Below are 115,343 nucleotides of genomic sequence, written 5' to 3'. Positions count from 1 at the left end.
CGTCCACATCCATCAGATAGTAGGCCAGCTCAATCGACAACGCATCCAGGTTCGCTTTGTAGCCCAGCTCATAAGTATCGGACGTTTCTTCTTTCAGGCTGCCCAGCTGTGCACTGCTCTGGCGACTTTTCAGGTGATACATTTCAGGGGCTGTGGGTAATCGCATCGCATTGGCAAAGCGCACGTAAACACTGGAGTGTGCGTTAAGCAAATAGTTAAGGCTCAGCTTAGGGCTGAGATGACTAAAGGTGTCTTTACGCGAGGCTATGGAGCGATTACCAAAGCCATCGTCTTTGTATTTAGGCAAGGCATTGTCGAACTCGTATTGGCTGTGGTCAAACCGTGCCCCCAGAGTATAGCTGAGCGCGTCGGTAAGATAGCCGAGGTGCTGGATATAAGGAGATACGCTTTTGAAGGTGGTGGTGTCGTTGTAGAACACATGCCCTTGTGGGTATGTCGCTGCGCCTCGTCCAGTGGTGATTCTGGTGGTGGGCTGAAATGAGTAGGTATCTCCGGAAGTATGTTCTAAGTCAACGCCGAGCGTCGTCAGAGCACTGTTTTGATGAGACCAGCTGGCCAGTGCAAGCAGGCCGAATGTGGTGACTTCCGTTTCTTCTACCGGGAAATTGGGCTGCCAGGTAGCGAGGTGTTCTAATGTGCGGTGACGCGCATAAGGAATAAGGGATACGCTCAGGTTTTTATCCTCATACAGATATTCCGTGCTGAGGCGCATATAATCCGTGGTTCTGCGCGGATCCAGGTCGATCACTTCGTCAGGCAGACCTGACTGGGAGGGATCTTGTTCAAACTGCTCTATGCTGAGTGTGGTCAGGATCTGCTGATCAAGCGACGAGGCTATCAGCGAGGTTGTCAGACTTTGTTTGTCGTCCAGTTGATATTCATGACGTACGTCCAGCTCGGCTTTTTCAACGGCGTTATGATCTCGCCAGCCGTCATTTTCCAGATAGGCCGCCGATACGCGCAATCCACCCTGGTTGTCATCCAGCCATGTCGTGCTGCCATTTATCCTTGAATAACCATGTTCACCCAGTGTCAGACCAAGAGAGTTTTTGTCTGCTGAAACCGGCTTCGACAGTACATTGACGGTGGCTGCTACCGCGCCTGAGCCATGCAGGCTGGTTCCTGCCCCACGCAGTACTTCAAGACGTGACAGACCAATGTTACTGCTGGTCCACCACAGCGCGTTATGAGTGTAAAAGGCTGCTGATTGCAGCGGGATATTATCCTGCAAATATAAGGTGTAGCCATCAAAATTAATCGGCATACGTACGGCTGCGTTGTGCCCTTGTCCACCCGACAGCTGATTGATCAAAACCCCCGGTATGGTTTGCAATGACTCGGAGATATGCTGCGCATTGTCGTCAGCAATGGTTTGCTCGGATACCTGACCCACACTCAGCGCCAGATCGGTATTGGCTTTGGCTGTACGGGTTGATGTAACCGTGATTTTTTCTATCTGGTCGATACCTGCTGTGTCAGCAGCAACCTGTGCTGAATACGCCTGTAGCAAGGCAAACGTTAACGCAGAAACAGTCAAACCGGGTTTCATGAAGACCTCTTTATTCGTTCAGGGAGCTGGATGATAATCCTGCCATGTAAAAATGTACAAATTATGCGGTCGGTATACGGTAAAGGCTTGTATCGTGATCTTTGCTGAGAGAATAAATCAATTTGGGTACATTGGTAAAATATGTGTTAACTTCCGTAGGTTGATGAAGACTTATCGGTGGTGAGTTATGCCCCATACGCCCAATTTTGAAGATATACGCTATTTTATCGAAGTGGCCGGTACGAGAAATTTATCTCGTGCTTCAGAGCGTCTGGGGATCACCCAGCCCAGTGTCAGTGCCGCGATGAAAAGACTGGAACAGAGTTTTGGCACCGATTTGCTGGTTCGACACAAAAACGGTGTGGCATTGACCAAAGCGGGTGAAGTATTGCAGGAACAAGGACAGCGTTTTATGGCTGACTGGAGCCAGCTGAAGTCGAACGTCTACCAGGCAAACAGTGAAATGGTCGGGACCTTCACCCTGGGCTGCCACCCTTCAGTGGCACTCTATACACTGCCTCACATACTTGGGCCCTTACGCACTAAGTACCCTGGTTTGATATTCAATCTGGTCCATGACTTGTCAAGGAAAGTGACTGAGCAAGTGATCAGTCATGAAATCGACTTTGCATTGGTCATTAATCCCGTCAGACACCCTGAGCTGGTGATCCACAGTTTGTTATTTGATAATGTGACACTCTGGTGTGCGCAATCCTCGGATGTCACAGAGCGCGAATCATTGCCTTTGTATTGCGACCCGAATCTCAAGCAAACACAGCAACTGCTTAAGTCTCTGCCTGACTTTCACCATCATCAGATTGCGTCTAACAACCTTGAAGTGATCTCTGCCTTAGTTGCCAATGGGCTGGGTTTGGGGATTTTACCTGAGCGCGTTGCCAGGCGCGCACCGGCGCCCCTGACAACGTATAGCGCAAAAATAAAGCCAGTTCCGGATGAGCTGTGCTTTATTTATCGTGCTGATAAGCAAAATTATGCGGTCAGTTCACAGTTGCATCGCGAGATTAAACAGCTGCTATCTGATTGACGTTTACCTTGTCAGAGGCGTTATATTTGGTCACAGTCAATGGCGCTGACAACGGCATGTACATCCGGGTTATTTGACAGCTTTTCAAACAGTTCGCCAAAGGTTTCGCCGCCTTTGGTGCGTATGGTAACAACTGTGCCATAGTATTGAGTCGTTAGATCGAATGTATAAGTCATCCCGGCGCGTGTTTGTGTGCCCAGGCTCAGCTCTGTAGAACCCTCGCTGTTGGGGTAGTAATTATCGACGACCAGGTTATCGGCCAGGGTTTGATAATTATCGGTGTAGCTGTTGCGTCTGTTGAGAGCAATGCCTATACCACAGTTGCCACCATGCATTTGTGGGTACACTACAAAAAGTTCTGCTGTGTTGGCGTTGTTTTGCAAGGTTGTAAAATTGCCGCTTCGTTTTATCCAGTCGCCTGCATCTGCGAGTGCTGAAGACGCGGCGACCAGCGTAGTTAGAGACAAAGCGCGCAGAGTGTGTTGGATGGTACTATTCATTGTATGATCTCCTGTTTTGTTAGTTCCCCAACTTTAAAAAAGCGAGGCAAATTAATAAAATAGAAGTTATCAATCTGTGTGATAGGCAAACCCAATAGCACCCATGCGTGACCAGTGATTGTGTAACTCACCGGCCAGTTGCTGTGCCTGCATGATTTCATCCAGCGTCATGCGTTGTTCCAGGTAATTTCTTGTCCACTCAACGCGACTATATACCCCACTGTCCTGATAGGTTTGCAAAAAGTAATGACTGTAAGCCAGTGCCTGAATATAGTTTTGTCCGCCAGTATCAGGGTCCAGGTACTGATAGCCACGGATCAATTGTAAGGTCGCTTTCTCCCCACCCAGCAATGCGACTTGTTCAGTCACCTGATATTTTTGTGCCGTGAATGCTTTCATATGAGCAACCTGTTCGTCTCTGGTGAGTGTGCTGAAATTCAGTGCCTGATGCACTTCTGTCGGGGCTAGCCGCCACAGTGTATCGGCTGCTTTATCAGAGCCCATTTGGGCTGCGTTTATTAGCTTCTGCACATAGTTTTCATCGCGGCTTGTATTGTTCAGGCAGCGTTGATATCTGGTTGTCATGGTTTCGATTATCTCGTGCACTTCATCGCGAGATAATGCCTCTTCAAGCCATTGATTGAATGCTTCGTCGTTACGCGGAACGTTGCGACACTGGCGTATTTGCATGGCGTGTTTAAACCATGTTTCAGCTGACTTGGTCTGCACCTGCTCGGGTTGCTGGCGTGTCGTACTGACCATTTTATTCGTCAGGTCTGGATACTGAACTTGTTTGACAATGGAATCTGCACCGTTGATATTCTCGGCGTCATTCTGTTCTTTTGGGTAAAAGAGCTGTGCACAAACAAAAAGACACAGGCCTGTCAGCATGCCAATAAGAGTACTACGCATAAAAAGGCTACCTGTTGATGAAAGGTGCCGCTTCATGGAGGCGGCGCCCGAGATTAAAATCCGTTTTTAAGTGTCTGCTCCCGGTCCACCACTTTGCCCTGATGGATCACGGCGTGAATTTTTTGGGTATTCTGAATATCCTCTATCGGCGAAGCATCGAGGATCACAAAGCTTGCCTGAGCACCGGTTTGCAGTGTGTTATCAATGCCCAGAAAGGAACCTGAGCGTGTGGTGGCTGCTGCCAGTGCTTGCCAGTTTGTCATGCCAGCCTGGGTGAATTTCAGCATTTCTCTGTGCACAGAATAACCCTGAATAGTACCGTAGTTACCGGCGTCAGTGCCTGCTAAAACGGTTACACCGGCTGTTACCAGTGCGGCCAGGTTAGCGGTTCGTTGTGCGTCCTGCTTACGCCATTTGGCCTCCCGGTCGCCCCACTTCTTCATGGTTTCTTCGCTCTGGTAACCTGCAATGATGGCTGGGGTGGTCATGGCTTGCAGCAGCTCTGAGGCGATCACTGTTTTATCGAACAGAAAATCCGTCAAATCGGTGTGAACTGTCATTGTGGGGATCACCACCATCTTTGCCTTGGCTATTTTATCTGCCAGCCCTGTTGGGATGGGGGTACCGGGAATGTGTGTAAAGGCAGTGGCGCCCACTTCGAGGGCATCACTGACCTCCTGCCAGGTTTTAAGGTGAACAATGGTCTTGATCCCCAACTGGTTACTTTGCTGGACGATGGCAGCAAAGGTCGCTTTGTCAATTGAGGGTTGATCGTCACTGGGTTGATATACCACTTTAATCACATCGGGTTTGGCTTTGGCCAGACTTTGTACCTGAGCTATGGCTTCTTCAGGGGTCGACATAGTGCGTGTTTCCAGGCCGTATTCTGTACAATGACCTTTTGGCGCGGTCAAACAAGATAAACTGCTGTATATATCGGCCCCCAAAAATGCACCGGCTCTTTGTTGTTGTCGTGCGGTTATCTGGCCTAGTTCATGTCCAAATAAGTCTAAAAATCCGGTTACTCCGGCATACAGCACGCGTTGGGAGATTTTTTCCGTGCCGGCAAAATCTGATTTAGCATGGGGAGCCCGGTTGCCAAACGCATGAACATGCATGTCGATCAGTCCCGGGATTAGCCAGCGGTTGTTCAGTTCGAGTATTTGACCTTTAAAGTCGGCTGGAGGCACTGAGTATTCAGCGGCTATCCTGCCTTGCTCAATTAACACGGCACCACGGCGGATTTTTTGCTGGTCGACATCGACTATCTGAACCTGAGTGAGTAGCAGTGTATCCGGAGAAGGGGTTGGCATATCAGCTGCGTAACTCATTTGCGTTGCCGAGAGCGTGAGCATGGCACCACTGAGTATGCCTATTAACTTTGTTACTAATGTTTTCATTATCTGGATCCTTGAGCAGAAAAAGTGTTTTTTATTAGTGTTATATCCAACGCCCTAGTGTGCCTATTTAGCAGATACCGCGCAACGTTAAATAGGCCGGATTACGTAATGTAAAGGGGGTTGACACAGCTTAAGCAGGCGCCAGAGCAGGTTCAATAAGACGTATTGTGATATTGTAAGATTTATTTTCATTATACTGTTTTTATATACAGTTTGTTATGATTTACTATATACCTAAATAGGAGACGAACGTGATGCTAGAATTGATACAACAAGTACCCTCTGCCCAGGAATATTGCGATATGCGTGTTAAGGCCGGGCTCTCACCAAAGTCGCTGGAAGCGGCTGAAATTGGCTTACCAAACACACTTTATGGTGTTTCGGTCCGCGATGGTGAAAAACTGATTGCGATGGGTCGGGTGGTTGGTGATGGTGCCTGTAATTTTGAAGTGGTTGACGTGGCAGTCGACCCTGCTTATCAGGGGCAGGGGCTGGGTCGTCGAGTGATGGAGTCGATTGATGCGTATTTGTCGTCTGTTGCACTGCCAGGCTCTTATGTCTCTATGATTGCCGATGAGCCCGTATTCTACGAAAAATTGGGGTATCGCTTGGTCGCACCGAAGAGCCAGGGCATGACCAAAAAGTTCCAGCCTTACAAATAAACGCAAGGGTCACGATGAAACAGAACATTGCGCACATCGCGCTGGTGGTCAACGACTACGACGAAGCGCTCGACTTTTATGTCGGTAAACTCAAGTTTGAGCTTATAGAGGATACCTATCAGGCGGAGCAAGATAAGCGCTGGGTAGTGGTCGCACCGCCTAATTCTCAGGGAGTTGCTTTATTGCTTGCAAAAGCCTCGAAACCAGAACAAAAACGCTTTGTTGGCGACCAGGCGGGCGGCCGTGTGTTTTTGTTTTTAAGCACTGACGACTTTTGGCGAGACTATGAAGCGATGAAAGCTGAGGGGGTTCAGTTTGTGCGTGAGCCCGCTGTGCAGGACTATGGCACAGTCGCTGTATTTGAGGACTTATATGGGAACTTGTGGGATCTAATTGAGTATACCTGCGGGCATCCTATGTCGAAACGGTGCAGATAATATCTGCACACTTAGCTGCTGAGTTTGAATAAATAAGGTACACTCGCGCGACCTTGTTTTTATTTTTTCAGTTGAACCATACGGCAAATGAGATGCTCAAAGAATGAGTGTATGCCGCCTCGTTTGACTCAGATGAGTATTCAGCGTTTATGCAGAACCCAAATCAATATCAGACTACATCTAAGACCAGTCGTAAGCTTCAGTTTATTAAGGAGCGAGTTAAGGTCGTGGGTTATGTGCAGTTACTGGCAGCACTGGTGATGACTATAGTATTGGTGGTCGGTTTTTTTGCTGAGGGAGAGAGCGCACCAGTAACGCTCACTGGACTACCTTTGATTTTCCTGAATGCCATTGCTGGTTACACCGCGATCACGTCGCAGGTAAAGTGGTACTTTTTGTCTATTCTGAATCAGGCCTTGCAGGTTGTCAGTGTTCAGCTCGGTGCATTTGCATATACCTACACCGGAATGGGGGCAATCAATCTGGGTATCAATCGGGATTTGATTGGTGAAACCCAGGTAGGTTTTGGTTTGCTGTTGTCTTCTACATTTGAGCTTGAGATGAAAGCCAGCACAATGAAGTTGAGTGTGGTCGAGGTAGATTTGGTGGCGGTGTCATTTGTGATTGCTATTTTTACAGCGATGAGACGTCGTTAATTCTCTTATTCAAAAAAGCTATTTAATATCTTCAATTGGAATATGTTATTGTATAACTGTTTTTTTCTGGCGGAGATCTTTCTGTCAGTGCCACAGAAAAAGAGTAAATAGATGTTATTTGAGTTAGAAACCTATACCCGCCATGCGAAGTGGCTGGGCCTTGCTGCTATTGGGATATCCGTTCTTGCCTGGACGGTTGAGTTAATGGGGGCCGTTTATGTATGTCCTTATTGTCGCGTGCAACGCACAGTCATTGGTCTGCTTGGCTTGATTTTGTTAACAGGGGCGGCGCGTCACTGGTTAGGTAAATATGCTGCGTTGGTATTTGGTTTCTTTGGGGCTGTTGTTGCTGCAAATCAGCACTTTATGGGCTGGAAAAAGATTTCAGCTGGCAAGTTTGAATTTAATGATACCCTGATTATTGACCCTTTCCTGCTTTCAGGGTTGGCAATGACGGCAATCATAGGGTTAGTCTGGCTGGCCACCACACAGAAAAAATAAGCTGCCTTGTAGGCTATATGCAAAACCTAACAACCCAGCCCGAAGCATTGTGCTCCGGGCCGGGTTGTTTTTAAGCCGGTTTTTCGTCCTTAATAACAGCAACCAGCAGTGCCGGTAAAAAAGTCAGGCTGAGCAGCGTTGAAACCAAAATACCACTGAGTACGATAATTCCCACACCGCGATACAACTCGGTTCCTTCTCCTGGGATAAGCACCAGAGGTGCCAGGCCGAAAATGGTTGTGGTCGTTGACATTAATATTGGTCTGAGACGTTTTGCCACGGCCTGCTGGACCGCTTCTTTGACCTTCATTCCCTGCTCCATCACATAACGACGGGTCTGGTCGACGATCAGGATGGGGTTATTCACCACCGTGCCCAGTAAGATCAAAAAGCCCAGCATAGTGATCATATCAAATGGCTGATGGAAGGCACTGAGCCCTATGGCCGACAAGGTGCTATTAATGCCATTAACGGTCACCAGCCCTAGTAAGCCACCGGCCATGCCTAAAGGAACGGTTGCCAGGATAAACAACGGATAGCGCCAGTGGGTAAAAATGGCCACCAACAGCAGGTAACTCAGCACCAGTGCTATGACGAAGTTGCCAGACAGAGAGGCTTTGGTGGCCTCTAACTGATCTGCGGCACCACTGATGTTGACCTTAATACCCTGAGCAATCTTGCCCTGTTGCCAGAGGTTAGGTAACAGTTGCTGACGCACAATTTGCTCGGCCGTTTCCAGCGCAACGTCTCGCGGTGGGATGATGTATACGGTGACGGTCCGGTTACCATCAACACGACGCACGGAATTACTGTTCTTACTTTCAACCAGATCGGCCAGTGCATTGAGCGGTAGCACCTGTCCGTTGGGGGTGATGATAGGTGTTGTGGAGAGCTGCTCTATGGTCTGGCGATTGCCCGAGCCACTGAACAGGAACATGTCGACTTTATCATCGTTAAGGATGAACTCATCTACATAAGCACCATCACTCATCGCAGCCACGGCATACCCAAAGTCCCGGTTATCCAGCCCCAGCTCAGCCAGTCTTGCCCAGCGAGGCTGGATCTCGATGAGTGGCTGGTCGAGTGTCAGTGATCTGGGGTCAGAGTTGATCTGTGGCTTATCAAACAATTTATCCGCTTCGGCATAGACTGCTTCTGCCGCGCTATAGAGGTCTGTGATGTTTGCACCGGCAATATCGACCGCCACGGCACGTGTACCGCCATCATTGCTGGAAATAATCGAACCTCGGGCAGAGAACGCACGCATGCCCTCGTAACTTCTGAATTTATCCGTAATGGCGTTCATCATCTGATTAATATGCTCAGGTTCAACGGGGGCACTTAAGAACCAGATCCGCCCAACTGACACTGACATGGAGTAGTACTCCAGTGGCGGCATATCAGTCTTCCCTGCCAGAAAATCTGCGTTATCTGCCTGCACAAAGCCATCAAAATAGCCGCGCAGTTCCGTACCAATTTTTTCCATTTCGGTCAGGTTGTAGTTCGGGGGCGCAATCATCATAGAGAACGCCTTGGGCTCTTCACCTTCTGGCAAATATTCGGCAGCTGGCATCAAAGTTGTGGCCAGACCCATAATAACCACGATAAACGCAGCGCTGGCAATGCGTGCCTGGGTGGTCGTGCGGGTGAATAGCTGTGACAACTTCAACCAGTAGGTACCCAATTCAACTTGACGTTTTTCTTCCAGATCTTGCTGCTTACCAAAGTTTGCCAGTGCGACGGGGACGACAAAAATGGCCACAAGCATGGAAGCAATGATGGCGCCAGAAATGGCAATCGCAATGTCTGAGTAGAGTTGGCCAGCTTCCTGTTGCACAAATAAAATCGGTGCGAAAACCAATACTGTGGTGGCGGTTGATGCCAGTACTGCAGGCCAGACTTCCTTCACGCCATTGATGGCAGCTAAGCGTCGGCTGATCCCTTCACGTTTGGCCTGAACGATAGATTCTAACACCACTATGGTGTTGTCCACCGTCATGCCGATAGCAAAGGCGACCCCGGCCAGAGAGATAACATTGATGGTGCGGCCAAAGCTCATCAGGGCAAAAAAGGCTGCGATGGTACATAATGGGATCCCCATCACACCAACCAGCGTCGCGCGGCCAGAACGCAGGAAGAAGTACATCACCAGGGTTGCCAGCAGTGCACCTAACGCCAGATTGGTCCAGACGTTCTCCAGTGAGCTTTTTACATAGCGGACATCGTCGCTCAGTAATTTCAATTCCAGGCCATTTTGCGCGAGCAATTGTTGGTTAATTTCTTCAACTACTGGCAGCATCTGCTCTTTGATATCAAGTACATTGGAGCCACTTTCGCGTCGTACCGACAGGCGTAAAGTACGCTCGCCGTTTGAATAGCTTACACCGCGGGTTTCGAAGTGGTCCAGCGTGACGCTGGCAACATCTTTGAGCAGTACATTGGCATTGCCATCACGTTTGATGATCAGGTTTTCCAGTTCATTAAGTTGCTCAAAGCGGCCAATCACACGCAACAGATAACGGCTTTCGCCACTTTCGATATCACCGCCAGAGGTATCACGGTTCCGGTCGCGGATCACGGTTCTGACGTCGCTCAGACTAATGCCACGTTGAGCCAGACGTGCTGCGTCGACCTTAATCTGGATTTGTCGTTGTGCACCACCGCCAATACGAACTTCTGAGACGCCTGTGACGCTTTCCATGCGTGGCCGAATGTAGTCTTCGGCATAGTCCCGCAGCAAATCCATGTCCAGCTGTAATGGATTGCCGGCTTGCGGTTTAAGCAGGAAGAACATAAAGGCGTTACTAGAGAAAGAACTGGAAAACAGCCGTGGCTGATCGACATTTTCGGGATAAGCGGGCACCTGGCTGAGCGCATTGTTTACTCGGATCAGGGCGTCGTTGACCTCAACGCCAAAAGGGAACTCCAGCTCTATAGTCGCTTCGCCCATTTCGGCAAACGAGATCATGCGCTGCAGGTTCGGTAAGCTGCGCAGGTAACGCTCCTGCTCTATCAGGATCTCTTTTTCCACATCTTGCGGGGTTGCACCGGGCCAGCCCGTTTGTACCGTAATGGTTCTGACTTCCAGGTCCGGGATCATCTGAACGGGAATGTTCAAAGCGGATACCAGACCCAAAATGGTGGTGATCAGCACCACCACGGCCACTAAGGTGCCGCGTTTTACCGCTGATTCAATCATTGTAGATTCCCTGCTCTGGCGCTGATTTGCAGTTGTGTGCCTTCTTTTAATAGCTCGATACCAGTGGTGATCACCGACTCATTACCCGTCAGGCCGGTCACTGCAACATAGTCTGGTCGTGAAGCTGTAATGGTCACTATTTTACGTTTGGCTGTATTGTTGTTGGCAATAAATACGCTGCTACCGCCATCCGGGTGCTGTTTAACCGCCTTTTTAGGGATCCATACGGCACCATCTTGTGCACTCAGGAGCAGGTCAGCTTGGGCCGACATGCCTGGTGTAAATTGAGCATGGACTGACATGGTATCGGTCAAATCTATGTGTGCCGTAAAGGTCCGGCTGGATGGATCTGTGACGGCAACAATGCGACTGATCTCAGCCTTGATGGGCTTAGCTGCATTGATATCGGGCGTCACCATAACTGGTAGCCTGGGGGTTGAGCGTAACAGAGGAAAGTACTCCTGCGGGACATTGACCACAATGCGCAAGTCTGACTCTGCGACCAGTGTAAAGAGCTGATCACCCGGTGTGACCCATTCGCCCATATCCACAGAACGTTGCCCTATTACGCCTGTAAAGGGGGCATACAGCGTATGACGGTTTAGTCTTTCCTGTGCCAGGGCAACCAGAGCTTGTTGTTTTATCTGTTCAGCCTTAGCGTTTGCCAGTGCTGCGGTGCGCTCGCCAATGAGCGTTTGTGCCACACTTTGCTTTTTGGAGAGGGCTGCAACTTCATCCAACAGACGCTGTGCCTCATTGACCGAAACCGTGGCTGCCTGCGCACCGGCCTTTGCCTGTGCCAGATTTAACTCTGCCAGTGTGGCATCCAGCTTTAGCAATGGATCGCCTTTACTGACGGTGTCTCCTGCGTCTACGAGCAAGGTCTGTACTAGCCCTGACTCCTGACTGGCCAATTGTGCGTTGTGTCTGGCTTCGACGGAGCCGCTGAGGGTCATCACCCTGGGTTGCTTTGTGGCACTGGGTGTGTAAACCTCAACCAGTGTAGCTTGCGCTAACCCCGAGTGTGAGTAAAGCAACATTGTGGTGATTAGCATGACGCTTGCGATTACGCGTGCGGAAATATGCATATAAGCCTCTAATGATAATAGTTTTCATTTAATTCTATGGGTCTTTTGACCAATAAGCATGCGATTTGCGACTAAACATGAGATTTTTGCTATTTATGGGATTACTGGCCTCCTTTACGAGCATGGCAGGTGCGGCTGATTGTTCTGCTGCTGACAAACGGTTCGTCTATGAGCAGCTCCTTAGTGCCGATTTTGAAGAAGCCAAAACGAACAGGACGTTTAAGATTCGACCCGAGCAGGTATGTGCTGTGGCCAATAAAGAGGCCTCTGATAGCAGGGGGTATTATTTGTATAAGATAGGGCCCTGGACTCGTTATATTAGTGTGCATAACGGCCTGAACGGACACGTGCAGATGTATGGCCCGTTCAAGTTCTGACAATGGTTTACCAGGTAATTGCTGAACCATCATAGCTATAAAAGCCGCCACTGTCTGATGCTTGCTTACTGTGAATCAGGTCTATCAAGCTTTCTGCCACGAAATCGGCAGTAAACAGCTTGCCTGCAGGAACGTTTTTTTGGAAAGGCACTGACAAGGCGGTATCGGTTGTACCCGGGTGGAATGACAGCACACAGCAATGTGGCAGTTTATAACGCCACTCTATACTAATGGTTTTCAGCGCCATGTTCAGGGCGGCTTTGGCACTTCGATAGCTGATCCAGCCACCCAAACGGTTGTCAGAAATACTGCCGATTCGGGCTGACAATGCAACAAAATAAGTCGGGTGTTTTGCTTTGAGCGCTTTGGCAAAATGTTTGGCTAACAGCAAAGTCGGCACTGTGTTTGCCTGCAGATTCTCATTAAAAAAATCGGGGTCGAATTCCTGAATAGACTTCTCTGGTAGCTTATCCTGGCTATGCAGCAGCCCCGTGGCATTGATGAGTATATCCAGCTGTTGAAGCTGCCCTGCTAAGTCACTGACATCGCTTTCCTTACTCGCATCGACTTGAATCCATCTTACATTGTCCAATGTGATAGTGGGCTGTGCGGTTCTATATGTTGCATAAACCTGAGTATCAGGCAGCGTATTGGCAAAACGCTTAACCAGAGCCTGCCCTATTCCACCTGACCCGCCAACAATTAAGACTTTCACTCGAGCTCCTTTTAACTATCTGTTTTGCTTTACACGTGTATTAAACGGACCAAACAACCGGTTGGATCTGTCTATAGAGATCGGGTTTTTACTAACTCAATCTGAGCGGGCTATGAAACCTCACTAGTCAGCCAATGGATCACAATTTTACTAACTTATGAGTCTGCATAGATCGCGATTTAACTAACTTGGTCAGTATTCAGATCAGTAAATAACTAACTAAGCCGGCTCAGATCAAGAATTTACCAACTCATGAGGTTCCGTGCTTGATTCTGAATAAGGGTTAGGTCGTTGTCTGCGTATTTTGGCGGTATTTGCTCTATAAATGGATGATAAAACATAGCACTGTCAGTTTGGGATCGTATTTTTACTAACTGATAAGACTGCAGGATCGCACCATAGATCACTCATTTACCAACTTCTCATTTCTCAGATCGTATTTTTACCAACTAAAAAGGAGTTCTGGGCGCAGAGATCATTATTTTACTAAGTAACGAGTCCTGAAAGTTGGCATGGATTGGCTTTTTTACTAAGTGTGGGATGTGATTTGGCTGGAGTTGGGATGAAAATCGCTTTGACGTACGTGTGCTTTTTGAGCAACTTGGTAATTTTTTGCTCTGAATTATGTGAGTTGTTCTAGAGGGTTCTTTGCTAACAGTTTGATATATATGATATTTTAAGGGGCTGGAAAAGCTTCAGCCCCTTAACATTTTATACAGCGTGTAGTATTGAAATCAGGAGTATCGCGGCCGGTAGTAGGTAAAATAGTGATCTCATCCACTTTGGTCGAAACGTGAGTAAACAGGCCAGAAACAATACAGAGAAAGCCATCTGGCCGCAAAACATCAGGCTGCCATATCCTGCAGCCTGACTAACATTTATCACCAATGTTAGTAAAAGTATGATCCACGCTATGATCAGGTAGCGCCGACTTAGCGCATGCTCTGGTCGAGTGCCAAACACGGCTTTGTAGTGCGGTGTTTTAGCCAGTGCGAAGGCCATGAAGCTGGTGAAGCACAGTAAGGTCGCGATCAGATACATCATGCAGTACGCTCCCTGCGGACACGCTGTGGCTGCTGTGTAGACTGAAGCTGTTTGCTTTGCCAGAAAAATACCGCAGCGGCCAGCAAGGCCATAGTATCAAACATGGCCAGCGCCCACTGTCCATTACTCACGTAACTAATTAAACTGCCTTGAGTTGTTAGCGCATTGCACAGTGGTAGTGTTAGCCAGGCCAGGGCGTTGATGAGTGCCAGAGTACGCCAGCCTTGCGTGTTACGCCACTTCGTGGCAAACAGAGCTGTGGCCGCCCAGGTCAGGAAAAACATCAACACTTCCTGATCTGCACGGCCACTGTTCGTTACCGGGATCAGGCGATTAGCATAGAAGAATGCTGCGGTTGCCAGCGGTAGTCCCATAATCGCCGCGAGATTGAGAGATTCGACCAACTTAAGACCAAAGCTGGCTGGTTGAGCCGGCTTCTGACGTTCTCTTAATCGCTTTGCCCACATCACACAGCCACTGGCAATCATAGCGCAGCCGGCAAGGCCACATAAAAAGTAGAGCCAACGCAAACCCGGGGAAGCAAGACGACCTGTATGCATGGCTATCATACCGCCATACAATTGGGCTGCTGCACTGTCTTCCAGATGGACTGTATTGAGTAGTTCGCCTGTTTTGCCAGAGTAAAGCCACACCGCTTGTTCATCTTTTATCTCACTGCGATTCGCGCCGTAAATTTTCATCACAGCAGCGGCATCTTTAGGGTGATCTATGATGATGCGTGAAATGGGTTGCTCCGGCCAGTTAGTAAAAAAGTGATCCAGAGACTCGGAAAATGCTGGGCTGGTCAGAGGTTGGTGGCTCAGCTCTGGGCGTTGCCGCTCCGGATAGAATTCTTTTCTGAATTCCTTTACCCCACCTTCATAGACGGTCTGCGCCGGATAGGGGAATAACGTGAATATGAGTGTGATCAGACCTGTGTAGGTGATCATCAAGTGAAATGGTAAGGCCAGAACAGAACTTAGGTTGTGGCCATCCAGCCAGCTTCGGCTGCCTTTGCCGACTCTGAACTGGAACATATCCTTAAAAATACGTTTGTGGATCACTATCCCGGAGATCAGGGCAACTAGCATGAACAAGCTAGCCAGACATACTATCCAGCGTGCTGTGGTCCGATCCATATAATGTAAGTCAAAGTGCAGTCTATAAAAGAAACTGCCTCCTTTGGATTCTCTGGGTGTCACAGGTACCTTGCTGTCTGGCGCCAGATTGTGGTTTACCCAGCTGGCTTTTTCACCAGGCTCCGGGTAAGGTAAGTGAGAAACGCGTAACAGAGCGTTGCGCTCAGAAGGCAGGCTGATCCACCAACGTGCTGCGTCAGGTGCCTCTGTATTCAGGCGTTCGAAGCTATAATCCAGCAGCGTTTGCTGCGAACTTTGTACTTCACTGCTATATGAGTGTAGTTCTGGCTTGCTCCATAAAGAGATTTCCTGGCGGAAAAAACTCAGAGTGCCTGCAAAAAATACTAACCACAGCAGCCAGCAAAAAAGCAGCCCAACCCAGGTATGTAACCAGGTCATAGAGCGGAAAAAACTGTCTTTCATAGTTATCCTTTTAATATCAATAGCAGCATCCATTGCAATGTCGTAAGCAGTAGCAGTCCAGCGAAGAGGAAGCGTAGTGGCTTTATTGCAAATACAGCGATAAAAATAAGGCAGTGAATGAGCACACTCAGGCACACACTGAATAATACGGCGTCAACTTCAGAAACAGGCAGCAACAAGCTCATCACGCTGATGGACAGCGCGGTGAGCACATAGCCGCCGAAAATAGCCGTTGCAAAGCGGGCAACGACGTTCAGTCGATAGGCAGTAAAATAAGCAAAGTAAGACGATATCGGCATACTTGTTCTTTGATCAAAAATAGGGAGGCGAATTATTACTGAATCGCGCTATAAATAACAGTAATTATCATTAGCAAATGCGTTAAATGTACAAATATTAATGCCAGATGGAATATCAAATTCCAAAAATCAGCTGCCAGGTATTTTATGAAATGCAGGTGGGTATTCTTTAAATGGATAGACCCTTGATATACTGGTCTGGTAATAATATGCGGTTAAGGAGATCAGATTTGAATATCATTGAGCGTGTCCGGCAGTGTACTTTATGTCGGGGTGAGCTGCCCTTTGAGCCAAGGCCTGTGATCCAGGGACTGCCGACAGCCAAAATATTGATTGCAGGTCAGGCCCCGAGTATGACTGTGCACAAAACGGGTAAGCCCTTTAATGATGCAAGTGGAAAACGACTCAGAGACTGGCTGGGTGTCACTGAAACTCAGTTTTACGATCCCACCTTGTTTGCAATTGTGCCCATGGCCTTTTGCTACCCGGGTAAGGGTAAATCCGGTGATTTGCCTCCCCCTAAAATCTGTGCGCAAACTTGGCGAGCCCCTTTGCTTGAGATATTTGAGCAAGTTGAATTTTCTATATTGATTGGGCAATATGCACAAGGCTATCATCTAACTGATTTTGTTAACGTGTCACAGGCCGTCTCTGATTGGCAATCGAGTTTACCCAGGCAGCTTGCACTGCCTCATCCAAGTCCTCGAAATCAATTATGGTTGCGAAAACGGCCCTGGTTTGAGACTGATGTGGTACCGGCATTAAGAAATCGTGTTCGGGAAATTTTGGGTGATTATTGAAGGTTCTAAGGCCAAAACATTAAAGGAATTTGGCACTATAATGTAAACTTTTGGAAAATGAATTAACTCATATGGGTTGCTATTTAGTACTGTATCGCTCATAATTTGGTTTGAGTTAGAATTACAAATTTTAACAATTTATATTCAAAGGATTTGAACATGTTATATCGAATTTCGGGTTGGTCAGCCATCGTTCTCTCCCTGTTGGCGTTATACCCTAGTTACCAAACAGGTGCACTGTCGGTCATTGGGTTTTACCTGGGCTTATTTGCTCTGCTCCTCTCTTCTTTTGCAAGCCACACTGGCAACCTAATCTATTACCGCAGCGTATTTGTATTTTCTGTACTGAACGTTTTCTTCGTCAATGATGGCACCTGTGTCATGTTATTGGCAGAGAATAATGATTGGGTGTACATAGGATCTATGTATGGGATTTTTATTGTAATCAGCAGCATCTGTGGCTTTTTGGTCAACAAAGACAGCTTTTTACTTAATATTGCGCCAAAAGTTAAGCGCGCCCGCTAACATCTCGCCTAAGGTAAATATCCAAAAAGACCGTTTACAAAATAGTCGAGCACTTATACACTTGTGGTGGTTTTTGACACAGCCAAACTGATAACGTACGCAAAGAGTGGTATCAAGTGTTTATCGTAAACATAACGTACACAGTTGAATTAGAAGAAATTGATGCGCATTTACCTGCACATATTCAGTTTTTACAACAGTATTATCAGCAAGGTGTTTTTTTAGCGTCTGGTAGGAAAGTGCCCAGAACCGGAGGCATGATTTTCGCCAACGCAAAGAACCAAACTGAGTTAGAAGCAATTCTACACAACGACCCTTTTTATCTCGCCGGACTGGCGAATTACGAGATCACAGAAATTGAAGTAAGCAAGACTGCCAGTGGTTTATCACAACTGCTAACGCTATAAATCAGCTGATATTATACAGGGCTGAACAGAGTACTATGATTGACGTTTATGACTATGAGCGTAATGCATGGTGTATTAGCAGGGTGTCCACACGCCAGTTTTGGTACTTCGATATCATTTCAAGTTATCCCACTTTTGTGCTTTGTATGATATCCCTGCTGCGGCTTTCTTTGTCCGGCTAACTACGACCGAGCGTTGGTTACTCTGCCTTACCTTTTTTGTTTAAAAGGAATCAACTAACGGAGGACATTATGGCCAGATTAGACAATAAAATAGCCCTTGTAACAGGTGCTGCCCGGGGGATTGGTGCGGCGATCGCAAGATGCTTTATTGAACAAGGAGCAATCGTCATTGTTACAGATAGACACGCCGGTGAGGCAATACAACTTTGTGAGAAGTTGGGTGAAAATGCGTATTTCCATCCGCTGGATGTGTCCGAAGAAGCACAATGGCAAAGTATTGAGCGCTTTGTACAAGACCAGTTTGGTCGACTCGACATTCTGGTCAACAACGCAGGGATCACGGGCTTTTTAGAAACGCATGGGCCACATGATCCCGAACATCTGGATTTGAACAGTTGGCATACCGTACAGCAAACCAACAGCGATGGTGTTGCACTGGGTTGTAAGTACGGTATTCGTTTGATGAAAGCGTCCGGTGCGGCCAGTATCGTGAATATTTCTTCCCGCTCAGGACTTGTGGGGATCCCAGCTGCCGCAGCCTATGCAGCAAGCAAAGCTGCGGTGCGCAATCATAGCAAATCGGTTGCGTTGTACTGCGCTCAGCAAAATTACCCTATCCGCTGTAATTCGGTGCATCCGGGCGCCATTTTAACACCTATGTGGGATGCTATGTTGGGAGAAGGAGAAGCCCGCGATGCAGCTATTGCAGGCATTGCTGCCGACATCCCGCTTGGTCATATGGGGCGTGCCATTGATGTTGCTTATGCCGTGTTGTATCTCGCATCAGATGAGTCCGTGTATGTGACAGGGATTGAACTGAATGTAGATGGCGGGATCCTGGCTGGTAGCAGCGCCTCACCTAAATCGAGCTAAGTAATACGCAGTTCCTTTCCAGGTGGCAGTTCTGCTGGTGGAACGGGCATAAAACCAGGCCGGTATATTGCCAATACCGGCTTTAGTCCTGCGAATTAGTTTGCTAAGCTCAAATTAACAGATGTCACAATTACAAGGAGCCAGGCTTATGTACTGGGGTTTGATTGTTGTTTTTATTGTGCTGGCTTTTTGGCTGCATAACCGCTACAGCTCTAGCTCAGAGGATTATCCCGCGCTGGAAACAGATCCGAACGATCCCTTGTTGCTTCAGGCTGTGGCAGACGCTAAAGCGTCATTAGAAGAATTTAAATCACTGTACCGTCAGTTTCCCAAAGATGCGTTTGTCAAATTAGATTTCGAAAGCGATTGTGGCGTTTCGGAACATCTGGGCGCGCATGTTGAAGGCATAAAAGGCGATGAACTCAGCGTGTTTTTGGTTACCCCTCCTGTGACACATCAGGGAAAGTTAGCACATAACTATACCTGCCACTTTGATGACATTGAAGACTGGCAGATCACAGACAAAGACGGCAACATCTACGGTGGCTTCACGCAGCGGGCGATGTTTGCCATCGCCGAGCGTGAAGGTGTAGAGTTGCCTGCCGAGCTTCAGGAAATGCAAGCCAAGTATGTTTAAAGCGATAACTTCTTTGTCGCTGTTGTGACCATTTCATTCAGAAAGTCAGAGACGGTTTGATCCTCAATGTGGTTCGCATCGAGCAGTGACAGTGCCGTATTAAAACTTACAATGGCCTGGCTATATTGAGCCATTTTCATATGTCCCAGCCCCAAGCTTTGATGAGCATACGCTGACTCTGGATAGAGGGTGGTAAAGTAGTTCAGTGTTGCCATAGCCTGCGTGTTGCGGTCATATTCAAACTGCATGTGGGCCAGATCTGCCAGCGTCGATTGAGGCGCAAGGTAGAGTGTTGCATCACGCTTTGACAGCGTGTCGAAATAGGTCTGAATGTTAGCAATTTCGCCGTATTTAGCGGTTTCCTCCAGATCTGGATAAATTAATTCTTGATACAGAAAGGGCAAGCCCGAAAGCATCGACGGAAAGACGATACTGCTGTGATCTTCACCAGGCATTATTTTGAATTGCCAACGCAGGCCCGCAGGTGTGTGACTGTGAAGCTGAGCGCTTAAATTCATCATATACGCATAGTAGCCCTGACTCTCCTGCTCTCCCAGCGTCAAAAATAGATTGGCGTGGCGTGTGGAACCGCTGTTTTTAAATTGCGCAACCAGTTGACTGATTTGCGCCCTACTCCACCACGGTGCCGGACTTGCCAACAGGTAGTTGGCAAACAAAGCGGGCTGGTTAAACAGCAAATGCATGCCAAATACCCCAGCATTCGAGTGGCCAACAAGGGTCCGAGTTGGGTGGACGGTGTAGTTTCGTTCAACCCAGGGGATCAGCTCGTCTTCTAAAAACTGAGCGAACCTGGGCGCGCTGCCAAATTCCGGGAAGTGCTTAGTGATATGAGACTGCATACGCCCCTGAGCAGGGCCTTGAAGAGGAGGCAGATAATCCCTGACTCTGATCTTTGTTTTTACACCAATCAGGATTACATTTGGGATTTTACGTGTGTTGCGCAAGGCGCTTATCACGCCGATAGCTTGTTCAAAGTAATGCTCCGCATCCAGAATATAGAGCGTGTGGTACCGTGTTTGTGCATTATAGTTTTTTGGTAAGTAAATAGTTACTTCTCTTTTTTCATTCAATATATCTGATTCTATTGTGAGTGTCTGTCCTGAAACCAGTGGCGCCAAAGAGACGGCAGTTGCAGCGTGTGACTGGGAAAACAGTCCCAGCAAAATGGCGATAAGTAATATGCGCATAGATGAATAGTCCTTTGTTTTTGTGTACGAAAGCAGCTTAAATGCGAAGTCTGGCGGGGTGAAGCAGCAACGGCTGATTTTTCGCTGAATGTTGGCATTGGCATGCAACTTGATTTGCTTATGCTTTATTTATCAGTATGATTTATATGCTTTTATTCTCTAGTTGGTAAGCAATGGAAAACAAGCAATATAGACTTGGTCGATACTTTGTTGACGTAGCACGCAACGAAATCGTTCATGGTGATAGCACTGCCTCTGTGCCTCCTAAAGCGATGGAGGTGTTGCATGTGCTTATCCAAAATCAGGGCAAAGTGATTGCGTTTTCAACACTGACCGAGCTTGTCTGGCACAACAGGGTCGTGTCACCTAATTCCCTGCAACGATGTATATCTCAGTTACGTCATGCGTTCGGAGAAGACAGTAAATCACAAAGTGTGATCCGAACACACGCGCGACGCGGGTATAGTCTGGAGTTGGCTATTTGCGATGACTCTGTCTGTACGCCAAAGCGACGATATCTGGTTTATGTGTTGGTCTTGGCTGTGCTTATCTTAGCCGGACTGAGTATAGAGGGATGGCGAACCAGCCAAGCGAATCTTGCTAAGATTGAAATTACAGCGAGTACTCCACTGACCAGCAGTGACGGTGCAGAAATGTATGGCAGTTTCTCTGCCGATGGCCGTTTTGTTGTATTTCTGCGCAGCATAGATGCTTGCCACAGTCATGTCTGGGTTAAAGATGTGATACGTGCGCAAACATTCCGGCTTAGCTCGGAACCCGGCGTATATGGGCGTCCAAGATGGTCATTGGATGGCACACACATTGTGGTCTCCGCTCGCGGTCAGTGTCAGTCAGATTCAGAAGCACAGCAGCGATGGTCTATCAAACGCTTTAATATGGTTGCGAAACAGCCCCTGCCACACGGTGGTGACACAGTATTAGATTCAAGTCACCTGCGTATCGGAAAAGTACTTGGCCTAAAACAAGGTGCGGTGGCATTTTTACAGGAATATTCAGACAACCAGGTGCGATTGGCCACTTATAACTCACAAGCCGGGAAAGTTGTGCCTTTGTTCAGCCCTGCGGGGATGTTGATATATGAATATGCTTATCTGTCAAAGCGCGATCAATTTGTTGTGCTTGGTATGGACAGTAAGAACCAGCACGACATGGTGCTGTTATCGAGTTCGGGTGAGAAACTCGCTCAGCATCGTCTTCAGTTTCCACCTGCAGTATCAGCTGTACAAGGCGTTGAAGTAAGCACTCACCCGTCAGAGCGATTCCTGATTGCTGAGATAGCAGGCAAACTCTACCACCTGACCTTAAAGGGGGGATTAAGTGTGTTGCCGACCCCAACTCGTCATAAGGTATCTGCTCCACATTTTCACCCGGGTGGTCAGTCATTATTGGTCACTGAGTCTTATGCCGATACAGATATTCGGATGTTCTCATTCAAAACAAGCTCTGTTGATGAGCCAGCGCTTTACCCTCAACTGCGCTCTAACTTAAGCGATGAGGCGGCACGTTTTCAGCCAGATGGAGAGTTAGTTGCATTTACTTCCACCCGCTCAGGCAAACGTCAGGTTTGGTTGTCCAATGGGCAAACTAGCTATCCTTTGGAGGTGCCAGATGCACCAATAACATCCCGCTTTATAAGCTGGTCGCCTTCGGGGAGTGCCCTTGCGGCTGCGACACAAGATGGCGTAATTGTATACGATCTGGAAGGAGGTGCCCGGCATATCAAAACCCGGTATCCTGTACTGGAAGTCCTGCAATGGTCTGACAAGCAGACTTTGCTGGTTTTGGTACCTGAGTTAGGAGCGCAGCGGCTCTATCAATTACATCTTCAGAATAGTCGATTCATGAAAGTATCAGATCGTGACCTTCTCTGGGCTGTTAGCACACCGAATACAGAGGTCGTTGTACTTGATAAAGCGTACAGGGTATGGATTGGGGATAAAGAAGTGAGTCGCTTGGCTAATAAGCTGGAGCGACCCTATTTTTCATTGTACGAACGCGATCTATATGGTGTTTCCCCTGACAGAAAGCTGTGGCGATACAATTTGGATGATGATGTGCTGCACTATATCGCACAGCTTCCTGTTCGTGCCCGTTATGTCAGTGACGTCAATGGCGAACAGGCGCTGTTGACTTATATGATGCAGCTAAACCGAGAACTGGTTTCTTTTTCCGTTCAGTAAATCACTCCTGCTCGGCAAACGCTCTGAGCTCATCACCTGTCAGGCGATAGATGATCCATTCGTCCTGTGGTTTTGCGCCAATACTGTTATAAAAGTCGATGGCAGGTTTGTTCCAGTCGAGTACGACCCATTCAAAGCGGCCACAGTCTTTTTCCAGAGCCAGCTGGGCCAAAAACTTCATCAGGGCTTTGCCTGCGCCTTGCCCACGCTGATCCTGAGATACATAGAGGTCTTCGAGGTAAAGGCCATATTTACCCAGCCAGGTCGAATAATTGAAAAAATACACAGCAAAGCCAATCGCCTCGCCATTTTGCTCACAGATCAACGCATGGGCACGTACATCGTCACCAAACAGTGTTTGTTCAATATCAGCGACAGTATTGAGCACAGCATCCGGCTCTTTTTCGTAGACGGCTAGTTCATTGATAAAGTGTAAAATGGTTGCGGCGTCGCTTTTCTGTGCGTGGCGAATGGTGATACTCATTAGTAAATGACTTCCAAAGTTGACATGATTGGTGCCCAGTGTAAGCTCAAATTTTAAATGAATAAAGTGCATAGATTGCACGTGCTAAATGTATATTATTAATGAGCCAGCTACCTAATCTAGATCTGAACTTGCTTAAGCTATTTGCTGCTTTGTATCAAAATGGCTCTGTCACGCACACTGCCGAGCAACTCAATCTCAGCCAGTCTGCTTGCAGTCATGCACTGACCCGGCTAAGGGAACGCCTGGGAGATGAGCTGTTTGTGAGGGTAAACAACCGTATGCTTGCAACAGAGCACGCGCACCAGTTGGCTAAAACGGTACTACCCGCTTTGCAGATGCTTGAGCGAGGGTTACAAGAAGCCAGACCCTTTGATGCCAGTGAAGTGCATACATTGACGATCGCTGCCACGGATTATACCGCCTGGTGTTTGCGGCCCTTTATTACCCACCTGATCTGCAAATTTGCAAAACTGAACATACGGTTTGTGCAGCTTGAAGAGCGTATTGCTGAGCAGGCACTGGAAGAAGGTGCTCTGGATCTGGTTTGCGGGTTCGCACATCAGCAGGAGTTTTCTGAGAGCCTGGCACAGCTTAACTGGTTTGAAGATGCTTACGTCACAGTCCGCTGTCAATCTCATCCATGTAGTCAAGCGCTTGAATTGAGCGCTTTCCTGGCGTATCCGCATATTCTGATTGCCCCCTGGAATGAGCGTCGGGGCATTGTTGATAAAGCGCTGGCCAAAATCAAGAAATCCAGAACCATCGCGGTGACCACGCCTCACGTACTGATGGCACCGACTTTGTTACCCGACAGCGATATGCTGCTGACCATGCCACAGCGTTATGCTTTGCAGGTATGTGGCAGGTTGCAGCTCCAACTAGAGCCTCCACCGCTATCGGTCCCCAACTATCAGCTTAAGTTATATTGGCATCGCACCCGTAAAAGCGACCCAAAAATTGAATGGTTTATGTCGCAGTTTTGTGACTTCCATGATTTGGCGCACACTTAGGTATAGTTAGTAAAATATTGATCTGTTGATATCGCTGATATACCCCGCCTTATTTTTCTAAATAACGCAAACAATATATAAAAATCAATTGGTTAGTTTGGATCAGGTTTTTACCATATCGGTCTTGTGTGTGTGCATATACTCGCAGATAAAGTCGACACTGAGCTTTATATTAGGGAGCTGGTACTTGGCGTGCTGGTACACTAAGTTGATTTCCACTGCCGGTGTTTTACCTGGTGACAGAGTGTGGTGCGCCGCGACCGGGGTTACCTTGTCTTCCAGGCGTGGTGGGATCAACCAGTCCGGGGCCAGTAAGAGCCCTTCGCCCTGTTCAAGTGCATCCAGTAAGGTCGCACTGTCATTACTGATCAGCACAGGTTTGGTATCGAGCGACTGCCACTCGTCGCCCTGGCGTACCCACCAGGGAACGAGCGCAGTTTTGCTGCGAAACATAATCGCCGGGCAATCACAAAGTTGCTTTAGCGACCAGTTTGAAGTGCCAAATTCAGCATTGAGTTTCTCAGCCAGCTGGGTTTGAGCCCAGAGCGTAAAGCCGCTGCGGATAAGTGGCCTGGCAATAAGACGTGCGTCATCGACAGGCCCGCCTCTTATCGCCAGATCGACCGAGTCTTGACCAAACAGTGCGTATTCATTGGTGTAGTCCAGATCGAGGAGAATGTTGGGAAACTGTTGTCGGAAACGCCTGAACAGTGGAACCAGCAGCGCCTGCGCCAAACCCGGCGGTGCACTGACTTTTAGTGTGCCGCTTGGATTATCAAAACTCTGTGAGATCAGTTCGTCAGCGTGAGTCAGTTTACTGAGGAGCTCGCTGATATGTTGGTAGTAGATCTGGCCAAGTTCAGTAATGCTGACATGGCGGGTAGTCCGCTTGACCAGCTCTACCCCCAGCGATGCTTCCAGATCTTTAATGCGTCTTGAAACGGAAGACGCGGGTACCGAGCACTCCTCGGCAACCGCACTAAAGCTGTTCAATTCAACGACGCGCTTGAAATAGCGCAGTGCTCTGAGTTTATCCATAGTGATCCGAACGGCCATTCATAGCAGTGAATTTAGTTTATTTTTGCCATAAAGACAAAACTGATTTGTGTTTAACACTCTTTTTCATAGCACACGAAAACACAATAATACATGATATATTTAGTTTTATGTGATTATTTTTATGACAAAACAAGTGCTTATTATAAAGTCTAGTCCGGCAAATGAATTCTCCATTTCGAGTGAAATTGCCGACTACCTGCAGTCACAATTGCAAAATAAGAATGAAAACCTGACCTTTACAGTACGTGACCTTAGCAAAACACCGGCGCCGGTTTATGACAATCAGATCCTCAATAGCTTTTATGGTGATCAGGATGCGTTAACAGCTGAACAAGCCGCAGTGGCACAACCGTCATTACTCTATATTGAAGAGCTGAAACAGGCAGACATCATTGTCTTTGCGTCTCCGATGCATAACTTCAGTGTCACTAGTCTGATGAAAAACTATATTGATCAGATCTGTCGTTTTGGTCTGACATTTTCTTATTCAGAGCAGGGACCATCGGGGCTGTTGCAAGGAAAACAAGCCGTGATAATCGCCAGTGCGGGTGCGGATATGGCAACACCTGAGATGCAAGCTGTCGACTTTCAGGTGCCTTATCTTAAGCAGGTGCTGGGCTTTATTGGCATCGCCGATATTAAGGTGATCACGGCATATGGGATCAGTCTGCCGCACATTGGCAGTGAAATAGCGACTGAGCGGGCAAAAGCACAGGTTGATCAATGGCTGGGGAGCGCCGCCTGAACCGGTCTTAGCCAGCATTTATGTTAAATTAAACATTGCTGGCTAATATCTGGACGTTATGTCGCTTTAAGCGCTTTGAGCCTTAACGTATTTCTTTACCTTTTTCATGGCCATTTGACGTTTTAGCGGAGACAGGTAATCAATGAACAGGTTGCCTGACAAATGATCTATTTCATGTTGCATAACAATGGCCAGAAATTCATCACTGTGCACTGTGATGGGCTTTCCAGTGCGGTCCAGTCCCTTGACAGTAACCTCTGTGTAGCGCTCCACTTTGGCAAAGTAGTCCGGCACTGACAGACACCCTTCTTCACCCATGGCTTTATTACTGCCACTGATCACCTCCGGATTTATTAGGATTAATGGATCATTACGTTCTTCCGATAAGTCGATGATCACAATTGCTTCATCCCGGCCAACCTGAGTTGCAGCCAGGCCAATGCCATTGCTGGTTGCATATAAAGTATCGAGCATATCGTCGATGAGCGGTTGTACTGATGTGATATCACTGACTGGTTTTGCTTTTACCTGCAGTCTTGGATCGGGTGCGGTTAGGATGTCTAAAACGGCCATGTTGTTATTTGTAGTTATCTGAAAACACGAAGTTTAAATCGTAAGGTGCACTAAGGCCAGTGCAACACTCAATGTTGGTGAGCCTGGCGGTATTGGGAAGGAGACAGGAGTTCGTATTGATTCCAGATCCGTCGAAAGTGACGAGCACTGCTGTATCCGCAGGCTTCAGCGATGGCCTCAATCTGTATATTACTCCTGGATAAAAGCGCCTTGGCGTGTGCTACTTTAATACTACTGACATACTCACCCGGTGTGATCCCGAGGGTTTGTTTAAAAAGCCGACTAAGCTGGCGCACTGAGAGATGGACCGAACTTGCCAGGGTTTGCAGGCTATGTGAGCCCCCCACTTCACTGCAGACCAAATCCTGGACCTGGTGTAAAGCTCGATGCATATGGTTGCGATGTCGTAGCCAGGGGCTGAGCTGAGGATCCTGCCCATTGCGACGAAAGTACACTAACATTTCTCTGGCAACCCGGGCGGCAATGTACTCACCAAACTGCACTGAGACAAAGTGCAGTGTCATGTCTATGCCTGAACTGATTCCTGCGCTACTAAATAGCTTACCGTCCTGTACAAAGATACGATTGTCGGCCACCTTGCTGGCTTGGAACGTCCGGCGGAAGCGCTCAATGAGCGCAAAGTGTGTGGTACAGGCTTTGTTATTAATTAGTCCTGCTTTTGCTGCGAGTACTGCGCCTGAGCAGATAGTTAAAATGTAGGGGTCATATCTGGCCTGCTCTTTTAACCACAGCTGGGTAACCAGGCCTGCCGGGCTGTCATAGGTAGCAAACGAGTCGTTACAGCCGGGTAAGATGACCACATCATTGGTATTCAGTTGGCCGGGTAAAGGGCTAAGCTGATGTAGCATCAGCCCGCCATCCATAATTTGTTCACGCTCGGCACTGACATAATGTATCTCAATTGGCTGCCCTGCACGCCTAGCTTCTAGTAGCACCTGCAATGGTCCTGCCAAATCGAGTGGTAGGGTATTGTTTAGCAGAACAAAGTAAAATCGCTGCGGTGCTGGCATATCTTCTCCCAATTCTTAGGCCACAAAGTCCTGTGTTTTGCAGATTGTGGCAAAACGCTCAGCCAATACCAGTTCGGTACGGACTTTGATTTCGTCGGCCCTAAAACGTTGACCGTTTGGCTGATGTTGCATATCAAACGTTAGGGTTGCGTCGGTGACAAATTCGACCTGGAAGCCCAGATCGCTCGCTACACGGGCGGTGGTCTCGCAGCACTGCTCAGTGCGAATACCCGAGATAGCGACACAGTCTATGTTATTTCTTTTCAACCACATAGCAAGCCCTGTATCGGTAAAAGCGTTGTGTACTGATTTATGGAAGGTTTTATCAAACTGCATATCCAAAAATGCCATGGGCTTAACAAACCCAGAGGCAGGATTGAAAGGACTGTCTGGCACGTCGTCACGACTATGAAGAATTTTGATCACTTTGTGTTGATTACGCTGAAATGCTGCTATCAGCTGAGTCAGGTTGTGCTGGAAGTCTGCGACATCGCGAACGGACCAATAAGGAGTGTGGTAGAACGAGTCCTGAGTATCTATTACAAGTAGTGCTTTATTCATGGTGTACTGTCCTGTTTGTGTATTGATGGTGTGTTCTGTGTGCAGTGTAGTGACTTTTATGGCACCGAAAGAGGCCGGTTTGAGACATATAGAGGACGTATATGGCCGTTGATATTGGTTACTCCAAGAAGGTGTAATGACAAAATGTGCTTAAGCGGGTTGACACGCATTTATAATGTATATACGTTGTATATACACAGGGGTGAAAAATACACCTCCGATGCAGGAAGCAGAGCATGGCTAACAACAAAGATGCACAACTGATTGTGCGTATAAACAAAGCGCAAAGAGATGAGTTTGTCGCCTTGTGCAACGAACTTGATACCTCCTCTTCCCGCGAAATTAGAAAGTTTATTAAGCGGTTTGTGAAAAAGCACAAGCCAGAGCAAGAGAAACCGGTCAAAGGAGATCAGGATGGCTAAGAAAGTTGATGTTAAAAAGCTAAAGAAAGAAGTACAGAAACGTACTGGTAAGATCGCAAAACATGAAGCGAAAATCAAAAAGCTGAAAAAAGCGATCAAGAAAGCGAATTAATCGCGAAAAAAGGCAGTCAATGGCTGCCTTTTTCTTTGCTTATCGTGGGCTATCAACCCTTCTCCTCTCTACGTAAACCCCCTTTACACTCTCTGCCCGGCTTATAACGCTGTGTAATTGATGCGCCAACTCAATCAGGTTGTGATCAATATTAAAACGCGCACGCAACTTTCCCTGCGGACCCGTAAGGTAAAGCAAGGTGGAATGGGCAACTTGATAATTGTCTGGTTTAGGGTCAACCTGAAACTGCGTGCCTAGGTTATTCGCCAATGACTTGAGCTGCTCCGGGTGACCGGTAACACTGAAAAATGATGGGCTAAATTGGCTTACATACATGTCGAGCATGGCTATCGAATCGCGCCCTGGGTCGATCGAGACAAACAGGTACGCCAGCGTCTGGTGGTTTGATAACCTCGACATATGAGTTTCAAGAACTGCCAGTCGAGAGAGAGTTGTCGGACAAATATCCGGACAGTGTGTGAAACCGAACATGATCAATGTCCATTTCCCCTGCAATGATTGCATATCAAACTTACCTCCTGCGCCTTGCAGTTCAAATGGCTTCAGACTGCGTTCAGTTTCCTGCATCAGGTTCTGTACTATGGCTGACTGGGACGGTGGGGTGGTAGGTAATACCAGGCCCAGACCTAAACCTGTAAACAGAGTTAATATCAAAGCGTGTCTGCTACTCATCTTCCTCTGCCCTCTTTGCCAGGTAGCACAATCCCAGCGCCAATAACGCGGGTAAAGTAACGCCAGCAAAATCAATTAACAGAAAAATTGGCCCGCAGATCCCGACCAGTACCTCCCAAAAATGAAATAGCGCATGGCTGCTCAACCATAAAGCGGGAAACAGCCACAGCTGAAAACGGTAGCGGACGTAGAAAGCACCATAGCTGAATGCCCCTCCAATCAGCATATACAGCATACCGATATCACGTATAAAGTGCTGGTTGTAAAATCCCCTGTCAGGCACGCCGGGCACACTCCAGTACCACTGTTGCGGGTAAAGCAGCATCAACACGCCATTGGCCAGCGCCGCCAGCCCAAGTAAGACGGCGACGGATGTGATGACTTGATTGCGCATAACATTACCCTGTTACTGAACGGCTTTTGTCAGACGGCGTCAGCGTTTGCTCATTCACGACCACACGGCTGCATGCTTTGCCATACCCTAAGGTATATTTAAGGGCCGGATAGACACGACAAGAGCTGATACTAAACGCGATCGCAATCAGTCCCTGATCTCCCCACATGGCACGGATATGCGGGCGAATGTCATCGGCACTGGGATCATGGGCTAACACCAGATCGGTAAATTCCACTATCTGAGCGAGTTCATCAGGTAATGCAGTGAGGTCTTTGTTGACGATTGCACTGATCTGCGCCGCAGGCACACCCGCTTCCAGTGCCATATTGACCAGCAGCTGAGTGCAGGGGCCACAGTCGTCCCATAAGATGGCGCGTAATCTGGCGGCATATAAAGGTGCCGTAGGCAAATCTCCACGATAACCCGCCATGGACTGAAATTTCAGGTATTTAAAAAAGGCGCTTAGATCCGCGGACAGGATGTCCTGCATATACGCGACGTCGTAGTCATACTTTTTTTGCATCGATATGAGCATTTTGTTCAGTAGATATTTGATCATCGGATACTCCTGGTTGTTTGGTAAGCCTGATCTGAGGGAGCACTTTGCTGTGAGTGTCGCTGAGCGGGGCTTTTTAACGGGCGTTGTAGCAAAAGCAGGCAAAGGGTAAACAGGGCTGCAAAGGTGCACAGCATAGTGGTGTAGATATCGTTGCTTAGTAGCGCCGCACCGAGGAGTGGGCCAGATGCCACGCCTATGCTGGATACCACGACTGCGACGGATGAAAGTTGTCCTGAACTATCCTGCTCTGCGATGAGGGCGAGCAGGTAGGCATGCACGGCGGGCCAGGAAAAAAATAACAGTGCCAGGGCCAGCATATAGACGAGGTTAAAATGCGCATAAATGAGCAGTAAGGCAGCCATAAAAGAGAGTAAAATGCTGCTACATAAATACAGTGTGCGGTGTGTCTGACCTGGTTTCAGAATGGGGAGTAACGCGCCTGCCAGTCCCAGTAAACCGGTCAGTGCAATGATCTGGCTGATCTGGGTTTGAGACTGGCCTGCACTTAGACCCATCTGGCCCGCAAACGCCCAAATCCCGCTGGCCGCGACCAGATAGAGCAGCATCGCCAGCAGCAACCGGGCGCTTTTGGCGGTTAAGCGCAGACGTTTTGAATGCTGTTTGGGGTTATCTGCTGCCGGCAAGGCTGGCAGCAAGGGCAAAAAGAGCATAGCAATAAACACCAGCGCAGCCATGATATAAAACACGGCGTAGTCACCGAGCAGGCGCTCAAGTGCTGGCACGGCATAGATCACCGCAGAGCCGATACTGAACTGAATAAACAGCAAGGTGCCGAAGGCTCTGTCCGGGTTCGTTAAGCGCGCGAGGATGGCAAATGATATACCGACACTAAAGCCGCCCAGTACCCCGGCGATAAATCTCCAAGCCAGCAAACCTGTATAAGTGCTCCATGCTGATGTACTCAGCTCCATAGCGCCTAATGCGATGAAGGTGAACAGTAAAGCGGGTTTCCAGGCAATATGTCGAACCACAAAGATAGCGCAGATGCTGCCCAGTAATGCGCCATACCCATTGCTGGCCACCAAAGTACCGGCCTGTTGCGCGGAAAAACCACCCCCGCCTGCCAGCGCATCCACAACGGCGGGTAAAAAGTTGAGATAGGCCAGTCCGGCCATGGCAACGAATGCCAGGCAAAAATAACGGATCCCTGAGTTTTCTGCATGCTTTGCAGTGTGCTGTCGCATAGTGTGTCGCCTCCTGAGTTATTTTGTCATCACTCTAAGAGGTTCAGAGAGGTGGAAAAACCAGCGGTTTTGCCATTGAGTCGTGAATACTATTCATGAATAATTGCTGATATAGTGTAAATATCGACGCTGTTTACCCAATGCACAGGACTGACTATCATGGATAAACTGAGATCACTGACACTGTTTCTGGCAACCTGTGAGGAACAAAGCTTTGCGGCTGCAGCGCGTGTCTGTAATACAGATCCTTCTACCATCAGTAAAGCCGTAAGTCGCCTCGAAGCTGAGCTGGGGGTAACTTTATTTCAGCGCTCCACCCGGCAATTGAAGATCACCGCCGCCGGGCGGCATTATGCACACACCGTACGTTCGAGCATTCAGGCCCTGTCCAGCTGTGAAGATGAGCTCAGACAACTCAATGACGCACCCAGAGGACGGTTAAAGGTGAACTCCGCCGTGTGTTATGGTCACCTTTACCTGCGCCCGTTACTTAAAGCGTTTTGTCAGCGTTATCCCGAGATCACACTGGAGTTATCTCTAGACGATATGCATGTGGATATTATCGAGCAAGACATTGATGTGGCGTTGCGTACAGGGTTTATCAAAGACAGTCGTTTGGTTGCGCGCTGTCTGAGTCCGATGGATTTTTTAGTATGTGCTTCACCGGATTATCTTGAACAGCATGGCACGCCAGACAGTCGAGGCGATTTCGACAGTCATGCCTGGATAGGCTTTAAGATCAAAGAAACACAGCAGCTACAACCGATTTTTCTGCCAGATGAGCAGGGAAATTATCAGCTCTGTGACCTGCATCGTACCCATATTACCGATGATGGCGAGGCCATGGCACAATTATGTGCCGATGGTCTGGGATTTGCTCAGTTACCGCACTTTTTGGCTAAAGCAGGTTTGGAAACTGGAGCATTGGTGTCACTCTACCCCGCGTTCAGAGCGCCTTTGCCAGAGGGCGGGGTATTTGCGATTTACCCCAAACGTGAATACCTGCCTGCCAGAGTACGGGTTTTTCTGGATTTTTTGGTTGCGGCTTTAGCAGTGCAACAAGAAACGCCAACCCATACCTGGGCCGAGCATTGGCCGGCGCGTATCCGCTTTGACGGATCAGCTGAACAAGGGCGCACAGTTGCCCTGTGAGCGGATCTGTTCAAGCGCAGTGTTCAGGTGAGTGTGCATGCCCTCAAAGGCGAAGTTGCCCATACTGATCCGTTTAACACCTAGCCCGGCCAGGATGTCGATGTCGGGTAAATCAGGCATCGCCATCACATTCAGCGGCAGTGCACACGCATGTGTGATGGCCTGAATATCTGCTGGCTTGACAATGCAGGGCAAGAACAAACCATCAGCCCCAGCCTGCTGGTATTGTTGAGCCCGATGTAATGCTTCCTCGCGCGCGTTTTCCAGACCCAGCAAAAAGGCGTCACAGCGTACATTGATAAAAATGTCTGTCTGCTGTGCAATTAAATGGCCGCGTACTGACGCTAAACATTCAGCAAACTCACCGGCATGGGTTAACGTACGTGTTGAGCCAACCAGGCTGTCTTCAAGGTTAACCCCGACTACGCCCAGTTGTGCAAGTTGCTGAATATGTTTTGCAATTTGTTGTGGGTCACGGCTGTAGCCCGCTTCAATATCCACACTTAGTGGTAAGCTGGTGACACTGGCGATACGGCTGACCATAAAGTGAAGCTCGTCGAAAGGGAGCTGTTCACCGTCCTCGTAGCCCAGCACACTGGCGACGGCGGCACTGGAGGTACCTATGGCCTGATATCCGGCGTGTTGTGCTGCTTTGGCACTGGCAGCATCCCAGACATTCGCCAGTAAAAGAGGGGTTGTTTGTTGATGTAGCTGTGTGAAGTGTTGCATATCGTCTCGCTTTTCCAGATGTTTGTTTTTGTTGGCGACATAGTGCGTTTGCGAGAAATAAAAGACCAACGATAAAAATCGACTTGTATTATAAGCAGAGCTTATAATAAGGCTTTCCAGAAGCTCGGAAGCATCCCTATCGTGTTTAAAAATATGAATCTGCTTGTGACGTTTGAGTGTGCGGCAAGACATCAAAGCTACAGTCTGGCAGCCGCTGAATTGTGCATCTCTCAGGCGGCGGTCAGCCAGCAAATGCGCTTGCTGGAGCAGCAGTTGGCACAGCGGCTGTTTGTCAGGACCGGCCGACACATGCAGCTCACACAGGCGGGTGAAACGTTACACGAACATATTGCACCTGCCTTAACGATGATCGGTCAGGGTATAAATCGTTTACGTCAGGAAGAATTGGCGGGCGAGCTTTGCATCAGTTCTACCCAGGCATTTAATACCCTGTGGCTGATGCCCAGATTGCAGGAATTCGCGAGTTTGTATCCGCAGATCCGCATTCGTCTGCACTCATCCGCCAGCTTTGAAGATTTACAACACGCCCGCATTGATCTGGCGATCCGGTTTGGCACTGAAGTAGAAAAGCACACGCCGACGACGTTAGCGTGTGAATACTTTGGCACATCGCCTGTTTTGCCTGTGTGCTCCGCTCAGCTTGCTGAATCATTGCCACTAGCGGCGCCTGCCGATTTGCTGTCGACCTGGCTGGTCGCCTTAGAGCAGTCTGGTGCTTATGACTGGCCCCAGTGGTTTGAGGCACATAGCGTGCCTGGCTATGCTGAACATCCGCACTGGACCTATGTGAACTCTACAGATATGGCACTCAGTGCCGTCGCTAATGGCCACGGTGTCACGCTGGCAGTGCCTTATCTGTTTCAGCGTCAACTCGATAGTGGCGAGCTGATGATCCCATTTAAACTGCCCCACCCCAATCCGGTAAAACGTTATCTGGTTTATGATCCCAACTCGGCTCGGATCACCCGCCTGAAGATATTTATGGCCTGGTTAAAAGCGCAGGAGATATGACGCGCATAGGGCAAGACTGGTTTTAAATCCCATATTTCTATATTTATGGAAATAATTATTGATCTAAATTTATATTTCCATAATACTAGAAATGTAAATTAAACCGGGAGAGACGTATGTCACCAGAAATGCAGGTCATGCTTGAAGAAGCGGCCGATATGTTTGTGTTCCTCGCTGCGGAATTAACTGTGTTGTTTCTTGTAGTGAGTTATTTAGTGGGTGTGCTGCAGGAATACATCACACCAGAAAAGGTCCGGGAAAACCTGAGTGCACGTAAAGGCAAGGGTTATATGATTGCTGCGCTGCTGGGCGCCATCACGCCGTTTTGTTCCTGTTCAACGATACCCTTTCTCAAAGGCCTGTTGCAGGCACGCGCCGGGTTTGGGCCGGTTACCGTGTTCTTATTTTCCAGCCCGTTGTTAAACCCCATTGTTATCGGGTTATTGATAGTGACATTCGGCCTCGATGTGGCGCTATTTTATTTTGTCGTTGCACTTGTCACGTCTGTGGTGTCTGGCTATGCACTGGAGCGGCTGGGGTTTGAACGTTATGTGCGGGACGAAGCCTACCAGGCTGCGGTCAGCCAATCTGCTTGTAGTGCTAATCAGGCAGACAAACCGGGCTGTGCAGACGTCCCTGCTGACTCACAAACGTCCGTTAACCAGCAGCGCGGTTGTGCAGTGCAAAACTCTAATGAGGCAGCCACGCCTGCAGAAAATCGCTGGTTACGGATCTGGCGGGCCACCTGGAAAGACTTTCGCACTACCCTGCCTTATCTGTTGCTTGGTATCACCATTGGGTCATTTATTTACGGTTTTGTTCCGACGGAGCTCATCGTTGAGTATGCCGGTGAGAATAAATGGTACGCAATCCCCCTTGCGGCCGTGATTGGTATCCCCCTTTACATTCGTGCTTCGGCAGTGATCCCTCTGAGTGCCGGTTTAGTGCAAAAAGGCATGGCACTGGGCTCGGTTATGGCACTGATCATTGGCAGTGCGGGTGCCAGCCTGACCGAAGTCATTCTGCTTAAATCCATCTTCAGAACACAGATGATACTGGCTTTTCTGAGTGTCGTGCTTGGGATGGCGATTACTGCGGGATATCTGTACACGCTTATTTTTTAAATTATGGCACGTCCTTTTTGCGCTGTGAGCCTGAACGACAGCGAGACTTGGACACATTCAATCAAGAGGTAATCTGATATGAAACCAATCAAAGACGTCATTATTATTGGTGCCGGACCTGTCGGACTGGCCGCTGCAGCGAGACTGGTCGAAAAAGGCATACGCCCCACCATCATTGAAAAAGGTAACGCGGCCGGAGCGGCAATGCACCAGTGGGGTCATGTGAGTTTGTTTACGCCCTGGTCCTATATGATTGACGACGCCGTTGTAAGCTTGCTTAATCGACATGGCTGGCCAGGCGTCGATCTTAATGCTATCCCAACTGGTCAGGAGGTGATTGAGCTGTACTTGCAACCTGCGTCGCAGCTGCCTGAGCTTGCTGAAGGGATCCTTTATAACACAGAGGTTTTCGGAGTGTCGAAAGAGGGGATCAGTAAGCACACAACACAAGGTCGCGACCGTGCTCGTTTCGCAGTGCATTGTCGCAATGGACAGGGAATTCAGGTGTTGCATAGCGATGCTGTGATTGATGCTTCCGGCACCTGGTCAACACCTAATCCATTGGGGTTAGACGGCCTGCCTGTGCCGGGTGAGCTGGCAAATCTGGACAGAGTCCATTATGGCATTCCGGATATTTTGGGTGCGCAGCGAGGTGACTTTATGAATAAGCGAACATTGGTCGTAGGTGCGGGTCACTCTGCAATGAATATTGCGCTGGACTTACTGAAACTGCAAACCGCTGAACCGGGCACTGAGGTGATCTGGGGAATGCGAAAAAACAACATAGATAAACTACTGGGCAGAGGTATTAACGATAAAGTGCCGGCTCGCAAGCAGCTGGGGCTGGCAGCAAAACAAGCGATTGAGCGCGGTGCACTAAAACTGCTTCCTCAGTTAGAGATCAGACAAATCACGCGTTCTGACCATGGACTGGATATCGATTCTTTGGTGGCAGGCACCCAGGCTGAGATACAGGCAGATCACATCATCGTTGCCACTGGCTTCAGGCCTGATCTGGATATGTTGCGAGAGTTAAGACTGGATCTGGATCAGATTGTCGAAGCGCCGTCACAGCTTGCGCCTTTGATTGATCCAAACCTGCACAGTTGCGGATCGGTGCGTGCCCATGGTGTCGATGAACTGTCCCATAATGATGCGCACTTTTACATTGCAGGTATGAAGTCTTACGGACGTGCGCCTACCTTCCTGATGCTGACCGGTTATGAGCAGGTCCGCTCGATTGTTGAATCTTTGGCTGGTAATGAAGCCGCGGCCAGACGCGTTCAGGTGAGATTTCCCGGCGCACCTGAAGCTCAGTCTGGCGCTTGTTGTTCTTAGGTAGTGTCGATTTATGTGTTATCGCAGGCAGTATCACAGTCTTGTGATAACACATCATCACAGCCGGGCTCATCGGCCTGATTGGCGCAGCACTCCTCTTGCAAAAATCCGATTAGTCCAATCAGGGCGTCATATTGAGGCACGCAATAAAGCGTCCGGCTTTCTCGGCGTTGCTTAACCAGCCCTACTTTAACCAGACGATTTATATGGTGCGACAAGGTAGAACCAGGTACATTCAGTGCTGCCTGTATTTCTCCAACAGGGACGCCCTGTGTGCCACCTTTCACCAAATATCGGAAAATGCTCAATCGGGTTGTGTGCCCCAGTTCGGCGAGTTTATCTGCCGCTGATGCCAGATCCATAGTGTTGTACTCCTCAGTTATATAATTCCATAGTACTGGAAATATATAACTGAGGCAAAGCAAGCCAGTGAATTTCAGGTCTGTCACCTTTTTCAATCTGGCCTGTTTGATGGAGTTGTGCTCAGGGTCGCGTGCTGATAGGCACTTCCTGTGCATTGCTGTCTCCGGCTATCTCTGGCTGATACATCATTTCAACGCTGGCGGGCGGCGCCAGATAGTTGCCACTGGCCTGTGCCTGTGCCAGATATTCAAACGTTGTCGTCCCGGCGCTGAGATATGCCTGATGCCAGAGCACTTGTTGTGCCCCTTGTGATGTCTGTTGCATAAGCAGACTGGTATCCGGGGAGTCCGCCTTTAACCAGTTTTTATACTGAGTATGGCTGTGTTGCGGGTTGAGCAATCGCAGCCCGCCCGGCAGTGTATCGGTTAACAGGACATGTGCTCGCTTATCAGCCGAAAAGACCTCTAATGTGACTTTGATCAGATCGCCAGGCTTAATTGCCTGACCTGCAAAGAGCTGCCATTTGTCATTGCTGTATATATGATAGCGTCGAGTCACATCCAGACCATTACTCTGCGTCTTGGACAATGACAGAGGCTGACGGGTTTGTACTGTTAACCAGTAGGGCTCTGCCAAAGGTGTCTTTATTTTATATTCGTTGCTCCGAGCATCAGGTGATGCTGTCAATGATACGGGGGCTGCTGCATTATGCTGGTGGTCTTGCAGGGCCAGTGCACAGATCCCATCATTCAGTGTATTGCCAAAATGTCCCTGACGGTGTTGACGACTGATGGCCAGTTTGCTGAGTTGTGCTTTCAATGCCCGGCGCTCAGTGAGCAGCAGAGCAAGACATTGCTCCAACGGACCTGACAGCGCACTGAGGGTTTGATCCTCAAAGCCGGTGTCGAGAACCCGGGTGAGTGCACGCTCCAGTTCAGGCTGTTCGTGTCCGAGCGCTTTCATTGCCAATAGTTGTAACAGATTACTGCGAGTGCCCGTTACACCGAAGGTGTGTCGCCAGGAGAGTACCTGCTCAAGTGTCACCTGTCGGCTTTGCGCCAGCGCCCACCATTGCCAGTCGGCACTGTCATCGTCAAATGCTCGCCGTTGGTGCTCTGCTATATGTAATGCCTCAAGCAAGTCCTGGCTTATGGCTTCTGGTATTGTTTTATCGATAGTCAGATTCAGGGAACTGTTATTGAGCCATTGACTGACGAGCAGCGTGTAGGCGCTCAGCATAGGATCTGGGTAGGTGTGCGGGTAGTAAGCGTATCCCGTACCAAATTGCCAGCTTGAGTTCTCAGTTGCGCCCTTGGTGATCATCTGTTGCAGGGCCTGCTTTCCCTCTGGCCAAAGTTCACTGGCAAGGGGGTTTACACTGTAGCTTAATGCTCTGGAAAGCGTTTGCTCCCAACATTGATGAGGATAATGCTGATGGTGTTGCTGTAGTGCAGACCAATTGGGGGCGAGCTGCTCAATGGAGTGCGCTTCAGCTGATTCGACCTGTACACCCTCCGCCAGTGTCACGGTGTTTTGGCGGGCAGGGTCTAACAGCCATGACTGCTGCACAATACGGCTACTATCGCTGACCCTAAACTCCGAAAGTCGCGGGAATGTCATTCGTTCGCTGTGCAGCTGCAATATGTATTCACCCGGTGGCAGCTCAGGGAGTGTGACATCAAGCAACTGTGGCTCCTGTTCTCGCACCTCAATGGCGTGCTCTGCGAGCGTCTTATCATTGAGGGTGAGCCGCACTTTATCCTGTAATGGTTTACCCAATCGGTTTTCTGCCCGAATGGTGACTATGGCTTTGTCACCCTGGATAAAATGTGCTGCATGAGAGAGGTGATATTCCAGCCCCGCATGACTGGTGATGGTGTTTGTATAAGTCTGTGTGCTCTGTGAATTCAGGGCCACGACAAACACACGCCAGCGCCCAAGTAACTGGGGCAGTTGCAGTGAGACTGTTTTTGTCTGGTTAGCTTTAAGGGGGATGACCGGTTGCCAGATGGTATTTGCCAGAGCCTGAGACAATGTATCGGGTGGGGCGAGTCTTGATCTGGTTACCATCATTGCTTCATATTGAGCTTTAAAAGATTGCTCATCCAGCTGTTGGATAAATTGCGATGCGACCAGTCTGTCACTCAGGTTATAGTCACTGATAAGGCTTTGCTGATACCCTTCACGGTTAAACAATCGATTGAGATGCGTCTCGCCTGCCTGTGCATTGGCAATATTAAACAATGCATCATTGACCAGCCAGAGCTGAATATCCGCGTCCTGATCGCTGGATACCCTGATATCCAGCTGACCACTGGCTGACACTGTTTCTGGGTGCTCTACCCTGATTGACAAAGCGTTAGCGGGGCGCACCTCGACGGAAAGGCTGGCAAACTGGCCGCGCATGTCGGGTTTGGTTGGCAAAGCCGATGCAGAAACCGCCCGTGTAAAACGAGGCAGGGCTTGCCATTCGAGCTGTGCAGTGCTGGCGTCACTCAGCCACTGTTGATGTAGCGCTTCTCGATGGTGGTCCGAGTAAGGCATGACAGCTGTTATCCGAAAGCCGGGTAGCCAGCTGGGCGGTACCTGCAAAGTTAAGTCGTTGCTGCCCTTTTTTACTGTAAAGGTGCGCAGTGACTGGTACTCTCCGGCAGTGATAAAAGCCAGTATTTCGCCGTTTCTGAGGGCGTTTACAGAGAAAGTATATTCCGCTTGGGCCGTTATGTGTTTTTTACCCGTTAAGCCGAATTGGGCAACCGATTCGCTTTCATCTGGTGAAGAGTCACTGCGAAAAACGGTGCGTCTCCACAAGTAACCCTGCTTCCCGCTGTGAATATCCAGATAAAAAAAGTTTGACTCGTTGTCGGGCAGAGCACAGGTTGCGGGTGTCTGGATCTCACAAAGCAACACCTGCTCTTTACGTTGTTGGCCCTGTTCCGTGGTTGAAACTTCCATATGAACAGAGGCCGGCACAGACACCGGATTACCTGAGTGGTCGACGGCTATGATATGTACTTGTCCGTCTTGTTCCCGGACACCAATGTAGTGCTCACGGGATAAGTAGGTCAGTTGCTGATTGAAAAATTGTACTTCGCCTTGTTCTGATACCACTCTGCCAGACAGAGCCAGTTTTACCAGTGGCAAAGTCTCAGTTGGCGTGAAAGTAGCTGAAGACAGCGTGCCATTTGTGCTCAGAGGAATGGCGTTATTACGCTGGCTCGCAGGCTTTTCTCTTCTGCTGCTAAAGTCATACTCTTGTGGCCAGCCACTGGGCAGATCTGAATAACCAAAGCGAATAAACTGGTATTTCAGCTCACCACTGAGGTTGCCAGCATCAAATCCATTCATGGTTTTGCCACTCACAGAGACGTTCAGTGGCCGATCTTTATATGCTGTGTCAGGGTGTTGCCAGGTAAATTCTATCTCAGGTGGAATAAACTCAGAGACATAAATTGAACCCAAAAAGTGAGATGTATTCGCTACCTTGGCGTGCACATGATATCTGCCCTGCTTATCAACGCCTTCGGGGAGGTGAAATTGTCTTAGCCCAAACTCAGACACTGACTGTTGCGCCAGGCGAGCTTTGTGTTCGGAGCCTCTTCTTTGCAATGTGAGCTCGATATTGTTGAGCACAGGTTGCAGGCCGTCGCTGGTGTGACGATACAAAATGACACTTAAGTCGATGGCTGAATTGGGCTGGTAAATGGGCTGGCTTTTAAGCAGCTCGCCACTGATTGCCGCAGTGGATTGGGGTGTGAGCGCCATTATGGCGTGTGTGGTGTCTTTGCTGGCCCATAACCAGCAGTCAGCATTGTTTTGTGGCTGTAAAGACTGCCACTGTTCAGGAGGCAGCGTAAGCAATCCCTGCTGATTACTTTGGCCAAGATATTTGGGCGCGCTAAAAGACGCACAGGCAAGGTAAATATCGACATCAGCGATGGCCTTGTCGGTATCAAATTCTGTGTTGTAAAGGGTAATACCGGAGCCATGATGGACAGACAGGTTAAAGTCTGACGCAGTCAGTGTTTGCTGCTGCTTACGTACTGTTATCTGACTATCATAAACAGAGGACGAACCCGGGCCTTGGAGAGCGTAAAACAGTATGCCACTTCGGTCTTTCAGATGGTCACTGACAGGCAAGTTAGTTTGATGTATTTGGTTATCCATATGACGCGGCATATCCGACAAGGGCATAAGGAGTTCTGATTTATCTTTTGTCTGTAGCCAGTGATGCAGCTGCGCTAGTTCAAATACGGGGTAAAATTGAATTGAGAGATCTGCTGTATTACGTGTGCTCAGAGACAGTGCCGCGGGGGTACGTGCCCGATATGCACTGCCTGATTGCTCGCTGATATGCCAGTAAGGGCTACTGGGCCCTGTACTCAGTGTCAGCATACCTGCTTTTTTAAACGGATGCCCCGTTGAGTCTGAACGTAGTGCGCTGAGATCCAGTTGGTAGTCCGTTTCCCCTTTGAGTGCGATGGGATAATAGTACAGGTCACTTTCGTGGCTTTCACGCGCGTTGCCTTTGATTATCACAGGTTGCGTGGCAACCGATGCTGACAGGACAGACTCCATTAGCCAAAACTTCTCTACCCTGTGGGTAAAGCCCAGTGCCAGTGCTTCTGGGGCACAGGAGCCTGCCTCTTCAGGGGGAAGCGCTTTAAAAGCGTTTTGCCAGAATGACGCTCGCGGGAAAGGCTTTACACAAAAGAGCCCCTTAAACTCGGCCTCAACCTCTGGCTCTGGGCGTTGCTCCGGGGAGTGAATAGGTTGTGAGGCCGGTAATGCAATGTGCGTTTCTGTTGGCTGAAAACCGGCAGGCAATGCAACCTCCAGCTTGCCGTTATCTATCGACTCAGCAAAGTCAAATGTGAGCTGATAGCTTTGTCTTGAATCGGGTATCTCATAATGTCGCGCTGTTGGAACAATAGACTGATCATTGAGCTTAAAGGTCAGCGAGTGCGTGATATCCCATACAACGCGTTTGTCTGTTTCTGTGTCAGCAGAGTAAACCAGCTGAAGCTGCGTTTCTTCACGCTCTCCTATGTAAACGGGCCAGTTGGCACTGTGCCACTTTGCTGCACGGTCATTTTGTAACTGAGAGTGCAGGCCAGGAAATCCGGCTTCAACACGCACTTTTACTGGTTTATAGGCACTTGTTTTTGTGTGTATATCACAACTGAGCTTATTGAATGCCACATAGCGCCAACGGCACTGCTGCTTGTATTGATCAGTGAGTGTGATATGCGCTAATTGTGCGTGGCTCGGTACTTGTCCCGGCTGAGCAATATCCTGGTCAAATTGGATCAGAATTTGTTTGAGGGTGTTTTTTTGAGTATGAAAGCGAATATCCGCGACCTCTAACGCCTGAGTAGCCCAGGTTAAGCCGGTGAGCAGTAACAGCACGCCTCTGAGTAACATATTGAGTCCTTGTATTGGAGTATCTGGTGACTTTAGCAAATTTATAACGTTGGTCAGTAGAGAAAGGGGTTAAAGGCGCATTATTTAGCAAGATTATCATTTTTTTATTGATAATATTTCAATCTTTAGCCAATTTATCGTCAGGTCAATAGGGGCTACCATGACACGCATTGCTTATTAATTTTGCGCTTGCTTTGGGAGGCCGATAACCGTGGTAAATCTCAACACTCTCAACAGCCTGTTGGCTGGGATCTTTTTTATTCCGTTTGCTTTGCCGGCTATTGGTGCACAAAGTACTAAAGACAAGGTCAAAGTGATCAGCACTGAGCAAATTGAATGGGGTTACCTTAACCCTGCCCGGGGTGATAAAAGCCCAAGAGCGGCAAACCTGTGGGGTGACAGAACAGGTTCTGGTGCCACCGGAATGCTGGTCAGATTTGAACCCGGCTTCTCATCGCCGCCACATATTCACAATGTGTCTTACCGTGGGATTGTGATTGAGGGATCACTACATAACGACGACCCTACTGCCAAAGCCATGTGGATGCCATCGGGCTCTTTCTGGACCCAACCCGCAGGTGAAGACCACATTACGTCAGCCAATGCGCCAGCGAATATGATTTATCTGGAGATAGACAGCGGTCCTTATCTGGTGAAGCCCTCTGCTCAGCAGTTCGACAATGGTGAGCGCCCCGTTAACCTTCACTATAGTAACCTGACCTGGCTGGATCAGAGCACCTCGACTCAGCTGGTCGGTAACGGAATAGAAATGGCTAATTTGTGGCAAAAAAATGGTTTGTCAGGTGTGCTGTTGCGCTTACCTGCTAATACAAAAATGACGTTGTCGAGCGAGGGCACCGAGTTTAAGGCGGTGGTGATACAGGGGAAACTTACTGTCGAGCGGGAAAATGCTCGACAGATGCTGCACGCAGGCAGCTTTGTGGCAGCGCACTTGCCTGTAGACATGTCTTTTTCAGCGGACCAGCAAGTGTTGTTGTATGTACGTACTAATGCTGCGTTTAAGGCAACGGGAGAATAGCCATAGGGTCACAAAAGCAGGCTGAGTAAAGCCTGCTCTTTATATCAGGTGTTATGGACGGTAAATAGTACGCAGATAGTCTTTGACACCATCGTCACAACGCGCACCATCTTCTTCCCCTTTTGCTTCAACAGGGTAAAGGCGAACCTTGTAGCGGTATTTTTGCGCATCCAGAGCACGCATATAGATGCCGCCGAAGTTGCTGTCGTCGTAATCTTTGTGCATGACATCTAGTGTTCGGCCGTCGTAAGCGCTGGTTGAATAGACTGTAATGCCCATTGAGTTTGGTACTACACGCTCGATAAAGGCTTCACACCAGTGCGCGGCATTCGCGCTTGCAGATAAAACAAGTGCTGCTGATGCAGCTAATAGAGATAGTTTTTTCATGATATTTCCTTATGATGATTTCCGACTCCGATTGAAGTCGCATCAAATATAGGAACTAACAATGAATCTTAGATGTGATTTTTGTGTATTTTTCATACACTAAATATGTCACGACGCAATGCCTGGTGACCAGTAAAAAAGCTCAGTCAGACCAAGCTTTTCGCTTGCACCGGCCAGTAAACCACAGCTGCTTTAGCTGGGGTTGATCTCGGCGGCAATCACTGAAATTTCTACTAACAGAGCGTCTCGCGCCATTGCGGCTTCCACACAGGCGCGCGCAGGTGCATGGCCTTCAGGAACCCAGGCGTCCCACACTTCGTTCATGTCACTAAAGTACTTCATGTCTTTAATGTAAATCGTTGCAGACAGGATATGCTGACGATCACTGCCTGCCTGTTGCAACAGCTCATCAACTTTCTCAAGCATGGTGGCGGTTTGCTCTTTAATGCCCTGCTCAGCGTCTTTGCACACCTGACCACATAAATAAATTGTGCCGTTGTGTTTTACGATGCGACTCATGCGTTGTTTGGTATCAATTCTCTGTATCACGGGTGGTCCCTTATTGAATGAATTGTGGAACAAAAGAGGTACTCATGGTACCACTGCTTAATTCACAGAGTAACCACTTTGGCCCTGAATGCGATTTAAGGACATGCGCAAAGCATCAAAGCCGATAAGGTGATGAGAAATAAACCTTATCGGCACGACTTGTGTGCAGCTTATAGTCAGGTTAAGACTGGACTGCCGGATATGTATTATGCGCCCGGGCCACACTCCATACAGTGCTGGACAATATCCGGACCAAATTTAAGTTTGGCGTTAAGATTGCGCAGTGCTGTACGCAAGCCTTCCTCGATGACTGGGTGGTAAAAAGGCATGTCCAGCATTTGAGGTACCGTCATCTTATTTTGTACCGCCCAGGCGAGCAAGTGCGCCATATGCTCGGCGGCAGGACCGATGAACTCCGCACCTAAAAACAAACCACTGCCCTGCTCTGCATACAGGTGCATATAGCCCTTATTCTTGTGCATAACCCGGCTACGGCCCTGGTTTTCAAAACTCACTTCACCGATTGCGAAGCAGCCACATTTGCCATATCGCTCGTTCAGCTGTTTAAAACTTTCTCCTACCATGGCGATTTGCGGATCACTAAATACGGCTGCAATCGGTGCACGTCGCAGACCATTGCGCACATCCGGAAAACGTCCGGCATTTTGACCAGCAATGGTGCCCTGATCGGCGGCTTCATGCAGTAATGGGATCTGGTTACTGGCATCACCGGCAATGAATATATGGCTTTCACCGCATTGCATTGTATGTGAATCAGCCAGTGGCACACCGCGCTCATCCAATTCTATACCGGTATTTTCAAGGCCCAGTTTGTCGACATTCGGCACCCTGCCCGTTGCAGCCAGCACATAATCAAACTGCTCTGTTTGCGGTTTGCCATCACGGTCAATGTAGGTGAGCTGAGCTTTGTCACCGACTTGTTTCATATCAGACACTTTGGCATCACTGTCAACGTAAAACTCTTCTGCAAACACAGTATTGGCATAATCCTGAATTTGTGGATCTGTGAGAGGTCCAATGTTACCCCCTACTCCAAAGAGCTTCACCTTAACGCCCAGTCGATGTAGTGCCTGACCCAGCTCAAGACCTATCACTCCGGGACCAAACACCGCAACAGACTCTGGCAAGTCCTGCCAGTCGAAGACATCGTCGTTAATAATAAGGCGATCGCCAAATGCTTGAAAGAATCCTGGTACATTCGGTCTTGAGCCGGTTGCAATCACAAATCGCTTTGCTGTTATCACGGTATGGTCATCGATCTGAACTCGATGCGCATCCAAAAAGCGTGCATACCCTTTGATCCTGTCTTGTTCGGGCAGTTCATCCACAGCTTCCAGTACAAAGCCAACAAACCGATCTCGTTCACTGCGCACCCTTGCCATCACGGCTTTACCATCGATGTCGGGGGGCGTGGTATTGACTCCGAATTTTGGCGCTTCAGTGACGCTGTGGGCTGCTTCTGCTGCTGCAATCAACAACTTGCTGGGCATACAGCCGACACGTGCGCAAGTAGTGCCATATGCACCGGCTTCGATCATTAACACATTATCAGTAGATTGTTTGGCATTACGATAGGCGCTGAGCCCAGCTGTGCCCGCACCAATGACGACGACGTCAGTTTCAAGTTGTTTCATGTTTTACCTCTGAGCAAGGGGGAGTATTGAGGGGCTGTAACGCCCCTTTACAGATGTGTTACTAGGCTTGTAATTAAGCCTGCACAGACATTAAGCGAAGTGCGCCGCTAAGTCGTCGGAGCCACCAATGTGCTTGCCGCCGATGAATACCTGAGGGACCGTTTCGCGGCCAGACAGGGCTTTAAGGCTAGTCAATGTCGCTTGCTGACCCAATACCAATTCTTCATAAACCAAGCCTTTTTCATCCAGCAGTGCTTTTGCTTTGGCACAGAAAGGACAACCAGGCTTAGTGATAATAGAGACAGGCTCAGGTTTAACTTGCTCTGGGTTTATGTACTCAAGCATAGTGTCTGCGTCTGATACTTCAAACGGGTCGCCCGGTACGTCTGGCTCGATGAACATTTTTGCAATCACACCGTCTTTGACCAGCATAGAATAACGCCAGCTACGTTTGCCAAAGCCTAACTCTTTTTTGTCAACCAGCATGCCCATACCTTCAGAAAACTCGCCGTTTCCGTCCGGGATAAGGGTGACGTTTTCGGCTTCCTGATCTTTGGCCCAGGCGTTCATCACAAAGGTATCGTTAACCGAGATACAGACGATCTCATCAACCCCATTTTGTTTAAACACGCCAGCCAGCTCGTTGTAACGTGGTAAGTGAGTTGAGGAACAGGTCGGTGTAAACGCACCAGGTAATGAGAAAACTACAACAGTTTTACCTTTGAACAGGTCGTCTGTGCTGATGTTCTTCCATTCGTCGTTTTCACGTACCGGAAAAGTAACCTGAGGAACTGTCTGACCTTCGATATTGTTTAGCATAATGTGTGTCTCCTTTGATTTCGATGGAGCCATTATCAGCCACACCGATTCATTTGTATAATGGGTTAAATTAATTGGTTCGATTGAAAAAATGGAACAAACACTTTGTCAGATGCGTATTGCACTCTGACGATGATGTTTTTCAAGGTAGTATGAATTACTCAAAAGTAAAACTGTACGAAAGGGAAGTTGACCAGCTGCTGATGAGCGAGGCGTTGTACCAATCAACTTAATTAAGTATTCAGGGGAAGGGTGAGTGTTACCCTAAGTCCGCCCAGTTCACTGTGCGATAAGGACAGTGTGCCCTGATGTAATTCGGTGAGTTTCTGACAGATAGAGAGTCCGAGTCCTGAACCACCAAGGTCACGACTGCGAGATTTATCGCACCGATAAAGGCGTTCGGTGAGGCGAGGCAGGTCCTCATCACTGACGCCGGGACTGGAGTCGTCAAAGTGGCACACCAACAGGCTCTCTTGTCGGGCTATTATCACGCTGACGCGTCCTGGCTTGTTGCTGTAATGACAGCTGTTGCGTGCCAGATTATTGAAAATCTGATGCATCCGGTTGCTGTCGCAGACAATGAGGTCGGTGTCTGCCAGACGGTTGTCTGTCGTCAGAGTTAAGTCATCTTGTTCTATTAAGGGTTTGATACTGCTGAGTAATTCATCAAATAGCACGCGCGCTGGCCTGGTCTGCAAATCGAGTTGTAAACTATGGGTATCTGCCTGCGCCAGCTCATAAATATCGGCGATAAGTGTGTTGAGCATTGACAGGCGACTTTGCATCAACTGATAGGTGGCATCCGGATCAGTAATCAAATTGTGTTGCAGCGCCTCAATATTGAGCTTAAGCACGGTCAGGGGCGTTCGCAGCTCATGTGATACATCCGCAAGCAGCTGCTGTTTGAGTGTCAGTGCCTGATTCAGCACTGTGGCTTCTTTCTCCATCACTTTGCGTTTTTTCAGATGATACAGGTAAAACATCAGGAAAAAGTTCAGCAGCACGATGATGGCGGCTGCGAGCACAACACTCTGCATTCTGCTCTGACGCTTTTGTTCATCTAGTCCACTTTGCAGCTGGTTGACTTTGAGTGTTTCTAAATTGAGCTCGGCATCGCGCTTTTTCGCTGCCAGCCGGGTCAGTCTGGATTGCTCTGTTTGTTGTTTGAGCAGTGTAGTGGCATGTGTCTGATAGGTCAGGGCTGCTTTAAAGTTCTGCTGTTGCTGATGAGCAAACGCCAGCACTTTGGCTGCCTCAATCATAGTATCAGTTGCACTAGCGGTGAAATAAGGCGTCAGTTGTTCAATGGCCTGAACAGGGCTTTGATGGCTCAAAGCGCTGGCATACCAGACGAGATTGTTCAGGTACAGGGCTCGGCTGGTGTCTGGGTTGATTAATGCCAGACCCTGGCCAATTAAACTGGCCGCCTGTGGGTAATCTGCTTTGGCTAATTGCACACGACCTAAGCCGGCAATGGCCCAGCCGAGGTTGCGCTTATGGTTAATTTCCTCGTTGAGTGTTTTGGCTTGCTCAAACGCTTTTTCCGCGGCATCCAGGTCATTCAGTTGCAAATATTGTTCTGCGATCCGGATCTGATTCTGCCCCATATAGAGGCGATCGTTGACTTGTGCATCAAAGCTGTAGGATTGTAAAAATCCATCCAGTGCCGCCTGATGATCGCCAAAATCAACGAATATATCAGCAAGGCCATAGTACGTGGCTGACAACATGGCCGGGTCTGGGGTTGCTTGCTTCTTAAGCCAGGTGAGCTGGTCCTGACGACTCTCCAGCGCTCTGTCTAACTGGCCAAAGAGCTTATATATGCGGGCTTCGGTATCAAATGCAGCATTGTGCAGTGGAATGTTGTTGTCTAATTCAGCATAGTGCTTGGCGAGTGTGATATGTTCAATTGCATTTAGGTCTGGGCTGCCTTTTGCGACGGCATTGGCGACCATGCGATGGGCATGACTGAGCATGCGCCAGTCCTGAGTGCGCGAAAAGAACTCGCTGGCTTTCAGAAAGTGCGTTTGAGCGGTTTGGCTGTCGCTCAGGCGATATGCCAGGTCACCGCGTACCCAGTGATATTTCCCCAGCATAGAGTTATCAGGGTGGGCGGTTAAATGCGACTCTAACGCATCCAACCTGATCTGAGCGCGGTCATAATCGTCGAGCCGCACCAGATGCAAAGCGGTTCTGTGCAGGACAAAGGTGCGTTGCTCTGGGGTCAGAGTAGATTCTGCGAGGAGCGCTTCGCCTTCTTCAAGTGCTGTGCGGAAGTCTTTTTTCCCTTTTAATGGAAACTGTTGCGCATAGGATGCAAAATCCGCGCTGTGTGAGACTGAGGGCCAGAGTGCACAAAGTTGAGCAGCAAAGGTTAAGGCGAATAAGTTCTTCAAAGTTAACGTCCGATAGTGTGACGTTAAATTTTATGTGTTATCGGAATAAACGCCTATCCAACTTTTCTATTAAATTGAATAATCCTTATTAGCACCCGCTTCATTCTGATGCCTAAACTGACCTGGGGGCATGCCATGCCACTGACTAAATGCCCGGATAAACGTATTGGCGTCACTAAAGCCGAGTAAAAAGGCGATCTCTTGCAACGACATACTGGAGCGGCGCAGATATTGGCGGGCCAGATCAGAGCGCAATGTGCTTAACAAAGACTGAAAGTTGGCAGATTCACCATCCAGTTTGCGCTGTAAAGTACGCTTGCTAATCGCCAGTTTTCCGGCTACCTGCTCGGCACTCACCTGCCCTGATGGCAATAGCTCCATCAGCAGGGCTTTGACTTTCTGCGTCATACTGGCAGAGGCATCGAGCTCAGCCAGTCGACGAGCAAGATCATTTTCAAAGAACGACCACATGGCGGCGTTTTCAGTCAGAAATGGACGCTGTGCATCCTCCGTGCTGAAGCGCAGTGCAACCTGGTGGCTGAGTGTAAGTTCGATGCCAAAATACTCATTAAATTCTGTGGCGTTGTCGGGAAGCTGTGTAACGTATAACGCACTGGGTATGATTTGAGTGCGGGTTGCAAGACGGGCGAGTTGGGTGAAAAATGCCAGCTCACACAGTTCAACCGATTTAGGTAAAGGCTTATCGTAGCCATAACAATCCAGGCTGAGTAATAAGCCCTGAGCGTCTTCATGAACATCCAGGGTAAGCGGTCCAATCAGCGGTTTATAACTGCTGAGACGACGCATCGCTGCACTCAGGTTGGCACTACAAAGACAAGCGAAAATGGCCGGATCGAAGGCCTCAACGTTGAGATGTTGTGCCAGTTTAAGTGGCAGCGTTTCACCAATTTGCCCTTCCATGGCGTGCCACAGGTCAAAATACTGTGCGGCGCTCAATGACGTGGGCAAGCTCTGCCACAGGTCGGCTGGTAATTGTGCCTGCTTTAACAGTTGCTCCTGATCCAGACCAAGATCTTTAAACAAGATCAGGCAATGGGGCGACAGGGTAAATTTGGAGGTACGCTTCATTACTTTTCCATTGTGCGGCGAGACATAGACAATACCAGAGAGCGAGGTAACAGAGGTACTATCCAGTTTAGCAAGAAGTTTAACACAGGCTCATTAAACGCCAATAGTTTGCCTTTTTGCATGGCCTGATAACCACATTTGGCCACAGAGGTAGCGCTTTTACCTTGCTTGAATACTGCCAGCTCTTCCAGGTTGCCTGTCTTGGCAAACTCCGTGGCTACGGCACCCGGGCATAGCGCTGTGACGCTGATCCCCTGCTCCTTCAGCTCTTCTGCCAGGGCTTGAGAAAACGAGGTAACAAAAGCTTTGGTTGCATAATAAGTGGCTTGTAGCGGGCCCGGGATAAACGATGCGGTGGAAGACACGTTAAGGATTTTGCCGCTTTTACGCGCCGTCATGTCCTGAACAAACAAGTGAGTTAGCGCAATCAGGCTACTGATGTTCACCTGGATCATTTCGAGGTCCGCTTGCAGTTCACGTTCATGAAAAAAGCCATGGCCACCGAAGCCGGCATTGTTGATCAGGATATCGACTTCAATCCCCTGCTGCCTGGTTGCTGTGTAAATCTGTTGTGCTGAGTCAGGATCAGTCAGGTCGGCAGTAATAACACAGGCGTTGACACCATAAGCTTGCTCCAGTTCATTTTTCAGCGTATTGAGTTTACCTTCTGAGCGGGCAACCAGAACCAGATCGCCTCCTTGCTGAGCATGTAAGCGAGCGAGTTCCAAACCAATACCTGAAGACGCGCCTGTAATGAGTGCTGTGTTTGTGTAAGTCATGATGTCACCTTGTTACCTGAGTTGATGATGCCATTGTAGAAGCTGACATCAAGAAGTGCACTGGCAAAAGGTGACGCTTTACTTGCAAAAAGTGTCGTTCTTTTTCTAATAATGTGGACTGGTATTACATCGCACTAGTCGCGAATGTTGACCTCGCCCCGGACTTTTTCAATGCGCTGGCCACCCGAAGTGTCACCTGTGATGGTGAGGCCACCTGCTTCAATCACTTCGATGTCGCCAGAGTCATCATCTATGGTAACGTGGCCTTTGATGTTTTGTACTACCAGGTTACCACTGCCATCGTTTATGTTGGCACTACCCTGTAAGTTCTGAACTCTGATAAAGCCGGAGTCATCGCGTAAGTCCAGCGAGTTGCCGCCACGGATCTCGAGATTACCGGAACCATCGACTATGGTCAGGTCGCCACTGAGATCGGTCAGGCTAATGTTGCCCGAGTCATCGTCCAGATTAAGCGCGCGGCCACCAATGATTTGCAGGTCGCCCGAGCCATCTTCGATGTCCATATCACCACGTATGTCAGTGATATAAATCTGTCCTGAACCATCGTCGAGTTTTAGCTGACTGCCGCCCTGAATACTGATGTCACCAGAGCCATCTTCGATATCCAGCATGCCGCTGACACCACGGATAAGCATTTGTCCTGAGCCATCATCAATTTTGACATTGGCTGCGCCATTGATACTGATGTCCCCGGAACCGTCTTCCAGCTCAATATCACCTGTCATTCCTGTAATGGCAATGTCACCAGAGCTATCGTCAATATCCAATGCCAGGTGTTTAGGCACACGAACAGTGAGATCGATTCTGGGGCTATTGCCGCTGTACCAGACAATGCCAACTCGGGTGTTTTGTTTTGCGACCAGCCGAGCGTTATTGCCGTCCTGTTCAAGACTGAGCTGATAGCTATGCTCTTTGTCGGTTAGAATCTTGGCATCGACTTCAATGTGTGTAAGGTTCTCGTCACCAACGATATCCAGTGAACCTGCACTGGTATCTGCGACCAGGCTGGAGAGGTGTGCTGCATCCAGTGTCAGGCTTTTTTGCAGCTCTACATCCGCTACTGTTTTGCTGTGGCCATCAATATGGATCACACAACCACTGAGTGCTAATGCTGCGAATAAAGGAGAGAGTGTTTTTATCATGGTGAGTTTCCATTTTGTTCTTTTTGATATGTACAGGAGTTAGCAAAACAAGTGCCAAAGAGGTAAAGTTTAATAATATCATGTTGTTACATAATAATGTGGGCCTTGGCGCTAGACGTATAGTGACTTACTTTAGTTAAATTGACCAAATATTAGTGTAACTAATTATGTGTGTTGTTTGAGTATGTCACTGAATTGTCAATTATTGCATCTAGCATTGGACGTGTACCGAGTGACTTTCTTTGATGAGCAGACGAATGTTACAGTCGATAGTAACCCGGCCGACACAGGACAATACGAGTGATAAACAGGTGCCGGCAAGAATCCCGGATTGCGCCTTGTTTCTCGGAGTCGGGGCGGCCAGTGCAGCGGAACTTGGAAATTCAGCGTGTGTTATCTGTTGTAATGATTCCCCCTGGTTACTGATCGACTGCGGTCACGATACCCTGTTGCGATTCAAGCGGGTTTTTGGCAGTCAGCCCCTTCCTCAGGCGGTATTTATTACGCACCTGCATTACGATCATATTGGCGGGCTGGAACAGCTCTACTTTAAAGCGGCATTGAGTGAGCAAAAAGTTCGCTTGTATGTGCCCGTGCAACTTATTCAGTCATTGTGTGCCATGCTTGCGTATACTGGGCTGGCAGAGCAACGTGAAGATATCTGGCACACCTTTGAGTTACATCCGGTTGGTGAGTACTTTTTTCATCAGCAGGTCCGGTTAAATTGTTACCCGGTGCGTCATCAGGCGCCTGGCAGCGCTTTCTCCCTGCATCTTCCCGGACGGTTTTTCTATAGTGGCGATACCCGACCCATCCCTGAACTATTAATACACCAGATAGGTCAGGGAGAGATCATATTTCACGACTGTGTGGCGTCGGGCAACCCAAGTCATGCCGGTCTGGATGAGCTATTAAGAGAATATCCGCCAGCCATACTGGCCAGGTTATGCGCATACCACTATCACGGGGAGGACGACGTACGTGCGTTTGAAAGCGCAGGTATTGGGTATGCCAAACCACAGCAAATTATTCCTTTTTGTTAAGCCCCTTTACAGAGCGCACCCTGGTCAGTTCGACTAATACGGATCTCAGCCAACATTTCCTCTTCCTCCTCATCAAAGCCGGTTTCAATGAACCCAAAACTGGCATAAAAGTCCTTTGCGACTGGGTTGTCTGGCACGTAACAGATGGCGATTTCTGTTACTTCCGGGAGGCTACGGATCTCCTCCAGTGCGGCACTAAGGGCTTGTCTGCCTATGCCCTGCTGCTGATAGGCTTTGTCTACCATTAATCGCCAGATTGAGACCCGGTGAGGCTTTTCAAATACCCACATGATAAGGCCGACCTGCTCACCCCGATAATTGATTGCGCGTATCTCATATTCCGGGTTATAGGCCGCTTCCAGCAGGGTCCAGTCGTTGGGTGCCACCAGTGGCTTTTGCTTTTCGTGTAGTTGCAGATCACTCAGGTGCTCAAAATTTTCATGCCAAATGGTACTCAGAAACACCTCCGGGTGTTGAGATGTCCGATGCCATTCCATCAGGCAGGCATTGTCGTTCCAGCGTCCTTTGAATTCAAATGAGAGTTGGCTGAGAAGTGCTCTCATTCGCTCATTACCTTGCACATAGACAGCGGAAATGACCTGGCAATCCGACTTAGCTTGGAGTTGGGTAAGTAATGCCCGCAAAGCCTGAGTTGCAAATCCCTGGCGTCGATAACGCTTGTCTATGAGCAGTTGCGTGATTGTATATTCATGTTTGGTGCCTTCGGGTTCCATGGGATGATATTGCATAAACCCGACCAGTGTTTGCTGATGATAGATGAGCAGGTTGCGGTAATATGGAAAGAATACCGACTCGGCGAGCGCTTCGGCTGGTGAGGCAATATAGTTCAGGTCTTCACTGAGCAGTTGCAGCGCAAATACGTCACTGTAGTTGTCTTTAGTGGCTGATTTTAGTGTGATCATGGCGACTCCTTTTTTCCTTATATAGGTCCGTGTTGGCAAAATCCAAGCCATTTGTGTGTTTTTTAATGCTCTCTGTAGGTGATGCGTAAGTGTTTGGTTTGCAATAATATCTTTTATTACTACGAGATTTAGTGACATTAATAGGATAATAATTGCACTATTTCCTGGTCTTTTGGGTAATTTTTTGCTATCAATGTTACTACTTTTGGTTGTATTGCTTGCTCTCTTATTAATACTTTTGTGGTTTTTAAGAGTTAGAGAAAGAAGCGGGGGGTTAATCATGTTGTTTTCTCAGTCAGGTCGCACAAGTCATAATCAGTGTTCTTTATTTTTCATCACGATTGCCACCGTCATTCTGTTAGCTATTACTCTGTTACTCGCCTAGCTGGTCGACATCCATGGATGGCCAACACGGCTTGGCTTAATGACTTAAACATATAAAGCATTGTGCTCGTTAATCATATGCTGCAACTTGTTTCATCACTACAATATCTGAATATATTTAGTTATATTTCCCGCAAAATACGTTAAAATACGCCTTTACGATGTTGTGCAGGTCCTGTCCCTTAGTCTGGCATGCCATAATGCAAAAGGGCGCAGAACTGTGCTCGGAATGTAACCGCTCTGTTCAAAGGAAAATTATGCAACTAGTTGATTTAAAAAACGATGATCCCAGTGTGAGAGAACTATTTGCAGAAATTGACCGACTTATGAATACCCTCTATCCCATTGCCAGTGACCAATCTCTGGCATTGGAAGAGCTCAATCAACCTAATGTCCGGGCTGTTGGCCTTCGCAACGAAGAAGGGATTGTGGCTTGTGGCGCTATAGTCAAGCAATTCGACAAAACCTTGTACGGTGAAATTAAGCGTCTGTATGTTAAACCTCAGTATCGCGGCAAGGGATTGTCCAAACGTATCATGCAAATCCTGCTGCATTATGCCGGCGATGCGCAAATCCCCCTGATCCGTCTGGAGACCGGGGTTAAGCAAGAAAAAGCTATTAACCTCTATGAAAGCCTGGGGTTTGAGCGTTGCGAACGATTTGGTTTGTACCGTGACAATCCACTCAGTGTGTTTATGTCCTTGTCGCTAAACAAAGAATCAAACGAGTAGTGTTGAAATCCCGGTTCCTCCAGTCGATTTTATCGCCATCTTAGGCTAGATTTTTAATCTGACAATCGCGAAGTTAAGGAGGAGCGGGTGAAAATTCTGGTTGTCGATGACATGACCTCAATGCGCCACGTGATGATAGGTATGCTGCGTCGACTTGGTTTTACAGACATAGATGAAGCCACCGATGGTTTGCGTGCTCTGCAGTTGTTGAGCAATAAAGACTATGATCTGGTGATATCAGATCTGAACATGCCACATATGGATGGATTAGCACTCCTTAATGAAATTCGTTCCAGGCCTGAGCTTAAAAACCTCAGGTTGGTTATGGTAACTTGTGAAAATGGTCGCGAACGTGTGCAGCAGGTGCTACTGCATAAGGTTGATGGTTTTATTATCAAACCCTTCTGTCTTGCCACATTAGAAAAGCACTTAAAGCGTATCACAGCACTTGCGATTAGCAATTAGCAAGTTATTCCTAGCTCTCTGATAAGTATAAAAAGCCCCATTTATTGGGGCTTTTTCAGTGCTAATTATTTATCCGAAGTAACCGGGAAGCCTCGGTCCAGCATCAGGGCTTCTACTGCAGCATCGCGACCGCGGAACTTGCGATAGGCTTCTGCCGGGTCCATAGCGTTACGAACAGAGAACAGGTAGTTCACCAGGCGTTGTGCAACCTCTTCATCGTAAAAACCACCAGGCGCACTGGCAAATGCTTGTGCTGCGTCTGATGTCAGTACTTCTGCCCACAGGTAACCATAATAACCGGCTGAATAACCTTCACCGGAGAAAACGTGGCCAAAATGGGTGGTACGGTGGCGCATCACAATTTCGGATGGCATGCCAATCGCCGCCAGCTGAGTTTTTTCGAATTCAACCGGATCGCCAATTTTAGCAGGATCTGTGGTGTGGAACTTCATGTCCATGATGGCAGATGCCAGATATTCAGTGGTGGCGAAGCCCTGGTTGAAGTTGGCTGCCTGTTTGATTTTGTTTACCAAAGATTTTGGCATTGGTTTGCCCGTCTCATGGTGTACCAGGAAGCGATCAATCACCTCATCGGTCACTAGCCAACGCTCTAACAGCTGAGACTGGAATTCCGTGTAATCACGCACACCTGAGTTTGAACCAGGGTATTTCACTTTAGAAGACAAAGAGTGCAACGCGTGACCAAACTCGTGGAAGTAGGTCTCAGCATCATTCCATGAGATTAGACTAGCCTGACCCTCTGGTGCTTTCACAAAGTTAGAGTTGTTTGAGCTGAGTACATTGGTTTTGCCATCAAACGTGGTGTGACTACGGTAGGACGTTGCCCATGCACCAGAGCGCTTACCCTGACGTGCAAACGGGTCGAGATACCATAAACCGATATGTTCGCCGCTGGTTTTGTCGGTTACTTCCCAAACACGTACATCTTCATGGAAGACAGGCACTGAACCTTCTGGTACTTCGGTAAACTCGAAGTTGAACAGGCGTCCGGCAACGTAGAACATAGCCTCACGCAGCTTATCCAGTTGCAGGTATTGCTTTACTTCGTTGGAATCGAGATCATACTTGGCTTTACGTACTTTCTCTGAGTAGAAACGATAGTCCCATGGTTCAATCTTGATGTTTGCGCCTTCTTGGTCTGCCAGTGCCTGCATGTCCGCAACTTCTTCTTTCACGCGAGCGATCGCAGCCGGCCAGACTTTGTTCATCAACTCCATGGCGTTCTTAGGATCTTTGGCCATACGATCTTCCAGACGCCATTGTGCGTAGTTCTCATACCCCAGCAGCTGCACGCGTTCATGACGCAGAGTCAGAATTTCATTGATGATGGCTTTGTTATTGTGTTCACCCGCATTGTTACCGCGGCTATAGTAGTTTTGCCAAACCTGTTTACGTAACTCACGTTCTGTGGAGTACATCAGGAATGGGTCCATAGATGAACGGGTGTTGGTGACAGCGTACATGCCAGGCTTACCACGTTCTTCAGCAGCAGCCGCCGCAGATGTGATGTATGACTCAGGCAGACCAGAAAGCTGATCTTTTGTCAGGTACACCACGTAGCCTTCTTCATCGGCCAGTACGTTATTAGCGAAATCGGCATGCAGCTTTGACAATGCCAGATTAATCTCGGCGTAGCGTTTTGCTTCTTCTCCTTCGAGTGTCGCACCATTACGGGCAAAGCTGTTGTACTGTAACCAGGTAATACGTTGTTCTTCAGCTGTGAGCTTTTTAAATTCAGGGCTCTCGTACACTGTTTTTACACGTTCAAACAGGGCTTTATTTTGGGTGATTTTAGAACGGTATTTGGCAAACTTTGCCATCAGACCACCCTGCATCTGACGAAACTCTGGCGATGAGTTATTCGCGCTCCAGATACCGAAGTAGGTAAAAAGGCGATCCAGTGCAGCACCTGAACGTTCCATTGCCACAATGGTGTTCTCAAATGTTGCAGGGGCAGTGTTGCCTGCAATCTGATCAATTTCACTCAGGTGATCTGCCAGCGCGATATCCAATGCTGGCTCAAGGTCTTTCAGTTGGACTTTATCAAACTGAGGCACGCCCTGGTAAGGACCTGAAAAAGGTTGCAATAGTGGATTTTGGTATTGTTTTTCGGCGATTGCAGGTGCTGCTGAGCTGTTTTCTTGTGTGCTGCTGCACCCTGCCAGTCCGATCATGACGGCTGCGCTGAGTAGTGTTAGTTTCATTTTCAACATAGTTGGCTTTCGCTTGTTGGTATTTTAGTGTCAGCATACTAAAAGACTATTTCATCAAAGTGCAATAAGGATTCGATTAATAGCCAAAATCAAAGTGTAAAAAGATATGAATGGCTAAGATCTGCGCTAAACTAAGAGAGCTCAAAAACTTCCTTATTCTGGATCATTCAATGGAAATCGGTATCTTTATTTACGATGGCGTTGAGGTGCTAGACTTTAGCGGCCCATTTGAAGTGTTCAGTACGGCAGCACGTTTTGTCGACGAGCCCGTAAACATTAGCCTTATCGCTCCCAGCCATGCGCCGGTCAGTTGTCGTGGCGGCCTGTCTGTGAACCCGCACTACAGCATCCATGGTCATCCCCGATTTGATTTATTGGTTGTTGCAGGGGGGCAACATCAGCATGTCGTTAACAACACGTCAGTGCTGGCATGGCTGGCTGAAACCGCGACCCACACGCGACGATGTGCGTCTATTTGTACCGGGGTGTTTTTGTTCGCCGAAGCAGGCCTGATTGACGGCAAGTCTGTAACCACGCATTGGGATGACGTGGATCTGTTACAAACACAATACCCACACTTGAAAGTGCTTAAGGATACACGGTTTGTTATGGATCAGAATTTTACCAGCTCAGCTGGGATATCGGCAGGAATAGACATGAGTCTTGAGCTGGTCAAGCTTCACTTTGGCAAGAAACTGGCGGAAAAAACCGCCCGGCAGATGGACTATAACTGGCTTTAGGACATCATTGACATAGTGGCGTCGTACAGCCAGTGGATAACCGGGCCTTTGGCTTTGTCTCTGCGCCTGACCAGGCCCATATCTACTGTCAAAGAGCCTGGAATATTGCGCGTTGATAAAGTGGTTACGGCTTCATTAAACCAATGTGATTTAACCACATGTTCAGGCACCATTGCCCAGCCAATGCCCCTGAGTACCAAGCCTACTATGTAGTAATAACTGTCGATGTGCCAGTGGTGCGAGGAGATCGCCTGAGACTGGTTGTTACCAATACGGTCGCGGATCACCAGCTGTCGATGTTGATTGAGCTGTTCCACGGTCGGGCATGGACAGGATGCCAGGGGATGAGTAGGCGCCACTATCAACCTCTGTTCAAAGCGCCCCAGCGGAGTAAAATCCAGATTCTGAGAAAGGGGCTTTTGATGAAATAAAATCCCCAGTTCGGCTTTTTGTTCTTCGACCCATTCGGCAATATCATCTTGTGAGCCGTTTAATATCGATAGCTTTAACAAGGGAAATTGATGTGATAGCCGTTCAAACATGGTTTCGAAAGCATTGATAGGAACGGCTTCATCCATGGCGACAGTCAGCGAGACTTCTTCTCCACAGCTCATTGAGAGTGCTCTGGACTGCAGCCTTTGACATTGCATCAGCACGGCCTCTGCTTCTGCAAACAAGTCATGCCCGGCAGTATTTAATATCGGCAGTCTCGAAGAGCGGTCGAACAACTCAAAGCCCAGATCGGTTTCGAGATTGGCGATGGCTGTACTGATACGCGATTGTGCTTTGCCCAGTTTCCGGGCTGCGGCAGAAAAAGAGCCGGTTCTGACGGCTGTGACAAAGGCTTCCAGTTGGTCGAGTGTCCAGTGCATAGGGTGCTCCAAAGTATCCGAAAAGCGGATGGTAACTAACTTTAACTCATCCGTTAAAAAAGCATAATAGCGGGTATTCGCAGTGAGTGGGGAATTTTATGCAAACACGTGATGCCGAGCTGCCAGTGCTCGGTCAAGATCAAAAAGGGTCCGCTGAACCACACAATGAGTCAGTTGCCAGAGCTTTCTGGCGTTATACTATCCCGGCCGTGGCGGCGATGATGGTAAATGGCTTATATCAGGTTGTGGATGGGGTCTTTGTGGGCCATTTTATCGGCTCCGATGGACTTGCAGCCGTTAATATTGCCTGGCCTGTGGTGGGGTTGATTGCGGGACTTGGCACCCTGGTTGGGATTGGCGCGGGGAGCTTGTTGTCTATGTTTCGCGGTGCGAAAGATGCAGTACAGGCGCAAGCTGTGTTGACGACCAGTGTTTGGCTACTGCTGATACTGGCTGCAACCACGAGTTTGGCGCTGTATGCCAGCGGCACCCTACTGTTGGATTTACAGGGCGCCAGTGGTGATGTGCTCAGGTTTGGGCACAGTTATCTGTCGGTATTTGGCTGGGGGGCTGTGGCAACCATGGCCGCGGGGGCTTTGCCCATGCTTATTCGCAATGATGGCAGTCCGGGGGTCGCCACGCGCTTACTGATCTTTGGCGCAGTCATTAATATTGTTCTGGATTACGTTTTTATCGTGCTGTTGCAGTGGCAGCTTGCCGGTGCCGCCTGGGCAAGTGTGGTATCACAGTCTCTGGTTGGGGTGTTGGCTCTACGCTATTTTTGTTCAGCAAAAGCGGGTGTTAAGTTGACGGCTGCCAGCCTGAGGTTTTGTTTCAATCTGGCCGGGCGCACCCTGGTACAGGGGGCATCCGGGCTTGTGATGTTCCTTTATTTTGCCTTTATTACTGCGTTACATAACAAACAGTTGCTGATGTATGGTGAGCCCCTGCATGTCGCGGCATTTGCGCTGATTGGCTACATTGGTGTGATTTACTACTTTTTTGCTGAGGGAGTTGCCAGTGGGATGCAACCGCCGATCAGTTACTATTACGGGGCGGGGCAGATAGAGAGAATTAGCGCAACATTGAAGCTGGCTTGTCAGGTTAGCCTGTCGGTTGGGCTTGTCATCGTGTTGTGTCTGAATCTGTTCCCGGAATGCATTGTATCGCTTTTTTCTCAGGAGAAAGCTCTGCTCAATGAGGCACAAAAAGGCGCCCGTCTGCACCTTTCTATGGTTTTTCTGGACGGGTTTATATTCCTCGCGGCGATGTATTATGTGGCGTTGGATCAGGGGGCGAAGTCTTTATTGATTTCGCTTGGGAACATGGCCATTCAGGTGCCTTTTTTGTTCTTCTTGCCTGAGTATTTAGGTGTTGATGGGGTGTGGCTGTCTGTACCTGTGTCTAACCTGGTCCTGACATTGATTGTTGCTCCTATGCTGTGGCGTGATGTAGCACGGTTGCGACATGGCAGGGCTCTCAGCCAAAGCCAGCATTAAAAAGGGGGTGGCAACCCCCTTTACATCTTTAAACTAATCGCTTTACAGGCACGTACTGTCTGGCTGTGACCAGGCTGATAGCGACTAAGGTAGCGATTACGCTACAGAAGCTTATCGCAACCAGCATGAGGTCGGGTGAAAACGCCATCAAGGTGTTCAGCCAGGGCCATGCAAATGCCAGGACGACTCCTGCAAGCAAAACACTGAGCAGTGCGGGTTGCAGAAAAGCGTAAAGCCGTGCGACAAGTACCTGACGACGTTTTGCACCTAGCATGAGATGTACTTTGACAACCCCTTGTTGAAGGTATGCGGCGTAACTTTGCAAGCTGTAGACGCCATAAGCTGTAATGATTAGGATCAGCGCATTGATAAACATCAGTAACAGCGACGTGATGCGCCGATACTGATGCGCGTGTGTTATTTCATCTGCCAGCGCGCGCCATTGTGTCAGTACAAACTGCGGGTGTTGTTGTTGCAACAGCGTATTGAGTTGCGTTTTGCTCAATGTAAGTCCGGGCATCACTTTGACCAGCATATATGTGGCGCTGCCGTAATTGGGCAGGTAAAAGCGTGGTGGTGATACAGGCTTACCTGGTAGCTGCAAATCGTCGATAACTGCGATGATCCGCAGGGCATGCGCTCCATCAATATTAACGGTTTTGTCAATGACTTCGCCACCTAGCTGATGAGCGAATGTTTGATTGACGATCACCACTGGATTCTCATCCTCAATGTCCTCCCGGGTGAATGTGCGCCCAGCGACAAGGTGTTGGCCCAAAACCTCAAAGTAATCCTGGTCGACGTTGCGGTGAAAGGGCAGGTAGCTGACATCTTGCCACGGCGCGGTGATTTTAAACTGAAAGTCATCTTTAAGTGGCGAACGGGCGAAGCTGACTGATAACACGCCCGGCTCTTGCAGCAGTGTCTGCTTAAAGGCTTTGGCCATGGGGGCGTAGGCTGACCAGCCTTGCCAGTCCAGTGTGGCGACACTAAATTCTAGTTCGTAAACTTGGCTTGCATCGAAACCAAGGGGGTGGGTTAGCTGTTTGAGGCTATCCCAGACAAGCTGAGAACAGGCTAACAGGGTCAACGACACCAGCAAAACCTGCGAGGCAACAAAGCGCCTGATGGTTGCCTGTGACAGTTGCTGTGCCTGGCCCTTGCCGCTGCGTTTAAGGCTGTTTAACAGATTGGCGGGCCGACAATGGGCGCGACTTAGTTGCATGAACAAACCCAGAATTGCGCAGCCTAATACGCAGGCCAGTAGCACAACAGGAAAGGTTATCGTCAGGTGTTCACTCTGATAGATAAACTGTGATAGCCAGGCTGAACTCAGTGTAAGTACCAGAGTCGTTAGCCAGAGAGAGAGCATGATCGCAGGTGCGATCAACAAAATTAGCTGACACAGTAAGGTATTGCGAATAGTGCCGTATTTTGCGCCAACCGCGCTGCGTACAGCTAACTGATGGCGGCTTTGTAGTAACTGGAGCAAAAATAGCTGGGCCAGATTCAGGCTTGCCAGTAGCAGCAAGGCGAGGGTACAGGCAAATACAATCAGTATGATTGGGTGGTCGCCACGCAGTGCTCGGGTTAAGGTCTGCACCGTGAGTTGCGTTTGCCAATCTGCAAGCTGCGGGGGAGCATGAAGGGAAGCGCTTTCATTCACTGCACTTTGCAGATGTGTGAGCGCAATTTGCGTGGCATCAGAGCGGATCAGAACCCGAATATTTGGATCCGGGCTTTGCCAGTACCCCTTGTACTCGGAATTATTGTAGCGCCATGGGAGCCACAACTGTGGTTGCCAGCCTGCTTTGAATAGCTCGGGTGGTTGATAATTTTGACTGACTACGCCCCGAACAGGATGAATAACGCCGTTAATATTGATGTGTTGCCGCAAGATATCTGGTGTGCCACCAAAGGCTTCTTGCCATAACGCAAAGCTGATCACAGCCCCAGCTTGTTGCTCCTCTGGGGCCGCCATAAAATGATCTCCCTGCCCATGCACAAACTCAACTCCCAGCAGGGCTTGCCAGTCACCACTGAGATACGCTGTTTTTATTTTCTCTGTATATATCGACGTCAGTGGTACTTCTTCAGCATAGTAAAAAGCCAAAATTGGATCTGCTGGCAATGCTTTCTGTTGAGATAGATGCGGCTCGGTTAGTAGCTGAGATGTGGCAGGGTAAGGCCAGCCACTATCGTGGAGTTCGGTAGCTGAGCCCTGGCGTTGATGCTCAAGCTGGTAAATAGCACTGGGCTGCGGATAGGGCAGGGGTTTAAACCAGATATGGTACAGCAGGGCTGCAACACATAACACGGCGCTGAGTGTCAGCGTCAGCAAGACGAGCATACTTAAAGCCCAGCGAGGCTGTCGGCGCAGTTGCATGAGTGCTGGTTGTAAACAGGTAAACCAGATAAAGTCACGGTAGCACTGTGGCATAGCGGATATCCATTGAACGGTCAGTGATCAAGGCTTAGTCTACAGCAAAGATTGGTCCATAAAAATTGTATAACAATAACAAAAGGTTATATATTTAGTGCTGGATACAATTGCGAAACCGGACGGTTGGTCCGGAATTACCACTCCCAGACTCCCAAAGGAGAATTACAGTGAGGATAAAGAGGTCGTGTGCAGCGATGTGCTTGGTGGCTATGGCGTCATTAACAACAGCCTGTCAGTCCCCGGGAGCTGGACGTAAGCTGACGCAGTATGAAACCAGTTCTGCACAAGCATGTTATGACAGGGCAACTCAGCCTTATACATTTGTGGTCGATGCCCATGTGCATTTCCGTCCGTTTGGGGGGGAGGCTGTGCCCTACACAGAGCTTGTTGGTTACTTCCACAGCGCTGGGGTCTTATTCGTCAATGCGTTTGGCATTGGACAAATGTTTAGCGCCCAAAGTGGTTGTCAGCGCTTTTCAAACTGTCCAACCGGTGAAATTAAGCCAACTATCAGAAATGATGTGATCAACGCATCGAACGCGCTGCTGCACCCGACCACAGAGACGCACCTGACTTTGTCTATGAGCTTTCCTGATCTGAGTAAACCGCATCACATAGTGCAACAAATGACATTGCTCGATGAAGAGTTTGGGCCTGCGTTTGGTTGGATGGGAGAGGTCAACTTAGTGAAACAGGCATTGTTTGATCATTCTCATCAGGCAACCCCTGTAGAACGTATTGCAGACTGGGCGCCTTTTATGGCCAGACTGCGTGCGCCTGATCAGGGCCGTCCGCCCATGCCTTTGTCAATACATGCTGACATTGGCTCTGATACTGAGCCAACCAAATACTTACATTTAATGGAAACTGTATTGGCTCAGTATCCGGATAACCCGATTGTTTGGGTTCATATGGGATTGTCGAGGGAGCAAACCAGGATGGATCCGCAACAACACATTGAGATCCTTTCCCGCTTGCTGGATGCGTATCCCAATCTGATGCTGGACATTTCCTGGCGCGTTTTATACGAGGCTTATTTTCGTCATGCGGCAATTCGAGCGCAGTACGTGGCGTTTTTTAATCGTTATGCCACACGCATTCTGACCGGCAGTGATTTTGTTGCAGCAAAAGGTTACAAGTACCGGGATTATGTGCGCGAAGTCGAGATCAACAGTCGTATTAATCAGTACCTCAGCGATGAGGCGTTTCGCCATATTGCACTGGGTCAGAATTACTTTGACTTAATGGGACTAAGCTATCAGGCGCCTGAGATATGCCAATAACATCAGTTGTGAGCTGGTGTAAATGACCCCGACAAGCGGGGTCAGACAACGCCTGTTAGTAGCAATAAAAAGTCACAAATGTGTGAGTGTTACACTGACTATCGGTGACACAAAAATGGCTTGGCGGTGGTGCCGCACCACCCACCCGGGGCGTCAATCCAGCGTCCAGTCCTTTTGCCTCGTTCGACAGCTGCTTTACATGTCTTTGTTTAATTGTAATTTCATGGTCTTTTCCTTAGTTGAATTGTGTTGCTTTTTTCAGCAATACCTTCAACTTAGCGGGTAAAGAACGAACCAGCAATTGCCTATTTGTAACATTTTTTACGCATTAGTCTGCCTGAGGCTTGTTGAGCCAGTCCAGTGCAGCCTGTAGCGTGGCGTCCTGCTCCTGATTGTATTGTCGCTGTTCAATCACGATATCAGGGATAAATGCTTCTCTGGGTGTACCGTCAACGTGGTAGAGCTTTTCTCTGGGTAACATATAATTGAGCTGGCTATGGGGCAGGGTCTCACCGTAAATGGCCCCAAGCAGTTGCGACATTTGTGTGCCTACGACCGTTGCCCGCTTCATGCCATGCAGGCCAATCGTTAGTCCTTCCCCCATGCTGCCTGTCCATTTGTTGCAAAGTACAATTAACGGCTTGTCATACTGGAAGTCGCCACGTGGATACACGAACTCCTGCCAGGCGCGTTTCACGCCAAACTCTCGTTCGATAGAGACTAACTCATGTGTTTGATATGCCTGACGAGCTTTAATGAAGCGACTCATAATGCCTCTCGCCACTTCGGTATTGCCGCCACTGGGCGTGTGGCGTAAATCGAGGATCATGGCCCGGGTATCTTTCAGTTGCTCCATTGCCTCGTCAAAAGCGCCGATTAGCGCATTATTGCCCAGGCTGTTTTCCGGGCGAATATAGCCCACTGTGCCAATGCGTTTTTGCGTCAGCAGGGGTTTTTCTGCAATCACATCTTTTACAATGGCTTCAATATCCAGCAGCTTTATTTCGGTTTTACCAAGCCAGTGAACTTCCAGTGAAAGAGTTTGATTACGTTTACCCGTCAATAGCCGGTTGAGTGTCCAGCTTTTTGCCGTGTCGAACCCTGAAACATTAGCCTGTTCAATGGCTTGTTCGACGGCAGTGCCATCAATACGCAGGATTTGCATACCAGCGCGAAAGCCTTGCTGATAAGCTGATTCGGCAAAGGGAACCGCAGTGATAGTTGCTTGTCCATTGCGCCACTGTGCCCACAAGCCTGTGGCCGTGGGCATTGGCAGATAATAGTCTTTTGGCCGTGGTGTGACGTCAGCGTGATGATCAAACCAATGTTCCAGACAATGATTGAGCCGGCCTGACAGTTGCAGCTTAGTTTTGAGTTCAACACTTTGATGACGAATACACTGCGCAAAAGTGGCAAAATCGGTCGGTTTGTCATCACGGTAGGCATAGCCGAGCCGGACATACTCAATAAAATGCTCTATGTCCTGCTGTATTTGCTCTGGCGTCAGAACATTTTGCTTATCATCTGTTTTGGTGGAGGCTGTAGCATTGCTAATGCAACAGGCTGCCAGAAGTGTTGCGACGAGTAATGAACGCATGACTATCCTTATTGTTGTTGGTAAACAAGTTGCTCTTCCTGGATATCAAGCTGTTGTTCATAGTCTTCAGCTGACAGTTCTCCGCGCTGATAGCTGCGCTCCAGAATCAGCACTTGTTTTATATAACGCATACTGGCAATGAATATTTTGGGGGCAACCCGCTGTGAACGCTGCAATGTAATAAGATGCTCATTGAGTTCACTGAGTGCTTCCAGAGAGAGATTTTTACTGCTCAGGTTCTGGCTTAACATGGTATCCAGGTAATGAGGGTAAACGAGCGGGTTATTAGTAAAAAAGTCAGCTTGATCGCCAAATTCTTCAATGTTTCGCTGATAGGCCTCATTAAGGCGGATGCTATAGTCCAGACTCTCTTCTACAACCGCCTCAGCTGCGGTGAGTACCTTTATTAAGTCTCTGATTTCTTTTTGATCTGAGTCGTAATTGCTAATTGCAATCGCCAACAATACACCGACCAGAGTCGCAACCAGAGTCAGAATAAAATTGCAGGCTACTTCATGGTGGCGGGTGAACGCCTTGAATGAGGACGTGAACAGTAAAGCGCTGAGCGCCAGAAGTGCGCAGGTCAGTATGATATACAGCATAGTGGTAATAATTATTTTTGTTATATAGGTAAGATATTGATTTTATAAGAGCAGTGCAACTAAAGAGCGAAAAGAGGGTGAAGATTGTGTGTATTGAGTCATTTCTTCACCCAAATCGTTGTGCTTCAGCGACTATGGCGCTGGTTGGTGTGCCTGAGCATCAAGCCACGCTATTAAAGCGTCCAACGCGCCCGGCGCAAAGTCGTCTTCGGTGAGGTACAAAGCGGCCCGTACTGGCAGGTCTGTTTTTAGCAAGCTATGAGAGGCATTGCTGATGACCTTTTGTGTGAGCTTGTCTGGTGCACCTATGGTGCTGGCAAATATCTGTTGGCTGTGATCAACATCAACCCGGGTGTCTGAATCGCCAAACAGGGCGAGCAGTGGGAAATGGATCTGAGAAAAACCCAAGCTGACATCTGAGTCTATATTGGTTCGGACAAAGTTGAAGCGGGCTTCGTCTTCCAAAGGAGTACCCATAAAAGGATGTAAATGCAGATCACTGCCTTGATAAGTGTCATACCCGGATTTTATCAGCTGGTACTCTATCTCATTTAATTCTGAAATTTCCGGCCACACCGAATGGTCATCGGCATGGATCTTCTGTTCGTCTATCAGGCGCAACCACATCGTATATTTGCTCTGCTCTCGCCAGTTTGCCGCGCCTCCCACCAAAACAGCAAATTCTATCTCAGGTTCATTGTGCAGTTCGGCCAGCACCCAGCTTGCCTGGCTAAAGCCAACAACGCCAATTGGATTATCCGGGTAGCCATTGTCGCGTAAGTAGCGAATTGCGCTACGCACTTCCTCCGCGCGTTGAGGCATGGTTTGAGCCAGCCAGTTTCCAGTTGACTCGCCAACACCGGGTTTACTCCACGACATGGTGGCATATCGTTTACGGGTTAAAGTGTTGATAACAGGGTCAAAGTATCCGTTGGCACTATTATCCATCGCACCATCGCCGTGGATAAGCAGGATGATTGCATCGTGACTTTGATGTACATGAGGCACGACCAGCCTGGCATCTAAGGTGTTTGTGTTTGCGCTGAATGCAACGTAGCGTTCTTCGACGTGTTCCTTGTTATTGTTATGGCATCCAACAAGTAAACAGCACAATAAGGTAATAAAAACAGCAGTATTCCATCTGGGTATCATGATCTCTCCTTTTATAAACTGATATCAACGCATGCGATACTCTTGAGTACATAACGAGTAGGTACAATCAAATATCATCAGGTGTCTACCATATAGAAGGAATTCCCCGATGAGTGTTAAGCAGTGTGGAAAGTTGTAAGCTGCTGTAAAACTTCAGGTCAGGTACATCTTTGTGTAAGCGACATCGACTTTCGCTGTGTTTTTTATATTTGGCCTTCAACGGAGACGTACAGACTCTGTAATACCGTGACAGGCAAGCTCTGACAATGGTTAGGCATATGACGCATCAACTCTGATTTTACTATTGCACAGCTGCAAAAGTGTTTATCTACATGTTCTATTATCATTTCCTGAGAAATAATCTACAGTGTGTTCTCAGAGCGTGTTGCTACTGCATACACAGTCGTTGTCTAAGCTACCACTTAATTCTGGAGGGTAAAGCTCGATGAAAAAAGTACTAATACCGGTCACCAACCATGCAACCTTAGGCGAAACAGATCAGGCCAATGGGACCTATGCCCCTGAGTTGACACATGTAGTGCATGTACTCAAAGCGCAGGGGATCGCCTTTGATTTGGCTTCTCCTAGTGGTGGTCAGGCCCCTCTGTATGGCACAGACACAGAAGGAGATGAGGTCAATCAGCAGATGCTCGCAGATACTGAGCTTCAGGCTAAGGTTGCGAATACGCTAAGCGTATCTGAGCTTGATATCAGTGACTATGACGCCATTTTTTACCCAGGTGGTTTTGGGCTGCTTAGCGACTTAGCGACAGACAGCCAGTTTGCTGAACTGGCAGCAACACATTATGAAGCCGGTGGAGTCATTGCGGCAGTGTGTCACGGACCCGCCGCTTTGCTGCCTATTACATTAAGTAATGGTGAAGCGCTCATCGCTGATAAATCGGTGACCTGTTTTACCCGTGAAGAAGAAATCGATTTTGGCACCATCAATGACATTCCTTTCCTGCTTGAAGAAGCAATAGCTCGAAAAGCGGCGCAGTATCGTAAAGTTCAGCCTTGGCAGGAATTGGTGATTGAAGACGCACGCCTGATCACAGGTCAGAACCCTGCCAGCGCTCATGCCGTGGGTGTGGCACTGGCAAAACATCTTGCACAGTAATTGCGATTATTAACAGGCACTGTCAGTGCCTTACAGCATCTGGCAGGCCTCTTCTGAAAAGGAATCCATGTATCCATGATTAAGGTACATCATCTCAACCAATCACGATCAACCCGGGTATTGTGGCTGCTCGAAGAACTTAAGTTACCCTATGAAGTCGTACATCATGAAAGGGACGCGCAAACCAGGCTGGCGCCAGCGAGTCTGGGTGAGGTTCATCCGCTGAATAAAGCTCCGGTTATTGAACACAATGGTCTGGTTTTGTGTGAATCGGGCGCGGTGATGGAGTATCTGCTCGATCAGGCCGATTCAACGAGTTTACGCCCTGAAAAAGGCGACGCCCATTACTACCAATATCTGGAGTGGTCTCATTTTGCGGAAGGGTCACTGGCGCTACCTGTGATCACCACCCTGCTGATGCAAATGGAGCAGCGCGAAGGCACCGCACCAATGGATGGGTATATTGCCAAAGAGCTGGCACTGGACTTGGGGTACATCGAAGCTACGCTGGCAAAGCAGGCGTTTTTTGCAGGTCCGCAGTTTAGTGCGGCAGACATAATGATGACCATCACCCTGGAATTTGCTGCCAACCTCAACCTGCTGGATGGAAAACCTAATACACAACAATATCTTAGCAAAGTACAAAGTCGAGAGGCTTATCAGGCCGCCAGAAAACTGGGATAAATCACTTCCTATCGCCTGCTCTGTGTGTGCAGAGCAGATGTTTCTTCAGAGCCGCTCATTGTATCGCAGTCTCTATTATCAATAGAAAGCTAATACTGATTGTATAATTTGGCCAATAATAAACCTTTATTAAATAATCTAAACTATATCAGTACCGTGAGTTTACGTGCTCCGGATCTCCTCAATAGCCATTGTTAACTTTAGTGAGCGATATAGTGATGACAAAAACCATTTTAATTACCGGCGCAACGGATGGGATCGGACTGGCGACGGCAAGAACCCTGCTGGAGCTTGGCCACCAAGTGATCTTGCACGGCAGAAACGCTGATAAGCTAACTGCGTTGAAAGCGGAATTTGCCACCCAGTCACCACCGCAACAGCTGATGACGTACACAGCCGACCTGAGTGTTATTCATGATATTCACGGCTTTATCAACGAGCTTAAGCAGGCTGGTACTGAGCTGGATGTATTGATCAACAATGCGGGCGTCTTTGTGGTACCAGAGCAAACTACGCCAGAGGGGATTGATGTGCGCTTTATGGTGAATACCATTGCTCCCTATCTGCTTACCCAAGCGTTGCTACCTGACATGAAGCAAGGTGCCAGAGTGATCAACTTATCATCTGCTGCGCAATCATCTCTGGTGCCACATGAAATAACCGATTCCAGCAGTCTGTCGGATAATGCGGCATATGCCAAAAGTAAACTGGCCCTGACCATGTGGTCGATGCAACTGGGCGCTGCCTCTGGTCGTGCTCTGCCTGCGATTATAGCGGTGAATCCTAAGTCTTTTCTGGGCTCAAAAATGGTTGAACAGGCCTATGGTGTGGCTGGGGGTAATATTCAGGAAGGCGCTGATGTGTTGGTTCGAGCCGCTCTGTCTGAGGAATTTTCCCAGGCGTCTGGTCAGTATTTTGACAATGACTTAGGGTGCTTTGCGCGGGCTCATGATGAAGCATATGACGAGCAAAAAGTCGCTGAATTGATCCGGGTTCTGGAGACCTTTCGTCAGCATCATGGGTTTGCTTAGTGGATTTGCCGCTGTGAGGTGACAGCGGCACCTGATGCTACTCGAAACGAGAGAACTGATTGAAAAAAGCGAGCTGAGCCGGATGGGTTAAGGCTTTGGGACGCAGCGCCTGTACCTGAGAAATGATATCCGCCTTGTCCAGCCCAAGTTGATACATGATCAACCCAATAACCATGCCTGTACGCCCTGAACCGCCTTTGCAGTGAACCGCAACAGTGCCTTGTTCAGACAAAATTGCTTTAAGCTTCGGCCAGCTCTGTGCAAACGCCTGCGTAAAGTCTTTATTCGGTGGCGCATCGTCAGCGATGGGCAGCTGAAACCATGACACGCCAAGGGCGTCGCATACCTGAGGTAATGCTGTTGCCTCGTTGCTCTCTAATTCCGAAGGATACATGAGTGTCACAATGGCCTGTGCACCGGCATCGTGCAATTGCTGAACGGACTCAGTCAGTGACGTGCCTTTAGTACCCGGACAAGGCGTAAACAATAAGGCCGCACCTGTGTCTAAATGTAGCGTATCAAAAGGGTGTGAAGTCATTTACCTGGTCTGCTCCTGTACTTTATAGCGGTCGATTAATTCATCCATATCCATTGCGGCTTCTGCGATATTAGAAGCCGCTACGGCAATTTGTTCAGCCCCGGTGACTGTTTCTGTGGCCTTGGCAAATATTTCTACAATATGCCGACTGACTTCGTCAATGGCATTGCTTTGCTGCTGAGTGTTCACTGACACAGAATCTGTCACTGATTCGACCTGTTTCGCCTGTTCGACGATTTTGCCTAAGGCTTCTTTGATTAACTCGGCACGCTGGGCGGCTTGCATGGCATTTTCCTTACCCTGTGTAATCACATCCGACGCGGATTGTGCGCTGCTTTGCAGTTCGTTGACCAACGCCGAGATTTCTTCGGTGGATTGCTGCGTTCTGCTGGCCAGACTACGGACTTCATCGGCAACCACGGCGAAACCACGCCCTTGTTCACCTGCCCGGGCCGCTTCAATAGCAGCATTCAACGCCAGCAAATTGGTCTGCTCTGCGATGCTCTGGATCATATCGACCATACTTGAAATACTACCAACACGCTCGTTCAGTGCATCTACGGAAGACGCTGATTTTTCCATGTCGTATGAGGCTTGCTGGATCACCGAGACCGCATCGGTGACGACTTTTTGGCCATTAACCGACTCCTGGGAGACTGACTTCGCAGCCGCAGCATTTTCCAACATGGAGTTGGCTATTACCTGTATATTAGCGCTCATTTGCTCCGCGGCAGAGGCGATGGTTTGTACGCCGGATTGTTGCTCAACCAAGTTGGTTTGACTCTGACTGATGGCGCAGGCAGTTTCATGTGTAGAGGTTGCAATCTTGTGTGATGCACGTCCGAACTCGATCAAATCTTCTTCAAATTGTTGAGTCAGTCGGTTAATGTCTTTCGCTGAATTACCCAAATCGTCAGAACTTAAAATATCGATTTCATGTGCCAGGTTGCGGTTGTTAATCGCAATGGCAATTCCCTCAGCAATTTTTACTGACTGCTGATGGCGAAGACGGATTGATATAAACAGGGCCGCTGTGATCAGCAAACCTATCACCAGAATAATCAGCTCAACCACCAAGATGGTCACCGCCGTTTCCTGAATGTCTATGGCTGTTTTATCAACAAGTGTTAAGGCTTTTTCCTCGGCCTCTTTCAGGGCGTTAATACGCTGGGTGGCGGCTTCAAACCAGGCTTCAGGATCTTGCCCAAACCCCGAGTCGCTGTCAGCGACAATGGCTCTGAAGCGCGCAACATCGCGCATGGCACTTGAGTTCAGGGCACGCTCAAACATGGCTCTCATTATGGGAGGCGAGGCTTCCACTGCTTCCGCCAGATAGACCTCTTGCTTGGTCAGCAGTTGGGTATATCGGGTACGTAGCGCCGGCGTAAATTGGTCTTTTGCAAAAGTATTCGACAAGACTGCCCGCTCGATACCGGCAGACTCTTTGGCGCTGGAAAAATTGTAAATGGCCATTAGCTCGGTCGAGATGACATGGTCTTTGCTTAGCCTTGCCGCGGTAATGACTATATGCAAGCCCTGGTTATTGATGTCGGTATAGTATTTCAGTGCGTCAGGCAGGCTCATGGACAGCGAGCTTACGCGTTGGCGAACACTATCCAGTTGGTTAAATTTACTTAAAAATGTTTCGAGCTCCTGCTGCATGGGTTGTGACAGCGCCCAACTTTTAGCCTTTTTTCTCAGAACAGACAATTGGTTGTCGGTCAATCGCCGTTGTTGCGTTAGATTGCTTTGAAACTTGCTGCCTTCTGAGCCGATAAATCCGGCAGAGGCACCACGTTCTTTTTGTGTTTCATGAACCAGCGCAAGCACGGCATGGCTCAAAAAGGCATTGTATTCGGCGTCATAGGCGTCGTTCATCCGTTTGGCTGCGGTCGATACATCATAAAAAATGACGCCACCGAGCAACAAACAGGGAAGTAATACGACAAGGGTTAAATGGCTGGAAATGGTTTTAGCTATTGTTCTCAGCATGCACGACTCACTTCTGGGGGTTAAAGCGGGAATAGCTGTTAAAAATTATAGTGCGAAGCTCCAAAATTGGATCACTTTGCAGCCACACTATTGCACAAATTAATGCTCTAAAGCTAGTAACTTGCTAACATTTAATAAGAAAAAAATACTATGCGCCTGTTGTGGGGACGATGAATGCCGTAGCCGAATGCATTAAAAAATTAAGCTGTTTTGATGGTGGATGAGAAAAGTGCCACAGAATAAAGAACGACTGTGACACTTTTTCTGTCAACGTAGCCTTATTTCTAAGTTTTGATTATGGTGCGTGATCTGTACTGCCAGCTGCGGAAACTGTGGGATGCCGGCAAGCAGCTCATTATTGCTAAAACCATAAGGCTCTGTTGGCAAGCCAAAACGATTGCGATTTAGCCGCCCATCGCCATTGAGATCCTGATAAACCATAAAGCTGTACTGTCCGGGCTCTACATCATGCAGTGTGAGCTCGGGGTGAGTGTCAGATACCTGTTGCTGTGCAACCCGCCAGGCTTGTTGCTGTAAAAATCCCGCTGCAGAGTCATAGGCTACCAGCTTTAGGGTGCCAGATTGGTGCGCCAGGCCGCTGAACGTAATAGTCAGATCCTGTGCCATTGTGCTGGCCGAAAGTGCACCAAGTATGCAGGCAATGGCGGTAGTGCGAGTCAGATGTTTAGTCATGTTAGTTATCCTTTGCTGAATCAATTTGTTGATGGGATAACTTTACGAAATGAAGCGGGTGGTAGCATGTGTGATCTGTCATGACAATGGCATGACAGATGTCATTTGTGTCCAAAGATGTCATGTTTTAGCGGTGGTTTCAATTGATCCACGCTGCTCGCTAACACGTACCTTTATAGCGTCCCTTTGCTGTGATATGACCAGCAGGTTGGGCCTGAATAATTTTGTCTCAATATCTTTGCAAGGTAACACAGCTTACCCTATGTTTAGGGCTGGTTAAGCCTTGGTGATAAGGAAATATGAATGGCTGATTTAACGGTAAAAGGTGTGATTTTTGATTTGGACGGCACCTTAGTAACCTCTACCCTCGATTTTGCTTTAATTAAGGCGCAAGTTGGCTGCGACCGTGACGCGGATTTACTTGACTATGTCGAGTCGTTACCCTCGCCTTACATGCGCGAGGAAGCCATGGCATTGATCCATCAACATGAAATGCAGGATGCACAGCATGCCGAGCCCATCCCCGGTGTGATAGAAACGTTGTCTGTATTAAAAGCGATGGGCATGCCTATGGCCATTGTCACACGTAACTATTCAAAAGCGGCCAAATTAAAGCTGTCGCGCTGCCAGCTGGGCCTGGATTTCTTGCTGACACGCGAAGATGCGCTACCAAAACCTGACCCGCAGGCACTTCATATGGTCGCAGATACCTGGTCGCTGCCTTATCAGCAGTGTGTATATGTAGGCGATTACAAGTACGACATCGAGGCAGCGCAACGCGCCAATATGCATGCATGTTTGTTCGCACCACTGGGTATGCCTGAATACGCTGATCAGGCCGATATCATCATTGAACGCTTTTGTGACCTGCCAGGTGCGCTGGGCTTGCACTATCAGGCTCGCTCTGGCCAGTTGGCCTGATTAATTCTTATGGCATGCGAACGATACAGAGCAATTCTCGTCTGGGTATAGCCCAAAATGCAATGTCTTGTTAGAATCTTGTCCAATTTAATTTGCACAAACGAGAATTAAGATGGGTAGAGCATTTGAAGTCCGCAAAAACGCCATGGCAAAAACGGCAGCGGCAAAGACCAAAGTAAACTCAAAATATGGTAAAGAGATCTATGTAGTTGCGAAAAACGGTGGCGCAGATCCGGATACCAACCTCTCCCTTCGTCGTTTGATCGATAAAGCTAAGAAAGACCAGGTTCCGGCACACGTTATTGAAAAGGCGATTGAAAAAGCAGCTGGTGGTGCAGGTGAAGATTACTCTCCGGCACGTTACGAAGGGTACGGTCCTGGTAACTGTATGGTGATTGTGGACTGTTTAACTGACAATCCAAACCGTACTATCAAGGATGTACGTCTGCCATTCACCAAGACAGACTCTAAAATTGGTAGCCCGGGCTGTGTTGCACACATGTTTGATCACTTTGCTATTCTTGGCTTTGCCGGTGATGACGATGAAGCCGTACTGGAAGCGCTGATGATGGCAGATGTTGATGTCACCGACGTAGAAGTAGAAGAGGGTCAGGTCTCTGTGTTTGCACCGCACACTGAATACTTCAAAGCGAAAACTGCACTGATTGAAGCGTTTGAAGGCATCAATTTCGACGTAGACGAAATCACTTGGGTACCGCAAACACACGTGGAAATCACGGGTGAAGACGACCTGGCAAACTTCGAGAAGTTTATTAACATGCTGGAAGATTGCGACGACGTACAAAACGTGTATCACAACGCGATTGTGAAGAACTAAACGACATTAAGAAAAGTGATTTGCTTCATGAATGTGAAGCACAACACGCCAATGTTTATAAAAAAGCTGGGCACTGTTGTCCGGCTTTTTTGACAGGGTACACCTTTGTGCCTGGGTCATTTGTGTATCAGCAACTGCGTGATTTGGACTGCTCATCATAGACAGGTAAATATGTTTTGGGAGGAAGGGCAATCAATTGTTTCGGGCTTACAATAAGATACCGGCTGACACTGAATTGAACGGCAATCTCTGAAATTTGTAACGTAGCCACCTCCAATCTCAGGGGTCTGGTTGGCAGAAACGTGCGATTTGACAGAGAGCGACTTCATATTTTTTGTATAGCTTTAGCTTCATATTTCTATCCTTTGAGCCGTCATTTGACGTGATTTACAAGCCCTGTATCACTGCACAGTGACACCTTTATCACTGTGCAGTTAGGTCTACAATGCCAAAATTAAAGACACTGAATTGTTTGGCATAGTGGGCCATTTGAGGGACATCCGTAGCTCTCGGTACAGCCATCTCTGCGTGTATCACAACGCAAAGAACAGGCCGCACGACTGCCAGCACCGGCGACTTCAGGGGTCTGATTGGCAGCAATTTGTGAATTCGCTGAGAGTGATTTCATATGTTTTTTATTAAGCTTAAGTTTCATTTTTCAGTACCTTTAATGTGTGATAGAGGTAATTAACCTCTGATCCTGTTGAGTAAAAAATTGTAGTGTTAAACCTGTAAAAGCAGTGCTTACAGACAGGTCACTGTTGCACAGTTAGGGCCTTCGGATTTACACCCATAACTGAGATCGCAGTTTGCTTTGTATGAGTCGCAAGCCAAAGTGCAGCCGCCGCCCCGTGTATAATAGCCACCGGCAATCTCAGGTGTCTGGTTGGCAGAAATGTGAGAATTGACAGAGAGCGCCTTCATATTTTTTTTGTTTAGTTGTAGCTTCATTTTTTAGTACCTTTGATAAGTAACTCGGTAAAGTTAGTTATTGTTCCTTCACTCAAGTCGATATTGATGCTTCCATGCCCTTTTTATGCACATTCTGAATTATTGATGCACTCATACTTGTTTGCATTTCATCAGGTAATGCGGCCCCTTACTCCGTTGGCAACACTGTAATCGTCTACCGTACAAAAAAGTTTAAAATTTGGGACGGCTTGTTTCAAAATTGGGACTGTGTAATATATAAGTAAAAATATCAAAAGGATGGAATAAAAAAGAAATGGTAAGGAAATTATCTTTTGTGTTTTTTCTATGTATGAGCTTGCTTGTGCAAGCGACAAGCCTAACGCCGGTACACACTAAAGTTCAGGATCCAGTTGTTCGGCATATCGCTGATTTTGAAAACCGTGCAATAGGAGAGGTGACTGCACTTCATCAAGATAAATATGGCTTTTTATGGCTCGGAACCACCACAGGCCTGTATCGTTATGATGGCACAATATTGCGCCATTATGACACTACAACAGTGCCGTCACTGGCGCATAATTTGGTACTTGATATCGTTGAAACTGCCGACGCACTGTGGCTGACAACCTATGGCGGTGGACTACATAAGTATGACTTTGCTAAAGACACAATCAAAATATTTGGCCCTAAACATGACAACTTTTCTGAGCAACAGCTTTGGTTTGCAGAGCTGGCAGATTCTGAGCTGTATATTGGAGGACGAGACGGAGGGCATTTATTTGACGTGCAATCAGAAACCCAACTCACATTACCCGAAAAATTGCGGCATACGCTCTCACAGAAGAACACCTGGCGCTATTTAAAGGATAAGCGGGGTGATCTTTGGATAGCGACCTTATCTGAAGGCCTGTATCGCTATATCTATGCCACGGATGAGTTACGGCATTATCCCGGGCAAAATGGCAATGACGGACCTGCTGACAATATTGTCCGTGCATTGCAATTGGATGCTCAGGGGCGGCTTTGGATAGGCACAGATAATGGTCTTAGCGTCATGAACACAGACACTGAGCAGTTCCAGCACTTTCTCTATAACCCGGATGAGCCTGATGCACCAGATAGTTTGGCTGCAAACACCATCTGGGCGTTACATTTAGATAGCGAACAACGTTTATGGGTGGGCGCGCGCTCAACCAATTTAGGGTTGTCAATCTTAGATACCAAAACCTTAACCTGGCAAAATATGGGACTTGGCGAATCTGGCGGGCTGAGTAACCTCACCATCAGCGTGATTGAAGAAGATGATCAGGGCAATATTTGGCTGGGTACCCACACTGGGCTTTATCAGATCCCAGCCTCTGCACTCGCTTTCTCAGTGCTCTCACTCCAGCAAGGGTCAAATAACGTAACATGTACTTATCTGGATAGTCGGGGTGTTTTATGGGTGGCTACCGACACAGGTATCTATCAACGCAAAAATGGGAAACTGTTTCATGTGTCTTCGATTGTCGGTGTCAATACGTTTGTAGAAGCATCTGATGGTAACATTTGGGCGACCTCCATTAACCGCGGACTGGTCAATCTGAGTCCGGAGGGGAAGTTATTACATCACTTCTTTAAAGGGGATGCATACAATACCCCAACCAGTAACTTTATAACGGTTGCTGCTGATGGAGGGGCTGTCTGGGCGGGCGTCTATAACGCGTCAGAAGGGATTGGCTTGATGAAGCTTGATTTGGCCACTCTGGAGTCTGAGTGGTTCAACACCAACTCACCCGTTCGACAAATTGCTGTGCTCAATAACAAGCTATTGCTAGGGCATAATAACTCTCTTCCAAGCATATTCGATAAAAACGCTGGCACGGTAACCGAGCTTAGCCTCGATAACGATGAAGTAACAGACAGTATGGCTATTATGGATATGCATATTATCGATGAACGTTATACCTGGATTGCTTCGCATTACCGTGGCTTATGGTTAGCTGATAGCGAGCGACATACGCTTACCCAGGTTTCATCTATTTCAAATAGTGAGATTTGGGCAATGTGGCAGACAAACGATTCGTTGTGGCTAGCCTCAACCGACGGCCTCTTAGAGTTGGAGGCGGATCACCATACTATGAAAGTTAATATAGTGCGTCGCTTGGATGCACAGCATGGTCTGCCAAACAGCAACTTCAATGCCAACGGGGCGACGTTCGACAAACAGTCGGGGATGGTTTATTTGGGGACGTTGGAAGGGTTAGTGCTCTTTGACATGGCGAAAATGCACTCTGCCTCACCCTCCAAACTTCCATGGATGACTCGATTCAGTATCATCAATCAATCTGTGAGTGTAGGCTCTTCCCCTGCTGAATCAGCACTTTCTCGGGCAATAGAATTAACCGAATCCATTACTTTAGGGTACGAGGATTATGTTTTTTCATTGGATTTCGCGACCCCCGATTTCATTGAAGCACAAAGCCTGGAGTATGCATACAAGTTAGAAGGCCTTGATACAAAATGGTTTTATACCGACAGTACGAGCCGCAAAGCTACCTACACTACCTTACCTGCCGGAAAATACCGTTTTTTGGTAAAAAGTAAACGGCGGGACGAGGATTGGCCAGACACATACCGCGCGTTAGATATCGAGATTTTGCCTCCCTGGTGGCACACTTGGCAGGCTTATTTGATGTATGGCGTTATATATTTAATCTTAATGTGGTTGTTTGTCCGTCACCGTAGCCAACGTTTGCAGCAGCAGGCCCGAGCGCTGCAACAGGCCGTTGAACTAAAAACTGCGGAGCTGAATGAACAAAATGATGAGCTTAAACAAAACCAGCAAACTATTGCTGCCTTACTCCAGCAACGTACGACTTTTTTTACCAATGTGTCTCATGAGTTGAGGACACCATTGTCGTTGTTGAGTATTCCTTTAGAGCACTTGCAGCGTAAACATACTCAGGGTGAGTCGGCCTATCTGACCGGCGTAATGAGCAAAAGCCTTGCACAATTGCGTCGTCTGGTAGAGCAACTGATGACTCTGGCACGATTGGACAGCCAGGTAGAGCAGAGCCAAACACCAGTCTCCACTGTGCAGGTGTGTGCCGAGTTATACGCGGTTTTTAATCCTTTGTGTGAGCAGAGAAACATTCGGCTTTCGTTGTCTGATATTCCGGATATGCATCTGAGTTTAATTCCTGAAACTTTGCAGACTTGCCTGGCGAACCTGTTGTCCAATGCCGTCAAGTACAGCTTTGATGGTGGAGATGTGCGACTGACCGTATCCATGCACAATATGGATGTACATTTTTGTGTGCAAGATCAGGGTTGTGGTATAGCTGCGCAGGATATCCCTAAGATTTTTGAACGCTTCAACAGAGCTGGCAGTGTGGCACAACAGGGTCAGGTTACAGGCTCCGGGATTGGGCTTACGGTCGTTAAAGAGTTAGCGCTTGCCAATGGAGGTGATATTCGTTGTACCAGTGAGCTGGGCAAGGGGAGTACATTCACGCTGATACTCCCGGCATCATGTGTGGTAGCCGCAGGCGTTGACGCCGCACAGGCCGAGCATCAGCCGTTACTATTAGAAGCCGGTATATTAGAGCAAAGTGCACCTGTGCTGCTCACGCCAAATGAGCCAACAGGACATACCAAACCGATGTTGCTGGTAATTGATGACAATGTGGAGCTGCGTGAGTTACTGTCTTTTTCATTGAGCGACGCTTATATAATCGAAACAGCGCAAAGTGGTCAGCAAGGAATCGACATGGCATTGCAATTATTACCGGACCTGGTTATCTGTGATTTAATGATGCCAGATATTGACGGTTTTGATGTGACGCAGCAGTTACGAGAGCATGCATTAACCAGCCACATTCCTATTATTATGCTCACCGCCAAGAGTGAAACGCAAAGTCGCTTAAAAGGCTGGCAACAGCGGGTAGATGACTATATAGCCAAGCCATTTAATCTCACTGAGTTAACCATGCGAATTGATAATCTGCTGGCAATCCGTCAACTGATCCGCAAGCGCCTGGACACTTTGGTTGGGCGTAATCTGGCGTGTGCTTCTGCAGAAGCCTCTTTCTGCGACAGAGATAAGCAATTTTTACAGCGCTTTGAAGATTTGGTAAGGCAGCACTATCAGGAGCCTGATTTTAACCGTTCTTTCGCAGCCAAAACATTAGCTGTCAGTGAGCGCCAACTTAATAGAAAGCTATCAGCACTGTTGGACCATAACTTTACAGACTATCTCAGACGTTATCGTGTTCAACAAGCTGCGGCTTTTTTGCGGCAGGGCACTGATATCCCCATCAGCCATATTTGTGAGCTGGTTGGGTTTGCTTCTAGTAGTTATCTGGCAAGTTGTTTCAAAGCTGAATTCGGTGTTTCCATGCGTGAATATCGGCAAAAACACCCTTCACCAGAAGCGGAGCCTTTGTAAAATACCGCCCAAATAAAGGCGGCTGAGTTTATAGCGCCAGCTTATCAATGCTGGCGCAATTGCTTAATAACCTATAAGGGGTGCATGAGTCGGACACAGAGTTGATATGTACGTCTGGTGCATCCACCAAGGTGAGGTGTTAATTCAGCCGTTACAGAACGATTGCTGTTTGCCAGATACCTCAAACTCTTAATGACGGTTTAAGTTCATTGAAAATACCTTTGATATGCATTGCTGGCTATTTCTTCGGTTTCTTAAGCCCGGTACTTTCCAGCACATCCTGCCAGCTGACGTATTTAAAGTTTTGTGGTTGATCGGGGAAACGATTGCGCCCATCCTGAAGCACCAGCAGGCCCTCTGGATAATCTCGGGTCCGCAAACGGGTCGACAGGGCCAGCCCATCAGTTTCTGATGCCCCATCAATGCCCTTAAAGCCATCCAGGCCAACGCGAAATCCAGCCAAATGGCGATAGGGCGGCGTTGCCTCGTAGAGTTGGTAGCTGTTGTTGCCCTGGCTGGAAACAACCAGCACAGGAGCATCACCAAAAGACAGTGCCAGGCCTTCGACATCATCGACCAGGTGTTCACCTACCTTTGCTACTGTAACCGGCTGGCTGTTATCCGCCGGATTCAGGCTGGTGGCCCAGATCCCTACGTCTTCTTCGCCAATAAACAATCGCCCACGCGCATCATCTGTGACACAGCCTTCAGGTTGTGAGCTTAGGGGGATTTCTCGCACTTTCTCTGCATGCAGCTTATCCTGATTGGCTTTAATCCTGTATTGAAAGGTCAGGCCGGCTTTGTTGTTTGCAAACACGTAGTGATTTCCCTCAAAAATGGCCATACACAGTCCATAAATCTCTTCCAGACCCGATGGCGCACTGCCCAGACGAAAGACGTTGCCATTTGCCTCTATACCGTAAAATGCGAGGCTGTCATCGTTGCGCTTACTGGCGGCAGCGATACTGATAGTACGCCCTTGCCAGCCAAAACCATCACGCAGATCGACGTTATTGAGTCGGCCATCTTTGAATTCTTGTAGCAGCTTGCCCTGCAGATCGTAGACTTCCAGGCCTTGTTTCTTATGTGTACCTAATACACGTGAAGCGTCGGGGTTAGCAGGATGAACCCAGATAGCCGGGTCATCCATGGCGTCACCGAATTGTAAAGCGGGCTGACTTTGTGCTGCGGGTCGAACGACCGGTAAGGTTTGCGCTGTGAATGCTGATTTTAGGGGGATGTGGGTCGTGGCATATTGACTTTGTAGTTCATTGGTAAAGCTCAGTGTAGCCTTTGCTGTGCCGGGTAACTGACTCAGGTTCATCATAGTCGCTCTGTCATTTTCAAGCGTCAGGATGTCTGCTGCTGACCAGCTATCCACAGCGTCTGGCGCATCCCAGTAAAGTACCTGCTGGCCGTTTTCCAGTAATGCAAAGAGTTCTCCTGAGTCACTGGTTGCCAGGCTAATGGCTGGCTCTGACTGACTTCCGTAAGGGGCGACCAGGGATACCGGGTAATACTGAGGGTTATCTTCAATACGAGCTGAGTAGCGCCAGATACCCAATGGCTCACTAACGTAAAGATAGCCATTGCCCGGGTCGACTGCACAGGAATCCGCATCATAAGGTAATGACAGTGATCTCAGCAGCAGTGGCTTTTGCAGCCAGCTTTGTTGCTGGCGTAGCAACCATTGTTCCGCTCTTCCTCGCCCGTCTGAGACAAAGATAGACAATGTCTGATTGGCCTTATCGGCAAACAAGCAGAGGTTATCGACTAATAATCCGGTCTGCGACAGTTCAAAGCGTGGCAACAGTTGCCCTGAATTGGCATCCAGTGTGCCGACAAAAACGCTATCTTTGCTGCCCTCAAGTGCGGCATACAGCCACTGATTATCACTCAGCTCGCTCAACCGGACTTGTTTGAACGCGCCCGGGAGGTGTGCTTTAAGTGTGCTTCCCAGGCGCAATACCAACCCCTTATGCTCTGAGGCTATCAGTATCTGGTCTTTACCTGGTACCTGGGCGCTATCCACTATGCCAGCGACAGAGCCTTGAGTTTGGAGTTGTAATGGCTGCTGCACAGTTTGCTGGTGTGTCTGATTTTGGCAAGCACTTAACGCGCCCAGTAACCCCAGTATAAGCGTTGTTTTGTATAACTTCAGTTTTTTCATTTTTAAGTTCCGACGTCACAGCGTATTAACGGAGCTAAGCCAACTTATCGCGCACTAAGTTAACTTTGACACCGCCAATGGATATAAGTGAGCGGATACCTTAAAAAGTCGATATGACAATTTTGTTTCACCCTAATCTGTGATGGCTGGCAGGCACGTTGTTTACAGCTGGTTGAGCGTTAAATTAGCGGGAGTGTGAGCTGATTTGCTGCAAATAAAGTGCTTTCTTTAAAGGTAAATCTTATAAAAATCAGTTGGATATTGGTTTTAGGTATGATTCGGCACAGACTAAGAAGGTGTTATGTGAGCCGTTCCGGCCGGGTCTAAATAGCTCAGGCCTTAATCAGCGACGTCTTAAAAGTGTCATATAGCGTCGTTAGGATATCCCGAACAATCAATATTTGGCTTAAAAGATGAAGAATGTCAGTAGTTTATGCTTAGCGTTGGTTATCAGTATAGTATTGACCATTTTGGCGTTGTTCATCGGTGAGCTAAAATCAATGCATGACGTCGACTGGGTTGACTTAATTGGTGAAGCAACTTCGTCTATGATGGCCGCAATCTGGCTTATACTCCTGGCACTATCTCGCCCGAGAGGCCGAGTGACCACAGTGCTGTTGTTGGGCTCTGCAATCTACTGGCTCACAACCTGGCTTGACGTATTGGATGAGTTCATCGCTTACCCACCGCAAAGTCACCTGTTTACCTGGCTGGAATCGCTACCTGCCCCGATAAGTATGACCCTGCTCACCTGGGGGTTGGTTACCTGGTATCGGGAGCAACAGGCAGTTAACCGCCAGCTAAAGCAAAGGGAGCACTTTCACCGTGAGCACAGCCTGATAGACCCTGTTACTCAGCTGTATAGCCTTCAATACCTATTAATTCAGCTAAATCGTGAAGCCATTTTGCATGACAAACGTAACCACCCACTCTCCTTGGTCATGGTGGATATCAAGGGTTTTGCTCAATACAATCGGGAGCATGGTGCTCAAAAAGGGGATCTGGCACTCAATGAAGTTGCTTCGGCACTGGAGGTTGCGCTCAGAGAGACAGACCTGGCTTGTCGTTATACCAGTGATCGCTTTGCGATACTGCTGCCGGATACACCGCCACATGAGGTCGATGTTTTCTCTAAACTAATTCAGAATTGTTGTAACACTGCGTTAAAAGGGGCACTGACTGTGACAACCGTACAGGCTACCCGGACCGAAGGTGAATCAGAGCAAGCGTTGTTTGAGCGACTCAATCAACAGCTCGCAGGGGCGAAACGTGCGACTTCTGCTACTGCGGAGGTAGTATGATACCTTGTAACTTTGCCTATTTGCATGACAAGCGTATGCCAGCGCACTTCCTTATCACTATACTGGAACTGGCCGAGCACTATCAGATAAAACCACATCAGCTTATTCGTGGGTCTCAGTTGTTTCTTGAAGACCTGGCTTATCCCGGTGCCCAGGTTGCACCAGCCAGTGCGCTTTTTATACTAAAAAAGCTCAAACGAGAGTTGACCGAACAGCCTCAGCTGGCACTGGAACTAGGGCAAAGGATAGCGACCGGTCATGGCCATGTTTTGTTTGACCTGTGGCGCTATGCACCGAATTTAAGTGGCGCCCTTACTGCCTGGGCAAGAGTTCAAAAGGGTATTGAGACCCTGGTCCAGTTCAACGTGGAGCGACACCAAGGCAAGCTCTATATCAGGCTGACTGAATCAGCATCATTGAGTACGCAACAGCGGATGCTATTTGAAATTGTACTTTCGGCCTGTCGGCTGCTGCTTAAAGAGCAGCTTGGTGCACAGACCTGGGTGAAGATAGAGTTGCCATGGTCACAACCCGGGCAGGATTTACACTATCCGGTCTATCTGGGTGAACATGTTCGGTTTGACGCGCCGCGTTGCGCGATGATTTTGTCTGAAGAGGCGCTTTACCAGCCTTTCAAAGAGGCCAGTACGCTACGGTTTGCTCAGGCAAAACATACAGCCAAGCATCTGTTGTGCCCGCCGCAGCTATTGCAGGCTCATTTACGTCGCATATTTAGAAAGAACCTCGGGCAGGCCTGGTCGTTGGAATATACAGCCAGTTATCTGGGCATGAGCCCGGCGACATTGAAGCGTCGTCTTAAGCAAGATGGCACTAATTTTAAACTACTGGTTGACGAAGTCAGGGGGCAAGAAGCGTTGCATTTGATGGATCTTAATCAATGGAATAACAGTCAGCTGGCCAGTACCATGGCATTTGCCGATGTACACAGCTTTCGGCGCGCATTTAAGCGCTGGACCGGGGCTGTGCCCAGTGCGTTTCGCTGTGGCTCTTAATTATAACATCTACAATCATAGATATAACAAGCGCAGAGGGCGCTTGTTACTAAACTTTATTAATCAGACCGGGCAGCGTTTCGTCCCTTCGCAGTTCGAACGGGTGTCAATACAAACCCAAAATGATTCATCGATTACACGGCCACCCCCTATCTGAGGTGTCTCTTGAGCGCGAATAATCGTTGCTGGATTAACGGATAGAGATTTAATGGATTTTTTATTCAAAGTCACTTTCATAGTTAACATCCTTTTTGTTTTTGAAGTAGCAGATTGATTCTTTTGCTTCCGAATGTCAATGGTGTGTTGCTATGTAAGTGTGGTGTAGTGGTGATTTGCGGGACTGAAACTAATCTCGTTACTGTCATAAGGCTGAATTCACAGAGGACATGGTTATGGAGTTTAGTAAAAGTACAGCTCAGTTACCGTGAAGTTTCGGTGGACGCAATGACTCAGTACTCACTATACAGAATGAGGCCCAGTATGAGTTGAGCATCTATGCACTGAGTATAAGTGAAGACAGTGAGCATCAAGCACCATTATTGCCAGAGAAACGGCTTTACGTGCAGATTAAGTATAATAATGAGGGCACAGAAGTACCCTCATTGTGCTCTGTTGAATTATAAATCAAACGTGCGTGCAATCGAGAACACAAAGCGCTCGTCGGTATGCTCGCCATCTATGGTGGTGTCTTCCACGGTAAAGGTGAGATCGAAATCGAACTGCGTGGTGGTGTAAGACACTGCATAGTGGGTGTAAGAGCTGTCGAGGCCATCCCAGGCATATTTCTCGGCATCGAATGAGTTAGATACGTCGCCGCTGAGGGTAATTGAGTGGTTATCGGCGATATCAAAGGTATGCGACAGCATCACAATACTATGACCGACATCAACACCAAAGTAGTCCCAGCTATACCAGAAGTTAACATTGGTGGTACCCAGGCTACTTGCGTAAGCAAACTTTGTGTAGACTTCAGGGTAGTTATAGTCGCTGGATGCATCACCACCATGATAGGTGTAGTAGGCGATACCATAGTCTACCGACCAGGCGCTGGAAAGCTCCGAAGAGCGACCAACGTAAAAGTCCCACTCATGGCCTGTGTCATCGCCAAAGTCTACCCCTGAGGCCCAGGTGCCCACATACCAGCCTGCATCGGCTGCGTAGTCCAGGCTACCCTGAATGGTCGGGTCGCTCTGTGTCTGTGACACCCCGTTAAAAGTATAGTCCGAGGTGCCGGTAATGGTGGTTGACCAGCCAGCTACAGCCATGTTCGACAGCAGGGCCAGAGGAAGTGCGCAGAGTGTAGTTTTAAAATTTATTTTCATTTCTTTTGAACCTTAGTTTACGGTCTCGATACGGCTGAAGTCGATGGTATTCTCTTTGGGTGAACGGGTAATATTGGCCACTGTTTTGAACTTGCTGTAGCAAATATAGCCAAAACAACCAAAAAAGAGCGCAATAACCAGTGCACCAACCCATTGTATCTGCAAAAAGTTTAGTTTAAATAGCAGCGTCAGCAACGACAGGGCGGCAATATTAAATAAAATATAGTTGCGTTTCCCGAGTTTTTTAACCGTTAGGCCAAGGTTATCGGTATACAGTCTAATTAATGAATCCAGAGAGTTGATCACAAAGATCACGCCAACAATGACCATCGCCAGATTTTTTATCCCTGCGGTGTCAATACCTGCCTCATGGTAGTGATACAACACACTAAACCACACGGCGATAGGAATAGACGGGAACACCAGCATGGCCGCCAGTACCTGATAGGTTTTCAGACCACCGACAAAGCGTGAAGTGAACTGACCTATCATGATGCTCCATGCAAACCACCAGAACAGGTAAAATTCATGATAATCATTAAGTGGTAATACAAACTCGTTGAGATTGCTAAAGTAGCCGCCCAACAGCGCAATATTGTTGGTGAAGGCACTTATTTCACTGTCACCAAATACAAATGCAGAGGCCCACATAAAGGCGATCAGAGCGATGAACATCCAGGTTGTAGAAATACTCAGAATACGCACGTACTTCAGGCTGGTGCTCGAATACACCGCAAAACAAATGGCGGCGAATACGATCAGATAAAAGGTCGGAATAATGGACTCGCCATCGCCCACACTTGGCATATACCAGGGCAGGTTAGATAGCAGCAGATAGGCCGTAAAGGCGCAAGTACCAATAATAACTACATTATTGATGAATTTAACCCAAGGGATCTCGAAAAATTTCACCTTAGGTTCTATTACGCAGAAATAAAAACACGTCAGAAAATAAAATCCCCAGATCAGGAAGCCCCAAAAGCCAAATTCGATGGCGAGTGGATTGGCAAACGCATATTCTGGGCTTGCTTTTATGTCTGCGTAACCCGCAAACTCCGTCAGCGGAAACATGATAAGTCCGACATCCAGACCGGACGTAAATAAAATAGCAATAAAGGTAAAGGTTTTAACCGGTGTCACACCGACACAGCGTAGGTTCCCCCATTTTAATAAAATAAAAGCAATCGCAATTAGGGTAAATACAATGCCTGCACTAAGCCATACTGTCATTGTCACCCTCCCAAAATAAGTAGAAATAACTCATTGTCTCTCCGTTTTTTATTGTTTCCGCATTAACCCGATACAACCAATTTGTATCGCGCACCACTGCAGACCCCACGGCCCGGTTGGGCCGCAGGTGGCTTTGTTAAATCTCCGTGCTACGTTGTACTGCTTGCCACTGACTGTGAATGGCAACCTGAGCATTGTTTGCTTTAAGGGCCGGCTGGCCCAGAATAATGTCTGCGGCTTTCTCCGCGACCATAATGGTTGGTGCGTTGAGGTTGCCGTTGGGGATCGTCGGGAAGATAGACGAATCTACTACGTTCAGGCCATCGATACCATGCACCTGGGTGTTTGAATCCACCACGGCCATGTCGTCTTCGCCCATTTTGCATGAACAGGACGGGTGATAGGCGCTTTCGACGGCCTGGCGTACAAAGGCATCGATCTCGGCGTCGCTCTGTACGTCTTTGCCTGGCTGAATTTCACCGTCGCGGTAGGCATCAAAGGCTGGTTGCTCGATGATCTCTCTGGTCAGGCGAACACAGGCGCGGAAGCCTTCGATGTCTTCCTGGTGTGCCAGATAGTTAAATTGGATCTTGGGGGCCTGAGTCGGGTCGGCCGATTTAATGGTGACTTCACCGCGACTTTTCGGTTTGTTGTGACCAATATGGACCTGGAAACCGTGTCCGTCAAACGCACTTTTGCCATCGTAGCGAATGGCTGCGGGCAAAAAGTGATACTGGAGATCTGGCCACTCAACACCCGCTTTGGAGCGGATAAAGGCGCAAGATTCAAAATGATTGGTTGCACCCAGGCCGGTTTTGTTGAGGATCCAGCGTGCTCCGATCAACCCTTTAGAGAACCAGTCCAGTTTGCCATTGAGGGTAATGGGCTGCTTACACTTGTACTGGAAATAAAACTCCAGATGGTCTTGTAAGTTTTTACCGACGCCGGGCAGATGATGCTGTACCTCAACGCCTGCGGCTTTGAGTGCATCCTGATCGCCAATACCCGACAGTTGCAACAGGTGAGGCGAGCCGATTGGTCCGGCACTTAAGATCACGCGGCGCTCGGCTGTGGCACGATGGGTTTTGCCCTTACATTGATATTCCACGCCCACAGCGCGTTTACCATCCAGCAGCACCTTGTGCGCCAGCGCACCGGTGACGATTGTCAGGTTGTCACGCCCCTTTACAGGGTCGAGATAGGCGCGGCTGGCAGAGCAGCGACGGCCATCTTTTACCGTCATGTGCATCGGGCCAAAGCCTTCCTGCTGCTCGCCATTGTAATCGTCAGTCTCGGCATATCCTGCCTGTGCACCGGCTTCGATAAATGCGCGATACAGCGGGTTGGCCATTTCGTTACCATTGTTGGTACCGAGCGGGCCTTCACCGCCCCGATACGAGTCTTCGCCCAGATACCAGCTTTCGGCACGCTTAAAGTAAGGCAGACAAGCCTGATAATCCCACCCCTGCGCACCGTGTTGCTGCCATTCATCAAAATCTCTGGCGTGGCCACGTACATACACCATGCCATTGATAGACGACGAACCACCCAGCACCTTGCCGCGCGGGCAATGCATCACCCGGTTGTCCAGATACGGCTCCGGCTCGGTATGAAACTGCCAGGCGTATTTGTCGGTATTCATAGGAATAGACAGCGCCGTAGGCATCTGAATAAAGATGCTCTTATCGCTGCCACCCGTTTCTAACAGTAACACCCGGTGTTGTGGATTGGCGGACAATCGATTTGCCAGTACACAGCCTGCTGAGCCAGCACCGACAATAATATAGTCGAATACTTTTTTCATAATCTGGCTCCTTTGCTTAAAATGGGCTTTCGATTTGGCTCATTCCTACGTAAACAGACTTGGTCTGGGTGTAGTGATCCAGTGTTTCAATGCCATTTTCACGGCCAATACCGGATTGTTTGTAGCCACCAACCGGCATTTCGGCGGGTGAGTTGCCATAGGCGTTGATCCAGGTAATGCCAGCCTGTAACTGGTGGATCACGCGGTGTGCACGCTGAATATCGCGGCTGAATACCCCAGCCGCCAGACCCAGGTGCGTATTGTTGGCACGGTTAATCGCTTCTTGTTCGTCATCAAACACCATGACGCACATCACCGGACCAAAGATCTCTTCGCGGACTATGGTCATGTCTTCGTGACAGTCGGTGAATATGGTGGGGGCAACAAAGTAGCCGTTAGGTGCCGAAGCTGGGCTCAGGGCATGACCTCCGGTCAGCACAGTTGCACCTTCCTGCTTGCCCTGTTCGATGTAATCCAGCACCAGCTGCTGATGTTTTTTCGAGATCAAGGCGCCCAGGTTTACTTCGGGATTAAGGGGATCACCGGCGATAATATTGTGTTCTGTGCGGGTTTTAAGCTGCTCAAGGAACTGCTCATACACGCCGCGCTGCACATAGACGCGTGTACAGTTGGTGCAGATCTCACCCTGGGTGTAGAAGTTGCCCAGCATAGCGGCACTGACCGCCTGTTCGATATCGGCATCGTCAAATACCAGTAGCGGCGATTTACCGCCCAGCTCCATGGTCACGTCTTTGAGGTTAGACGCCGCACTTTGCATGACTTTTTTGCCTGTGCCCACTTCACCCGTAAACGAGACTTTTTCAATTTCCGGGTGCAGTGTCAGCCATTGTCCGACTTCGGCGGCACCTTGCACAACATTAAAGACACCTGCTGGCATACCTGCTTCAATAAAGATCTCAGCCAGTTTCATTGCACCCAGTGGCGTTTCTTCAGATGGTTTAAAGATCAGGGCATTGCCCGCAGCCAGCGCCGGGCCAGACTTCCAGCAAGCAATTTGCAGCGGATAGTTCCAGGCGCCAATGCCCGCACAAATGCCCAGAGGCTCTTTGCGGGTGTAGTAAAAATCATCGCCAACCATTTGTTGTTGGCCGACCTGAGCAGGCGCTAGCCCGGCAAAGTACTCGATCACGTCGGCACCGGTTTGAATGTCAACGCACTCGGCTTCTTGCCAGGGTTTGCCCGTGTCCAGCACCTCAATTTTAGCCAGCTCATCATTACGCTCACGCAACAGCGCCACCGCTTTATTCAGAATTCTGCTGCGCTCCATCGGGGTCATGGCTGACCACTGCGCAAACCCGGCTTTGGCGCTGTCGATGGCCGCTTTTTGAATGTGTGCATCGGCCACTTCAACGTGATAAATGACTTCGTCGGTCGCGGGGTTTTTTACCGCAAACTGCTCGCCGGTCTGATTGGCAAGGTAGCGGCCGTGAATAAAGTTCTGGTAGAGCGGTGTGGACATATTAGACTCCAAATTGTTGGATGAGGGACTGGATATAGCGTTTGGCCAGATCCTGCGCGCTGTCAAACTGCGCATCATCGGCTTTATTGAGAACGGCTCTGAGCCACAGGCCGTCGATCATAGCGGCACCCAGCTCAGCAGCTTCACGCGCTTCGCCCGGGGCCATTAACTGTTTAAACGAGTACAATAAATTACTGTAAAGTCGGCGCGCATTGACGCGCTGTAAACGATGTAATTCAGGATCATGCATGGAGTGCGCCCAAAAACTCAGCCAGGTACGGGTGGTGTCTCGTTGTTGCTGCACCACGGCAAAGTTGGCTTCGACAATAAACATTAGGCGCTGCTCAGGCGTACACCCCTGTGATGTCCGTTGCAATAAGCTGCGTTGCAGACTGCTCAGGAGGTAACGCACAGTCGCTTCTATGAGACCTTGTTTACCACCAAAGTAGTGGCTAATGATCCCCGAAGACATACCTGCTTTTTTACTGATGCTGTTAATCGTGGTGGCTTGTAATCCAAGCTCAGCCACTGACTGTAAGGTCGCCTCAATCAGTTGTTGGCGACGCACAGGTTCCATTCCGACTTTAGGCATGTTTTTATTAATTGACCGTTCAATAAAAATAAATTTTAAGGTGAACAGGTGGAGAATTCAAGGTTGACATTTTGTAAACGATACTAAATCTCTCACTCGTTTATTTCTATCTTTATGATATTTAAATAATTATATGGGATTGAATGAAAATTGAATTTGTCCTGTATGTGCTTCTATTTTGGCCGGAATTCGACCATCTATCACAAGAGTGATGTACCAACACTCAGCAGTAGATAGTTTTTTTGTTGTGCTGACTGCAAAAGTATTGACTGATAAGTCCGCTTATTTGAGTTGCGGTGTGTAAATGCTCTAGTTCACTCAAAAGTCAAAATGCTTAGCTATACTTGCCAGAGATTTCTTGTTAAGTAAGCAGTATATGGCCCGATTAGTTACCTCTTTATTTATCTGCGTGATCTCGCATAGTTCAATGACATTGGCACAGGAGGGGGATGCGCTCTTTGCAATGTCATTTGAGGAGCTACTCGATCAGGATGTGACCGTGGCAGCTCGTAAGAGCGAATCCTGGTTGGCTTCATCCGGCACTGTGTACGTGATTAATCGCTCAGATATTGAGCGTTATGGTTGGCGCGATTTGAAAGAGATCCTCGCCTCCGTTCCCAACATGGATTATTTCTATCAGTGGTCCTGGTTACCAGGAGGTCAGCGGGGGTTTACCGGGAATATGTCGGGAACCCTGATGCTGATAGATGGCCGTGAAGTGCAAAACCTGTTGGCCAATGAAGCCTTCATTATGAATAACTTCCCGAGCGCCAGAATTGAACGGGTAGAGATATTACAAGGGCCAAATTCTACGCTGTATGGTGGTAATGCAACGCAAGGGGTGATCAATGTGATCACTCGCCTGGACAGTGGTGTGAACCAAGTGTCATTACTGGTTGGTGACGCAGGAACGCGCCATGGGCATGGTCTGTTTCATTATCGGCAAGGTGAGGTTGAACTGGGGGTGTCGGCCAGCTATTTTGAAAGTGATCAGGATTATCATGAAATACGTGAATTTTTGGTCGATGATGAAGCGTTCAGTCGCAACGGCAAAGATGCATTAAGAAACCACAACCCCAATGATTTTCGCAATCAAGAGAAAAATATTACGCTGGACAGCCGCCTGACGACTCCCTGGTTTTATCTTGGCAATAACCTCACGCGCACCACCAATGTCAGTGGAATAGAAGCGGTCGCGTTTGATTATATTACCGGAGATGATGCGTATCGGGGGTACAGTAGTTACTATTTAGGCAAGAATCTACAGTCTGGCGCAAATTGGTCGGGCAATGTTGAACTGAGCTATTTTCGTGAGTATAAAGAAAAATATCGCCTCAGTGTGGATAACTCTGATCAGGCGACGCGTTATGAAGAACTGGCATTATACACAGAACGTGAAGACATAGGGCCTTCGGACAGAATACGACTCAATACCCAATGGACCTACCAGGCCGGTTCCGGCCAGGACTGGATCCTGGGATATGATGGCTGGCGCACTAAAATTGGTCGCAAAGTTAAATATCGGCGAACCGCTGAAGGAATTAAACTGGTCACGCCTGACTCCTGGCCGACAGACAAAGAACGTTCGGATAAGCACGCTGTGTTTGGCCAGTATTCAAGGTCGTGGCGCTTTGGTGAGCGAACACTCAAAGTCAATGCCGGACTCAGGTACCACCGTCAGGATTATACTAATGCGAGCTGGTTGCCCCGCGTCAGCATGGTCTATCAGCCAAACCCCGATCAGGCACTCAAACTGACCTATGGCAAAGCATTTCGTCCGCCGACGATTTTTGAGTTCGATCTGGTGGTTGATGACAAGATCGAATCGCAAAGTATGCAGATGTATGAGCTTAACTGGAGCAGTAAATTCAGTTGGCATGGGGTGGAGTTTGCCAATATCTCAGCCCTGTATAGTATGCAGGCAAAGAACTTTTATCAAAAAGTACAGGACCCTAATACCCAAATTTGGCGCACCATAGTGGCCGGAGAGCACAGAGTGTCTGGCTGGGAAAATCAGCTGCGTTGGCAGGCTCAGCGCTGGCATGGGCAGCTGGCCATACGGTATGTCTCACCGGATAAAACTCAGGCTGCAGGGCAATCTGTGGTGCTGAATGTACCAGATCACAAGGTTAAACTGGGTTTGGGTTACACTTTGGATCAACACTGGCAGATCTCTGCGTTTATCGATCATTGGGATAAAGTACTGACCGAAGCCAATCGCTTTCAGCAAAGTGGCACTGAGATAGTCACCATCCCCGCCTGGACAACGTTCAATGTCAATCTGACTTACACAAGCGGTAACAGTCGTATAGGCCTGCATATCGAGAATTTGTTCGACGAAACCTATTATCATGGTAACGCGCGGGGTGTGTCTCCTGTTAAGTATATTCAGGCGCCACGAAACTGGCGCCTGAGTTGGTCATATCGTTTTTAACGGGTAACAAAGCCGCCATTAACGAATAAAGTCTGACCCGTGATCCAACGCGCCTCCTCACTGACCAGAAAGTCAATCATAGGTACGACGTCATCTATGTTACCGAGACGATTAAGCACGCTGGCTGCACTGAGATAGGCAACGGACTGAGCATTTTCTTCGCCGTGGAAAAATGCGGTATCTATCGGGCCTGGTGCGACCACATTGACAGTGATCCCCCGACCGCCAATTTCCTTAGCAAGTGCACGGGTAAAGTCTTCAAGTGGGGCTTTGGCACCGGCATAGGCGCCGTAAAGGCCTGTAAATGCGCCCAATAATGACGTGCCCATATTGATGATTCGACCCTGATCCTGAACATGCGCAGCAGCATGCTTCATCATTAGAAATGGTGCCTTGGTATTAATCGCGAAGAGTTGGTCATACTCTTGTTCAGAAATATCTGCAATGGCTTTTTTCAGGACTTTTCCGGCGTTGTTTATGACAATATCAACGCGGCCAAAGGCTTCCAGAGTCTGTTGGTACAGGGCCTGAACCTGACTTTCCTGACTCAGATCGCCCTGAACTAATAGTACTCGTCTGCCAATCTGAGCAATCTCGGCGGCGGTTTGCTCAGCATCGTTAAGCGACGCATCACTGTGATAGTGTACGACAACATGGGCGCCACGCTTTGCCAGTGAAATAGCAAAAGCACGTCCCATGTTTCGGGCAGAACCAGTAACAATCGCGACCTTACCGGTCAAATCAACAAGGGTGTTTGAAGTAGACATAATACGCTCTCCTGTGTGGGTTAATTGACGAAAGTAAGCTTAGCCGCTTGCGTTTGTTTCAGGTATGCCATAAATTTTCATTTATTAATTGCATATATCGCAAAAAGTAATGAACACAAATGAACTCACTTTTTTGAAAGTGATTGAGGCGGGTAGCCTCAAAGGCGCAGCTGAGCAATTGAATACGGACCCTTCATCAGTGAGCCGCAAAGTGGCTGCGCTGGAGCGCCATCTGGGTGTTAAACTGATCAATCGCTCTACGGTGCGATCTCAGGCAACCGAGGCCGGGCTCGTATATTTTCAAGGGCTAAAACACATTGCTGAGCAACAGGCTGTGTTGGAAAGTCGTCTGCGAGGTCTGCAGGATCAACCCAGTGGAACCCTGACGGTCGCTGCGCCAGTTGATTTTGGTACTCAGTTTATTGTACCTGTACTGAACAAGATGCGGGCCGCTTATGCTGACCTTAAAGTCGAGTTGTTACTGGGCAGTCATTTTGAAGATCTGACTGCCAATGGTATTGATGTGGCAGTACGTGTTGGCATGCTGCCGGATTCAGGGTTGATCTGCAGAGGGTTGGGCACTGCTGAGCGTGTACTGGTTGCCAGCCCGGGTTATCTGGAGCAGATTGATGGGGTAACGGATCCATCCGGGCTGAGTCGGTGCCAGTTTATATTCTATTCGCGCGCTCAGGCCAACAGTCAGGTAAGTATAAAAAAAGGTGAAACAACATCACGAGTCAAAGTGTCAGGGGGCTTTACAGTTAACAGCGTGTCTGCAGTTCGACAGCTGGTTTTGGCTGGTAAAGGGGTACACCTTGGGCCGCGTTGGGCCTTTGAAGAAGCGCTGAATAAAGGTGAGCTGGTGGCACTGCTCCCTGACTATCAGTTGGAAGGGTTTCCAATCCATGCTTTGTATCGACCCGGAGGGTATGTTCCTGCCAAGATCCGGTGTTTCATCGATATGATAAGCCAGCATTGCAAGCACAGCTTTGATACCGGAACAGGTGCGTGATGATATGTTCAGCAGAGCCGTTATCAATCTTCGAGTACTTTGTACACTGAGTCATGATAATGTATGTTGGGTGATTATATCAAAGCGTTGAGCAACCTGCTCCCTTGTGTCAGCGGATCGACTGGATTGTCGCCATATTGCTGTTTCAAAAAGTTGATAAAAACGCGCGATTTTTCTGGAATATACTTATTCTCTGGGTAAATAACATGGACACTTAATGGTTGTTTAATGGCGTCTTTCATTAGCTGAATAAGCGTACCTTCTGCTAGCTCTTCTTCGACCAAAAACTTAGGGATCAATGCAACCCCGGCGCCGGATTTGACCAGTGTCTTCAGAATATTGGGGCTGTTGACTGAAATCGGGGCTGACGTAAACAATGCATCCCATTGATCGGTATCTTTGTCATCTACCCAGTCGTTAATTGGCATTTTCTTATCAATGAGCCAGACATGCGCATTGAGATCTCTGACACACTCAGGTTGACCGTGTTGTTTTATATACTCAGGTGTTGCGCATAACGCCATCGGAAACTGGCATATTTGTGTTGCTACAAAGTCCTGAACTTCAGTGGAGCCTACCCTGATAGCCAGATCGAAACTCTCTTCGACTAAATCGACTTTGCGGTTATTAAGTTCTAAATCCAGCTGGATATCAGGATATAAAGACATAAACTTAGGTAACTTGGGCGCTAGAACTTGTTCTCCGAATGTCACCGAGGTAGTGATCCTGAGCAGACCTGTACATTTAGTGCTTTCCTCACTGACCTGATCCACCAGTGAGGTATATTCGTTCAATACATGGACGATACCATGATAAAAATGTCGTCCAGCCCGAGTCATAGAAACCTTTCTGGTTGAGCGGTTAAATATCTTGGTTGCATGTTGATTCTCAACCGCATTGACGTATTTACTGACAACGGACTTCGAAATACCCAGTCGTAAAGCTGCTGCCGTAAATGAGCCGGTTTCAGCGACCGCGATAACTGCTCTAAAGCCTTCTATAGTGTCCACAAGTTAGGTCCTTTTGTTTTCGTTTTGTGTGATCAGTGTTTTCGTTTTGTATGTTTATTCTATGAAAATTTTAATGTCTAATGCTCCGCATGTCACCAATATAGGGAGCATTAGGTTGCTATCATGAGTAATATTCAGCTGTACTATCACCCGATGTCAGGGCACAGTCACAAGGTTCTCACTCTTGCATCAATGTTAGGGTTAAACATAGAGACTTTGACCGTTGACTTAAAAACCAAGGCGCATTTGTCTGACTCATTTTTACGTCTTAACCCAGCCGGCAAGATACCTGTGTTGGTCGATGGAGACAAAACGGTCACCGACTCCCACGCTATCTTGTTTTACCTTGCTCAACAATACGACCAACAGCGAATCTGGTATCCAGATGATCTGTCAACCCAGGTAGAGATCCAGCGCTGGTTTGCATTCTCTGCGGGCGAGCTGTGCACCGGCCCTGTCGCGTTAAGAGGGATCCGAGTACTGGGTAAACCAGGCAATGAAGACCAAGCTATGCAAATGACTATCAAACTGTTTTCTCTTATGAGTAAACAGTTGGAGCAGCAGCCATGGCTGGCAGGCTCACACGCCACCCTTGCGGATATTGCGCTATACAGTTACGTCGCTTTGGTTATCAAACTTGAGCCAAGTCTGAGCGATTTTCCACGCGTACTTGACTGGGCTACACGTTTCGAGCAGCTGCCCGGTTATCGCACATTACCAGAAAAATAAACCTGCATTGTATGTAATTGGAGGGGCCATGAACAGCTACATACGCACAAAAAATAGAGTAAATACACTAATTGGCCGTCACCTGTTGATGGCCGTTCCATTGGTTTTGTCTGGTGTGATAAGTGCATCAGTAGAGGCCGCTTGTCCGACTGATTATCCCGAAGAAGGGGCGATTAAAAAGCATATTGAACATGATGATATTGCAAATGGAAAGGCGACTTTAAAGCAGATCCATAAAATGGGCAGAGATCTTTTCGTTGCCAAGTTTAATAAATGTGATGGTCAGGGTCGCCCGGCGACGACCGGCGGTGGCGTAAAACGTGCTCCGGATCAGCCCGCTTTTATTCGTACCTCATCACCCGAAACGAATTCCTGTGCCGGGTGTCACTCTCAGCCAGCCATAGGTGGGTCAGGCGAGTTTGTGGTTAACGCTTTCATACTGGCACAGCGTTTAGATCCAGTTACAGAGTCCGTGTCTAATCAGTTTAGTAACGAAAGGAATACACCGGGTATGCATGGTGCAGGTGCCATTGAAATGGTAGCCCGAGAAATGACCTATGATCTGCGTGCCCAGGCAGAAGCCCTGCCTGACGGGGAGCACACATTAGTCTCAAAAGGAGTGTCCTTTGATATCCGCAAGGAAGGCGGATTGGTGGTGGAAAGTGAAGGCATTAATACGGATCTGATGGTCCGCCCATTTAACCAGTCGGGCAACATTGCCACTTTGCGTCACTTTACCGTCGATGCGATGAACCATCACCACGGTATGCAGGCAGAAGAGCGCTTTGACTTAAACCCAGGCAAAGGGTTCGATAAAGATCACGATGAAGATGGTGTGGAAAGAGAGCTATCGGTCGGTGACATCACGGCACTATCGGTGTATCAGGCCAGCTTACCCGTGCCGGTTCAGGTGATGCCGCGAGCCCGTGCTGAGCGCAAAGCCGTGCGTCTTGGCAAGCGTAAGTTTAACGAGATTGGCTGCAACAGCTGCCACGTACCGGCACTGAAGCTGGATACGCCGGTGTTCTCTGAGCCCAGCCCGCTTAATGCGTCCCATACTTTCCGTGATACCAGTCGTTCAGTGCGCTGGGATATGACCAAGCAAGGCCCAAAGCCTCGCTTAAAGAAAAACCCAGATGGCAGTGCCACAGTTTGGGCCTATACCGACCTGAAACGCCACAATTTGTGTGATCCGGTGGAGCGTGAAGATGCCATTCGCTTTTTCTGTAATGAGACACTCGATCAGGCTCGCCCGTCACAGGATGGCCGCCCGGGGAGTGAGTTCTTTATTACCAGAAAGCTATGGGATGTAGGCAGTTCAGCGCCTTATGGTCACCGGGGTGATATCACGACCATTACTGAGGCCATCCTGTACCACGGTGGGGAGGCACGCCAAAGCCGTGACCACTTCTCGCTATTACCGCTTTCTGAGCAAAAGAGCATTATTAAATTTTTGAAATCGCTACAAGTTGTAGAAAAATAAGATACCTAAGGAATGAGCATGTCTGAGAGTAAATTAGTTTCACTGGTGAAGCGCGATGATATTCCGTCTATTCGCACTATCGAGGTTAACGGTGTTGAGCACTGGTTAGGCCACGTTAAAGACTTCACCAAACATGAAGGGCTGACAGAATTTTTGCCAAAGGATAATCGTATTTCGATGGCCTGGGTCAGACTGGAAGCCGGTGAGCAGCTGGATGAGCATATCCATCCTGTGGAATCGATGATCTTAATTTGTGAAGGTGGTGCCTCTACGCTTGGCGATGTAGAAACAGAAATGGGCGCGGGGGACGCACTATTGGTTCCACCTGGCCGACCTCATGGCTTTATCGGCGCAGAGCCTGCAGGTTTCTGGGGCTTGTCGTTACAGTTCGATTCTCGTGGGCTGTATGAAGACATTGCCGACCCATGGGCGACCTTTCATGAAGACGAAAACTATGAATTGAAGCACGCCGATACCATAGTCGATAAACTGTTCCAGAAGAACGAAATTTTCAAAGATCGCTTCGATAAACATCGCTTGTTTGCATTGGTAAACAAAGGGTTGCTAAACGACAGTGAAACAAGAAATCGCTTCCTGGATTGTTTTCAGGTGTGGTCAAATCACTTCCAGAAAATGGTGTTTAACCGATATCTGACCAGTGCCGAGGGGGCACATTTAGATCTGGCCTGGGACCACTTAATTGAAGAGTTCGGTCACAATATGGACTTAGCTTCCAGCCGGGATTCGAGCACGCGTATTTTTGATCCAGTCCTTGAAGCGACCAGCAGCTGGTTCTGCAGTATTTTAAACCGCTTGTCTGACATGCAAAAGTTGGTTCTGATCCACCTGGTGGTTGAAGCCTCAGCCACTGTATTCTACAAGCATGTAGCGCCTGTGATGTCAGAAACACAGCATTCTCGCCATTTCCATGAGCATGACGATGGCGACCACGAACACGTCAAAATGGGCTATGACTTTGTGCGTCGTCAGACACCCAGCCTGAGTGAGGCAGAAGGTTTGCTTGAAATTCAGGAGCAGGGTTGGTCCATGCTGATGTCGGTGATGAGCCGAATCGCTGACTTAGTGGTGTATGGCTCAGAGCGACAGTCAAACAGTAACGCAGAGCAAGCAACGAAGCAGCCGGCAGCTGAGCTTGAGTCATGAGTGAGTTCCAAGGATGGCCTGACGCGGGTGTGCGCAGGCTTCCCCAGCACATTTATGCTGACAAGGATAACTTTCAGCGTGAGCTGGATGCCATTTTCTTCGCCGATTCCTGGAACTATGTGGCGTTAAGCTGTGAGGTGCCAGAGCCGGGTGATTATATTCTGAGCTCGGTGGGCAATGTCGGTGTGATTGTGTCCAGAGACCGCAAAGGGGCTATTCGCGTTTTTGTTAATCGCTGTACTCATCGAGGCGCGCGGTTATGTGAGAAGCGAAAAGGCAACAACAAGCTGTTTACCTGCCCGTATCACGAATGGCGTTTCAATCTGGAAGGCCGCCTGGTAGGCGTACCTTTGAGTCAGGGGGTGAAGGGAAAAGGGGGAATGTCGGCGCAATTTGACCCGCAAAACCATGGTTTGAAACAGCTAAATGTATGTGAGCGACACGGTGTGGTGTTTGCCAGCTTTAGTAACGACATGGTGCCGCTTGAAACCTATCTGGGCCCTAAGATCCTGCGTTACTTTGACCGTGTATGTGATGGCCGTCCCTTAAAGGTCATTGGCAAGCACAAGCACGTTGTTGCCGGGAACTGGAAGCTGCAAATTGAGAATGTGAAAGACACCGTGCATGCGGCTATTTTGCACTCATTTTTCACCCTGTTTGGAATCTGGCGGTCAGATCAGGAAACGGAGATCGTGGTTGAGGACAAAGGCATGCACAGTGTGCTGGCTTCTACGGCCACATTCAGCAAGCAGCAGGCTCACTCAGAAGAAGTAGATTCGGAGTTTTCATTACTTGATCCGAGCTTGATAGCCCATGAGGCCGAGTTTTCTCATGCGACTGGTGCAGTCATGACTATCTGGCCAAACCTGATTTTTCTGCAACAGTTGAATTGTTTGGTCATGCGTCACGTGGAGCCGGTTAGCCAGGATAAATGTGTAAAAACCTGGACTTTCTTTGCGTATGAAGACGAAGACCCCGCATTGACGGCACGGCGGGTTAAACAGGCCAATTTACTGGGAGCGTCGGGCCTGGTGACCATAGACGACAATGAAATTTTGGCTTCCTGTCAAGTGGGTTTACAGCAGCAATCAGAGTTTGAATGCGCCATTGAATATGGTGAAGGCTCGTCAGATTGCGATCATATGGTGTCTGAATCAGCGATCCGTGGGTTCTATAACTACTATCGTCAGGTGATGGAGCTGTGAGCATGGAAGAAATGTTGAAAACTTTGTTGCTGGAGCGCTCTGTTCGCGAATTTTACCAGCGCTATCACGCCCAACTCGACCAGCAAATGTTGACCCAGTGGCCAGACTTTTTCACCGAAGACGCCAGTTACTTAGTGACTAATCGAGCCAACTTTGAAGAGGATATGCTGGTTTACAACGTGTTTTGTGAAGGCAAAAAAATGTTGATAGACAGAGCCCTGGGCCTGCAAAAAGCCGTTTGGTTCCGTGACCGGTTGCAACGCCGATTTGCGGGCAGTATCGAGATCACGAACCAAAATGAACATGCACTGGAAGTGGTGAGCAGCTTTATGGTCACTGAATCCCGACAGGGAGAGCCTTCCACTTTGTTGCTTACCAGCGAAAGTCAGGACAGCCTGAGCATCGCACCAGACGGTACGCTGCAATTTTCAAAGCGGCTTTGCATCATAGACGCGGAAGTGTTACCTGATTCGATAATTTACCCAATCTAACCGAGTGGGAGACGATGTGATGAATTCACAAGCAATGCAGGCACCAAGCCACCCAATGAAGCGCGTTGCGGTCATTGGCGCAGGGTTATCTGGCCTGGTAACCACCAAAGAGCTGATAGATCAGAGTCACACTGTGGTGTGTTTTGAGCGCAGTGATGACATTGGTGGGGCCTTTTATAACAAAGAAAACGAAGGCGGGATCTATAACGACATCCACCTGACGGTTTCCAACTTTTTTATGGCGTTTTCCTCATTCCCGCCAAGAGAGAAGAATCGCAAGTACTGGACTGCCAGTGAATATATCGAGTATCTGCAAGACTTTACCGAGCATTTCAGACTAAGAAAGTTCATCCGTTTTAACACCGTCATTGAGTCTGTTGAGCCAGTTGGCACACAAAAATGGCGGGTGACTTATCTTAAAAACGGTGAACGTAAAGACGAGTTGTTTGATTCTGTTGCGGTGTGCAGTGGCAAGTTTCGCAACCCGTTATTGCCCTCTGTTCCCAACATGGAACAGTTCAAGGGGACCATTCACCATAGTTTTGATTTTAAAGAAGCGTCAAAATTTAAGGGCAAAAAGGTGGTCTGCCTGGGGCTGGGAGAGTCTGGCTCTGATGTAGTGCACCAAATTGCGCAAGTTGCGCAAGAGACTCATCTGGTGGTTAAGCGCCCCAAGAGCATTATTGCCCGGGTTATTCTGGGTGATACCGGAGATTCCAGAACCACACGAGCTGCGCATTACTCGTTTTTGGTCAACCATTCACTTTTTGAGGCCACGCTGAAGAAACGTATTATGAATAAAGGCTTGAAGGTAAATGAGCAGAAGCGTCAGCGACCTTTAAGCGCATTTTGGATGTGGAAGTTTCTGGTTAAATACGGCCTGCACGGCGAATTCAGTAACAAGAATGATATCTGGTTGCAGGATCTGGAAACCGGGCAAACCCAGCTGCATTTGTTCTCTGTAAAGCGTTTTGCCGAGAACGGCGTTTATCTGCACGATGGGCAATTTATTGAATGTACCGATGTGATGATGTCGACCGGCTATGAAACGCAGTTTGACATGATCCACCACAGCGCAGCGCAAGATGCAGCGAAGAATATCCGCTCGAACTTTTTGCACATGATCCACCCGACATTAAGAGACAGCTTAGTCTGGATTGGATTTACCCGTCCGGATGTCGGAGGCGTTCCGACCATTGCCGAGTTACAGGCTCGCTTATATGCCCGGGTTTTGGCGGGCAAAACGGATCTGGCTGATTCGCACACACTGCAACGGCGTATAGAAGAGTATCAGCAGGAATGTCGGGAGCAGTTCTGTCTGGAACCTGACCGTTCAGAAAATGTGCGTTACTACCGGTTTACTGGTGAGCTGGCCCGAACGCTGGGCGTAGAGCCTAAATGGTATCACTTGTTGCCAGACCCCAGGCTGATCTTCAACTTTTATCATGGCAGCTTAGTCGCTGCGCAATTTAGATTGAGTGGGCCGGGTAAAGACCCTGAGGCGGCCAAGGCGATGATCCGTCGGGTCGGTCTGATGCAGGTACCCACCTGGCATAAGTTCTTTTTCTTTGGCCTTACTAGTGCTTTGAGTTTGATAGCGCCTGTGGTTCGTAAGGTCGTAAAGATGTTGAAAATGGAAGAGCACAACTGGAATGACTACAAACAGTTTCAATGTGTGGCTGATATCCTTGCGCATCAATGGCCATCGGGGCAAGCCTTCCCGCTGAGTAAGACTGACACTTTGGCTGAACTGTTTAGCCAGACCTATGAATATGAAGGGTTTAAGTTTTTCTTACATTCTGAGTATGAGGTGCCTTTGCGGTTGCTTTCACCCTCTGCATCCATTAAAGACATTGATGACTTTTTGCGCTTTCAGGAAGGTGCAACGCCGCTGGAGGAAAAGACTTAACACTCCCTTTTTGAATGCTGGACGTAGCTGTGACACTACTGCCCGTAGCAAAGCCATGCCTGACCAATTGCGCATGGCTTTTTTTGTTCCCGGGAACCAGTATCGATTGCGTAGTCTGTTGAGCAGCCGGCGTGTTTTCTACTGTAAGGGCCTGGTGTGACATTCAGCCCGGTGGTAGCTCGAACCACAATGCTTCAAGTGGCGTTGTTGCCGTTACCGTGACGGATTCCTGCGCTGTCAGACCAATGGCATCGCCCGGCTCCAAGCGTATTTCTCCTGAGTGGGCGGTACCCTCAACTATATGCAGATAACCCCAGCGACTATGCGTGTTCAGTGTGTAGGTATCGCCTTGTGACAGCTTGAGACGATGCAGGCTGGCATCCTGATGAATGACCAGTGAACCGTGCTGGCCATTCGGGGTTACAAGCGAGGTAAGTGGCCCGTCTTGTTCTATATTGGCCTGCGCATAACTGGGGCTGAGCCCTTTTACATCTGGACGGATCCAGATTTGCAAGAAGCGAGTCTGCTCCGTGGCAGAATGATTGTATTCAGAGTGCGCGATCCCGGTGCCTGCGCTCATCAGCTGGACGTCACCTGCCGGAATGATGTGGTGATTCCCCCGACTGTCTTTGTGCTCCAGTGCACCTTGTATCACATAAGAGATAATTTCCATGTCACGGTGGGCATGCGTATCAAACCCCATACCTGGTGCGACCGTATCGTCATTGATAACGCGTAACATGGAAAACCCCATATGTTTTGGGTCGTAATAATGGCCAAAAGAAAATGTATGTTGGCTATGCAACCAGCCAAGATTAACCTGGCCTCGCTCGGAAGCGCGTCGTATTGATGGCATAAGTGCTATCTCTGAAAGTGGAATACCATGACTGTAACGCTTAGTTAAGTAGAATAAAATGCGTCATTATCGGTGCTTTCATTCTGTTTAAAAGAATGAATATGGTGCGACTGATTTCGTGCCTGAGTGGATGTATATGCTAGAGTTATAGTGTTCGAAATATGCCAGTGAATTCTGTTTCCGGGAGTGTTATGTCGTCTTTACAGCAATTTATTCCATCACCCGTCATTGCCGTCGCTACGGCATATCAAACGCACCTTGGTGGTATTGATGTCTTTATCTGTTTTGCTCAGATAGATGAAGGTAATCAGCTGTCGCTCGAGCTACGAGAAAGCCATCAGTTGAGTGTGGGAGATTTGGTCACTGTGCATCTGGATAACCGCACCGGCGTGAGTGAATATGATGCTGAGCTGAGTGTCTATCGTTTGTCTTATAAGGGGCGAGTTACGGCGTTGAATAATACTGAGGTCACCTTAGCACCGCTTGAGTACCAGGTTTATTATGGGATTTCAGTAGCGCTGGGATATCGGGCGCCGGGGTATGAATTCCCGGAAGATCCGCGCGTGCAAAACCCCTTGCCCTGTACACCTTTAACCGCAACGCCTGTGATGGACGAAGAAGAGCATGACAACAAAGTTGGCGTGCTGATCACCAAAGCACAGTCGCAACCACACACTACCGTGATGGCGTTTTTATCCAGTACTGATGACGATGTCTTTTTTATCACTTTGCCACAAACTTTTAAATCCAGCCTGATGAAGCGGGATAACCAGTGTTACTTTGCCATCGACAATCGTGCCAGCTTTACCTTTGAAAACTATGTTGAATGGAACTACTCCATTATCACCGGGCGGGTGCATCAGATAGCCACCAACAGTGCTTTGTTTAATGAAGTGAGAGAGCTGTTTATCTCTAAAAACCCTTGGGAAGTGGGGTTTTTCAGTCATCCGGATATTGAAATGTATCACCTGAAAGCCGAGAAAGTGGTGTGTCCTAAGCGGTGATGTGACCTGTTTAGCGTTTTTGTATTTGTTTTTCTCGCGGGCTCTGGACCGTTATGGCGGCGAGGTGTTGCATGATAGGCAGTTGCCTGTTCTGGTTGGAGTTTGGCTACGAAGCGCAGACGCTTAGAATTTCTCTGAACACACCATAAACCTAGCCCCTTTCATCCGTCATCCCGTGCTCGACACGGGATCTGGCTTCAGACGACTTGGTTGATAAGGCATTTATCCAATCATAACAGTAGAGTGCAAACAGATACCGGCGCAAGGCCGGCATGACGCAGGTGAGATGGCATGAATGCACTATGTCTGACCTCAGCCCTGGCAGATGTTTAATTGCGAAGCGCAGACGCTTAGTATGTTTTACAACGCACCGCAAACCTGACCATTTTCACCCGTCATCCCGTCCTCGACACGGGATCTTGCTTCAGACGGTTTGATTGATAACGTATTTGTTCAAGCATAACAGTAGACTGCAAGCAGATACCGGCGCAAGGCCGGTATGACACAGATGAGATGGTTTGAATGCAATGTGTTTTATCTCAGCCTAGGCAGGTGTTTAGTTGCGAAGCGCAGACACTTAGAATGTCTCACAACGCACCGCAAACCATACCCTTTTCACCTGTCACCCCGTGCTCGACACGGGATCTTGCTTTAGACGACTTGGTTGATAAGGCATTTATCCAATCATAACAGTAGAGTGCAAACAGATACCGGCGCAAGGCCGGTATGACGCTGAGAACTTGTGCATTGTTTGGTATTACTGTCTAGTTTGCCAGAATAATGAACAACCTCTTTTAATCTGTAGAATAAGTCATTTTTTCTAAATAGCTCCCTACATAGTGTGTTTTGTCACTTGCGCTGTCGTCAGAGTTGCCAGCAAAGCCTGATATAGACTGCACAAGAAGCTCAAAACTATCATGTTTAATCAATCTGCTATCTAAGCCACTTAAGCTTTCTTGAGTCTGAGGTGTTGGGTTGTTAATTACATCATCTAGGCTGATTATCGTGCCATCAGCTAGCTCTGCTCTGTCAATTTTATCATAGCCACTTTGGTAGTAGCCTTTTATAGTTAATATTTCTCCTGTTGACTTCAACTGAACTTGTAAATCATCATCATTACGTGACCAACTTAAGTTTTCAGAAGAGATGCCAGCCTTAAATACTAACTTATCTATATCGCCTTCATTACCAGGGTTATACTTATCATGATTGAAAATGCTGTCATTACCAGAGCCTATTCCCCAGTAATAAACGTCATTGCCTGCGCCACCATATAAGTCATCGTTACCCGTACCACCATCGAGTATGTCGTCACCCGTTTGACCTTTAAGCCTGTCATCTCCTTTGCCACCATCGAGTATGTCATTACCCGCTCTACCATATAACCTGTCATTGCCATCCAAGCCCAACACAGTCTCATCCAGATCTGAAGTGTAAAGTGACTCATCTCCTTGCGTACCGATGACTATATTGCCACCTTTTGCGATTGATTCTGATATTATTGCCAAATCAAGCGCACTGCCATCATGCAGCTCGACAACCTTTAATTTGAACTTGTCATCAGTATAGTTGTCGAAGTGATGTTTTATGCTGAGTGTTTCACCGCTTGAACTAAGCGTCACTTTCAAATCATCACCATCACGTGACCAAACTAAATCATCGGCAGAAACACCATCTTTAAATACTAACTTGTCAACATCATTTGCGTCCCTCTGACTCCAGCTGTCATAATCACCCATGTCGAGGGGGAGTCTTCCCCAGGGATCAACATTGTAAATTTCATCATTGCCTGACCCTAACCCCCAATAATACGTATCACTCCCCGCACCGCCGTCGAGTATGTCGTCGCCAGAGCCACCGTCGAGTATGTCGTTGCCAACTTGTCCTTTAAGTATGTCATCGCCCGCGCCACCTTTGAGTATGTCGTCACCAGCTCTACCATATAAGCTGTCGTTGCCATCCAAGCCCAACAGCATTTCACCTATTTCAGAACTATAGAGTGATTCATCGTTTTGTTTACCTAAGAATATATTTACGCCTTCTGGCGTAGATTCGTCTAATTCTGATATATTGATCTCAGTACCGTCAGACAATTCAACGGCTTTTAACTGAGAGTCGCTGTATTCGATATTAAAATAGTGTTTGATACTCAGAGTTTCCCTACTGGAGACCAGCATCACTTTTAAATCATTTCCGTCACGTGACCAAAGCAGATCGTTAGCCGAAATTCCCGCTTTAAAAACCAACTTGTCAATATCGCTTGCATCACCAGGGCTCCATTTATCATGGTTGTATAATCGGTCATTGCCTGAGCCTAACCCCCAGTAATAAATGTCATTGCCCGCGCCCCCATACAGAGTATCGTCTCCGGCTCCGCCATCAAGTATGTCGTTGCCAATTTGCCCCTTGAGTTGGTCATCACCTGCACCGCCATAGAGCCTGTCGTCTCCCGCTCTACCATATAATTTATCATTGCCATCTAAACCCAATAAAACTTCGTCAGGATCAGAAGTATAAATAGATTCACCGGCTTCAGTGCCCATATTGATGCTCGAAGCGTCTATAACTGACCCTTCTATCGATACAAGGTCTAGCACGGTCCCATTTGCAAGCTCAATCACTTTTATCTTAGAGTCATTAAATTCGGGGTCAAAGTGATTTTTTATGCTCAATGTTTCGCCACTTGAGACCAGCGTTACTCTCAAATCATTTCCATGTTGTGACCAAATTAAATCGCTCGCCGAAATGCCTGCTTTAAATACTAATTTGTCGATATCACTCACATCACCTGGACTCCACTTATCATGGTTATAAATTCGGTCATTTCCTGAGCCTAGTCCCCAGTAATAAACATCGTTGCCAGCGCCACCATATAAGTCATCGTCACCTGCACCACCATCGAGCTGGTCGTCGCCAATTTGTCCTTTAAGCCTATCATCACCCGCGCCACCATTGAGCCTGTCGTCACCGGCTCTGCCATACAGCCTGTCGTTACCGCTTAGGCCCAATATCACTTCGTCAGACTCTGAAGCGTAAATAGATTCATCGTCTCCAGTGCCCATCACGATATTTGCGCTCTGTGCAGCTTCTGCCTCTATTGCTGTGCGATCGAGTACTGTGCCATCCGCGAGCTCAAACGCGTCTAACTCCCAAGAGCCCCGAGTATAATAAAATACTACCGTCAGTGTTTCGCCACTTGAATTCAGCATCACTGTTAAATCATCACCATCTCGTGACCAAGTTAAATCACTGGGTGAGGTACCTTGTTTAAAAACCAGCTTATCAAAGTCATCATCAGAGCTATACGAACTGCTACTGAAATTTTCAATAGAATCATTGCCTGAACCAGCCCCCCAATAATAGGTATCGCTGCCACCTCTTCCTTCTAACTTATCATCGCCAGCTCCGCCATCAAGTATGTCGTCGCCACCAAAACCTATCAGATGATCATCGCCTCCCAAGCCCTTTAGTACATCATCATGCAAATGACCATAAAGATATTCATCGTTATCTGTACCTATGGGTGTATTTAGTCCTTTCTCAATGGATGCAAGATCCAGCACAGTGCCATCTGCCAGTTCAACCGCATCTATTTGGTACCCTTCATATGTTATGTGGTTTTTTATCGACAAGGTTTCGCCTGTCGATTTGATAGTCACGCGAAGATCATCTATTCCGCGGGACCATATCAAGTCACTTTCAGTGACTCCGGCTTTAAAAATCAGCTTGTCGAGTTTGTGGGGATTACTTTTATCATTACGATCGTAGTTATGAATGGTGTCATTCCCCGAACCTTTGCCCCATAAGTAGGTGTCATTGCCCTGACCACCTTTTAAACTATCGTTACCTGCGCCACCATCAAGGACGTCATCACCTTTACCTCCATTTAAATAATCATTGCCTAAACCGCCATCAAGTGAGTCGTCACCTTCATTACCATATAAATAGTCATTGCCACCCAAACCTAGTAAGGTTTCGTCATATTTAGCTCCATTTAATCTATCACCCCCCTCGTTACCCTTTATTGTATGAATTGCATTTTCTATTGAATCAAGGTCTAGTACTGTTCCATCTGAAAACTCAACAGCTTTTAATTTATTATTGATGTAGTCATTATTAAAGTGATTCTTTATTCTCAGTGTTTCACTACTTGAATTAAGCGTTACTAATAAGTCATCACCTTCATATGACCAGGTTATGTCACTAGCCGTTATTCCCTGTTTAAATACAAGCTTGTCTATATCGGTATTATCATCAGGTAAAATTTGTGTATAGTTCCGAATTTGATCATTTCCAGAGCCGTATCCCCATCTGTAAATGTCGCTACCTGATCCACCGGCTAAAAAGTCATCGCCTTTGCCACCATCTAAAATATCATTGCCAGCACCTCCAGATAAGTTATCCTCACCAGAGCCGCCATCTAAAATATCATTACCAGAGCCACCAACTAAATAATCATTGCCTGAACCACCATCCAGTTTATCGTCACCAGCTTGACCGTATAATTCGTCATCACCATCTAAGCCGATTAAATTCTCATCAAGGTCGCCACCTACTAATATTTCACTTTCTTTTGTACCAATGTGTAGTTTATTAGCCTCTTCTGCTATATCTAATATAGTTCCGTCTGCTAATTCGAATCTAATTGGATCTAATTTAGGTGTGTGACTAAAGTAATCATTAATTAAAACCGTTTCGCCACTGGAGTTTAAAGTCACTCTTAGGTGAGAGCGATATCGTGAACACGTTAGGTCACTGGCAGTAATCCCTTCTTTGAATACCAATTTATCAAAGTCACTGCCATCGCTTTCCAAAGCTTTTTGAGTATAAATTTGGTCATTTCCTGAACCAAGACCCCAATAATAAGTATCACTACCTGAGCTGCCGTACAGGATATCATTACCAGCTCCGCCATCTAATGTGTCATCTCCATGACCACCGTATAGGGTATCGTCGCCAGCCCCTCCATTTAGCGTGTCATTACCATCACCGCCATAAAGGCTATCTTGACCACCTGCGCCAGTAAGTGTATCTGCGCCTTGATAGCCATAAATAGTTTCAGCAGAGTCTGTGCCAGCCCAAAAAGCTGCGCTAGCAAGTACTGTTTCTATGCTGACAGTTGTGTTATCTGAAAACTCAAGTTGGTCAACTAAAATTCGCCTGTTACTAAAACCATTTATACCACTTACACCGCTGATAAAACCATTTTCAATGGTGACTGTACTTAATACGCCATCTTTGTTTATTTCGATAATTAAGTCAGAGGTTGTTCGTCGATAACTCACGTGTTCTTGAGTGATTCCGTCATCAAAAACGATACGATCGAGATATTCATTACTGTTGTCGTAATCTAGGATAATGTCGTGACTTCCATCGGCAGCAATGACATAGGTATCACTACCCGCTCCACCACTTAGAAAGTCATCCCCCAAACCACCAATAAGAATATCATCTCCGCGGCCTCCCTGAATGTTGTCATTTCCCTCAGACCCAAAAAGGTTATCATCACCATCATACCCTATGAGTATATCGTCTCCCGTTAGTCCATTAAGTGTATTGTTTTCAGTATTGCCAAGTAGCTCATCATTTTCTCCTGTCGCTTGGTCTGCTTTTGCCTCGAGTGTGGCTGCATCCCAAAGTGCAACTGAACTGTTCGGATCATTGAAAACGAGATAATCGATTCGACTGGCTTCGTTGATGTAATAATTTGCCACTCGAATTTCATCAACTCCTTCTTGGATAATGATTATTAAGTCATTGTCTACACGGCGGATTTTGACTTGGTCAGGTAGAACACCTTCGCCCAGCAAAATCCTATCTGTATCTCCCTTTCTACCTCTATTGTCAATTGCATCGAGACCATCACCTAAGTTAAATAGGTAGTAATCATCTCCTTGTCCGCCAATGAGTAAGTCGTCACCTTTATCACCTCTTAGGGAATCATCACCAGTTCCGCCAAGCAATTTATCATGGCCTGCTCCACCTATTAACGAGTCTTCACCTTCGTCGCCGTAAATCAGGTCATTGCCGTTATTACCCTCCAAACGGTCATCACCTTCACCACCGAATAGCTTATCATGCCCACTTTCTCCTATGAGAACATCAGCCCCCTTTTTACCGTGCAGGCTGTCATTTCCGCCTAAACCGTTTATTACATCATCTTCAGATGTCCCATGTAATTCATCATCACCCGAGGTAATGACTTGAGAAGATACGTTTATTTGATCAAAATGGCTTGGGCTCACGTCTATCACGCTGCCATCATCAAAAATAATGGCATCAATATAGCGCTTTGTTGCCCCCTCGAGTCCAAAATGTGACTCAACATGCAGTACATCTTTTGTACCATTGATGGTTATGAACAGGTCATCACCTCGACGAGATAAGGTAATATCATTAGGCGCAATACCACCTATTAAACGAACAACATCATAACGGCCCGTATCGGTATCTGGGTTATAAATAATGTCCCGACCATAACCTACACCGAATTGATATACATCATTTCCACGACCACCATAGAGTTTATCATCACCTTGCCCGCCATTAAGTACATCATTTCCAGCCAATCCGTGTAGCGAATCATTACCACTAAAGCCGAACAAAATATCGCGATTCTCCCCGCCAGTAATGTTGTCACTATCTCCGGTGTCTCTTACGGCAGCAGTCACGAAGCTGATGGTTTCTTCGGAGTAGTTAGAAATATCTGATGCTTGAATGAATTGATCTACGGCATCAATCAGGCGAGCTTGGTTAATTGTTCCAAAAGGGGATATACCTTGAATGGCTTGAACAAAATAAAATAATACATCGGTTTGTAGTGGGTTTGCTTCAGCATAATCGAACAAGTCATCAACAACTTTGGTAAAGTTACCCTCCCATATGCCTGTTTCAGGGTTTTTGCTCCAAGAGACTTCCTGAAAAAAAGGCTTTAAATGGCTCTGAGCGGCAAGTTGATAAAAAATCCTATCTGAGAAACTATTGTAAATCTTTTCGTAATCTCTCGCATATTGCCAACCACTACCCAGCGGTAGCGGAATATTGAAGCCATAAATGGCTTCTAAGGCACCAATTTTCCTGGCGTCTATAGGGGCTTGATAATACTCCTGGTACGATCCCTCCTGACCTGTCCAGGAAAAGATAATTTGCTCTAACAAGACTTGACTCTCTGCTCTCGAAGAAGCCACGAGAAATTGCGTCACTAAGTTTTGCAACTCACCAGACTCATCGCGTGCCATGGCTTGGTGTAGAGAGTAAACCTGGCCGTAACCCTGTAAATCAGGCAAGCTCGCCACAGTATAAGGAAGGTCGACAAAGTCGTGTAAAGTATCAGTTGGATTTTGCGTAAACCAAACATCAGTCATTGTTACTGTATGGCCCGCTGTATTTGTATAACTGCCGACCTGACGATGTTCATTTCCAAAGTCATCAATAAAATCTTGAGTCATATAATCAATGGATAGTGACTCAACGCCCGCCTCGAATAGCGTTAATAGCTCACCTTCATCGGTTTCGCCATCCTGATCAATATCCTGAAAGACCCTTAGTTCACCAAATAGCTCATCATTTACATCAATAACACCGTCACCGTTTGAGTCCAGTTCGGCCAAAGCAACAAACCCGTTGCTGGCGTAGGAGCCATCAGCTAATAAAGTCTCATTACCAAATAATTCAGTACCTGAATTAATAATACCATCACCATTAATGTCACGTACAAGTAAACCATCATCCGCAGCAGAAAATCCCGTAGATTCTTTAAAGCCATCACCATTATGATCAAAATAAATACCTGCTGATAAGCCAACAGTTTCGACGCCATCTCCATCTAAATCAATAATAATGGGTGAAGCCGGTTGAGGGGTGGGGGTTTCTATTTTTTCCGGAGGTGGTATTATTAAACCTGCGCCGCCATAACTGTTTTCTATATTCTCGATATCACTATTTTCTACGATCGTGACATTGCCAGTTTCTACGACCTTGACATCACCAGTTTCCGTGTTGAAAGTATATTCTGTCGTATTACCATTTCTTTCGGTAATCTTTATATTATCAATATAGCCATTTTTAGAAGTGAAAGAGACGTCGCTTTTTCGCGTATCAAATACTAACTTACCTATCCCATTACTGGTAAAAGTCATTATGCCTGTAGATTCGTTAAATATGGCATCGTCACTCGCAATCAAGTTATCGTCTATACCGTCGCCAACACCACCGTTATTTTTATCTACACCACCAGAGTATATTTTTGTGGTAATTGTTGGAGTTGGCGTCTCGCCCGAGCCACTGTCGCCTGAGCCATTGTCACCTGAGCCATTGTCACCTGAGCCATTGTCACCTGAGCCATTGTCACACGGCTGCAGTGTACACGTCTGCAGGGCTCACGTATGAAGTCATCTCGTGGGAATTCCTGAGCGGGGGGGGGGGGGGGGGGGGGGGGGGGGGGGGGGGGGGGGGGGGGGCGGGGGGGGGGGGGGCGGGGGGGGGGGGGGGGGCGGGGGGGGGGGGGCGGGGGGGGGGGGGCGGGGGGGGGGGGGGGGGGGGGGGGGGGG

At 48.1% G+C, this 115,343-nt stretch carries 95 protein-coding genes (1 of these 95 running past the window's edge); 43 read left to right on the top strand and 52 right to left on the bottom strand.

Going from position 1 to position 115,343, the window contains the following annotated elements; translation table 11 throughout:
- Positions 1–1,570, bottom strand: the 5' portion of a protein-coding gene (locus CWB98_RS01525; RefSeq protein ID WP_138543226.1) for a TonB-dependent receptor. 551 nt of this gene lie to the left of the window's left edge; 1,570 of the gene's 2,121 nt are visible here — the first part of the coding sequence; its start codon is at positions 1,568–1,570; its stop codon lies off the left edge, out of view.
- A 187-nt stretch (positions 1,571–1,757) separates the two neighbouring features.
- Here CWB98_RS01525 and CWB98_RS01520 point away from each other — a divergent pair, with 187 nt between their 5' ends.
- Positions 1,758–2,615: a LysR family transcriptional regulator gene (locus tag CWB98_RS01520; protein ID WP_138543225.1), complete on the top strand. Its 858-nt coding sequence runs from the start codon at positions 1,758–1,760 to the stop codon at positions 2,613–2,615.
- 20 nt (positions 2,616–2,635) lie between these two features.
- Here CWB98_RS01520 and CWB98_RS01515 read toward each other — a convergent pair whose 3' ends face one another.
- The 3 genes from CWB98_RS01515 to CWB98_RS01505 form a co-directional block, all read right to left on the bottom strand.
- Positions 2,636–3,115, bottom strand: a complete 480-nt coding sequence (locus tag CWB98_RS01515; RefSeq protein WP_138543224.1) for a hypothetical protein — start codon at positions 3,113–3,115, stop codon at positions 2,636–2,638.
- Between the two features lie 69 nt (positions 3,116–3,184).
- Positions 3,185–4,027, bottom strand: a complete 843-nt coding sequence (locus tag CWB98_RS01510; RefSeq protein ID WP_138543223.1) for a hypothetical protein — start codon at positions 4,025–4,027, stop codon at positions 3,185–3,187.
- A gap of 53 nt (positions 4,028–4,080) precedes the next feature.
- Complete coding sequence (locus CWB98_RS01505) at positions 4,081–5,427, bottom strand: amidohydrolase family protein (RefSeq protein WP_138543222.1); 1,347 nt, start codon at positions 5,425–5,427, stop codon at positions 4,081–4,083.
- A 254-nt stretch (positions 5,428–5,681) separates the two neighbouring features.
- On the opposite strand from CWB98_RS01505, the gene CWB98_RS01500 reads away from it, so the two are divergent.
- The 4 genes from CWB98_RS01500 to CWB98_RS01485 all read left to right on the top strand — a co-directional run bounded on the left by CWB98_RS01500 (position 5,682) and on the right by CWB98_RS01485 (position 7,683).
- On the top strand, positions 5,682–6,089 hold the full coding sequence (locus CWB98_RS01500) for a GNAT family N-acetyltransferase (RefSeq protein WP_138543221.1): 408 nt from the start codon (positions 5,682–5,684) through the stop codon (positions 6,087–6,089).
- 14 nt (positions 6,090–6,103) lie between these two features.
- The gene (locus tag CWB98_RS01495; RefSeq protein ID WP_138543220.1) at positions 6,104–6,526 is read left to right on the top strand and encodes a VOC family protein; all 423 of its coding nucleotides are present in this window, start codon (positions 6,104–6,106) and stop codon (positions 6,524–6,526) included.
- Positions 6,527–6,675: 149 nt separating this feature from the next.
- Positions 6,676–7,182: a hypothetical protein gene (locus CWB98_RS01490; protein WP_138543219.1), complete on the top strand. Its 507-nt coding sequence runs from the start codon at positions 6,676–6,678 to the stop codon at positions 7,180–7,182.
- Between the two features lie 111 nt (positions 7,183–7,293).
- Positions 7,294–7,683: a disulfide bond formation protein B gene (locus tag CWB98_RS01485; RefSeq protein ID WP_138543218.1), complete on the top strand. Its 390-nt coding sequence runs from the start codon at positions 7,294–7,296 to the stop codon at positions 7,681–7,683.
- A 70-nt stretch (positions 7,684–7,753) separates the two neighbouring features.
- Here the strand turns inward: CWB98_RS01485 and CWB98_RS01480 are convergent, their stop codons facing one another.
- Entirely contained in the window at positions 7,754–10,882 is a 3,129-nt protein-coding gene (locus tag CWB98_RS01480; RefSeq protein ID WP_138543217.1) for an efflux RND transporter permease subunit, read from the bottom strand.
- A complete protein-coding gene (locus CWB98_RS01475; protein WP_138543216.1) occupies positions 10,879–11,970 on the bottom strand; it encodes an efflux RND transporter periplasmic adaptor subunit in 1,092 nt (363 codons plus the stop codon). Before CWB98_RS01475 ends, CWB98_RS01480 begins: the two co-directional genes overlap by 4 nt.
- A gap of 77 nt (positions 11,971–12,047) precedes the next feature.
- Between CWB98_RS01475 and CWB98_RS01470 the strand changes: the two genes are divergently transcribed.
- Positions 12,048–12,347, top strand: a complete 300-nt coding sequence (locus tag CWB98_RS01470) for a hypothetical protein (protein ID WP_138543215.1) — start codon at positions 12,048–12,050, stop codon at positions 12,345–12,347.
- Between the two features lie 7 nt (positions 12,348–12,354).
- On the opposite strand, the gene CWB98_RS01465 is transcribed toward CWB98_RS01470, so the two are convergent.
- The 4 genes from CWB98_RS01465 to CWB98_RS01450 all read right to left on the bottom strand — a co-directional run bounded on the left by CWB98_RS01465 (position 12,355) and on the right by CWB98_RS01450 (position 15,967).
- On the bottom strand, positions 12,355–13,062 hold the full coding sequence (locus CWB98_RS01465; protein ID WP_138543214.1) for an SDR family NAD(P)-dependent oxidoreductase: 708 nt from the start codon (positions 13,060–13,062) through the stop codon (positions 12,355–12,357).
- 711 nt (positions 13,063–13,773) lie between these two features.
- Positions 13,774–14,106: a DUF3325 domain-containing protein gene (locus CWB98_RS01460; RefSeq protein WP_138543213.1), complete on the bottom strand. Its 333-nt coding sequence runs from the start codon at positions 14,104–14,106 to the stop codon at positions 13,774–13,776.
- Positions 14,103–15,668: a PepSY-associated TM helix domain-containing protein gene (locus CWB98_RS01455; RefSeq protein ID WP_138543212.1), complete on the bottom strand. Its 1,566-nt coding sequence runs from the start codon at positions 15,666–15,668 to the stop codon at positions 14,103–14,105. The genes CWB98_RS01460 and CWB98_RS01455 overlap by 4 nt, the downstream gene beginning before the upstream one ends.
- Positions 15,669–15,670: 2 nt before the next feature.
- Entirely contained in the window at positions 15,671–15,967 is a 297-nt protein-coding gene (locus tag CWB98_RS01450) for a hypothetical protein (protein ID WP_138543211.1), read from the bottom strand.
- A 230-nt stretch (positions 15,968–16,197) separates the two neighbouring features.
- On the opposite strand from CWB98_RS01450, the gene CWB98_RS01445 reads away from it, so the two are divergent.
- The 5 genes from CWB98_RS01445 to CWB98_RS01425 all read left to right on the top strand — a co-directional run bounded on the left by CWB98_RS01445 (position 16,198) and on the right by CWB98_RS01425 (position 19,391).
- Positions 16,198–16,767 carry a uracil-DNA glycosylase family protein gene (locus CWB98_RS01445; protein WP_138543210.1) on the top strand — a complete coding sequence of 190 codons (570 nt, stop codon included), beginning with the start codon at positions 16,198–16,200 and terminating at the stop codon, positions 16,765–16,767.
- Positions 16,768–16,926: 159 nt separating this feature from the next.
- A complete protein-coding gene (locus CWB98_RS01440) occupies positions 16,927–17,292 on the top strand; it encodes a hypothetical protein (RefSeq protein WP_138543209.1) in 366 nt (121 codons plus the stop codon).
- A 116-nt stretch (positions 17,293–17,408) separates the two neighbouring features.
- Positions 17,409–17,699, top strand: coding sequence for a YciI family protein (locus tag CWB98_RS01435; RefSeq protein ID WP_138543208.1), 291 nt, complete (start codon positions 17,409–17,411; stop codon positions 17,697–17,699).
- A gap of 251 nt (positions 17,700–17,950) precedes the next feature.
- The gene (locus CWB98_RS01430) at positions 17,951–18,754 is read left to right on the top strand and encodes an SDR family oxidoreductase (RefSeq protein WP_138543207.1); all 804 of its coding nucleotides are present in this window, start codon (positions 17,951–17,953) and stop codon (positions 18,752–18,754) included.
- A gap of 148 nt (positions 18,755–18,902) precedes the next feature.
- Positions 18,903–19,391 carry a DUF2314 domain-containing protein gene (locus CWB98_RS01425; RefSeq protein ID WP_054016376.1) on the top strand — a complete coding sequence of 163 codons (489 nt, stop codon included), beginning with the start codon at positions 18,903–18,905 and terminating at the stop codon, positions 19,389–19,391.
- Here the strand turns inward: CWB98_RS01425 and CWB98_RS01420 are convergent.
- Positions 19,388–20,599, bottom strand: a complete 1,212-nt coding sequence (locus CWB98_RS01420) for an alpha/beta hydrolase-fold protein (RefSeq protein WP_138543206.1) — start codon at positions 20,597–20,599, stop codon at positions 19,388–19,390. The genes CWB98_RS01425 and CWB98_RS01420 overlap by 4 nt on opposite strands.
- 173 nt (positions 20,600–20,772) lie before the next feature.
- Here CWB98_RS01420 and CWB98_RS01415 point away from each other — a divergent pair, with 173 nt between their 5' ends.
- A complete protein-coding gene (locus CWB98_RS01415; RefSeq protein WP_138543205.1) occupies positions 20,773–22,800 on the top strand; it encodes a winged helix-turn-helix domain-containing protein in 2,028 nt (675 codons plus the stop codon).
- 1 nt (position 22,801) lies between these two features.
- Here the strand turns inward: CWB98_RS01415 and CWB98_RS01410 are convergent, their stop codons facing one another.
- Entirely contained in the window at positions 22,802–23,284 is a 483-nt protein-coding gene (locus tag CWB98_RS01410) for a GNAT family N-acetyltransferase (protein WP_138543204.1), read from the bottom strand.
- A 101-nt stretch (positions 23,285–23,385) separates the two neighbouring features.
- Between CWB98_RS01410 and CWB98_RS01405 the strand changes: the two genes are divergently transcribed.
- Complete coding sequence (locus tag CWB98_RS01405) at positions 23,386–24,297, top strand: LysR family transcriptional regulator (RefSeq protein ID WP_138543203.1); 912 nt, start codon at positions 23,386–23,388, stop codon at positions 24,295–24,297.
- A gap of 102 nt (positions 24,298–24,399) precedes the next feature.
- Here CWB98_RS01405 and CWB98_RS01400 read toward each other — a convergent pair whose 3' ends face one another.
- Entirely contained in the window at positions 24,400–25,335 is a 936-nt protein-coding gene (locus CWB98_RS01400) for a LysR family transcriptional regulator (RefSeq protein WP_171045556.1), read from the bottom strand.
- A 142-nt stretch (positions 25,336–25,477) separates the two neighbouring features.
- Between CWB98_RS01400 and CWB98_RS01395 the strand changes: the two genes are divergently transcribed.
- Entirely contained in the window at positions 25,478–26,101 is a 624-nt protein-coding gene (locus CWB98_RS01395) for an FMN-dependent NADH-azoreductase (RefSeq protein ID WP_138543201.1), read from the top strand.
- Positions 26,102–26,167: 66 nt separating this feature from the next.
- Here CWB98_RS01395 and def read toward each other — a convergent pair whose 3' ends face one another.
- The 3 genes from def to CWB98_RS01380 form a co-directional block, all read right to left on the bottom strand.
- A complete protein-coding gene (def, locus tag CWB98_RS01390; RefSeq protein WP_138543200.1) occupies positions 26,168–26,674 on the bottom strand; it encodes a peptide deformylase in 507 nt (168 codons plus the stop codon).
- A 68-nt stretch (positions 26,675–26,742) separates the two neighbouring features.
- Complete coding sequence (locus CWB98_RS01385) at positions 26,743–27,705, bottom strand: GlxA family transcriptional regulator (RefSeq protein ID WP_138543199.1); 963 nt, start codon at positions 27,703–27,705, stop codon at positions 26,743–26,745.
- A 15-nt stretch (positions 27,706–27,720) separates the two neighbouring features.
- On the bottom strand, positions 27,721–28,266 hold the full coding sequence (locus CWB98_RS01380) for an isochorismatase family protein (RefSeq protein ID WP_138543198.1): 546 nt from the start codon (positions 28,264–28,266) through the stop codon (positions 27,721–27,723).
- 236 nt (positions 28,267–28,502) lie between these two features.
- Here CWB98_RS01380 and CWB98_RS01375 point away from each other — a divergent pair, with 236 nt between their 5' ends.
- A complete protein-coding gene (locus tag CWB98_RS01375; protein WP_010384442.1) occupies positions 28,503–28,688 on the top strand; it encodes a hypothetical protein in 186 nt (61 codons plus the stop codon).
- Between the two features lie 151 nt (positions 28,689–28,839).
- Here the strand turns inward: CWB98_RS01375 and CWB98_RS01370 are convergent, their stop codons facing one another.
- From CWB98_RS01370 to CWB98_RS01355, 4 genes are read right to left on the bottom strand one after another with little or no spacing between them, the layout of a single operon-like run.
- Entirely contained in the window at positions 28,840–29,493 is a 654-nt protein-coding gene (locus CWB98_RS01370; RefSeq protein WP_138543197.1) for an SCO family protein, read from the bottom strand.
- Entirely contained in the window at positions 29,486–29,887 is a 402-nt protein-coding gene (locus CWB98_RS01365; RefSeq protein ID WP_138543196.1) for a hypothetical protein, read from the bottom strand. The genes CWB98_RS01370 and CWB98_RS01365 overlap by 8 nt, the downstream gene beginning before the upstream one ends.
- Positions 29,888–29,891: 4 nt before the next feature.
- A complete protein-coding gene (locus tag CWB98_RS01360; RefSeq protein ID WP_138543195.1) occupies positions 29,892–30,449 on the bottom strand; it encodes a hypothetical protein in 558 nt (185 codons plus the stop codon).
- On the bottom strand, positions 30,446–31,654 hold the full coding sequence (locus CWB98_RS01355; RefSeq protein ID WP_138543194.1) for an MFS transporter: 1,209 nt from the start codon (positions 31,652–31,654) through the stop codon (positions 30,446–30,448). The genes CWB98_RS01360 and CWB98_RS01355 overlap by 4 nt, the downstream gene beginning before the upstream one ends.
- Positions 31,655–31,813: 159 nt before the next feature.
- On the opposite strand from CWB98_RS01355, the gene CWB98_RS01350 reads away from it, so the two are divergent.
- Positions 31,814–32,806 (top strand): LysR family transcriptional regulator, encoded by a 993-nt coding sequence (locus CWB98_RS01350; RefSeq protein WP_138543193.1) that lies wholly within the window; start codon positions 31,814–31,816, stop codon positions 32,804–32,806.
- Here the strand turns inward: CWB98_RS01350 and CWB98_RS01345 are convergent.
- A complete protein-coding gene (locus CWB98_RS01345) occupies positions 32,774–33,535 on the bottom strand; it encodes an isocitrate lyase/PEP mutase family protein (RefSeq protein WP_138543192.1) in 762 nt (253 codons plus the stop codon). The two genes, CWB98_RS01350 and CWB98_RS01345, sit on opposite strands and share 33 nt — an antisense overlap.
- A 141-nt stretch (positions 33,536–33,676) precedes the next feature.
- On the opposite strand from CWB98_RS01345, the gene CWB98_RS01340 reads away from it, so the two are divergent.
- The 3 genes from CWB98_RS01340 (at position 33,677) to CWB98_RS01330 (ending at position 37,029) form a co-directional block, all read left to right on the top strand.
- Complete coding sequence (locus CWB98_RS01340; RefSeq protein ID WP_138543191.1) at positions 33,677–34,567, top strand: LysR substrate-binding domain-containing protein; 891 nt, start codon at positions 33,677–33,679, stop codon at positions 34,565–34,567.
- Between the two features lie 116 nt (positions 34,568–34,683).
- A complete protein-coding gene (locus CWB98_RS01335; RefSeq protein ID WP_138543190.1) occupies positions 34,684–35,691 on the top strand; it encodes a permease in 1,008 nt (335 codons plus the stop codon).
- A gap of 78 nt (positions 35,692–35,769) precedes the next feature.
- Complete coding sequence (locus tag CWB98_RS01330) at positions 35,770–37,029, top strand: FAD-dependent oxidoreductase (protein WP_138543189.1); 1,260 nt, start codon at positions 35,770–35,772, stop codon at positions 37,027–37,029.
- An 11-nt stretch (positions 37,030–37,040) separates the two neighbouring features.
- On the opposite strand, the gene CWB98_RS01325 is transcribed toward CWB98_RS01330, so the two are convergent.
- Complete coding sequence (locus CWB98_RS01325; protein WP_138543188.1) at positions 37,041–37,391, bottom strand: ArsR/SmtB family transcription factor; 351 nt, start codon at positions 37,389–37,391, stop codon at positions 37,041–37,043.
- Positions 37,392–37,512: 121 nt separating this feature from the next.
- Positions 37,513–42,816 carry a hypothetical protein gene (locus CWB98_RS01320; protein ID WP_138543187.1) on the bottom strand — a complete coding sequence of 1,768 codons (5,304 nt, stop codon included), beginning with the start codon at positions 42,814–42,816 and terminating at the stop codon, positions 37,513–37,515.
- 211 nt (positions 42,817–43,027) lie between these two features.
- Here CWB98_RS01320 and CWB98_RS01315 point away from each other — a divergent pair, with 211 nt between their 5' ends.
- Entirely contained in the window at positions 43,028–43,855 is an 828-nt protein-coding gene (locus tag CWB98_RS01315) for a DUF4437 domain-containing protein (RefSeq protein WP_138543186.1), read from the top strand.
- 51 nt (positions 43,856–43,906) lie between these two features.
- On the opposite strand, the gene CWB98_RS01310 is transcribed toward CWB98_RS01315, so the two are convergent.
- From CWB98_RS01310 to CWB98_RS01275, 8 genes are all read right to left on the bottom strand, one after another.
- Positions 43,907–44,242 carry a hypothetical protein gene (locus tag CWB98_RS01310; protein WP_138543185.1) on the bottom strand — a complete coding sequence of 112 codons (336 nt, stop codon included), beginning with the start codon at positions 44,240–44,242 and terminating at the stop codon, positions 43,907–43,909.
- A gap of 192 nt (positions 44,243–44,434) precedes the next feature.
- Positions 44,435–44,791 (bottom strand): RidA family protein, encoded by a 357-nt coding sequence (locus CWB98_RS01305; RefSeq protein WP_138543184.1) that lies wholly within the window; start codon positions 44,789–44,791, stop codon positions 44,435–44,437.
- 206 nt (positions 44,792–44,997) lie between these two features.
- A complete protein-coding gene (locus CWB98_RS01300) occupies positions 44,998–46,446 on the bottom strand; it encodes a dihydrolipoyl dehydrogenase (RefSeq protein WP_138543183.1) in 1,449 nt (482 codons plus the stop codon).
- Between the two features lie 90 nt (positions 46,447–46,536).
- Entirely contained in the window at positions 46,537–47,265 is a 729-nt protein-coding gene (locus CWB98_RS01295; RefSeq protein ID WP_138543182.1) for a glutathione peroxidase, read from the bottom strand.
- 233 nt (positions 47,266–47,498) lie between these two features.
- Entirely contained in the window at positions 47,499–49,661 is a 2,163-nt protein-coding gene (locus CWB98_RS01290) for an ATP-binding protein (RefSeq protein ID WP_138543181.1), read from the bottom strand.
- Positions 49,662–49,730: 69 nt separating this feature from the next.
- A complete protein-coding gene (locus tag CWB98_RS01285) occupies positions 49,731–50,750 on the bottom strand; it encodes an AraC family transcriptional regulator (RefSeq protein ID WP_138543180.1) in 1,020 nt (339 codons plus the stop codon).
- Positions 50,750–51,529: an SDR family NAD(P)-dependent oxidoreductase gene (locus CWB98_RS01280; protein WP_138543179.1), complete on the bottom strand. Its 780-nt coding sequence runs from the start codon at positions 51,527–51,529 to the stop codon at positions 50,750–50,752. The genes CWB98_RS01285 and CWB98_RS01280 overlap by 1 nt, the downstream gene beginning before the upstream one ends.
- A gap of 134 nt (positions 51,530–51,663) precedes the next feature.
- Entirely contained in the window at positions 51,664–52,692 is a 1,029-nt protein-coding gene (locus CWB98_RS01275; protein WP_138543178.1) for a DUF4097 family beta strand repeat-containing protein, read from the bottom strand.
- 257 nt (positions 52,693–52,949) lie between these two features.
- Between CWB98_RS01275 and CWB98_RS01270 the strand changes: the two genes are divergently transcribed.
- Positions 52,950–53,735 (top strand): MBL fold metallo-hydrolase, encoded by a 786-nt coding sequence (locus CWB98_RS01270; RefSeq protein ID WP_138543177.1) that lies wholly within the window; start codon positions 52,950–52,952, stop codon positions 53,733–53,735.
- Here CWB98_RS01270 and CWB98_RS24695 read toward each other — a convergent pair.
- Positions 53,732–54,658, bottom strand: coding sequence for a GNAT family N-acetyltransferase (locus tag CWB98_RS24695; protein ID WP_171045555.1), 927 nt, complete (start codon positions 54,656–54,658; stop codon positions 53,732–53,734). The two genes, CWB98_RS01270 and CWB98_RS24695, sit on opposite strands and share 4 nt — an antisense overlap.
- A gap of 641 nt (positions 54,659–55,299) precedes the next feature.
- On the opposite strand from CWB98_RS24695, the gene CWB98_RS01260 reads away from it, so the two are divergent.
- Together CWB98_RS01260 and CWB98_RS01255 are read left to right on the top strand one after the other, a co-directional pair.
- Positions 55,300–55,773, top strand: a complete 474-nt coding sequence (locus CWB98_RS01260) for a GNAT family N-acetyltransferase (protein ID WP_138543175.1) — start codon at positions 55,300–55,302, stop codon at positions 55,771–55,773.
- Between the two features lie 87 nt (positions 55,774–55,860).
- Positions 55,861–56,238: a response regulator gene (locus tag CWB98_RS01255; RefSeq protein ID WP_138543174.1), complete on the top strand. Its 378-nt coding sequence runs from the start codon at positions 55,861–55,863 to the stop codon at positions 56,236–56,238.
- A gap of 65 nt (positions 56,239–56,303) precedes the next feature.
- Here the strand turns inward: CWB98_RS01255 and CWB98_RS01250 are convergent, their stop codons facing one another.
- On the bottom strand, positions 56,304–58,472 hold the full coding sequence (locus CWB98_RS01250; RefSeq protein WP_138543173.1) for a M3 family metallopeptidase: 2,169 nt from the start codon (positions 58,470–58,472) through the stop codon (positions 56,304–56,306).
- A 170-nt stretch (positions 58,473–58,642) separates the two neighbouring features.
- Here CWB98_RS01250 and CWB98_RS01245 point away from each other — a divergent pair, with 170 nt between their 5' ends.
- Positions 58,643–59,212 (top strand): DJ-1/PfpI family protein, encoded by a 570-nt coding sequence (locus CWB98_RS01245; protein ID WP_138543615.1) that lies wholly within the window; start codon positions 58,643–58,645, stop codon positions 59,210–59,212.
- On the opposite strand, the gene CWB98_RS01240 is transcribed toward CWB98_RS01245, so the two are convergent.
- On the bottom strand, positions 59,209–60,084 hold the full coding sequence (locus tag CWB98_RS01240) for a LysR family transcriptional regulator (protein ID WP_138543172.1): 876 nt from the start codon (positions 60,082–60,084) through the stop codon (positions 59,209–59,211). The two genes, CWB98_RS01245 and CWB98_RS01240, sit on opposite strands and share 4 nt — an antisense overlap.
- 98 nt (positions 60,085–60,182) lie before the next feature.
- Here CWB98_RS01240 and CWB98_RS01235 point away from each other — a divergent pair, with 98 nt between their 5' ends.
- Entirely contained in the window at positions 60,183–61,583 is a 1,401-nt protein-coding gene (locus CWB98_RS01235; RefSeq protein ID WP_138543171.1) for an MATE family efflux transporter, read from the top strand.
- A gap of 28 nt (positions 61,584–61,611) precedes the next feature.
- On the opposite strand, the gene CWB98_RS01230 is transcribed toward CWB98_RS01235, so the two are convergent.
- Entirely contained in the window at positions 61,612–64,023 is a 2,412-nt protein-coding gene (locus CWB98_RS01230) for an ABC transporter permease (RefSeq protein ID WP_138543170.1), read from the bottom strand.
- Positions 64,024–64,235: 212 nt separating this feature from the next.
- Here CWB98_RS01230 and CWB98_RS01225 point away from each other — a divergent pair, with 212 nt between their 5' ends.
- Entirely contained in the window at positions 64,236–65,309 is a 1,074-nt protein-coding gene (locus tag CWB98_RS01225; RefSeq protein ID WP_249364570.1) for an amidohydrolase, read from the top strand.
- Between the two features lie 328 nt (positions 65,310–65,637).
- On the opposite strand, the gene CWB98_RS01220 is transcribed toward CWB98_RS01225, so the two are convergent.
- From CWB98_RS01220 to CWB98_RS01210, 3 genes are all read right to left on the bottom strand, one after another.
- Positions 65,638–66,906: a S41 family peptidase gene (locus CWB98_RS01220; protein WP_138543168.1), complete on the bottom strand. Its 1,269-nt coding sequence runs from the start codon at positions 66,904–66,906 to the stop codon at positions 65,638–65,640.
- 8 nt (positions 66,907–66,914) lie between these two features.
- Positions 66,915–67,508: a hypothetical protein gene (locus tag CWB98_RS01215; RefSeq protein WP_138543167.1), complete on the bottom strand. Its 594-nt coding sequence runs from the start codon at positions 67,506–67,508 to the stop codon at positions 66,915–66,917.
- A 132-nt stretch (positions 67,509–67,640) separates the two neighbouring features.
- Positions 67,641–68,660, bottom strand: coding sequence for an alpha/beta hydrolase family protein (locus tag CWB98_RS01210; RefSeq protein WP_249364569.1), 1,020 nt, complete (start codon positions 68,658–68,660; stop codon positions 67,641–67,643).
- A gap of 445 nt (positions 68,661–69,105) precedes the next feature.
- On the opposite strand from CWB98_RS01210, the gene CWB98_RS01205 reads away from it, so the two are divergent.
- The 3 genes from CWB98_RS01205 (at position 69,106) to CWB98_RS01195 (ending at position 71,495) form a co-directional block, all read left to right on the top strand.
- Positions 69,106–69,780, top strand: coding sequence for a type 1 glutamine amidotransferase domain-containing protein (locus CWB98_RS01205; RefSeq protein ID WP_138543166.1), 675 nt, complete (start codon positions 69,106–69,108; stop codon positions 69,778–69,780).
- Between the two features lie 75 nt (positions 69,781–69,855).
- Positions 69,856–70,464, top strand: a complete 609-nt coding sequence (locus CWB98_RS01200; RefSeq protein WP_138543165.1) for a glutathione S-transferase family protein — start codon at positions 69,856–69,858, stop codon at positions 70,462–70,464.
- A gap of 218 nt (positions 70,465–70,682) precedes the next feature.
- Positions 70,683–71,495 carry an SDR family NAD(P)-dependent oxidoreductase gene (locus CWB98_RS01195; protein WP_138543164.1) on the top strand — a complete coding sequence of 271 codons (813 nt, stop codon included), beginning with the start codon at positions 70,683–70,685 and terminating at the stop codon, positions 71,493–71,495.
- Between the two features lie 37 nt (positions 71,496–71,532).
- On the opposite strand, the gene CWB98_RS01190 is transcribed toward CWB98_RS01195, so the two are convergent.
- The 3 genes from CWB98_RS01190 to CWB98_RS01180 form a co-directional block, all read right to left on the bottom strand.
- The gene (locus CWB98_RS01190; protein ID WP_138543163.1) at positions 71,533–72,033 is read right to left on the bottom strand and encodes a phosphatase domain-containing putative toxin; all 501 of its coding nucleotides are present in this window, start codon (positions 72,031–72,033) and stop codon (positions 71,533–71,535) included.
- Positions 72,034–74,025, bottom strand: a complete 1,992-nt coding sequence (locus CWB98_RS01185; protein ID WP_138543162.1) for a methyl-accepting chemotaxis protein — start codon at positions 74,023–74,025, stop codon at positions 72,034–72,036.
- 267 nt (positions 74,026–74,292) lie between these two features.
- Positions 74,293–74,718, bottom strand: coding sequence for a DUF2141 domain-containing protein (locus CWB98_RS01180; protein ID WP_138543161.1), 426 nt, complete (start codon positions 74,716–74,718; stop codon positions 74,293–74,295).
- A gap of 303 nt (positions 74,719–75,021) precedes the next feature.
- Here CWB98_RS01180 and CWB98_RS01175 point away from each other — a divergent pair, with 303 nt between their 5' ends.
- Positions 75,022–75,639, top strand: a complete 618-nt coding sequence (locus CWB98_RS01175) for an HAD family hydrolase (protein WP_054016333.1) — start codon at positions 75,022–75,024, stop codon at positions 75,637–75,639.
- A 112-nt stretch (positions 75,640–75,751) separates the two neighbouring features.
- Entirely contained in the window at positions 75,752–76,477 is a 726-nt protein-coding gene (locus tag CWB98_RS01170; RefSeq protein WP_054016332.1) for a YebC/PmpR family DNA-binding transcriptional regulator, read from the top strand.
- A gap of 744 nt (positions 76,478–77,221) precedes the next feature.
- Here CWB98_RS01170 and CWB98_RS01165 read toward each other — a convergent pair.
- Positions 77,222–77,428, bottom strand: coding sequence for a hypothetical protein (locus CWB98_RS01165; protein WP_054016330.1), 207 nt, complete (start codon positions 77,426–77,428; stop codon positions 77,222–77,224).
- 322 nt (positions 77,429–77,750) lie between these two features.
- Between CWB98_RS01165 and CWB98_RS01160 the strand changes: the two genes are divergently transcribed.
- A complete protein-coding gene (locus CWB98_RS01160) occupies positions 77,751–81,818 on the top strand; it encodes an ATP-binding protein (RefSeq protein WP_171045554.1) in 4,068 nt (1,355 codons plus the stop codon).
- Between the two features lie 238 nt (positions 81,819–82,056).
- Here CWB98_RS01160 and CWB98_RS01155 read toward each other — a convergent pair whose 3' ends face one another.
- Positions 82,057–83,988 (bottom strand): phytase, encoded by a 1,932-nt coding sequence (locus CWB98_RS01155; RefSeq protein ID WP_138543159.1) that lies wholly within the window; start codon positions 83,986–83,988, stop codon positions 82,057–82,059.
- Positions 83,989–84,401: 413 nt separating this feature from the next.
- Between CWB98_RS01155 and CWB98_RS01150 the strand changes: the two genes are divergently transcribed.
- Together CWB98_RS01150 and CWB98_RS01145 are read left to right on the top strand one after the other, a co-directional pair.
- A complete protein-coding gene (locus tag CWB98_RS01150; protein WP_138543158.1) occupies positions 84,402–85,289 on the top strand; it encodes a GGDEF domain-containing protein in 888 nt (295 codons plus the stop codon).
- A complete protein-coding gene (locus CWB98_RS01145; protein ID WP_138543157.1) occupies positions 85,286–86,302 on the top strand; it encodes an AraC family transcriptional regulator in 1,017 nt (338 codons plus the stop codon). The genes CWB98_RS01150 and CWB98_RS01145 overlap by 4 nt, the downstream gene beginning before the upstream one ends.
- A gap of 617 nt (positions 86,303–86,919) precedes the next feature.
- Here the strand turns inward: CWB98_RS01145 and CWB98_RS01140 are convergent.
- From CWB98_RS01140 to betI, 5 genes are all read right to left on the bottom strand, one after another.
- Entirely contained in the window at positions 86,920–87,624 is a 705-nt protein-coding gene (locus tag CWB98_RS01140; protein ID WP_138543156.1) for a TorF family putative porin, read from the bottom strand.
- Between the two features lie 12 nt (positions 87,625–87,636).
- Positions 87,637–88,854 carry a BCCT family transporter gene (locus CWB98_RS01135; protein ID WP_138543155.1) on the bottom strand — a complete coding sequence of 406 codons (1,218 nt, stop codon included), beginning with the start codon at positions 88,852–88,854 and terminating at the stop codon, positions 87,637–87,639.
- A gap of 136 nt (positions 88,855–88,990) precedes the next feature.
- Positions 88,991–90,658: a choline dehydrogenase gene (gene betA / locus CWB98_RS01130; RefSeq protein WP_138543154.1), complete on the bottom strand. Its 1,668-nt coding sequence runs from the start codon at positions 90,656–90,658 to the stop codon at positions 88,991–88,993.
- 16 nt (positions 90,659–90,674) lie between these two features.
- Positions 90,675–92,138 (bottom strand): betaine-aldehyde dehydrogenase, encoded by a 1,464-nt coding sequence (gene betB, locus CWB98_RS01125; RefSeq protein ID WP_138543153.1) that lies wholly within the window; start codon positions 92,136–92,138, stop codon positions 90,675–90,677.
- 1 nt (position 92,139) lies between these two features.
- Positions 92,140–92,730 carry a transcriptional regulator BetI gene (gene betI, locus CWB98_RS01120; protein ID WP_054016320.1) on the bottom strand — a complete coding sequence of 197 codons (591 nt, stop codon included), beginning with the start codon at positions 92,728–92,730 and terminating at the stop codon, positions 92,140–92,142.
- Positions 92,731–93,106: 376 nt separating this feature from the next.
- Here betI and CWB98_RS01115 point away from each other — a divergent pair, with 376 nt between their 5' ends.
- Positions 93,107–95,164, top strand: coding sequence for a TonB-dependent receptor plug domain-containing protein (locus CWB98_RS01115; protein WP_138543152.1), 2,058 nt, complete (start codon positions 93,107–93,109; stop codon positions 95,162–95,164).
- On the opposite strand, the gene CWB98_RS01110 is transcribed toward CWB98_RS01115, so the two are convergent.
- Positions 95,161–95,931, bottom strand: a complete 771-nt coding sequence (locus CWB98_RS01110) for an SDR family oxidoreductase (protein ID WP_138543151.1) — start codon at positions 95,929–95,931, stop codon at positions 95,161–95,163. The two genes, CWB98_RS01115 and CWB98_RS01110, sit on opposite strands and share 4 nt — an antisense overlap.
- 109 nt (positions 95,932–96,040) lie before the next feature.
- Between CWB98_RS01110 and CWB98_RS01105 the strand changes: the two genes are divergently transcribed.
- Positions 96,041–96,943 carry a LysR family transcriptional regulator gene (locus CWB98_RS01105; protein ID WP_138543150.1) on the top strand — a complete coding sequence of 301 codons (903 nt, stop codon included), beginning with the start codon at positions 96,041–96,043 and terminating at the stop codon, positions 96,941–96,943.
- Positions 96,944–97,017: 74 nt separating this feature from the next.
- Here the strand turns inward: CWB98_RS01105 and CWB98_RS01100 are convergent, their stop codons facing one another.
- Complete coding sequence (locus CWB98_RS01100) at positions 97,018–97,953, bottom strand: LysR family transcriptional regulator (RefSeq protein WP_138543149.1); 936 nt, start codon at positions 97,951–97,953, stop codon at positions 97,018–97,020.
- A gap of 123 nt (positions 97,954–98,076) precedes the next feature.
- On the opposite strand from CWB98_RS01100, the gene CWB98_RS01095 reads away from it, so the two are divergent.
- Genes CWB98_RS01095 through CWB98_RS01070 form a run of 6 tightly spaced genes read left to right on the top strand, consistent with a single transcriptional unit; the run spans position 98,077 to position 104,934 of the window.
- A complete protein-coding gene (locus tag CWB98_RS01095; protein ID WP_138543148.1) occupies positions 98,077–98,682 on the top strand; it encodes a glutathione S-transferase family protein in 606 nt (201 codons plus the stop codon).
- Positions 98,683–98,710: 28 nt separating this feature from the next.
- Complete coding sequence (locus tag CWB98_RS01090; protein ID WP_212751119.1) at positions 98,711–100,165, top strand: di-heme oxidoredictase family protein; 1,455 nt, start codon at positions 98,711–98,713, stop codon at positions 100,163–100,165.
- An 18-nt stretch (positions 100,166–100,183) separates the two neighbouring features.
- Complete coding sequence (locus CWB98_RS01085; protein WP_138543147.1) at positions 100,184–101,329, top strand: cupin domain-containing protein; 1,146 nt, start codon at positions 100,184–100,186, stop codon at positions 101,327–101,329.
- The gene (locus CWB98_RS01080; protein ID WP_138543146.1) at positions 101,326–102,534 is read left to right on the top strand and encodes an aromatic ring-hydroxylating oxygenase subunit alpha; all 1,209 of its coding nucleotides are present in this window, start codon (positions 101,326–101,328) and stop codon (positions 102,532–102,534) included. The genes CWB98_RS01085 and CWB98_RS01080 overlap by 4 nt, the downstream gene beginning before the upstream one ends.
- A 2-nt stretch (positions 102,535–102,536) precedes the next feature.
- On the top strand, positions 102,537–103,025 hold the full coding sequence (locus CWB98_RS01075) for an aromatic-ring-hydroxylating dioxygenase subunit beta (RefSeq protein WP_138543145.1): 489 nt from the start codon (positions 102,537–102,539) through the stop codon (positions 103,023–103,025).
- Between the two features lie 19 nt (positions 103,026–103,044).
- Positions 103,045–104,934, top strand: a complete 1,890-nt coding sequence (locus CWB98_RS01070; RefSeq protein WP_138543144.1) for an NAD(P)-binding domain-containing protein — start codon at positions 103,045–103,047, stop codon at positions 104,932–104,934.
- Between the two features lie 163 nt (positions 104,935–105,097).
- On the opposite strand, the gene CWB98_RS01065 is transcribed toward CWB98_RS01070, so the two are convergent.
- Complete coding sequence (locus CWB98_RS01065; protein WP_138543143.1) at positions 105,098–105,790, bottom strand: pirin family protein; 693 nt, start codon at positions 105,788–105,790, stop codon at positions 105,098–105,100.
- Positions 105,791–105,981: 191 nt separating this feature from the next.
- On the opposite strand from CWB98_RS01065, the gene CWB98_RS01060 reads away from it, so the two are divergent.
- Complete coding sequence (locus CWB98_RS01060; RefSeq protein ID WP_138543142.1) at positions 105,982–106,794, top strand: hypothetical protein; 813 nt, start codon at positions 105,982–105,984, stop codon at positions 106,792–106,794.
- A 794-nt stretch (positions 106,795–107,588) separates the two neighbouring features.
- On the opposite strand, the gene CWB98_RS24340 is transcribed toward CWB98_RS01060, so the two are convergent.
- Positions 107,589–114,977 (bottom strand): calcium-binding protein, encoded by a 7,389-nt coding sequence (locus tag CWB98_RS24340; protein ID WP_138543141.1) that lies wholly within the window; start codon positions 114,975–114,977, stop codon positions 107,589–107,591.
- Between the last annotated feature and the right edge of the window lie 366 nt (positions 114,978–115,343).

Source organism: Pseudoalteromonas rubra, assembly GCF_005887115.1.
Classification (GTDB): Bacteria; Pseudomonadota; Gammaproteobacteria; order Enterobacterales; family Alteromonadaceae; genus Pseudoalteromonas; species Pseudoalteromonas rubra_F.
This window is presented reverse-complemented; position numbering and strand designations above follow the sequence as displayed.

Bases quoted from the DNA above. Each gene is read 5' to 3' on its own strand.
- CWB98_RS01520 (WP_138543225.1), top strand. From the start codon at position 1,758: ATGCCCCATACGCCCAATTTTGAAGATATACGCTATTTTATCGAAGTG.
- CWB98_RS01515 (WP_138543224.1), bottom strand. From the start codon at position 3,115: ATGAATAGTACCATCCAACACACTCTGCGCGCTTTGTCTCTAACTACG.
- CWB98_RS01510 (WP_138543223.1), bottom strand. From the start codon at position 4,027: ATGCGTAGTACTCTTATTGGCATGCTGACAGGCCTGTGTCTTTTTGTT.
- CWB98_RS01505 (WP_138543222.1), bottom strand. From the start codon at position 5,427: ATGAAAACATTAGTAACAAAGTTAATAGGCATACTCAGTGGTGCCATG.
- CWB98_RS01500 (WP_138543221.1), top strand. From the start codon at position 5,682: ATGCTAGAATTGATACAACAAGTACCCTCTGCCCAGGAATATTGCGAT.
- CWB98_RS01495 (WP_138543220.1), top strand. From the start codon at position 6,104: ATGAAACAGAACATTGCGCACATCGCGCTGGTGGTCAACGACTACGAC.
- CWB98_RS01490 (WP_138543219.1), top strand. From the start codon at position 6,676: ATGCAGAACCCAAATCAATATCAGACTACATCTAAGACCAGTCGTAAG.
- CWB98_RS01485 (WP_138543218.1), top strand. From the start codon at position 7,294: ATGTTATTTGAGTTAGAAACCTATACCCGCCATGCGAAGTGGCTGGGC.
- CWB98_RS01480 (WP_138543217.1), bottom strand. From the start codon at position 10,882: ATGATTGAATCAGCGGTAAAACGCGGCACCTTAGTGGCCGTGGTGGTG.
- CWB98_RS01475 (WP_138543216.1), bottom strand. From the start codon at position 11,970: ATGCATATTTCCGCACGCGTAATCGCAAGCGTCATGCTAATCACCACA.
- CWB98_RS01470 (WP_138543215.1), top strand. From the start codon at position 12,048: ATGAGATTTTTGCTATTTATGGGATTACTGGCCTCCTTTACGAGCATG.
- CWB98_RS01460 (WP_138543213.1), bottom strand. From the start codon at position 14,106: ATGATGTATCTGATCGCGACCTTACTGTGCTTCACCAGCTTCATGGCC.
- CWB98_RS01455 (WP_138543212.1), bottom strand. From the start codon at position 15,668: ATGAAAGACAGTTTTTTCCGCTCTATGACCTGGTTACATACCTGGGTT.
- CWB98_RS01450 (WP_138543211.1), bottom strand. From the start codon at position 15,967: ATGCCGATATCGTCTTACTTTGCTTATTTTACTGCCTATCGACTGAAC.
- CWB98_RS01440 (WP_138543209.1), top strand. From the start codon at position 16,927: ATGTTATATCGAATTTCGGGTTGGTCAGCCATCGTTCTCTCCCTGTTG.
- CWB98_RS01430 (WP_138543207.1), top strand. From the start codon at position 17,951: ATGGCCAGATTAGACAATAAAATAGCCCTTGTAACAGGTGCTGCCCGG.
- CWB98_RS01425 (WP_054016376.1), top strand. From the start codon at position 18,903: ATGTACTGGGGTTTGATTGTTGTTTTTATTGTGCTGGCTTTTTGGCTG.
- CWB98_RS01420 (WP_138543206.1), bottom strand. From the start codon at position 20,599: ATGCGCATATTACTTATCGCCATTTTGCTGGGACTGTTTTCCCAGTCA.
- CWB98_RS01415 (WP_138543205.1), top strand. From the start codon at position 20,773: ATGGAAAACAAGCAATATAGACTTGGTCGATACTTTGTTGACGTAGCA.
- CWB98_RS01410 (WP_138543204.1), bottom strand. From the start codon at position 23,284: ATGAGTATCACCATTCGCCACGCACAGAAAAGCGACGCCGCAACCATT.
- CWB98_RS01405 (WP_138543203.1), top strand. From the start codon at position 23,386: ATGAGCCAGCTACCTAATCTAGATCTGAACTTGCTTAAGCTATTTGCT.
- CWB98_RS01400 (WP_171045556.1), bottom strand. From the start codon at position 25,335: ATGGATAAACTCAGAGCACTGCGCTATTTCAAGCGCGTCGTTGAATTG.
- CWB98_RS01395 (WP_138543201.1), top strand. From the start codon at position 25,478: ATGACAAAACAAGTGCTTATTATAAAGTCTAGTCCGGCAAATGAATTC.
- def (WP_138543200.1), bottom strand. From the start codon at position 26,674: ATGGCCGTTTTAGACATCCTAACCGCACCCGATCCAAGACTGCAGGTA.
- CWB98_RS01385 (WP_138543199.1), bottom strand. From the start codon at position 27,705: ATGCCAGCACCGCAGCGATTTTACTTTGTTCTGCTAAACAATACCCTA.
- CWB98_RS01380 (WP_138543198.1), bottom strand. From the start codon at position 28,266: ATGAATAAAGCACTACTTGTAATAGATACTCAGGACTCGTTCTACCAC.
- CWB98_RS01375 (WP_010384442.1), top strand. From the start codon at position 28,503: ATGGCTAACAACAAAGATGCACAACTGATTGTGCGTATAAACAAAGCG.
- CWB98_RS01370 (WP_138543197.1), bottom strand. From the start codon at position 29,493: ATGAGTAGCAGACACGCTTTGATATTAACTCTGTTTACAGGTTTAGGT.
- CWB98_RS01365 (WP_138543196.1), bottom strand. From the start codon at position 29,887: ATGCGCAATCAAGTCATCACATCCGTCGCCGTCTTACTTGGGCTGGCG.
- CWB98_RS01360 (WP_138543195.1), bottom strand. From the start codon at position 30,449: ATGATCAAATATCTACTGAACAAAATGCTCATATCGATGCAAAAAAAG.
- CWB98_RS01355 (WP_138543194.1), bottom strand. From the start codon at position 31,654: ATGCGACAGCACACTGCAAAGCATGCAGAAAACTCAGGGATCCGTTAT.
- CWB98_RS01350 (WP_138543193.1), top strand. From the start codon at position 31,814: ATGGATAAACTGAGATCACTGACACTGTTTCTGGCAACCTGTGAGGAA.
- CWB98_RS01345 (WP_138543192.1), bottom strand. From the start codon at position 33,535: ATGCAACACTTCACACAGCTACATCAACAAACAACCCCTCTTTTACTG.
- CWB98_RS01335 (WP_138543190.1), top strand. From the start codon at position 34,684: ATGTCACCAGAAATGCAGGTCATGCTTGAAGAAGCGGCCGATATGTTT.
- CWB98_RS01330 (WP_138543189.1), top strand. From the start codon at position 35,770: ATGAAACCAATCAAAGACGTCATTATTATTGGTGCCGGACCTGTCGGA.
- CWB98_RS01325 (WP_138543188.1), bottom strand. From the start codon at position 37,391: ATGGATCTGGCATCAGCGGCAGATAAACTCGCCGAACTGGGGCACACA.
- CWB98_RS01320 (WP_138543187.1), bottom strand. From the start codon at position 42,816: ATGTTACTCAGAGGCGTGCTGTTACTGCTCACCGGCTTAACCTGGGCT.
- CWB98_RS01310 (WP_138543185.1), bottom strand. From the start codon at position 44,242: ATGAAAAAACTATCTCTATTAGCTGCATCAGCAGCACTTGTTTTATCT.
- CWB98_RS01300 (WP_138543183.1), bottom strand. From the start codon at position 46,446: ATGAAACAACTTGAAACTGACGTCGTCGTCATTGGTGCGGGCACAGCT.
- CWB98_RS01295 (WP_138543182.1), bottom strand. From the start codon at position 47,265: ATGCTAAACAATATCGAAGGTCAGACAGTTCCTCAGGTTACTTTTCCG.
- CWB98_RS01285 (WP_138543180.1), bottom strand. From the start codon at position 50,750: ATGAAGCGTACCTCCAAATTTACCCTGTCGCCCCATTGCCTGATCTTG.
- CWB98_RS01280 (WP_138543179.1), bottom strand. From the start codon at position 51,529: ATGACTTACACAAACACAGCACTCATTACAGGCGCGTCTTCAGGTATT.
- CWB98_RS01275 (WP_138543178.1), bottom strand. From the start codon at position 52,692: ATGATAAAAACACTCTCTCCTTTATTCGCAGCATTAGCACTCAGTGGT.
- CWB98_RS01270 (WP_138543177.1), top strand. From the start codon at position 52,950: ATGTTACAGTCGATAGTAACCCGGCCGACACAGGACAATACGAGTGAT.
- CWB98_RS24695 (WP_171045555.1), bottom strand. From the start codon at position 54,658: ATGATCACACTAAAATCAGCCACTAAAGACAACTACAGTGACGTATTT.
- CWB98_RS01260 (WP_138543175.1), top strand. From the start codon at position 55,300: ATGCAACTAGTTGATTTAAAAAACGATGATCCCAGTGTGAGAGAACTA.
- CWB98_RS01250 (WP_138543173.1), bottom strand. From the start codon at position 58,472: ATGTTGAAAATGAAACTAACACTACTCAGCGCAGCCGTCATGATCGGA.
- CWB98_RS01245 (WP_138543615.1), top strand. From the start codon at position 58,643: ATGGAAATCGGTATCTTTATTTACGATGGCGTTGAGGTGCTAGACTTT.
- CWB98_RS01240 (WP_138543172.1), bottom strand. From the start codon at position 60,084: ATGCACTGGACACTCGACCAACTGGAAGCCTTTGTCACAGCCGTCAGA.
- CWB98_RS01235 (WP_138543171.1), top strand. From the start codon at position 60,183: ATGCAAACACGTGATGCCGAGCTGCCAGTGCTCGGTCAAGATCAAAAA.
- CWB98_RS01230 (WP_138543170.1), bottom strand. From the start codon at position 64,023: ATGCCACAGTGCTACCGTGACTTTATCTGGTTTACCTGTTTACAACCA.
- CWB98_RS01225 (WP_249364570.1), top strand. From the start codon at position 64,236: ATGGCGTCATTAACAACAGCCTGTCAGTCCCCGGGAGCTGGACGTAAG.
- CWB98_RS01220 (WP_138543168.1), bottom strand. From the start codon at position 66,906: ATGCGTTCATTACTCGTCGCAACACTTCTGGCAGCCTGTTGCATTAGC.
- CWB98_RS01215 (WP_138543167.1), bottom strand. From the start codon at position 67,508: ATGCTGTATATCATACTGACCTGCGCACTTCTGGCGCTCAGCGCTTTA.
- CWB98_RS01210 (WP_249364569.1), bottom strand. From the start codon at position 68,660: ATGATACCCAGATGGAATACTGCTGTTTTTATTACCTTATTGTGCTGT.
- CWB98_RS01205 (WP_138543166.1), top strand. From the start codon at position 69,106: ATGAAAAAAGTACTAATACCGGTCACCAACCATGCAACCTTAGGCGAA.
- CWB98_RS01200 (WP_138543165.1), top strand. From the start codon at position 69,856: ATGATTAAGGTACATCATCTCAACCAATCACGATCAACCCGGGTATTG.
- CWB98_RS01195 (WP_138543164.1), top strand. From the start codon at position 70,683: ATGACAAAAACCATTTTAATTACCGGCGCAACGGATGGGATCGGACTG.
- CWB98_RS01190 (WP_138543163.1), bottom strand. From the start codon at position 72,033: ATGACTTCACACCCTTTTGATACGCTACATTTAGACACAGGTGCGGCC.
- CWB98_RS01185 (WP_138543162.1), bottom strand. From the start codon at position 74,025: ATGCTGAGAACAATAGCTAAAACCATTTCCAGCCATTTAACCCTTGTC.
- CWB98_RS01180 (WP_138543161.1), bottom strand. From the start codon at position 74,718: ATGACTAAACATCTGACTCGCACTACCGCCATTGCCTGCATACTTGGT.
- CWB98_RS01175 (WP_054016333.1), top strand. From the start codon at position 75,022: ATGGCTGATTTAACGGTAAAAGGTGTGATTTTTGATTTGGACGGCACC.
- CWB98_RS01170 (WP_054016332.1), top strand. From the start codon at position 75,752: ATGGGTAGAGCATTTGAAGTCCGCAAAAACGCCATGGCAAAAACGGCA.
- CWB98_RS01165 (WP_054016330.1), bottom strand. From the start codon at position 77,428: ATGAAGCTACAACTAAACAAAAAAAATATGAAGGCGCTCTCTGTCAAT.
- CWB98_RS01155 (WP_138543159.1), bottom strand. From the start codon at position 83,988: ATGAAAAAACTGAAGTTATACAAAACAACGCTTATACTGGGGTTACTG.
- CWB98_RS01150 (WP_138543158.1), top strand. From the start codon at position 84,402: ATGAAGAATGTCAGTAGTTTATGCTTAGCGTTGGTTATCAGTATAGTA.
- CWB98_RS01145 (WP_138543157.1), top strand. From the start codon at position 85,286: ATGATACCTTGTAACTTTGCCTATTTGCATGACAAGCGTATGCCAGCG.
- CWB98_RS01140 (WP_138543156.1), bottom strand. From the start codon at position 87,624: ATGAAAATAAATTTTAAAACTACACTCTGCGCACTTCCTCTGGCCCTG.
- CWB98_RS01135 (WP_138543155.1), bottom strand. From the start codon at position 88,854: ATGACAGTATGGCTTAGTGCAGGCATTGTATTTACCCTAATTGCGATT.
- betA (WP_138543154.1), bottom strand. From the start codon at position 90,658: ATGAAAAAAGTATTCGACTATATTATTGTCGGTGCTGGCTCAGCAGGC.
- betB (WP_138543153.1), bottom strand. From the start codon at position 92,138: ATGTCCACACCGCTCTACCAGAACTTTATTCACGGCCGCTACCTTGCC.
- betI (WP_054016320.1), bottom strand. From the start codon at position 92,730: ATGCCTAAAGTCGGAATGGAACCTGTGCGTCGCCAACAACTGATTGAG.
- CWB98_RS01115 (WP_138543152.1), top strand. From the start codon at position 93,107: ATGGCCCGATTAGTTACCTCTTTATTTATCTGCGTGATCTCGCATAGT.
- CWB98_RS01110 (WP_138543151.1), bottom strand. From the start codon at position 95,931: ATGTCTACTTCAAACACCCTTGTTGATTTGACCGGTAAGGTCGCGATT.
- CWB98_RS01105 (WP_138543150.1), top strand. From the start codon at position 96,041: ATGAACACAAATGAACTCACTTTTTTGAAAGTGATTGAGGCGGGTAGC.
- CWB98_RS01095 (WP_138543148.1), top strand. From the start codon at position 98,077: ATGAGTAATATTCAGCTGTACTATCACCCGATGTCAGGGCACAGTCAC.
- CWB98_RS01090 (WP_212751119.1), top strand. From the start codon at position 98,711: ATGAACAGCTACATACGCACAAAAAATAGAGTAAATACACTAATTGGC.
- CWB98_RS01085 (WP_138543147.1), top strand. From the start codon at position 100,184: ATGTCTGAGAGTAAATTAGTTTCACTGGTGAAGCGCGATGATATTCCG.
- CWB98_RS01080 (WP_138543146.1), top strand. From the start codon at position 101,326: ATGAGTGAGTTCCAAGGATGGCCTGACGCGGGTGTGCGCAGGCTTCCC.
- CWB98_RS01075 (WP_138543145.1), top strand. From the start codon at position 102,537: ATGGAAGAAATGTTGAAAACTTTGTTGCTGGAGCGCTCTGTTCGCGAA.
- CWB98_RS01070 (WP_138543144.1), top strand. From the start codon at position 103,045: ATGAATTCACAAGCAATGCAGGCACCAAGCCACCCAATGAAGCGCGTT.
- CWB98_RS01065 (WP_138543143.1), bottom strand. From the start codon at position 105,790: ATGCCATCAATACGACGCGCTTCCGAGCGAGGCCAGGTTAATCTTGGC.
- CWB98_RS01060 (WP_138543142.1), top strand. From the start codon at position 105,982: ATGTCGTCTTTACAGCAATTTATTCCATCACCCGTCATTGCCGTCGCT.